Annotated in this window: 101 protein-coding genes and 1 pseudogene; 48 read left to right on the plus strand and 54 right to left on the minus strand. The window is 42.1% G+C overall.

Annotated features, from left to right (window positions below; all coding sequences use genetic code 11):
- A pseudogene (locus tag JKG61_RS22965) lies at positions 1-476 on the plus strand (hypothetical protein); the annotation flags it as partial.
- 63 nt (positions 477-539) lie between these two features.
- Complete coding sequence (locus tag JKG61_RS18720; protein WP_202104496.1) at positions 540-767, plus strand: hypothetical protein; 228 nt, start codon at positions 540-542, stop codon at positions 765-767.
- A 393-nt stretch (positions 768-1,160) separates the two neighbouring features.
- Here the strand turns inward: JKG61_RS18720 and JKG61_RS18725 are convergent, their stop codons facing one another.
- Both JKG61_RS18725 and JKG61_RS18730 read right to left on the minus strand, forming a co-directional pair.
- Entirely contained in the window at positions 1,161-1,421 is a 261-nt protein-coding gene (locus JKG61_RS18725; protein WP_202104497.1) for a hypothetical protein, read from the minus strand.
- A gap of 86 nt (positions 1,422-1,507) precedes the next feature.
- On the minus strand, positions 1,508-1,831 hold the full coding sequence (locus JKG61_RS18730) for a hypothetical protein (protein ID WP_202104498.1): 324 nt from the start codon (positions 1,829-1,831) through the stop codon (positions 1,508-1,510).
- A 637-nt stretch (positions 1,832-2,468) separates the two neighbouring features.
- Between JKG61_RS18730 and JKG61_RS18735 the strand changes: the two genes are divergently transcribed.
- The 3 genes from JKG61_RS18735 to JKG61_RS18745 are packed head-to-tail and all read left to right on the plus strand — an operon-like array spanning position 2,469 to position 7,992.
- Positions 2,469-3,392, plus strand: a complete 924-nt coding sequence (locus JKG61_RS18735) for a redoxin family protein (RefSeq protein WP_202104499.1) — start codon at positions 2,469-2,471, stop codon at positions 3,390-3,392.
- Positions 3,389-6,595: a SusC/RagA family TonB-linked outer membrane protein gene (locus JKG61_RS18740; RefSeq protein WP_202104500.1), complete on the plus strand. Its 3,207-nt coding sequence runs from the start codon at positions 3,389-3,391 to the stop codon at positions 6,593-6,595. Before JKG61_RS18735 ends, JKG61_RS18740 begins: the two co-directional genes overlap by 4 nt.
- 8 nt (positions 6,596-6,603) lie before the next feature.
- The gene (locus tag JKG61_RS18745) at positions 6,604-7,992 is read left to right on the plus strand and encodes a RagB/SusD family nutrient uptake outer membrane protein (RefSeq protein ID WP_202104501.1); all 1,389 of its coding nucleotides are present in this window, start codon (positions 6,604-6,606) and stop codon (positions 7,990-7,992) included.
- A gap of 60 nt (positions 7,993-8,052) precedes the next feature.
- Here JKG61_RS18745 and JKG61_RS18750 read toward each other — a convergent pair whose 3' ends face one another.
- Entirely contained in the window at positions 8,053-8,496 is a 444-nt protein-coding gene (locus JKG61_RS18750; RefSeq protein WP_202104502.1) for a hypothetical protein, read from the minus strand.
- 219 nt (positions 8,497-8,715) lie between these two features.
- On the minus strand, positions 8,716-9,399 hold the full coding sequence (locus JKG61_RS18755; protein WP_202104503.1) for a Crp/Fnr family transcriptional regulator: 684 nt from the start codon (positions 9,397-9,399) through the stop codon (positions 8,716-8,718).
- Between the two features lie 949 nt (positions 9,400-10,348).
- On the opposite strand from JKG61_RS18755, the gene JKG61_RS18760 reads away from it, so the two are divergent.
- The 3 genes from JKG61_RS18760 to JKG61_RS18770 all read left to right on the plus strand — a co-directional run bounded on the left by JKG61_RS18760 (position 10,349) and on the right by JKG61_RS18770 (position 11,539).
- Positions 10,349-10,801, plus strand: a complete 453-nt coding sequence (locus JKG61_RS18760; protein WP_202104504.1) for a DUF6036 family nucleotidyltransferase — start codon at positions 10,349-10,351, stop codon at positions 10,799-10,801.
- 49 nt (positions 10,802-10,850) lie between these two features.
- On the plus strand, positions 10,851-11,105 hold the full coding sequence (locus tag JKG61_RS18765) for a LytTR family DNA-binding domain-containing protein (protein WP_202104505.1): 255 nt from the start codon (positions 10,851-10,853) through the stop codon (positions 11,103-11,105).
- 182 nt (positions 11,106-11,287) lie between these two features.
- Positions 11,288-11,539 carry a hypothetical protein gene (locus tag JKG61_RS18770; RefSeq protein ID WP_202104506.1) on the plus strand — a complete coding sequence of 84 codons (252 nt, stop codon included), beginning with the start codon at positions 11,288-11,290 and terminating at the stop codon, positions 11,537-11,539.
- A gap of 117 nt (positions 11,540-11,656) precedes the next feature.
- Here the strand turns inward: JKG61_RS18770 and JKG61_RS18775 are convergent, their stop codons facing one another.
- Entirely contained in the window at positions 11,657-12,145 is a 489-nt protein-coding gene (locus JKG61_RS18775; RefSeq protein WP_202104507.1) for a helix-turn-helix transcriptional regulator, read from the minus strand.
- 301 nt (positions 12,146-12,446) lie between these two features.
- On the opposite strand from JKG61_RS18775, the gene JKG61_RS18780 reads away from it, so the two are divergent.
- From JKG61_RS18780 to JKG61_RS18825, 10 genes are all read left to right on the plus strand, one after another.
- Positions 12,447-12,902, plus strand: a complete 456-nt coding sequence (locus tag JKG61_RS18780; protein WP_202104508.1) for a hypothetical protein — start codon at positions 12,447-12,449, stop codon at positions 12,900-12,902.
- 641 nt (positions 12,903-13,543) lie between these two features.
- Positions 13,544-14,176, plus strand: coding sequence for a fibronectin type III domain-containing protein (locus JKG61_RS18785; RefSeq protein ID WP_202104509.1), 633 nt, complete (start codon positions 13,544-13,546; stop codon positions 14,174-14,176).
- Positions 14,177-14,235: 59 nt separating this feature from the next.
- Positions 14,236-14,409 (plus strand): hypothetical protein, encoded by a 174-nt coding sequence (locus JKG61_RS18790; protein ID WP_202104510.1) that lies wholly within the window; start codon positions 14,236-14,238, stop codon positions 14,407-14,409.
- A gap of 39 nt (positions 14,410-14,448) precedes the next feature.
- Positions 14,449-14,916, plus strand: coding sequence for a DUF5675 family protein (locus tag JKG61_RS18795; RefSeq protein WP_202104511.1), 468 nt, complete (start codon positions 14,449-14,451; stop codon positions 14,914-14,916).
- A 4-nt stretch (positions 14,917-14,920) separates the two neighbouring features.
- Entirely contained in the window at positions 14,921-15,085 is a 165-nt protein-coding gene (locus tag JKG61_RS18800; RefSeq protein WP_202104512.1) for a hypothetical protein, read from the plus strand.
- A 144-nt stretch (positions 15,086-15,229) separates the two neighbouring features.
- Entirely contained in the window at positions 15,230-15,826 is a 597-nt protein-coding gene (locus JKG61_RS18805; RefSeq protein ID WP_202104513.1) for an RNA polymerase sigma factor, read from the plus strand.
- An 82-nt stretch (positions 15,827-15,908) separates the two neighbouring features.
- Positions 15,909-16,919: a FecR family protein gene (locus JKG61_RS18810; protein WP_202104514.1), complete on the plus strand. Its 1,011-nt coding sequence runs from the start codon at positions 15,909-15,911 to the stop codon at positions 16,917-16,919.
- Between the two features lie 121 nt (positions 16,920-17,040).
- Positions 17,041-20,568, plus strand: a complete 3,528-nt coding sequence (locus tag JKG61_RS18815; protein ID WP_202104515.1) for a SusC/RagA family TonB-linked outer membrane protein — start codon at positions 17,041-17,043, stop codon at positions 20,566-20,568.
- Positions 20,569-20,579: 11 nt separating this feature from the next.
- Complete coding sequence (locus JKG61_RS18820) at positions 20,580-21,926, plus strand: RagB/SusD family nutrient uptake outer membrane protein (RefSeq protein WP_202104516.1); 1,347 nt, start codon at positions 20,580-20,582, stop codon at positions 21,924-21,926.
- A gap of 11 nt (positions 21,927-21,937) precedes the next feature.
- Entirely contained in the window at positions 21,938-23,392 is a 1,455-nt protein-coding gene (locus tag JKG61_RS18825) for a TlpA family protein disulfide reductase (RefSeq protein ID WP_202104517.1), read from the plus strand.
- Positions 23,393-23,448: 56 nt separating this feature from the next.
- Here JKG61_RS18825 and JKG61_RS18830 read toward each other — a convergent pair whose 3' ends face one another.
- Positions 23,449-23,724, minus strand: a complete 276-nt coding sequence (locus JKG61_RS18830; RefSeq protein WP_202104518.1) for a hypothetical protein — start codon at positions 23,722-23,724, stop codon at positions 23,449-23,451.
- A gap of 159 nt (positions 23,725-23,883) precedes the next feature.
- The gene (locus JKG61_RS18835; protein ID WP_394371101.1) at positions 23,884-24,342 is read right to left on the minus strand and encodes a MauE/DoxX family redox-associated membrane protein; all 459 of its coding nucleotides are present in this window, start codon (positions 24,340-24,342) and stop codon (positions 23,884-23,886) included.
- A gap of 267 nt (positions 24,343-24,609) precedes the next feature.
- Here JKG61_RS18835 and JKG61_RS18840 point away from each other — a divergent pair, with 267 nt between their 5' ends.
- Together JKG61_RS18840 and JKG61_RS18850 are read left to right on the plus strand one after the other, a co-directional pair.
- Positions 24,610-24,924 (plus strand): DUF1016 N-terminal domain-containing protein, encoded by a 315-nt coding sequence (locus JKG61_RS18840; RefSeq protein WP_202104520.1) that lies wholly within the window; start codon positions 24,610-24,612, stop codon positions 24,922-24,924.
- A gap of 431 nt (positions 24,925-25,355) precedes the next feature.
- A complete protein-coding gene (locus tag JKG61_RS18850) occupies positions 25,356-26,204 on the plus strand; it encodes a hypothetical protein (protein WP_202104521.1) in 849 nt (282 codons plus the stop codon).
- Between the two features lie 45 nt (positions 26,205-26,249).
- Here the strand turns inward: JKG61_RS18850 and JKG61_RS18855 are convergent, their stop codons facing one another.
- Positions 26,250-28,340 (minus strand): WG repeat-containing protein, encoded by a 2,091-nt coding sequence (locus tag JKG61_RS18855; protein ID WP_202104522.1) that lies wholly within the window; start codon positions 28,338-28,340, stop codon positions 26,250-26,252.
- A gap of 116 nt (positions 28,341-28,456) precedes the next feature.
- Between JKG61_RS18855 and JKG61_RS18860 the strand changes: the two genes are divergently transcribed.
- A complete protein-coding gene (locus JKG61_RS18860) occupies positions 28,457-29,161 on the plus strand; it encodes a LytR/AlgR family response regulator transcription factor (RefSeq protein ID WP_202104523.1) in 705 nt (234 codons plus the stop codon).
- A gap of 41 nt (positions 29,162-29,202) precedes the next feature.
- Here the strand turns inward: JKG61_RS18860 and rpsU are convergent, their stop codons facing one another.
- Complete coding sequence (gene rpsU, locus JKG61_RS18865; protein WP_021071243.1) at positions 29,203-29,394, minus strand: 30S ribosomal protein S21; 192 nt, start codon at positions 29,392-29,394, stop codon at positions 29,203-29,205.
- Between the two features lie 206 nt (positions 29,395-29,600).
- On the opposite strand from rpsU, the gene JKG61_RS18870 reads away from it, so the two are divergent.
- The 5 genes from JKG61_RS18870 (at position 29,601) to JKG61_RS18890 (ending at position 37,932) form a co-directional block, all read left to right on the plus strand.
- The gene (locus tag JKG61_RS18870; RefSeq protein ID WP_202104524.1) at positions 29,601-30,197 is read left to right on the plus strand and encodes an RNA polymerase sigma factor; all 597 of its coding nucleotides are present in this window, start codon (positions 29,601-29,603) and stop codon (positions 30,195-30,197) included.
- 84 nt (positions 30,198-30,281) lie between these two features.
- Complete coding sequence (locus tag JKG61_RS18875) at positions 30,282-31,445, plus strand: FecR family protein (RefSeq protein ID WP_202104525.1); 1,164 nt, start codon at positions 30,282-30,284, stop codon at positions 31,443-31,445.
- A gap of 210 nt (positions 31,446-31,655) precedes the next feature.
- A complete protein-coding gene (locus JKG61_RS18880) occupies positions 31,656-35,138 on the plus strand; it encodes a SusC/RagA family TonB-linked outer membrane protein (protein ID WP_202104526.1) in 3,483 nt (1,160 codons plus the stop codon).
- 12 nt (positions 35,139-35,150) lie between these two features.
- Positions 35,151-36,596 (plus strand): RagB/SusD family nutrient uptake outer membrane protein, encoded by a 1,446-nt coding sequence (locus JKG61_RS18885; RefSeq protein WP_202104527.1) that lies wholly within the window; start codon positions 35,151-35,153, stop codon positions 36,594-36,596.
- 46 nt (positions 36,597-36,642) lie between these two features.
- The gene (locus tag JKG61_RS18890) at positions 36,643-37,932 is read left to right on the plus strand and encodes a thioredoxin family protein (RefSeq protein ID WP_202104528.1); all 1,290 of its coding nucleotides are present in this window, start codon (positions 36,643-36,645) and stop codon (positions 37,930-37,932) included.
- Between the two features lie 90 nt (positions 37,933-38,022).
- Here the strand turns inward: JKG61_RS18890 and JKG61_RS18895 are convergent, their stop codons facing one another.
- The 11 genes from JKG61_RS18895 to JKG61_RS18945 form a co-directional block, all read right to left on the minus strand.
- Positions 38,023-39,492, minus strand: coding sequence for a glycine--tRNA ligase (locus JKG61_RS18895; protein ID WP_202104529.1), 1,470 nt, complete (start codon positions 39,490-39,492; stop codon positions 38,023-38,025).
- Positions 39,493-39,624: 132 nt separating this feature from the next.
- Positions 39,625-40,305: a DUF4998 domain-containing protein gene (locus JKG61_RS18900; RefSeq protein WP_202104530.1), complete on the minus strand. Its 681-nt coding sequence runs from the start codon at positions 40,303-40,305 to the stop codon at positions 39,625-39,627.
- Positions 40,306-40,332: 27 nt separating this feature from the next.
- Positions 40,333-41,529: a DUF4959 domain-containing protein gene (locus JKG61_RS18905; protein WP_202104531.1), complete on the minus strand. Its 1,197-nt coding sequence runs from the start codon at positions 41,527-41,529 to the stop codon at positions 40,333-40,335.
- 43 nt (positions 41,530-41,572) lie between these two features.
- A complete protein-coding gene (locus JKG61_RS18910; protein WP_202104532.1) occupies positions 41,573-43,471 on the minus strand; it encodes a RagB/SusD family nutrient uptake outer membrane protein in 1,899 nt (632 codons plus the stop codon).
- 31 nt (positions 43,472-43,502) lie between these two features.
- Entirely contained in the window at positions 43,503-46,967 is a 3,465-nt protein-coding gene (locus JKG61_RS18915; protein ID WP_237249540.1) for a TonB-dependent receptor, read from the minus strand.
- Between the two features lie 166 nt (positions 46,968-47,133).
- Positions 47,134-48,270 (minus strand): FecR family protein, encoded by a 1,137-nt coding sequence (locus tag JKG61_RS18920; protein WP_202104533.1) that lies wholly within the window; start codon positions 48,268-48,270, stop codon positions 47,134-47,136.
- Positions 48,271-48,368: 98 nt separating this feature from the next.
- Positions 48,369-48,938, minus strand: coding sequence for an RNA polymerase sigma factor (locus tag JKG61_RS18925; RefSeq protein WP_202104534.1), 570 nt, complete (start codon positions 48,936-48,938; stop codon positions 48,369-48,371).
- A gap of 102 nt (positions 48,939-49,040) precedes the next feature.
- A complete protein-coding gene (bcp, locus tag JKG61_RS18930) occupies positions 49,041-49,502 on the minus strand; it encodes a thioredoxin-dependent thiol peroxidase (protein WP_202104535.1) in 462 nt (153 codons plus the stop codon).
- Between the two features lie 77 nt (positions 49,503-49,579).
- The gene (locus JKG61_RS18935) at positions 49,580-49,945 is read right to left on the minus strand and encodes a four helix bundle protein (protein WP_202104536.1); all 366 of its coding nucleotides are present in this window, start codon (positions 49,943-49,945) and stop codon (positions 49,580-49,582) included.
- A gap of 241 nt (positions 49,946-50,186) precedes the next feature.
- On the minus strand, positions 50,187-51,911 hold the full coding sequence (locus JKG61_RS18940; protein ID WP_202104537.1) for a M23 family metallopeptidase: 1,725 nt from the start codon (positions 51,909-51,911) through the stop codon (positions 50,187-50,189).
- Positions 51,912-51,915: 4 nt separating this feature from the next.
- Positions 51,916-52,527 (minus strand): fumarylacetoacetate hydrolase family protein, encoded by a 612-nt coding sequence (locus JKG61_RS18945; protein WP_202104538.1) that lies wholly within the window; start codon positions 52,525-52,527, stop codon positions 51,916-51,918.
- A gap of 401 nt (positions 52,528-52,928) precedes the next feature.
- Here JKG61_RS18945 and JKG61_RS18950 point away from each other — a divergent pair, with 401 nt between their 5' ends.
- Together JKG61_RS18950 and JKG61_RS18955 are read left to right on the plus strand one after the other, a co-directional pair.
- Positions 52,929-53,405 (plus strand): gluconate 2-dehydrogenase subunit 3 family protein, encoded by a 477-nt coding sequence (locus tag JKG61_RS18950; protein WP_202104539.1) that lies wholly within the window; start codon positions 52,929-52,931, stop codon positions 53,403-53,405.
- A gap of 6 nt (positions 53,406-53,411) precedes the next feature.
- On the plus strand, positions 53,412-55,127 hold the full coding sequence (locus JKG61_RS18955; RefSeq protein ID WP_202104540.1) for a GMC oxidoreductase: 1,716 nt from the start codon (positions 53,412-53,414) through the stop codon (positions 55,125-55,127).
- 66 nt (positions 55,128-55,193) lie between these two features.
- On the opposite strand, the gene nrdF is transcribed toward JKG61_RS18955, so the two are convergent.
- From nrdF to JKG61_RS18975, 4 genes are all read right to left on the minus strand, one after another.
- Positions 55,194-56,180: a class 1b ribonucleoside-diphosphate reductase subunit beta gene (gene nrdF, locus JKG61_RS18960; protein WP_202104541.1), complete on the minus strand. Its 987-nt coding sequence runs from the start codon at positions 56,178-56,180 to the stop codon at positions 55,194-55,196.
- A 133-nt stretch (positions 56,181-56,313) separates the two neighbouring features.
- Entirely contained in the window at positions 56,314-58,419 is a 2,106-nt protein-coding gene (gene nrdE / locus JKG61_RS18965) for a class 1b ribonucleoside-diphosphate reductase subunit alpha (protein ID WP_202104542.1), read from the minus strand.
- Complete coding sequence (gene nrdI / locus JKG61_RS18970) at positions 58,379-58,786, minus strand: class Ib ribonucleoside-diphosphate reductase assembly flavoprotein NrdI (RefSeq protein ID WP_202104543.1); 408 nt, start codon at positions 58,784-58,786, stop codon at positions 58,379-58,381. The genes nrdE and nrdI overlap by 41 nt, the downstream gene beginning before the upstream one ends.
- 30 nt (positions 58,787-58,816) lie before the next feature.
- Positions 58,817-59,053, minus strand: a complete 237-nt coding sequence (locus tag JKG61_RS18975; RefSeq protein WP_202104544.1) for a glutaredoxin family protein — start codon at positions 59,051-59,053, stop codon at positions 58,817-58,819.
- Between the two features lie 412 nt (positions 59,054-59,465).
- On the opposite strand from JKG61_RS18975, the gene JKG61_RS18980 reads away from it, so the two are divergent.
- Positions 59,466-61,925 carry a S9 family peptidase gene (locus tag JKG61_RS18980; RefSeq protein ID WP_237249541.1) on the plus strand — a complete coding sequence of 820 codons (2,460 nt, stop codon included), beginning with the start codon at positions 59,466-59,468 and terminating at the stop codon, positions 61,923-61,925.
- Positions 61,926-61,965: 40 nt separating this feature from the next.
- Here JKG61_RS18980 and ilvA read toward each other — a convergent pair whose 3' ends face one another.
- The 19 genes from ilvA to JKG61_RS19075 form a co-directional block, all read right to left on the minus strand.
- The gene (gene ilvA, locus JKG61_RS18985; protein ID WP_202104545.1) at positions 61,966-63,219 is read right to left on the minus strand and encodes a threonine ammonia-lyase IlvA; all 1,254 of its coding nucleotides are present in this window, start codon (positions 63,217-63,219) and stop codon (positions 61,966-61,968) included.
- Positions 63,220-63,245: 26 nt separating this feature from the next.
- A complete protein-coding gene (locus JKG61_RS18990; protein ID WP_202104546.1) occupies positions 63,246-64,400 on the minus strand; it encodes a 2-isopropylmalate synthase in 1,155 nt (384 codons plus the stop codon).
- A gap of 93 nt (positions 64,401-64,493) precedes the next feature.
- The gene (gene leuB, locus JKG61_RS18995; protein WP_202104547.1) at positions 64,494-65,567 is read right to left on the minus strand and encodes a 3-isopropylmalate dehydrogenase; all 1,074 of its coding nucleotides are present in this window, start codon (positions 65,565-65,567) and stop codon (positions 64,494-64,496) included.
- An 89-nt stretch (positions 65,568-65,656) separates the two neighbouring features.
- Positions 65,657-67,126: an ATP-binding cassette domain-containing protein gene (locus JKG61_RS19000; protein ID WP_202104548.1), complete on the minus strand. Its 1,470-nt coding sequence runs from the start codon at positions 67,124-67,126 to the stop codon at positions 65,657-65,659.
- A gap of 6 nt (positions 67,127-67,132) precedes the next feature.
- The gene (gene leuD, locus JKG61_RS19005) at positions 67,133-67,735 is read right to left on the minus strand and encodes a 3-isopropylmalate dehydratase small subunit (protein WP_202104549.1); all 603 of its coding nucleotides are present in this window, start codon (positions 67,733-67,735) and stop codon (positions 67,133-67,135) included.
- Between the two features lies 1 nt (position 67,736).
- On the minus strand, positions 67,737-69,134 hold the full coding sequence (leuC, locus tag JKG61_RS19010) for a 3-isopropylmalate dehydratase large subunit (protein WP_202104550.1): 1,398 nt from the start codon (positions 69,132-69,134) through the stop codon (positions 67,737-67,739).
- Positions 69,135-69,234: 100 nt separating this feature from the next.
- Positions 69,235-70,716 carry a ketol-acid reductoisomerase gene (ilvC, locus tag JKG61_RS19015; RefSeq protein WP_202104551.1) on the minus strand — a complete coding sequence of 494 codons (1,482 nt, stop codon included), beginning with the start codon at positions 70,714-70,716 and terminating at the stop codon, positions 69,235-69,237.
- A gap of 37 nt (positions 70,717-70,753) precedes the next feature.
- Complete coding sequence (locus JKG61_RS19020; RefSeq protein WP_202104552.1) at positions 70,754-71,227, minus strand: DinB family protein; 474 nt, start codon at positions 71,225-71,227, stop codon at positions 70,754-70,756.
- A 28-nt stretch (positions 71,228-71,255) separates the two neighbouring features.
- On the minus strand, positions 71,256-71,846 hold the full coding sequence (gene ilvN / locus JKG61_RS19025) for an acetolactate synthase small subunit (RefSeq protein WP_202104553.1): 591 nt from the start codon (positions 71,844-71,846) through the stop codon (positions 71,256-71,258).
- A 47-nt stretch (positions 71,847-71,893) separates the two neighbouring features.
- Positions 71,894-72,253 (minus strand): four helix bundle protein, encoded by a 360-nt coding sequence (locus JKG61_RS19030; protein WP_202104554.1) that lies wholly within the window; start codon positions 72,251-72,253, stop codon positions 71,894-71,896.
- 101 nt (positions 72,254-72,354) lie between these two features.
- Positions 72,355-74,097, minus strand: a complete 1,743-nt coding sequence (gene ilvB / locus JKG61_RS19035; RefSeq protein WP_202104555.1) for a biosynthetic-type acetolactate synthase large subunit — start codon at positions 74,095-74,097, stop codon at positions 72,355-72,357.
- A 98-nt stretch (positions 74,098-74,195) separates the two neighbouring features.
- Entirely contained in the window at positions 74,196-75,896 is a 1,701-nt protein-coding gene (gene ilvD / locus JKG61_RS19040; protein ID WP_202104556.1) for a dihydroxy-acid dehydratase, read from the minus strand.
- Positions 75,880-76,770, minus strand: a complete 891-nt coding sequence (locus JKG61_RS19045) for a branched-chain amino acid transaminase (RefSeq protein ID WP_202104557.1) — start codon at positions 76,768-76,770, stop codon at positions 75,880-75,882. The genes ilvD and JKG61_RS19045 overlap by 17 nt, the downstream gene beginning before the upstream one ends.
- A gap of 386 nt (positions 76,771-77,156) precedes the next feature.
- On the minus strand, positions 77,157-77,408 hold the full coding sequence (gene atpC / locus JKG61_RS19050; RefSeq protein WP_021071268.1) for an ATP synthase F1 subunit epsilon: 252 nt from the start codon (positions 77,406-77,408) through the stop codon (positions 77,157-77,159).
- 1 nt (position 77,409) lies between these two features.
- Complete coding sequence (gene atpD / locus JKG61_RS19055; protein ID WP_202104558.1) at positions 77,410-78,912, minus strand: F0F1 ATP synthase subunit beta; 1,503 nt, start codon at positions 78,910-78,912, stop codon at positions 77,410-77,412.
- A 136-nt stretch (positions 78,913-79,048) separates the two neighbouring features.
- Positions 79,049-79,642, minus strand: a complete 594-nt coding sequence (locus JKG61_RS19060) for a hypothetical protein (RefSeq protein ID WP_202104559.1) — start codon at positions 79,640-79,642, stop codon at positions 79,049-79,051.
- A gap of 151 nt (positions 79,643-79,793) precedes the next feature.
- Positions 79,794-80,378 (minus strand): DUF4136 domain-containing protein, encoded by a 585-nt coding sequence (locus JKG61_RS19065; protein WP_202104560.1) that lies wholly within the window; start codon positions 80,376-80,378, stop codon positions 79,794-79,796.
- A gap of 55 nt (positions 80,379-80,433) precedes the next feature.
- A complete protein-coding gene (locus JKG61_RS19070) occupies positions 80,434-82,074 on the minus strand; it encodes an NAD+ synthase (RefSeq protein WP_202104561.1) in 1,641 nt (546 codons plus the stop codon).
- 12 nt (positions 82,075-82,086) lie between these two features.
- Positions 82,087-82,749: a porin family protein gene (locus JKG61_RS19075; RefSeq protein ID WP_202104562.1), complete on the minus strand. Its 663-nt coding sequence runs from the start codon at positions 82,747-82,749 to the stop codon at positions 82,087-82,089.
- 50 nt (positions 82,750-82,799) lie between these two features.
- Here JKG61_RS19075 and gldB point away from each other — a divergent pair, with 50 nt between their 5' ends.
- Complete coding sequence (gene gldB, locus JKG61_RS19080; RefSeq protein WP_237249542.1) at positions 82,800-83,852, plus strand: gliding motility lipoprotein GldB; 1,053 nt, start codon at positions 82,800-82,802, stop codon at positions 83,850-83,852.
- 11 nt (positions 83,853-83,863) lie between these two features.
- On the opposite strand, the gene JKG61_RS19085 is transcribed toward gldB, so the two are convergent.
- The 8 genes from JKG61_RS19085 to panC all read right to left on the minus strand — a co-directional run bounded on the left by JKG61_RS19085 (position 83,864) and on the right by panC (position 91,194).
- Complete coding sequence (locus tag JKG61_RS19085) at positions 83,864-84,514, minus strand: DUF6266 family protein (protein WP_202104563.1); 651 nt, start codon at positions 84,512-84,514, stop codon at positions 83,864-83,866.
- A gap of 332 nt (positions 84,515-84,846) precedes the next feature.
- Positions 84,847-85,443, minus strand: coding sequence for an FKBP-type peptidyl-prolyl cis-trans isomerase (locus JKG61_RS19090; protein ID WP_202104564.1), 597 nt, complete (start codon positions 85,441-85,443; stop codon positions 84,847-84,849).
- An 82-nt stretch (positions 85,444-85,525) separates the two neighbouring features.
- Positions 85,526-86,239, minus strand: coding sequence for an FKBP-type peptidyl-prolyl cis-trans isomerase (locus tag JKG61_RS19095; protein ID WP_202104565.1), 714 nt, complete (start codon positions 86,237-86,239; stop codon positions 85,526-85,528).
- A 213-nt stretch (positions 86,240-86,452) separates the two neighbouring features.
- Positions 86,453-86,953: a thioredoxin fold domain-containing protein gene (locus tag JKG61_RS19100; RefSeq protein ID WP_202104566.1), complete on the minus strand. Its 501-nt coding sequence runs from the start codon at positions 86,951-86,953 to the stop codon at positions 86,453-86,455.
- A 6-nt stretch (positions 86,954-86,959) separates the two neighbouring features.
- The gene (locus JKG61_RS19105) at positions 86,960-89,200 is read right to left on the minus strand and encodes a TonB-dependent receptor (RefSeq protein WP_202104567.1); all 2,241 of its coding nucleotides are present in this window, start codon (positions 89,198-89,200) and stop codon (positions 86,960-86,962) included.
- Between the two features lie 361 nt (positions 89,201-89,561).
- Positions 89,562-89,927, minus strand: a complete 366-nt coding sequence (locus JKG61_RS19110; RefSeq protein ID WP_237249543.1) for a hypothetical protein — start codon at positions 89,925-89,927, stop codon at positions 89,562-89,564.
- 11 nt (positions 89,928-89,938) lie between these two features.
- Entirely contained in the window at positions 89,939-90,289 is a 351-nt protein-coding gene (panD, locus tag JKG61_RS19115; RefSeq protein WP_202104568.1) for an aspartate 1-decarboxylase, read from the minus strand.
- Between the two features lie 56 nt (positions 90,290-90,345).
- Positions 90,346-91,194, minus strand: coding sequence for a pantoate--beta-alanine ligase (gene panC / locus JKG61_RS19120; RefSeq protein WP_202104569.1), 849 nt, complete (start codon positions 91,192-91,194; stop codon positions 90,346-90,348).
- A gap of 145 nt (positions 91,195-91,339) precedes the next feature.
- Between panC and JKG61_RS19125 the strand changes: the two genes are divergently transcribed.
- A complete protein-coding gene (locus JKG61_RS19125) occupies positions 91,340-92,170 on the plus strand; it encodes a glycogen/starch synthase (protein WP_202104570.1) in 831 nt (276 codons plus the stop codon).
- 38 nt (positions 92,171-92,208) lie between these two features.
- Here JKG61_RS19125 and JKG61_RS19130 read toward each other — a convergent pair whose 3' ends face one another.
- Positions 92,209-92,529, minus strand: coding sequence for a DUF493 domain-containing protein (locus JKG61_RS19130; protein WP_202104571.1), 321 nt, complete (start codon positions 92,527-92,529; stop codon positions 92,209-92,211).
- Between the two features lie 86 nt (positions 92,530-92,615).
- On the minus strand, positions 92,616-94,877 hold the full coding sequence (locus tag JKG61_RS19135) for a GH92 family glycosyl hydrolase (protein WP_202104572.1): 2,262 nt from the start codon (positions 94,875-94,877) through the stop codon (positions 92,616-92,618).
- A gap of 106 nt (positions 94,878-94,983) precedes the next feature.
- Here JKG61_RS19135 and JKG61_RS19140 point away from each other — a divergent pair, with 106 nt between their 5' ends.
- The 17 genes from JKG61_RS19140 (at position 94,984) to JKG61_RS19220 (ending at position 113,555) form a co-directional block, all read left to right on the plus strand.
- On the plus strand, positions 94,984-95,970 hold the full coding sequence (locus JKG61_RS19140; RefSeq protein ID WP_202104573.1) for a LacI family DNA-binding transcriptional regulator: 987 nt from the start codon (positions 94,984-94,986) through the stop codon (positions 95,968-95,970).
- Positions 95,971-96,405: 435 nt separating this feature from the next.
- Positions 96,406-97,689 carry a cytochrome c3 family protein gene (locus JKG61_RS19145; RefSeq protein ID WP_202104574.1) on the plus strand — a complete coding sequence of 428 codons (1,284 nt, stop codon included), beginning with the start codon at positions 96,406-96,408 and terminating at the stop codon, positions 97,687-97,689.
- Between the two features lie 38 nt (positions 97,690-97,727).
- Complete coding sequence (locus tag JKG61_RS19150) at positions 97,728-100,733, plus strand: TAT-variant-translocated molybdopterin oxidoreductase (RefSeq protein WP_202104575.1); 3,006 nt, start codon at positions 97,728-97,730, stop codon at positions 100,731-100,733.
- 29 nt (positions 100,734-100,762) lie between these two features.
- Positions 100,763-102,244: an NrfD/PsrC family molybdoenzyme membrane anchor subunit gene (nrfD, locus tag JKG61_RS19155; protein WP_021071289.1), complete on the plus strand. Its 1,482-nt coding sequence runs from the start codon at positions 100,763-100,765 to the stop codon at positions 102,242-102,244.
- Positions 102,245-102,249: 5 nt separating this feature from the next.
- Entirely contained in the window at positions 102,250-102,786 is a 537-nt protein-coding gene (locus JKG61_RS19160) for a DUF3341 domain-containing protein (RefSeq protein WP_021071290.1), read from the plus strand.
- On the plus strand, positions 102,758-103,414 hold the full coding sequence (locus JKG61_RS19165) for a c-type cytochrome (RefSeq protein ID WP_202104576.1): 657 nt from the start codon (positions 102,758-102,760) through the stop codon (positions 103,412-103,414). Before JKG61_RS19160 ends, JKG61_RS19165 begins: the two co-directional genes overlap by 29 nt.
- Positions 103,415-103,433: 19 nt before the next feature.
- Positions 103,434-104,669 (plus strand): quinol:cytochrome C oxidoreductase, encoded by a 1,236-nt coding sequence (locus JKG61_RS19170; RefSeq protein WP_202104577.1) that lies wholly within the window; start codon positions 103,434-103,436, stop codon positions 104,667-104,669.
- Between the two features lie 76 nt (positions 104,670-104,745).
- Positions 104,746-106,029: a cytochrome c oxidase subunit II gene (locus JKG61_RS19175; RefSeq protein WP_021071293.1), complete on the plus strand. Its 1,284-nt coding sequence runs from the start codon at positions 104,746-104,748 to the stop codon at positions 106,027-106,029.
- A 25-nt stretch (positions 106,030-106,054) separates the two neighbouring features.
- Entirely contained in the window at positions 106,055-107,929 is a 1,875-nt protein-coding gene (locus JKG61_RS19180; protein WP_202104578.1) for a cytochrome c oxidase subunit I, read from the plus strand.
- Between the two features lie 46 nt (positions 107,930-107,975).
- Complete coding sequence (locus tag JKG61_RS19185) at positions 107,976-109,019, plus strand: COX15/CtaA family protein (RefSeq protein WP_202104579.1); 1,044 nt, start codon at positions 107,976-107,978, stop codon at positions 109,017-109,019.
- Positions 109,020-109,069: 50 nt separating this feature from the next.
- Positions 109,070-109,975 (plus strand): heme o synthase, encoded by a 906-nt coding sequence (cyoE, locus tag JKG61_RS19190; protein WP_202104580.1) that lies wholly within the window; start codon positions 109,070-109,072, stop codon positions 109,973-109,975.
- Between the two features lie 6 nt (positions 109,976-109,981).
- Positions 109,982-110,569 (plus strand): cytochrome c oxidase subunit 3, encoded by a 588-nt coding sequence (locus JKG61_RS19195; protein WP_202104581.1) that lies wholly within the window; start codon positions 109,982-109,984, stop codon positions 110,567-110,569.
- A gap of 9 nt (positions 110,570-110,578) precedes the next feature.
- The gene (locus tag JKG61_RS19200; RefSeq protein WP_021071298.1) at positions 110,579-111,316 is read left to right on the plus strand and encodes a cytochrome c oxidase subunit 3; all 738 of its coding nucleotides are present in this window, start codon (positions 110,579-110,581) and stop codon (positions 111,314-111,316) included.
- 29 nt (positions 111,317-111,345) lie between these two features.
- On the plus strand, positions 111,346-111,723 hold the full coding sequence (locus tag JKG61_RS19205; protein ID WP_202104582.1) for a cytochrome C oxidase subunit IV family protein: 378 nt from the start codon (positions 111,346-111,348) through the stop codon (positions 111,721-111,723).
- A gap of 2 nt (positions 111,724-111,725) precedes the next feature.
- Complete coding sequence (locus JKG61_RS19210; protein WP_202104583.1) at positions 111,726-112,445, plus strand: thioredoxin domain-containing protein; 720 nt, start codon at positions 111,726-111,728, stop codon at positions 112,443-112,445.
- Positions 112,446-112,449: 4 nt separating this feature from the next.
- Positions 112,450-112,992: a DUF420 domain-containing protein gene (locus JKG61_RS19215; protein WP_202104584.1), complete on the plus strand. Its 543-nt coding sequence runs from the start codon at positions 112,450-112,452 to the stop codon at positions 112,990-112,992.
- A 107-nt stretch (positions 112,993-113,099) separates the two neighbouring features.
- Entirely contained in the window at positions 113,100-113,555 is a 456-nt protein-coding gene (locus JKG61_RS19220) for an ABC transporter ATPase (protein ID WP_202104585.1), read from the plus strand.
- An 86-nt stretch (positions 113,556-113,641) separates the two neighbouring features.
- Here the strand turns inward: JKG61_RS19220 and pckA are convergent, their stop codons facing one another.
- Positions 113,642-115,255, minus strand: coding sequence for a phosphoenolpyruvate carboxykinase (ATP) (gene pckA, locus JKG61_RS19225; RefSeq protein WP_202104586.1), 1,614 nt, complete (start codon positions 115,253-115,255; stop codon positions 113,642-113,644).
- Positions 115,256-115,343 lie beyond the last annotated feature (88 nt).

Consider the following 115,343-nt stretch of genomic DNA (forward strand, 5'->3'; position numbering starts at 1 on the left):
AGAAAGCGCTGCAGGAGAATAAGATTCCTGAGGAAGAGCTGGCGGCGCAGCGGAGTACGATCGCGCGTGCGCTGATCGAGACCAACAAATATAGTAAAGACCGTATAATGAGCTTTTTAGTGTTTTTAAAAAGTTTTCTTTTTATACGAGATAAGGATTTAAATAGTAATTTTGATCAATACATTTATCAAGTGACAGGAGGCACGATTCAAATGGGAGTAATAGAAACAATCAAAAGACAGGAAAGAGAAAAGGGCATAGAAAAGGGCATTCAGGCTGGAATGGAAAAAGGAATTCAGGCCGGAATTGAAAAAGGCATTCAGACCGGAATTGAAAAAGGCATTCAGACCGGAATTGAAAAAGGCAAGCGTGAGGAAGCTATCGCTATTGCTTTGGAATTCAAGAAAATGGGTTTACCTATTGCGGATATTGCTAAAGGTACCGGCCTTTCCGTCGAAGAGATCGAGAAACTGTAGGGACTTTTCTTTACTAGTAACTTTGATCAATACATTTATCAAGTGACAGGAGGCACGATTCAAATGGGAGTAATAGAAACAATCAAAAGACAGGAAAGAGAAAAGGGCATAGAAAAGGGAATGGAAAAAGGAATTCAGGCTGGAATGGAAAAAGGCATTCAGACTGGAATTGAGAAAGGCAAGCGGGAGGAAGCTATCGCTATTGCTTTGGAATTCAAGAAAATGGGTTTACCTATTGCGGATATCGCCAAAGGTACCGGCCTTTCCGTCGAAGAGATCGAGAAACTGTAGGGACTTTTCTTTACATAGGATATAGCCGCTTGGTACGATAGTGCCAGGCGGCTTTTTAGTAGGTATACAGTTTAGCGGTGTTATGAAAGCTCGGGATTACGTATCGCATTTGTAAGGAAGTTCCTACGGCTTTTCAGATTATTATATAATTAATTTGTTAATTGACACATTTTTAGTATCATAGACTGGCTGGGGTGGACTGTTGGTCTGTGTTGTTCAGTTTATATTGCCGCTTGGAGAGAGGGCCAAGCGGCTTTTTTAGTGCCTTGTAAACCGTATTTCGGAAATAGAGATATTTCTTTTCATTCTAATCTTTTTTACCCTTGGCTGGCGTCTGCGCTGTAAACGCTTAAGGATATATCTCTCTGGCTAGGGGGGACTTGGAAGTAAGTTCTAGCTTGTGTACTGTGATTTAATCACATTATAGATCAGATCTGGATTGAGCTGACATAATTCTGCTATTTTGAAAATATGTTTGAATGTAAATTTATTAGGCTCTTTTAGTTTGTCCAAATAGCTGTAATATTGTAATCCTAGAGCTTTAGCTATTTTTGTTGGAGCTTGTTCTTCTAAGGTTTGCATTTTGGTAATTATTCCAGATTCAAATAGAGACTTGATTGCAAGAAAGTCTGCATCCATTTTTTCGTAATCCATATTACTTTTTAGCAAAATATCTATTCTATAATCAACTTAAAGAGGCTGATATGCCAGTATAATCAGACTATAACATTATACGGTTATTATTTTTGTTTCTTTTTTTTGTCTTCTTTTTCTATATTCTTAAGAATTCTTTCGGTTTCTTTTTGAACAAGCTCTAGTTTTATGATATTTGTAATCAGTCCAGGTTCAATATTAATAACAAGCGCTATTCTAATTATCTCAGATGTTGAAAACTCCCAGGGACTAAATAGTTTCGATCCATATCTTCCTTGGTTCATACCTATTAAGGCGGCTATTCTAGTAGGCATTTGTTTTTCTAATTGGCTCATTTTAGTAATCGAGCCATTTTCAAATGCCGCTTTTAATAATATAAATTCGTTATGTACTTTTTCTGGTATAGTCATACTGAAATATGCTGCGGTTCTTAAAAACCCCAAAATGCGGTAATTGTCTATATGTGTACATTAAAAATTACACATATGTAAGTAAAAAATTACTTATTTGATTTTATTTTTATATCTTTGCATAAAGAGGTGGAGATTTACTCCTCTTAAATTAAGGCATATTCTAAAAGTCTTGCTCTCAATTTCTGACGACGATTAGCAAGGCAGCAGATAATGCCCCAACACTATCTTGATAAAATGTTATCTTTGACATCTTTATAAGATAAGTGTGGGGTCTGCTGTTCACTCATGTAATCGTAAGTCGTCAGAAAATTTATAAGAGACATGAGATGTAGGCTCCACATTTATTTAAATGTTGCCTTCCGCTCTTTTGCAAGACTTGTTTAATTACAAGTTATATGAAAAAACAACTTTACAAAAACATTATCACTGCACCCGAATAGTTCGGTCTGCCTGATGGGGTCATTATTATGACCTGTATTTCGGTGCAGCTTCCAATTATAAACTGAATAAATTCCCATATTATATCCCAATAGGAACTGCCGATTTTAGCATAGTCAATTTTTTATACCGATGACTTTCCTGCCTCGTTCTGCGAGCTGCTAAGGCCATCGGCAAATTCTTAATTCTTTTAAAAATGAACCATTTTTTAAGAGCTGGGAGCGGACTGCCCCTATTTAAAGCTCTGATACTATTCTTTGTGTTGTTTAGTTCGCTTGTGTTTACGCAGGCGGTTGCTCAGACGCAGTCCGGGCCTGTGCTTCATGGCGAAGTACGCTCGGCTGCCGATGGGCAGCCTATTGAAGGAGCGCTGGTATCCGTCTATCGGGCGCTGACGCTTACCGATAAGGAGGGTAAGTTTACGATCAATATATACCGTCCCTCCGGCGATATAGCGATCAAGTGTGATGGCTACCTAGCGCAGCGAATCAGTTATGAACATACAGACACGTTATTGAATATCAGTCTACAGATTGATGAAAGACCCTATAAAATAGTATATGAAAAGCCTACGCTGGGGACGGTCGATCCCCTGTATATAGGTGATGCCATTCCAGAGGCGTTTTGGGATTTCAGGATGCCTCTACATGCGGATAGCTTGGGTCGCGACTCGTTAAGCCTGGCCGATTTTCGCGACGATAGTAAAGTGCTGATCATCGATTTTTGGCCCACCTGGTGTGGCCCCTGTGTGGAGTCCGTTCTGTGGTTGGATAGTGTGACCCAAGCCAAGAAATATGAAAATATAACTTTTATTTCTATCTGTTCAGCGGAGACCGAGGAGCGTTTAAAAGCTTTTATCGAACGTATACCATTTAAAGTTCCCACCTTATTTGATGGTTCCTTTTTGGTCAACCGCATGCTCACCCGTTACAAAGGCTATTACGGTCTGCTGATGGTTAAAGAAGGCAAGCTATGGGGAGCACCGGATAAACAGACCTTGACCATCGCGAACCTGGATCGGATAGAAAGGAGAGCTTGGGAAGAGGTAACCGTAGCGTTTCATCCCGCTATGGAGAAGATATCTTTTACCGAAGAAGTGAGAAAGGAGCCTTTAAAATGAGTCGGTTACTACGTTTTTCTATGAGTGTCAGCATGTTGTTGGTGTTCTTATGGGGGTATGGTCAGGAGGATATACAGCTGCAGGTCCTGTCTGCGGCAGATTCCTTGCCAGTGGTGGGGGCTACGGTTTCCTCTGCTACACAGCAATACGGACAGTCCAATGGCCAAGGCTGGCTGACGATGCGTGCAGATGAGATAGGACAGATGCTGCGGATCAGGCATGTGGGCTTTCAAGAGCAGTACTATACGCTCGGTACATCGTCTAAACAGCGGGTTTACCTGCTGGCGGTTTCCAGCGCGATAGAAGAGGTGGAGGTGGTAGAGACGGGTTACTTCTCGGCTCCCAAAGAAAGGCTGTCGGGTAGTTTTGTACATATCGATAATAAACTGCTCAATCGCAGCAGCTCTTCCAATCTGCTCGATCGCTTAGAAGGTATTACCAACGGTTTACAGTTTGATCGCGGTAATCTATCGGAAGAGGATATCAACGGCAACCCCACCTTACGGGTCAGGGGCGCCTCGACCCTGGTGTCGGATGCCAGACCACTGGTTATTGTAGACGACTTTCCCTTTGATGGCGACCTGCGCCATATTGATCCCAACGAAGTAGAATCGGTGACTATTCTTAAGGATGCTTCGGCTGCGTCTATCTGGGGTACACGGGCAGGCAATGGTGTGCTGGTTATTAATATGAAGAAGGGTACGTATGAGCGTAAATTAGCAGCCAGCTTTAGCAGCAGCATGCGTGTTACTGCCAAGCCGGATCTGTTCTATAGCCAGTCGGTGCTGCTGCCCGAAACCGTGATGGACATGCAGGAGACCCTTTTTAATAATAAAGCCTACTCTGAAACCGATATCGCTCGAGTGCCTTTGTATGTAGAGCTCCTGATCAAGAAGCGGGATAATCTGATCACCGACGAAGAGTTTGCAGCGACCCGTGATTTATATTTGAATAGTGATATTCGGGCGGATGCGAGCCGTTACCTCTACCGGCCTGCTGTACAGCAGCAATATAGTTTAGGACTACGTGGGGGTGAGAAAGGCATGCGCTACAGCCTATCGGCTGGGTATGACAGGCAGCAAGACGCTATCGTCGGGCAGCATTCCAGCCGTCGCAACCTGGCGTTAACGACGGGTATGCGCCTATTCCCCGGTATGGAGCTTGAAGGTATTGTCCGTTATACGGCACAGCTGTCGCGGACCAATGCCTTCAATAGAGCTGCACTGGAGCAATCCAACATCTACCTTCCCTTGGCCGATGCCGCAGGAAATAGCCTGCCGGTGCCTATTGCTTATGCCAATCTGCGGTACAGCTACCAGGAGAAGGCAGAGTCTTTGGGGCTGCTCGACTGGATGTACCGCCCGCTGGACGAGCCGAAGGAAACCCGCTTTGACAACAATACCGGCAATACCACGCTGGGCTTTACCGCCAATTATCAGATCCCTATCGGCATCAAACTTCGCGCTATTTATTACTACAATCAGCAGCAGATAGATGGCGAGTCCTTTTATTCGGCCAAGAGCTATTTCGCGAGAGATTTAATCAATAAGTATACCCAGGCCGATGGGAGTAAGGTGGTGCCTGATGGGGCGGTGCTCCGTTATGAAGCTCCAAGACATAGTGTGTCGCATTCCCTTCGCTTACAAGGAGACTATACAAAGAGTTGGCAAAATAGCCTACGCTTAGATGCTTTAGCAGGTATGGAGGGCGCAGATCAACGTAGTCGGGTTCTGCCTTCATCCACCTTGTTGGGATACGATCCCGATACCGAGATAGGCACACCCTATTTTCAATTTGGTCGTACCCCCTATCTTACACGTCCAAATGGGACAAAAACACCTATTCCTTTGGTCTATGCAGATCCTGCTACCATCTACCAACGTAACTTGAGTGTATTCAGCAATTTTGGTCTATCCTGGCAAGAGCAGTACGTGCTCAATGGCAGCTTGCGCTGGGATGGCAGTAACCTATTGGGGGTAAAGACGAATGCTAAAGGGGTCGCCTTATGGTCAACGGGCTTTGCCTGGAATATGCATAAAGCCTCATTCTACCGACTAGAGGCTATCGATCAGCTTAAGCTCCGTTTGAGTTACGGTAGTGCCGGCAATATCGATAAGTCGCAGAGCCACTTACCCGTGATCACCAAGCGTACAAGCACGACTTCCGGGGTGCCCTATGCATCGCTTAATAGTCCGGGCAATCCGAGCTTGCGTTGGGAACAGGTCAATACCTTCAATGCGGGGGTAGACTGGTCATTCCGCAAGGGGCTGCTGTCGGGCACTATAGAATATTACAGCAAGCAGGCCAAGCATTTGTTAAACTCCGTCGCTATAGATCCTACTATTGGGGTGTCCGACGGTTTTATGATGAACTATGCCCAGATGCACAACCAAGGGCTGGATCTGTCCCTGCAGAATAGCATCAAACTCGGACTATTCCAGATCGACAATTACTTCTTGTTCAACTATACGGCCAATAAGGTGACCAAGGTCAATAGTGTCCCTTTAAAGTCTATTTCAAATTACATCAATTACAATTACTTTACCGAAGGTGAATCTAGAGATGTGGTGTATAGTTATCCTTGGCTAGGACTGAATCCGGCCAATGGACTCCCTTTGATGCAGTTGTCCGACGGTAGCATGACCGAGGATGCAAAAGCTTATATCGAGGGCTTGCGGTTTGAAGATCTGATTCGATCTGGCCTCAAGGTAGCCCCTATCTATGGCTCCTATCGATTGGGGATCCGTTACCAAGGATTTCAAGCCAGTACCTTACTGCTGTTTAAGGCGGGACATGTCGCCCGTCGCAGATCCTACCTGCCGGGGAGGGAGCTTGATATACAGGGGCATATCGATTACCATATGGATTATTACAAGCGATGGCAAAAGCCTGGAGATGAGTTAATCACGGATGTGCCTGCTACACCCGCTAAATATGATTCCCGGATAAAAGATACGTATGCTTATTCTGAGTTCTTAATTACGCCATTGGATCATATAGCCCTGCGGGATGTCACCCTCTCGTACAGCTTTAAAGGTCATTGGATGCAAAGGGTAGGGGTAAAGGGACTGGAGCTTTCGACTACCGTACAGAACGTAGGGCTGCTGTGGAAAAAGAATACCGTTGGCCTCCACCCTGAGTATCCCAATACAACTTATCCTGCCGGACGGCAGTTTTACCTCGCACTACGTGTTAATTTATAAAGATTAGAATGATGAATAAGATATATATCCTAGTGGCCGTGCTATTACTTCAGGGCTGCCACTCCAGCTTTCTCGATGTCAAGCCCAGTAAACAGACTATTGTGCCCGTGACATTGGAAGACTATGCGCTTTTATTGAATGATGAGAATGTAGTGGGACGAAGAGATCCTATTAGCATAAATTTTATAGGTTCAGATGAGTTCTATTTGCAGGATCCAATTTATGCCTCTTTACCCACTCAAAGTATTAATCTATTCCAAAAAAATGCCTATACCTGGGAGAAGGAAATCTATACGGGAGATGAAGCCCGTACAGGTTGGTCGGATGGTTATGGTACTATCTTGAACTGTAATGTTGTACTGGATGGTTTAGAAAAGTTACATGTTGCCAGTGACCAAATGGCCTATTTTAGAGAAGTTAAGGGGGCCGCACTATTTATCCGTGCCTATAATTATTACACTTTGTCGCAAGTTTACTGCGACACTTACGATTCCGGAACAGCCAGTCAAAAACTAGGTTTACCTTTACGTAAGAGTGCGGACCCTACTTTGACTATACCACGTGCCAGCTTACAAGAGACCTACGCATTTATGATCTCTACTTTAGTAGAAGCTTTAGATTTATTACCTCCCAAGCGTATTCAGGTGACCATGGTCGAGCCCACACAGCAAGCAGTACATGCTTTGCTTTCTCGTATCTATATGCAGCAAGGTGATTATGCTTCGGCGGCTACTCATGCGGAGGCCAGTTTAAAAATCGATAGTACACTCCTAGATTATGCAGACTATGACGCAAATGCATTGTCTCCATTTCCGACTTGGGGTTATGGTGTTTCCGAAGTCATATTTTACAATAATTTAACGAGCGTGCTTATTTACGGACAGCCTAGGATGATTGTAAGTCAAGAGTTTTTGGATCTATATACGGAAGGTGATTTACGCAAAGGCTTGTTTTTTACATTAATTGGTACTTCAACCGCGTTTAAAGGTACCTATTCCGGGATTAGTGGTAGTTGGTTTTCCGGCTTGGCCCGGGATGAGGTGTATCTCAATTTGTCCGAGTCTCTGGCACGCATAGGTAAGGTGGAGGAATCGCTATTTTACCTGAATAGATTACGTGTCAAACGAATAGCTAAACAGGTGTATAGTCCTTTTGAAACTAGTGATCCAGAAGCGCTACTGCGCTTCATCCTAGAGGAGCGTAAACGGGAGTTATATTTTCGAGGTACGTATTGGTCGGATGTGCGCAGATTGAACAAGGAAGCTCGTTTCCAACATTCCTTACAGCGTGTGATAGGGGATAAGACCTATAGCTTGGAGCCTGGTAGTCCCCGTTTTACCTGGCCTATACCACCGGATGCTATTCGGAATGGGGGCTATGTGCAAAATAAACGTTGATTAAATACCATAGGAGGGGACTGTCCCCTCCTAATAGGTCTCCACATTAGAATGTTAATTCTAAAGTGGTCTTTGTGAATAACCATCTTGATCTATATCAATGCTTGGATCGTTTATAGCGATTTCTACCGCATTTGGATGATTGTCTAAGACGTCTTGTACACTGCTATATCCCGTCAGGTCAGTGTCAATAGACGTGCCTGTAAACTTCAACGCTACACCACAGTAATCACCCGCATTACCTTGTTGTGCACAGTTTGCATGGTCATTGGGAAGCGGTGCGGACATTGGCGTGGTGGATTTAAAAGTCTGATTGGCGGCGTCTGTATCATTTGTTTCGTCAAGCGCATACCAATACACCTCTTCCAGTACAACCGGTTTTTGTAGTGCATCTACTTTGTTCGTTATTCTGTCGTCTTTTGCCTGTACAAAAAAGAAGATTCCCATAGTCAGCAATGCTGCTGCTCCTACTATTGCGATGATTTTATTTTTTAAAGTTTCCATATGTTTATATTCTGGATCCGGAGGCAGGCCATTTTGTTTTTGCGGCACTGCCTCCAGTTTGTTTTAAAATAGTTTTTTGTTTTTTGTGTGCTCTAGCACACAGTTCTATTTTAGGGCCTGCCAGTTCCGTCGTAGCAGAAGGGCGTGGCCCTGCCCGTGAATAGGGTGAATTTCTTAGGATGCTTGTGTTTGTGATTCATTTTCAGTTACCTTATGTTTTCATTTCAAAGGTCGCTGCTTTTTATTGCCCCGCCTGCGTCCCCTGGGGACACAATCTTTACGTTGGTTGCGGCCGGTCAACATAAAGCGGTTTGTACGGCATATGGTGCTACGCGATATCTGCAGCAGATCCTGTTTTTCTTCCTGCAGGAGTAGTTGGTTCAGGTCGGGGAATAAGGTCGTGAACTCCATATAGATGGATGCCGGATCTTTGATCATGGCGATGCGGCGCAGCTTGCTCAGCTGCCTTTTCTTTTTGTTGGCCAGTGCCGCCATGAGTGTGTTAAAAATCGGATCATTCTCCTTTAGCGCCTTCAGTTTAGCGTAAGGGATGCTGACCACAAGACTCGGGCGTAGCGTGATGATATGGCCTACATTGGGACTCTTCGTATAGAGGTGTTCGGTGGATAGCATCCCCATCTGGGGGAGACCTATCGCGTAGATCTGCCTTTTGATATTTTTGGTCTTCGGATCTTCTTCATACCGTACCCGCGCCAGCATGCCCGAGCAGATGTAAAATACCTGCTCTGCGGTCGACCCTTCTTTATATATATAGGTATTCCTGGGGTAGATTTTATAGGTGGTATGCTGTTCGATCCAGTCTTCGTGCTGCGGTAATACCGTACCGAATTTGCCCAGATGGCTGGTCAAAATTCGGATAGCTTCCTTTTGTGTTGTTTCCATGATTATTCAGGGATAAAAGTTGTTGTTTACAGTGACCAAAGAGAAGGCGGCCTGTGCCGGACTGCTAGGCACAGGCTTACCTTTCCCTTGTAAATTGGTTTTGTCGCTTGTGTTCTTTTTTTATGTCCGGTTTGTACAGATATCATCGCGTATGCGAATGGGTTTGGAATTTTTTAAAATCATAAGACATAGTTGGCAGGCTGTATCAGTATAAGAGTGGTACAGCCCTGTCATTGGTTTACAAAAAGGTACTTCATCGTTAAGCACATTTTGAAAACATACGTCGGTAACTGTATTGTGCTTAGAAATTTGAAGATGTGTAATCCAGGCATATAGTACAAGGTATTTTACACGGATGCCTGTTATCGCCTGATAAGTGCCTGATTTTTGGTGATAATTAAATGGCAAGCAGCAGTTTGAAAAAACCTTTAAGATGCTGGACAAGCGTGGTAACTCCAATGGTGTTACAGAGTGGGAGAACATATTCATACCCAGATTCGAGCAATTAAAATAAAGAAGCATCTAAGAAAAGCCATATCAATCATCAAATATGGTCTTGAATATATCGCAGAGTGTTTGTTATCAGGATTCAATAGGCTATCGATCAATCTGGTATTTTTTTTGTCATGTACTTAGAAATTAAAGAATAAATAGCTTCTGCGAAGGATAGTGCTGATCCAATAAATGATTTCATTGCAAAACTTGAAATTTTTAAAAGAAAATGGAAATGCCTAACTTTGAATATGGACAAATTCAGGTTAGATAGAACGGCGTTTAAAGGGCAAACTGCCAGAGAAGCATCTGATCATAGGGGATACTATTCGAAATTAGATTGGAAGGAAAGGTTAAAAGTTGCATATTATTTGAATAGTATAGCTTTTAATTTCCCATTTGATAATCCTCCCAGAATGGATAAATCTAAGTTTTCTGCTTCAACAAGAAGTTAAGTATGGGCAATATTTTTAATGAAGATTTTAGAGATTTTTTATCGTGCTTGAATAAGTGTCAGGTGAGGTATATTCTTGTAGGTGGTTTTGCGGTGATCTTACACGGATATTCACGGACGACAGGTGATATGGATATTTGGGTTGAGCGAACTCAAACCAATTACAATAGACTTAGGGCTGCTTTCTTAGAATTTGGAATGCCAGTATTTGATATGACAGAGGAAAATTTTTTATCCCACCCTTCTTGGGATGTATTTACTTTTGGTGTACCACCTGTCGCAATAGATATCATGGTTAAAGTTAAAGGACTAGATTTTACAAACAATTATAATCAATCAATTATTTTCGAAGACGACGATTTATCTATTAGAACGCTTCATAAAGATCAACTCATTGCCGCTAAAAAGAACAGTAATAGGCCTAAAGATCAGGATGATATAGAGAATCTGTCTTAATGTTGATTTAACTGGTTATATAAAAACTTCATCTATCAAGATATTTCAGTTGATTTATTCAGTCGCTTGTATTGCGGTATGGACTAATCGGCATCAGTTCCACTTGGTCCACAGTTCGCTCCGTAAACTGTTGAAGGCATTGCCTGCGGCTAAGTTCTGCCGTATCCACCAGTCATATGTAATCAATATTGAACATATCCACGATGTAGATGGCAGTACCGTAAACTTGCAGAATGGGATGGAATTGAAAATCGGTACTCATTTTAGAAAGGCATTTTTGGAGAAGCTGCTGATACAGGGATAGCAGCTAGGAAATTTGCATTTTTTTAATTTGTTTTTATTCCGATATTTAAATATCACCTCTTGATATTTATCCTTATAGGGAGAGGTTAACTGGTTTTGTCTGCATTATTTACCTTGCAGGCTTTTGGGGCCGTGCTTCGGCGCGGTCGGACTGACCGGGGTCCTGCCCTATGAAAAACAAACATGTCTAAATATTTAATCTTACAACAGTTACAACATATCAAAGAACTGGTCATTTCTTCCTTGACCGGAGAGGAGCTTACAGCACTATCGATACAGGAACATCTATCGCTGCTTCTCGAGCATGCGGATGTCCAAGAGCTCTGCGAAAATGACCAGCAGCGTTTTCTTAAGCTTTTAAAGCGCCTATTTCCGGAATGGACCATCGAACCACTGCCGGTACCACCGCCCGAACGGGTCGATATCGCCTATTAAAGCTTTCGGTTCACTTCGTCTTCAAAATCTGCTTTAATAAATTCCCAATATTTACCGCGAAGGCATATCGGGTCAAAATTGTTATCAGCTTTGATGAAAGCTTTAAGAATATTGGCATTACTTGTTGGTATGGAGTGTCATGGGATTTGTAATCGGATCAGCTAGAGCATGTTTTATCTTGGATTCTCCATAAAAATGTGCAATTTCTTCCTGTTCTTTTTTATTTCCACGTTCATAAACCCGTTGGATAACAGCTTTATATTGTTTTTGCCAATCTATTTTCTCTATATCGGTATCCCAGAATAATGCTTTACGTAGTACTTTTAGATTGGGCTTTCTATTCTCTTCTTTCTGTTTGGTTTGCGCGATATCATAATAAGTCTGGAGAAGTGCAAATGTGCCTTCCTCCAGCTCTAGAGCCTCGTCTACCTTAAGAGCCAATGTAATACTGATACCTCTTTTGCCTTTTATTATTGCATTGAAAGTCTGTTTGTGAGCATCAATTGAATGTGCAAAAGGGCTTGGTTTAATATGGCGTTTTTTTAATTCTCTCTCCAGTATCAAACCTGGGTGTATTCCTTTAAATCTTTCCAGGTTCTTTTCCATAATACAAATGTAAGCAATTTTGGTTACTTTTGTGTGGTTTTTCAAAAAATGAAACTGTTGTTTTGCCATTTTACCATTTTAGAAAGGCATTTTTGGAGAAGCTGCTGATGCAGAGATAGCAGCTAGGAAATTTGCATTTTTTTAATTTGTTTTTATTCCGATATTTAAATATCACCTCTTGATATTTATCCTTATAGGGAGAGGTTAACTGGTTTTGTCTGCATTATTTACCTTGCAGGCTTTTGGGGCCGTGCTTCAGCGCGGTCGGACTGACCGGGGTCCTGCCCTATGAAAAACAAACATGCCTAAATATTTAATCTTACAACAGTTACAACATATCAAAGAACTGGTCATTTCTTCCTTGACCGGAGAAGAGCTTACAGCACTATCGATACAGGAACATCTATCGCTGCTCCTCGAGCATGCGGATGTCCAGGAGCTCTGCGAAAATGACCAGCAGCGTTTACTTAAGCTTTTAAAGCGCCTATTTCCGGAATGGACCATCGAACCACTGCCGGTACCACCGCCCGAACGGGTCGATATCGCCTATGCGCTGCGGGTACTCGATGTGGCGCGGTCCACATTTTACCGCTCTATCGATAAAAAGCTGCTGAAGCGGTCGGGCAAGATCGGCGAAAAACCAGTCTATCTCAAGGCCGACGTAGACTGGCTAGGGGTCGAAGCCGAGCGTATGGGCAAAGGGGGCTGGGTGTACCGAAAACTGTGGAAACAGAGGCAAGGTTCGAATGACGCTTAAGGGGGCGGTGAGTTGATTGCGGCCGGTTTTCCGGATTACCTTTTCACTTTTGCTCCTGCCTGATCCGTCGGAAGGAGCTCTGTCCCGGCGGTCTGGATGCCCTTTGGAGGGGAGGAAACAGCCTTGATGAGACGAAGGGACTTTTCTTTCTGAAAAGTGCTGCGTGGATCATCGCTGGTCAGCCGATTTAAGAGCAGGACAGGCTCCGTCCTGTCGTATAGTAGATACTTTTATTCTTCCGCAGGTGGAGTGTGCTGAAGAGGGCATTTGGGCCTGATTACTAGGGGGCGGTTGTACAGTACGACCGTCCCCTTTTTTGTTTTTTGGTGTTCCGGATTCGGATGCCACCTCGGCAGTTTGTGGTGTACGGCTCCAGACGGTCAGCTTTGCTCTCCCGGATTCGGTCAGACCTGTCCGTACCGCTTCATCAGGAGTGCGCTACCGGCCGGACTGCGGCCCTATCCATGACATACCGATCGCAAAACAGGCCTCTTCCGGGAGAGATTGGGACAGCAGTTGTCCGATGTTGTCCCGTATTGTCCCATTTCTTGATACCGCTTTTATTGGCCGCTATGTTTGCCCATGTAATGTTCGTCCGGAAGTGCATTACAAGGAACAGTGGTAAACAAAAAATCAAAAAAATGAGAAAGAAAAAAGTTGTATTAGACTATTCGGGACTGAAGGATGATGAGTTCAGTACCCTGGCGGGCAAAGTCGTGGACTGTCTGGATGGGCATCCCCTTTTTACGGATCTACCGGTCGCCGTAGCAGACCTAAAAGCAGAGGTGGAGCTCTACAAAAGCCGCTGGCAGAAAGCGAGCCGGGGCGGTAGTCTGGTCGAAATTGCCGAAAAAAACGATACGAAAAGGGATGTGAGTGAAATGCTGCGTAAGATTGCTTTTTATGTCAATGAGGTGGGCAATGGGGTACGCTCAGCCCTGCTGAGCTCGGGCCTGATCCTGGAAGCGGATCCTAGCAGTATGCCTACACCCGCCAAGACGACCAATGCCAGCCTGACAGATGGCCTGCAGCAGGATCAGTTTAAAGTGGGATTTGACCGCGTGCCCAATGCCCTACTGTACGAATACCAGATCTCGGACAAGGATGACGAGCAGGGCAATCCTATATGGAGTGACAGCTACAGGACAGGCTCCACCCGGGGTAATGTATTTGCACCGGTGGTAAAGGACGTCACCTATAGACTGCGTGTACGGGCTGTTAATAAGAAAGGAGCCGGCGATTGGAGTGATGTGGTGAGTCTAAGAGCACGTTAGATAGCAAATGTGCTGATTCGCAAATTTAAAATGGGGTTACCATATAACATAAAAACAACATGAACAAAATCATCAAAAAGATAAGTGGTGCGCTGCAGCTGGTATTAATGGCGCCGATCAAGCTGCCGGCGAAGGCACTGAGCATTATTAAATATCTAGCACTGGGATTAGGGATTCTCGAGAAAGTGACGGAGGAGGAAAGTGATGGAAGTGATGAAGTTAACAAGTTATGAAGTTAACTAGATAACACGATAACTCAAAAACAATATCTTATGATAATAACGGTAATACGTGTCGGGGAGGGGAAGCAGAGTACCCTGTCTGAAGTGTATGTCGATGGGATATTCTTCTGCTATGGCCTTGAAGATGCGGTAAGGGATCAAAAGATCTGGGGGGCTACGGCTATTCCTGCCGGGACTTACAAACTCGGTATGCGTAAGCTTGGTGCGCTGCATGCACGTTACACCCGGCTCTTTCCAAAATTTCATCGGGGTATGATCGAAATCCTGAATATTCCGGACTTCAGGTATGTGTACATCCACATCGGCAATACTATCGGGGATACGTCAGGCTGCCTGCTACTGGGGGATAGCTTTGTGCTGGAAGATGGGGACTATGAACTCCGAAAGTCAAAAGCAGCGTATAAGCGGCTGTATCAAGGGCTGTCCGGCGCGGTAGAAAGCGGCCGGGCAAGTGTGCAGCTGATCAATGCGTTTTGCGATAAGCCTATAACTTCATAGCGTAATGAAGCTAAATGAAATACGTGCAGGCACCCTAGGCGGTTCCTTGTGCAGCATATGGGCTTCGATCACCCTGGGTGATCTCTTGCAGACGGTAGTCCTGGCGGTGGTAGGTACCTTGGTCAGTTATATCATGTCTCGGATTCTGCAGAGGTCCAAGGGCAGATAGGGGACAGGCCCTAAACGATAAGCGCTCGCTAAAATCAGAACGCGTTTCAGCCACAACCGGACGCGTATTTTTGTACTTGTTTTATTTTATAGGAATAATCCCATACCTTTGGACTATAACCAGTTGAAGTAAACCAATACAGCTATGATAAAGTTTATCGATGAGAAACACGTATTGCATCAGCTTAATATGGGCGATCCCGAGGCATTTTATGTCTTGTACGAGCGGCACAAGCGGCCGCTGGCAGCCCAGCTGCTCAAGCTGCTGAAATCGGAAGAGTTGGTCGAGGATACCTTGCAGGATGTGTTTTTAAAACTATGGGAATACCGGGGTAAAATAGATACCGACCGGGCATTTGCACCGCTGCTGTACCGTATGGCACGCAACAAAGTCACCGATATCTACCGTAGGGCCTACCGGGATATGAGCCTACGGGACAAGCTGGCCTATGAAGGCGAGCCACTGGCAGAATCCGCCGATATCGATCTGATCAAACAAGAAGATCTACAGGCTCTGCATAAAGCCATGGACAGCCTGCCCATCCGGCAGCGGGAGGTGTTCACGCTGCACAAGATCGAAGGTAAAAGCTACAAAGAGATCAGTGAGATGCTGGGGATCAGCCATGCGGCCATTAATCAGCACATCTACCGGGCTACTCAGAGTCTGCACCGCACGCTTAATCCACCGACATTGCTACTGCTCGCCTGCCTGGCCGGTGAGAGTGCCATCTATCTTGCTTGATTTTTTTCTCTTTTAGCTGTCATACTATACCCGGCCTGGGCGTAATGGTATATAAAAGCGCTTATAAACTGCTCTAAACAAAATGATAGACAACCCCTATATCCGGCAATTACTGCAGAAGTACATCGATGGATCATACAGCCCGGAGGAGCTGGATGAGCTGCTGCGCTATAGCACACAGCTCGAAGGCGAGCAGACTATCGGTGCTCTGGTCGAAGCATATCTGGCGGAGACGCCTACCATAGAGGCGGCGCAGGAAGAGAGACTGCAACGTATTCTGAACCTTACGGATATACATATCAGCGAAGCTGTGCCCCTACCGGATATGGATGAGCAGCCTACTCGTAGCTTATTCCGTCGAATGCTACCATACGCAGCCGCTGTATTGTTGTTTCTTTCCGTGGGAATCTACGTATGGAAGGTAGGCATAAACCAAGAGCCGAACACCATCAGCATCACTGCCACTGAAGCAAAAGCACAACAAGTAGAGTTGCCAGACGGTAGTCACGTATGGCTCAATGCAGGTGCAACTCTCACATATCCCGAAAAATTCAGTAAGGACAAGCGTACCATCACACTATCCGACGGACAAGCATACTTTGACATAGCCAAAGACGAAAACAAACCTTTCACCGTCCATGCGGGCACGCTCAAAGTGGAGGTATTGGGTACATCATTCGAGGTTACCGCCTACAATAACAAAGAACAAGCAAGCGTCGCTGTGAAGAGTGGAACGGTAAACGTATCAGCGGAACATACCCCGAGCACCACCGGAACCACGCTAACGGCAAATCAAAAAGCAACGCTCCATACCACGACCGGAACGATCGAAACCACTGATATAGACGGCGATGACATAGCCGGTTGGAAAGAAAATAGATTAGTGTTTTCGGACGATGATTTTGCGATCGTACTCGAAGCTATACAGCGTAGGTACAAAGTCACAATAGATTTGCAAAAACCCGAATTACTGAGCAAGAAAATTACGCTTCGACTGGACGATCAGCTCGTACAGACAGCGATCGAGATATTATCCCTATCAACCAATTTTAAATATGAATTTGCCAATGACAGTACGATAATAATAAGATAACCCACGGAACAGCATTCAAGGAATGAGGAACCGTTCGAGTTTATAAAAAAGCCCGCTACTTTAAAGATTGGAACCCTTCAGTAGCGAGCCATGTTCAATTACTAAATCAAACATTACAAAAATGGGAAATACTTATGGTATATCCATACACTATGCACAAATTATGCGTATCTCATCCTTGTATATCTGCTTACAACTGTTTGCGTTGTACCTGTTTGGCGCACATAATAGTCATGCCCAGACCATCAGTATTGATGCAGACAAAACAACGGTACAACAAGTATTCAAGGATATTGAGAAGCAGGCAAAGATCACATTCTCTTATGAGAGAGAAACTTTGGCTGACACCAAACCACTGACCTTACATCTACGAAACAAACCACTAAAAGACGTACTAAGCGAAATTGCAAAACGCACTGCGTTGGATTTTCAGCAAGTCGGAAATGTGATCGTAGTCAACAAGAAAAAGGTTCAACCCGCACCAAAACGACCTGTGCCTGAAAACAAAAAAACAGAAGTACAGCCACAGCAACCGATCCGTGGTAAAGTAACCGACCAGAGCGGAAATCCCATTGCAGGTGCAACAATCAGTGTAAAGGGTACAAACATAAGGACAGTAACCGATACCCAAGGTGATTTTATATTACACGGTGTACAGCTCAATGCAGATATTGAAATCAGTTACATAGGATTTGAAACTATTCATACCGTAGCGAAAGAAAATCTAAAAATCGCTATGCAGAGAAATGAATTAGCTATTCAAGAGGTAGGTATTGCCGTAAGCACAGGCTATCAGTCCCTGTCACCAGAGCGAACCACGGGGAGTTTCGCCAAGGTGGACAACAAACTGTTCAACAGACAGGTAAGTACAGATGTAATCAGCAGATTGAAAGGTATCGCACCGTCCATTCTATTTGACGAACGCAGTGCACTCAGTAGCACACCCAAACTCACCATACGGGGCATGAGCACCATATTCGGTAATGCAGAACCACTCGTAGTAGTGGACGGTTTTGTCTATGACGGGGATATACAGAATATCAATCCCAACGATGTAGAAGACATAGACATACTACGAGATGCAGGAGCGGCAAGTATCTGGGGAGTACGTGCCGGAAACGGTGTAATTGTGATCACCACCAAAAGAGGAAAAGCAAACGAACCAATGCAGGTCGAAGTCGGAAGCAACGTTACTTTTTTAAGTAAGCCTAACCGATACTATCAAACGAGAATGAACCCCAGCGACATGGTAGATGTAGAGATCATGCTGTTCAACAACGACCATTTTAAAGATGATTTAGCCAATACCACGACATTTCCCTTTCTAACCCCCGTAGTAGAAATCCTTGCCGCGCAGAAGGCAGGTTCAATCACGGAAGCCGAAGCCACACGCCAAATAGATCTATACCGCAAGCAGAATATCTGGGATGAGATAGATCGCTACTTGTATCGTACAGGCGTGAACCAACAGCACAACCTCAATATGAAAGGCGGAACGGACAAATACCGCTACTACTTCTCAGCAGGTTATGACAACAATAAATCCAACCAAGCACCTGTCAGTTTCGACCGTCTAACCTTAAATGCACAACAGATATTTAACCCCATCAAGAACTTAGAGATTACGACCGGAATTAACTACACACAGAGCCAAAACTCCGGAAATAACATCAGTATCAATACAGGGAAAAACTACAATGCCAGATTGAAAGATGATGATGGCAACCATTTACCCCTCGGAACGAACTACCGAACCAGCTTCGTGAATGAAGCCGAGGATAAAGGCTTGTTGAATTGGCAGTTTATACCATTAGACGAAGTGAATTTGCAGAACAACCGCAAAAAGCAAATGGAAAACCGCCTAAAGGGCGGTATAAAATATGCCTTTATCCCCAGCCTGTCTGCCGAAGCAAGCTACCAATACCAACGGCAGAATAACAACGACCGCAACCTATTAAACATCAATACCTATTCTGTACGGGATCTCATAAACCGATATTCATCCGTCACGCCAACAGAAGTAAAGCGTAATATACCACTGGGTAGCACCGTCAGTTTTACCAATCGGGTACAGCAGTCGCATACCGGACGGTTTCAGCTGAACTACAACCAGACCTTTGACAAACATAATATTACTGCTATTGGCGGTTTCGAGGTACGGCAGATGACCATAGACGGCGACTACCACAAGATTTACGGATACGTCGAAAGCACAGGTGTATCCAGTGCCGTCAATTACGTGAGTGGGTATTTACAATACCCAAGCGGCTACGGAACCATCGACCGTGGACAAGGTGTAGTCGGAATCATAGATCGCTTCCGGTCATGGTATAGCAATTTGTCCTACACCTATAATGATAGATACACGATATCCGGTAGTACCCGTATCGACCAGTCCAATCTATTCGGTGTAGATGCCAACCAACGCTCCGTACCACTGTGGAGTATCGGGGGCAAGTACCTAATCAGTAAAGAAGACTTTTACCAATGGGATGCGGTTCCCTCACTTAGTGTAAGAGCAACATACGGCTACAATGGTAATTTGGACAATTCCATAACCGCCTACACCACAGCCAGAGTAGAAAGTCTGGCTTTTTTCACGACCGGAAAAAGGGCAAGAATAGTCACTCCACCCAACGCTAACCTACAATGGGAACGTACCGGAATATTCAATCTGGGAGTTGACTTTGGAACAAAAAACAGTCGGATCACAGGAAGTATAGATTACTTTTCTAAAAAGAATAATGATCTAATCGGGCAGATTACGGTCGATCCCACCGTTGGAATGCAAAGTTATCGGGGCAATTATGCCAGTACCAAAGGGCAAGGTCTTGATCTATTAATCAATACTGTCAATATCACAAATACACGTTTCAATTGGACTACGCAGTTCTTATACAGCTATGCGACAGATGAAGTCACTAAATATGATATTGAACCAACTACGTATACTTTATACGTAGATCAAAGCGTTGACGGACATCCTTTAAACTATACACCCGTTATAGGACGACCACTATTCGGTATCTATTCGCACGATTGGGCAGGTCTTGATCCAGCCACAGGTAGCCCACGAGGATATTTAGAAGGCGAACCAAGTACAGATTATATTACGATTAATAGATCTATTGCTGATGATCCGATCGGAATGCTCAACTACCACGGACGAGCATTGCCACCTCATTTCGGAGCAATACGCAATACGTTTTCATACCATGATGTATCGCTGTCTTTCAATATCACGTACAGGTTTGGACATTTTTTTAGAAGAAGTTCATTAAGTTATAGCTCCCTGTACGGTTACAATGGACATCCCGATTATACCTTACGTTGGAAAAAGCCGGGCGACGAATTAATGACTGACGTACCTGCTATGGCATATCCTGCTGATGCAAATGCAGACTCCTTTTACGCACAATCTGAGATTATGATCGAACGTGGTGACCATATCCGCTTACAGGATATAAATCTCAGCTATTATTTACAAACATTACCATTCTTAAATAAATTAGTAAACAGTGCCAGCTTATTTATCTATGGTAACAACTTAGCACTACTTTGGACAGCCAATGACAAAGGAATAGATCCTGATTTCCCTACGCACAGACCTATCCGCACCTTTGCCGTCGGATTCCGTGCTAATTTTTAAAGGATATAACTATGAAAAAAATATTACTCTTCAAATTTATCATATTGACAGTTCTCTTTACCGCTTGTACTAAAGAGTGGTTAGACGCCAAACGAGATATATCCATGATCGTCCCGACGACATTGGATGATATGCGCCTGCTAATGAATAATGATGGTACATTTGTTTTAGACGGTCGAATTTTTGCGGAAGTAGCTGCCGATGATTATTATGTAATGGATGATCAAATTAATGCCGCATTACCTTCTTATCGAAATACTTACATTTGGAGTAACGACATCTATGAGATCGATCAACATGTAACGGATTGGAATACATCCTACGAACAGATTTTTATCGCTAATGTTGTGTTAAAGGGATTAGAGAAGATTGAGCCAACAGCAAGCACAGAGGTAGAATATAATGATATCAAAGGGGCAGCACTTTTTTTTCGTGCAAAAGCATTTTTCAACTTGACCGAAAGTTTTGCTAAGCCTTATGATGCGGCTACGGCAGAGACAGATTTGGGCATTCCATTACGTTTTGATCCGGATATGAATGCACCGATAGAAAGAACAACAATAAAAGAAACGTGGGATAGAATAGTGATTGATCTCAAAGAAGCTGTAAAGTTACTTAAGCCCTTGCCGACTATCATTACGAATACCTCACGTTGTACAGCAAATGCACTATTGGCACGGGTATATTTATGCTTGCAGGACTATGAGCAAGCTCTGTATTATGCGAACGAAAGTCTGAAAGACAAAAGCGATTTATTGGATTATAATACACTGAATCTGTCAGCTACATACCCTGTTACCCGCTTTAATAATGAAACCCTAATGTACAGTGAAATGGCAGCATATAATTCAGCGTATATGACGACTTCTTCACGTACCCAACGGGAATTATACAATAGCTATGACACTGATGATTTACGTAAACAGGTTTTCTTTAATATATTACCGGATGGAGAGTTTGGCTTTAGAGGAACTTATACTGGAAACGGCAGGGTTTTTTCTGGTTTTTCGGTGAATGAAATGTACATCACCCGCGCAGAATGTTACGCCCGATTGGGTGATCCCGATGCAGCAATGGATGATCTCAATGCCTTATTAGTAAAACGATATAAAGAAAATGAGTTTATACCATTAACAGCTTCAGATAAAGCCGAAGCATTACAGATCGTTTTGCAGGAGCGACGAAAAGAACTGCTCCGTCGTGGTCTTCGCTGGTCGGATATACGCAGGTTGAATAAAGAAACCCAATTTCAGAAAACCTTTACCCGAACATGGCAAGGAACTACCTATACACTTACACCCGAGCGCATCAACAATTATTCTTCCCCCTTTCCATACACAGCTACATCCATTAGATAAATCGATCGACCATGAAACAAATCATTACGATAATAATCGTACTTTTCCGTTCTATTCTTATCGTCTATTCGCAAAGTCCTAATGTGCTTATAAAAGCAGATTTCCCGAAATATAAACATAACGCTGTGCCTTATACATACTCGCTACTCTATGATGGATCGCAAGTTTTTCAGTCCGATGAACTCTTGATGGAAAATGGTGAATTCCAAATAGAAACAGAAATCCATACCCCTCATACGTTGGTAGTCTTTATGGGAGAAGAGGAAAATATTTTATTCCTTAATTCACCGAAAGCAGGAATTCTTATTCTTCCTGGGGATAGTTTACGCCTATCTATCTCGGATTTCGGGTTTGATCACATCATGTTTTCGGGGAAAGGTTCAACCCGATTCGCTTTTGAAAAATCCTATAAGGCAGCTATCAACGCTCATTTACCAAAAAAGCCTATTCGAGATGCTATTGAAAAACTAATACGAGCAAATTTAAAGGCAACAAAAACAGATGATCTTATTGCTGAGTATAACAAGCATCTTACAGAGCAAGAAAAGAAAATAATCATAGCCAATAAATACCTTGATATTTACAGCCAGCCTGTTTATAATATATCCAATCGTGAATACGACAGCAAGGATGTTAAATTTATCACCGATCACGTTATCAACAACAAAAGGATAAAACGCTTAATTGAATTGAGTAACGAAGAACGACAAAAGCTAAATTTAAGTGGCAGTTATCAAAACCTATTAATTGAATATGCATATATCCAGCAAACACTATTAAACAAAAGGAAATATACGCCTCACAAGTCCACCAAAGATGACTACTTCACGTTAAACTCAATATACAAAGATGTTGAGAATAGAAATTATTTACTTGGAAAATTCATTATCAGTAGGTCATATCGACAAAGCTTAGAAGATGGATTGGATGAATGCTTTGGTCATTACTTCTCAAATTTTGCAAGCAATAATCCGTTATATAGTGAAGTAAAATCGTCCTATTATTTACTTAACAATAATCTTTCAAAGGGAGCGTTACCGCCAAACTTTGTGTTGGCTGATAGTTTGGGAGATAGTGTAAAACTTAGTGATTTGAAGGGTAAAGTGGTCGTGTTAGACTTTTGGTTTTATGGGTGTGGAGGATGTGCCCAAATTACCCCTGCACTTGCAGATATAAAAAAACAATTTGGTAAACGAGAAGATTTGATATTTGTTTCAGTTTCAATTGACAAATACCGTCAGAGTTGGCTAAAAGGTATTGGCGAATTTTCACCAAAACAAGCCCTGCATTTATACACCAATGGAAATGGCTCGGATACACCTATTATCAAACACTTTAATATCAAATCCTATCCCACTTTGATGATCTTAGACAAGAACGGAAAAGTTTTCGAAGCTCGTGCGAGCAGACCAGATAGCGATAAAGATAAGTTAATCAATGAGATTAACAGCGCATTATTAAATTAAAGGTAAACCCAGAGTAAGCCTAAAGAATAGCGCACTCTGGGTTATACTTTCTTCGTTTACCGTTTTCTTTCTCCGGTTTTTACCTCACCTGTTGGTGCGATCGGTTGATTTGGATTTTCGCTGTCCACATGGTACTTAGCTGCACATATTTTAGACGGTACTTGCTCACAAAGGAGACTTCCTTCAGTTTGTGCTCCCTCCGTTTCATCAGGATTACCGCTTTCATCCAAGTAGAACCATGCTGTCGCTGGTTCTTCGCTTTTCTCTTTCACCGTGAAAGAGACCATAGCTGCTGCACCTACTACGAGAACAGCTGCTGTTAAAATTGACATAACTGTTTACATCAAATTTTTGTTTTTTATGCTGATGTAGCTATCAGATTATTTCATCTTGTTTTATTGATGAAATTAATCATGATGGTTTCATAATAATAAGAATTAATTTCTGTCTGCTATTAATCAGGTCGCAGACGCCATTGACCTGTTTCATCATTATATACCCAGATGAGGGGTATCGTTGCGCAACAATGTTTTATTATATTTATGGGTAAGGTTCTCTATGTTTTTCCATTCCAGCCAAATCGCAAGGGTGTTCAGTACTAAGCCTATTGCTGTAATGAATACATGATCTTTCCACAGTATATCAGCGTGTATTCCGGCACAGCTACACGGTATGTGATCACTAAACAACAACGTCCATGCAATATAGATTGTAAAACAGCAAAGCAGTCCGGCCGAGAGATACAATCCATACAGTTTTAGTTTCGGGATAGCCAGTAGTACTGCAATCGCCAGCATCAAAATCGGCAGGATTACGGCTATAAAACTATGCATCCACCCGATATATGGCATACGTTTGAGCTGTGTCGAGAATGACGGTATATCCATCACTTTCGGAATACCTGCAAACAGCCATAAGAGTATAAGACCTATCACGATCAGCTGTACGATAACTCATACATGTAGAAATTTATTGTGAATTGGTTTTCTACAAAGCTATGCCAACTGGATAGTACGACGCAGGTGCAAAACCGCCATTTGTAGCGAATAGCACGTTTTTTGTGTCGAATCGTACATGTTTATGTATCGAATGCCTGTTCGATACATCGAAAAATTGGGCTTATTTTGTCTGATAAGGGGTTTTTTAGAGGTGTTTTTTAGATCAAAATCGCATATTATAATTTGTATCTTTGACTATTATCAATATAGCCTATACGTATGCTTGTAAATCAATCTCTTGTTGCTGACATAAAAGCTATTATATTCCAATCAAAGGACAAGGCTATACGTGCTGTCGATCATCAACGGACGCTCATGTACTGGCATATCGGTAAACGTATATTTGAAGAAGAACAGGAAGGAAAAGAACGTGCCGAATACGGAACATTCCTAATCAAGTATCTTTCAGAACAACTGCAACCGGAATTTGGAAGTGGTTTTTCTCCCCGTCAATTGGAGCGGTATAGACAATTTTATCGTGTCCAACTCAATTGCGTCCGCACTGCGGACGCAATTGAGTTGGACACAGTATAAGTTACTATTAAGCGTTGATAATGAAGATAAAAGAGAGTTTTATATTGCCGAATATCTTAACTTATTGCTGCCTTAAATCTCCATACTTGGACACGTTTAATCCTATTGCGTGAAGGTAATGATATGTCATCTAAGGATACCACAATCTTTTCTTAGTGATCGTTTATTTCTTCTAAAGAAGCAAATGCTAAAAGGGGCTTTTTGATCATATTAAGTTTTAATTTCTTTATTCCAATTGTATGGTTTACCTTTGATCTATAATCAGTTGTTAACTACGTATGATACCCGCAGTTAATGAAATACACTTATTGAAACGATTGCATCAAGGGGATGACCTAGCATTTGAAGCCATCTATGAGAAATACAGTAGACCTATAGTAGCTAAAAAGAGATGTTTATTGTTGAATAATATATAAAAACTATTATAAGATATGAATCCCTATGATCAAGGGCATCGAGATGCTAATTTAGGTTCAAATCCAGCCGGTGCCGGATACCATGGAAAAGAGTATGAAGAATATATGGCTGGTTATTATGCTACAGTATATGGCATGGAAGTTGGAAAGAATATTGGTGATTCACTTGGGGCATTGGCAAACATCATCTTACTTTTAGCTTTTAGATTGCCGTTCCTGTATCCAGCAATTTTTATTTTCTATGCTTTCTGTAAATGGGGTCTTTACGGAAGTGGACTTGGTGATTTTATGGCTAATTTCTCAAGCTATATTATACCTTTAGGGTTGAGTATGCTATTTATATTTGTGCCGATAACCATTATATGGTATAATTTATATCTTTATTTACGAGGTTTAGAGTTTGCACGATACATTTCTAAAAAACCAAATCAAATACTCTTTATCATACTAGGGGTTTATACCGTTGTAGGCAGTAGCATGTTATTAATTGTAATGGTAAATGCTTTTCCGTTTACATATCAATATTATTGGATCAAATTATTGTTATTAGTTATAATTTTACCTAATATATTTCGATATCCTATAGAATTCCATTGGAAATCTTATAGGGAAGGTAACTATTTCAAAAAATACAAGTATTTTCGAAAAGGTTTTTTGAGTCAAAAGCAAGATTCGAATCAACAGATAACGTTTGAAGAAGTAAAAATATTAAGTTGGAATATTCATGAAAAAATGAAATCAAGATTAAAGGTTGTAAAAGTAATATCCTATCTTGTAGCCATTGTGATTTTTCTATTACTAGATATACCTTCAGCAAGTTATACTTGGTATGCCTATATCCTTCCTAAAATTATGTCTTTTTAATGTATCATTTGACTATTTGATCACAACTATTGATTCTGAATGATTTTACCAAAGATCTTTTTCTTTGACGGTCATGATCATCTCTCCTTTTTGATTGATATATCCTCGTTTCGTGATATTGTTGTTTTTTATTGTTGCTAAAGTTAAGTTAGATATAGGGTCAAATAGGCCATGAATTGTTCCTGTTTGTCCCGTTTTATTTGATGTGCAAACAATTGTTTCTCCCTGTAGATTTACAATCCTTTCTTCCTTTCCGTAGTCTACGATAATCTTCATGAGGTTATTAATGACGTCTGAATTGTTGACATAAAAACGGACTTGACTGTTCTCTGCCAACTTTTCATCAAAGCAGTACATTTTTCCATCTTTGTTTAAAATCATTAACCTTGACTTTTTGGGATAACAAGATTGAGACCAGAAAGCAACTCCTCCTCTAAAGAAACTGCGCTCCTGAAGATGGATATAATCGTCATAAACAAAAGAACTTACAGTTCTCCGATGGTTCATTAACTGTGGCGTATAAGTGCACTTTTCATCTTTTCGTATATAAATTACTTCTTTTCCAGTTTTGTCTATATAGACATAATCAAACTGATTTTGACTTAAAGGTCGGACTAGTGCTAAACCTTCGCTGAAAACAGAAGGCCTATTGCTAAATTTATGTTCAATGACCAGTTCGCCTTTGGTGTTAATAAATCCCCATTTTAATTTACCAAACTCATCATACTTCGCAACCGGAGCTAGGCCTTCGTTGAATACGCCAGCTTCAGGATATTTCGGTTCTATCTTAATATTTCCTGCCTTATCGGAATAACCATTCAACACTTGATGTACTGCTGAGGCTACTTTAACTGTTTTTATTTTATATAGATTATCCGGATGATCTACTTCATTAAATAGCATCTCGATCTCATATCGTGTTAAATTTCGTGTATAGGTTAGGTACTCGACTCTTTTATTCTTGCTTACAACTTTATGTCCACTACAACCGCTTAAATGATCATACGTAAATGGTGCTACAATCTCCAGTTTTGTATTTAATACACCGTATTTTCCTGTTTGAATATCTTTGGCTACTAATAAGCCATTTTTGAATCCATAGGTATCCCAAGAGGACCCTTTGATGGGTAAATTGTAGTCAAAAGCACCTGGATCACAGTTTTCCGCATAGCTAAAAACATATTTATTGTAAGGGATAACTAGATCGCCCGTCGCATTAATCAGTGCATGAGAGGAGCCTTTTGTGATGACGGCATAGCCGTCACTGAAGTTAAATAACTGATCTGCATCTAGCATTTTTATGTTTTCAACTATTCTTATACTTTTATCGTCGTTTAGATTTTCACTTCTTTGCGGATTGTTTGCTAATACAGTTGTGTTATTTGTTTGAGGGGTATCGGTCGGTTGCTGTTTATTATAGAAATTGACCACAGCTAAATTGTGCTGCTTTAGCACAATTAAACCAGGATTATTAGCAGCTAATTTATCATATATTTTCTTTTTTACAAGACTAAAGTGTGCTTGTATTAAGGAACCTTCTTCCATAGCACTGTATTTTCCTGCCAGAATAATATCCTCACCCAACTGCAAAAGGTGAAAGTCAAATTCACCACTTGTTAAACTCAAATTCTCATCCGTCGGAAAAACATCAGTTAAAAAGAATCCTATATCTTCATTGCTTTTGTACTTAACATCGACGTATTTGAAATATTTCTGTTTTTTATCGGTGAAATTTCTTAAATAAAACTCGACTTGTGAGGCGTTAGCGGCTTCCCAATTTCCTAATCCAATCATCATATCTCCTTCAAAAGTTTTATCTCCTTTTGTCATAATTAATTTACCTTGCCATTTCCCTTTTAATCCGTTCGGAACTTGAGAAAATGTATATACAGGAATAACGAATAGTAGGAATAATATCGCTGTTAGGTTTCTAATCATCTTGTCATAAGTTTTTGATTTAAACAAATATAGCTTAATTTTTTTCATTTGTCTTTTAGTTATGAAATCAATTTCGATCAGCCTATCGGTTTTGGCTTTTTCCGTAAATTCGTTGCTAATATCTTTCTGAACGGTAGGATGTTTTTTGAGTAACGGACTAAGATTTTCACTATAAACTGATGACGCTTTGAAGAGCATAGACCGGATTATAAGTCGGTGCCAGAGGTGGTGATTTTGCGGTGCCAGGTAGTATGAGGCCTGCGTACGGTCATACTTATATAGGGCGGAGCGTAATAATAGGTAAAGGATGTGCCATGATCTTGAACTGTTTGTTGATATATCCGGATTGTAGTGCTGCTGTCGTACTGCAGCAGTATATCGCCTGTATGGAAGGGATCGCCGAAGTGCAGCGACTACCGGATGTATATACCGCGTTGCGTAAGCTGGGTAATAGGGAAATTGTAACCGATATTATTTTTGTGGCTTTGCCGGAGGCGCCTGAATCGCTATGGCCTGCTGTAAAACAACTGCACAGATACGGTACGCTGATCTGTATCGGTAATGATCCGGCCCAGGCGGCGGAGGCTTATCGCGTACATGCGGTCGATTTTTTGCTGGAACCGATGGCATACTCCCATTTTATGGAAGCGATCTACAAGGCTAGGGCAGTGCTGGCGGCCCGGCAAAAAACGATGCCCTACATCTTTGTCCGGGAGTCGATGAAAGGGATACTGGTCAGCATCGATATAGCAGCTATACAATACCTGGAGTGTCTGGGCAATTATGTAAAGATATTCTACGAAAAGGACAGCTATCACTTGGTGCACCGGTCGATGCGCAGGTTATTGCAGCTGTTGCCGGCTTGTAGATTCTGCCGTATAGAGCAGTCTTATGCGGTACATATCGACTATATCCGTGACGTGGATGCGGATGTGGTGACCCTGAAGAATGGAGTGATGCTGAAAATCGGCAATAATTTTAGAAAGGCGTTTTTGAAGCGGCTGGTCGCCGTAGAATGAAAAAATAGAGAGTCATCGACTCTCTATTTTGCTAACAGAACTTATATGTTCTCTTGGGCCATAGCTTGTTTATAAATAGCTTTTTTGCGCTGTGTCCGTTTGGCTACAGATTTCTTGACGTAAGCCTGGCGCTCACGTAGCTCTTTTATTACCCCGGTATTGTTGAACTTCTTCTTTAAGCGTTTTAATGCGCGGTCCAAAGATTCTCCTTCTTTTACATGTACAATAATCATTTCCTAATATACCTCCTTTCTTTCGCTTTAAATGATAAGTAGGGAATGTACCCTTTTTAAATGGCTTTAACAAATTGGATAGGATAAAAATGAAAAACGCACTAGAGAATAATGCGTTTTTATAAGTTATAGCTGTATCTTTAGCCTATATTTAACAAAAACCTGAATATTTTAATATTCGTACACAACAACCATTTATTCAAATCGTGGGATCGACCGGACATGAATATAACGAACCTGTGCTGCTGTCTAAATTACGGGAGGGAGACCAACGCGCGTTTAAGCGGTTGTATGATCATTTTAAAATGGGCCTGGCGAACAGTCTGGTACGGGTGCTGCGGGACGATGAATTGGCCAAGGATGTACTGCAGGAGCTTTTTATACGGGTATGGAATAACAGGGAGACTATAGATCCCCAGCTTTCTTTTAAGGCTTACCTCTACCGGATCGCTCAGAACCTGGTCGTGGACTATTACCGTAAGGCTGCACGGGATAAATCGCTGCAGGCGCTGATGCTGCAGGAGGAAGGCTGGTACTCTCATGTGGAAGAACAACTGGATAAAAAGGAGAATGCCGCGATGCTCCATGCACTGCTACAGAAGCTGCCCGAACAGCAGCGACGAGCCTATGTCTTGCACAAAATCGAAGAAAAATCCCATCAGGAAATCAGCGAGATCATGCAGATCTCGGCTTCTACGGTCAATAAGCATATCCACTATGCCCATCGGTTTGTTAAAGCGCAACTGATACAGTCTCCCTTTTATTTGCGTGCACTGCTGATAGGACTGATGATGACCTTATAATCTTTTTAATTTTTTTCTACTTTCTTATGGATACTTTTTTTCCGGGGAGCGTATATAGGGTAAAGACGGACCAATATACCAGCGATGGAAAGAACAGAGAAAGAAATAGAACAGATGTATCTCCGGTTTCTGGAGGGGGAATGTAATGCGAATGAGCTGCAGGAACTCTTGGATTATTTGGAGACGCACGGTACCGGATCGCCGCTAACGGAGGCGATAGGCCGTGCATTGCTGTCGTCCGACCAGGCTTCGGTAAAAACGCAGGCACGTGCCGCAAAAATTGTCAAAGAGACGGACGCTTACCTGGAGACGGTGCTTTTTGCGCCCAACCAAACAGCGCGGGTAAGGCGGCTTTGGATGGCACGCGTGAGCGCGGTGGCGGTTATGCTGTTATTGGTCGGAATGGGATTTTGGTATGTGCTGTATAAAGGGAATGAAAACGGGCATGTAGAGGAGGTGTCCGTTGCTGCTGATGTACTCCCCGGGACCAGGAAGGCATCTTTGGTGCTGTCCGATGGCAGTAGCTACGAGTTGGATACACTCGAGGGCGGGATAAAAACTACTGATAATCAGATTTATTATGGAAGTGGAGCCGCAGTAACAGCACGCCTTGCGGACCTGCAAGCGACGGTGTATGCACCGCGGGGAGGCGAATATAAGGTAGACCTGGCGGATGGAAGTGAAGTGTGGCTTAACGCCGATTCGAAGCTCACCTACCCGCTTTCGTTTTCGGGCAATACGCGCTTGGTGGAGGTAGAAGGAGAGGCTTATTTTAATGTGCATTATGATGCAGCAAGACCTTTTATAGTGCGTAGCAAAGGACAGGAAGTGAAGGTGCTGGGTACCACATTTGTTGTACACAGTTACCCGGCAGAGGAGGTACAGACCACCCTGGTATCGGGGCGTGTGGAGGTGCATGTGGACGGGCAGTCTAAGGTTACACTGCTACCGGGACAGCAACTGGCGGTAGATAAGGGTAGGAAGGAACTGCGGGAGGTGAATATCGAAGCTTATACGGGCTGGAAAAACGGCTTGTTTATATTTCACGATATACCATTGGCCACGGTGTTGCCACAGCTGGCACGTTGGTACGATATTGAGGTGCCGACCCAAGGCATCCCTGAAGTGAAGGTATTTGGGGAAATCGATCGGAACACGAAACTGTCTGAAGTCGTGCACCTGCTCGAAACGGCGACCGATGTCCGGTTTAAAATAGAAGAAAGGAGGCTGGTGATCAAAAGAAAATAAATAGAGGAACTGGCCTATAGGATGAAACCGGAAGTGCTAGCAACACCCCCGGTCGATGTCTGGCCGCTATAAGATAATATCGCTGAATGAATTAATCTAGTATACTAACCAAACATTAACAAATGTATGAATAATAACTTTTATGTCCATAAAAAGGGGTTGATAAGCTCTTTTTTATGCAACAGGAGAGTTTGTCAACTCATTGTCCGCATGAAGATCATTTTTGCAATGCTGCTTCTTTTTATGATGCAATCCAAAGCAGATATCCGCGCACAATATATCAATCTATCCGTCAGACAGGCATCGCTACAGCAGGTGATGACCGAAGTCCGGAAACAGAGCGGTTACAACTTTGTCTTTCGCCAGGATGTAATGGAAAAGGCGAAAGCGGTGACCGTAAAGATTGAGAATAGAAAGCTCGAAGAGGCCTTGGAACTGATCTTGCAAAAGCAAGAAATTAACTACGATATCGTAGGGAAATCTATTATTCTATCTCCCCGTGTACCTCAGGGAAAGGATAACCCACGTCTTATGGAAACGGGGGATCTGCTCCAACAGAAGATACGTGGACGGGTGGTCAATACACAGGGACAGCCTTTGGTAGGTGCTACCATTTATGTCCTGGATGCACAGGGCGCCCGTACCGGACGGCAATGGCAGTCCGATAGTGATGGCGGATTTGTCCTGCCTGGAGATAACGAAGGTGCCCTGCTGGAGATTTCTTACCTGGGCCATGCCGCGCAACGTATACGCGCGAAGTATGACCTGGGGGATGTCAAACTGATAGCCGTATCCGAAGAGGTCAATGAGGTCTCGGTGGTGGTCAATACGGGCTATCAGCGGCTGCCAAAAGATAGGAGCTCGGGATCCTTTGGAAGGGCCTCGGTAGCGATTATGAAAGACCGTAACTACTCGACTGATATATTGAGACAGCTCGATGGTCTGGTACCCGGACTGACGGTCAATGGGGCTCCCGGAGCAGATCCGGTGCTGATCAGAGGGCTCACCTCGATCAATGCCAACCGTAGTCCGCTGGTCGTGGTCGATGGTCTGCCTCTCGATGATATCAGTGCGCTGAATGTACAGGATGTGGAAGACGTAACCGTGCTGAAGGATGCAACAGCAGCTTCTATATGGGGAGCAAGGGCGGCCAATGGGGTGATCGTGATTACCACCAAAAGCGGTACGGCCTCGGGCAAAATGAAAGTCGAATATAACGGTTATGTGAATTTTCAGGGGAGACCCGATTATAAATATAACCGCATGATGAGCAGTGCACAGTTTGTAAAAACAGCTGAAGAGGTGTTCGATCCGGTTACGAATCCATGGGCGACGATGAGCCAGGATTATTACCTGATGCCGCATGAGCTGGTCTTGTATGACCGCGAAAGAGGGCTGTTGAGCGAGCAGGAGACCCAGGTAAAACTGGATAGCCTGGGCGCTATAAATAACAGAAGCCAGATTAACGATCTATGGGTGCGTAATAGCTTGCTCACCAATCAGTTTGTGTCGTTAAGTAACGGCACCGAACGGTACCGTTGGTATGGATCGGCTACGTATACCAATACGGTATCTAATACCGTGGGTGAGCTCAACGATCGCTACAAGCTGAATATCCGTCAGGACTTTGCGCCGGGTAAACGCGTCAGGTTTCACCTGATTACGGACCTATCCATGGGAAGAAACCAAAGCAAACGTCCGTTTGGAACGGGTAGCAATTATTTACCTTATCAGCTATTCCGTGACGGACAGGGCAACCCCTTGGATCTGAACTACCTGAAATTTGCCAATGAAGATATCCGGCAGCTGCGGGAAGAACAGACGGGTATCGGTCTGCGCTATAACCCGATCGAAGAGTATGACCATGGTTATTCGAGCAGCAGACAGGCCCTCGCACGTACTTTGGGTGGTCTGAATATCAATATCTGGGATGGACTAAGCTTTGAAGGGCTATACGGCTTTGTGTATGGGCACGACCGCAGCCACTCGGAAGAAATGGAAGAAAGCTTTACGACACGCTATAAGGCGGCGACTATGACCGCACCACCTAAGCAGGCCGGTGGGGAGGTCGTACGCTATATACCGAAGGAAGGCAGTATATATACCCTCAATAATAGGGATGCACAACAATGGACGGTGCGCAATCAGTTGCAGTACCAAAAGGAATTTGGCGATCATGCGGTAAGTGCGCTGTTGGGACAGGAGGCCCAGGAACAGCGCGGGATCAGCGAACGCTCGCGCCTGTTTGGCTATAATCCCCAGACACTGACCTATGCTACCGTCGACTATCCGGCTTTACTGAGCTCGGAGGGAATAGCCGGCGGTTATTTTGGTAGGATATCGCTCAGCAATGACGATAGACCTTTTCGTCAGGAAGATAATCAGACCAGATTTGTATCCTACTACGGTAATGCGAGCTATGCTTATAAAAACCGCTATGTATGGAATGGTACATTGCGTAAAGATGAGTCCAATCTATTTGGTAAAGATAAGGCTGCCCAGAATAGAGCGATATGGAGTGTGGGCGGTAAATGGAATATCTCTAAAGAAGCCTTTATGACGGATGTGAGGGCGATAAACAGCCTTTCGTTGCGGATGACTTATGGCTTGTCGGGCAATTCACCAGCGCCGGGTACGGCTGCCTCATACGATATACTCGCAGGTGAACACTGGAATGAGGCACCCGGTGGACTGGTATTGGAGGTGGTAGTACCGGGCAACCCTGGACTGACATGGGAGTCGACATCTACCCGTAATATCGGTGTGGATTTTGAATTGTTCAATCAGGTGTTGTCGGGATCGCTGGATTATTACGATAAGAAGACGACCGGGCTGATCGGTATCTATCCGGTGAATATGCTGACCGGGCAAAGTAGTACCACCGGAAACCTGGGGGATATGGATAATAAGGGGTTTGAAATGGCGCTGAATTCGCGTAATATCAGTACGCCGGATTTTAGCTGGAATACCATGCTGGTAATGTCTTACAACAAAAACAAATTAATACGCATCGAGGACAATGGTACCTCGAGTACAGCGATGTTTAGAGCCGGATATCCGACCTATGCTGTATTTGCTTACAACTATCAGGGACTTAATGAATTGGGCGATCCGATCATACAGTTGGCGAATGGGGAGCGGACAAGTGACCGGGTGCCGACGACGGTAGACGATGTGGTGTTTAAAGGAACTACCCAGCCGGTATGGAATGGGGGATTTTCTAATAGAATAAGGTATAAGCAATTTGGCTTTGATGTGCACGCCGTGTATAATTTTGGACATGTCTTCCGTAGGCCTGTAGTGATACCGTTTAGCAGTGCCCGCTTTACAACGAATATACCGGTAGAATTTGAAAATAGATGGAAAAATCCTGGTGATGAACGCCATACGGATATCCCATCGCATGTCCCTTCGAATAGCATAAATAGCAGCAGAAGAAATGTGGACTACTACCGTATGGGCACCTCAAACGTGCTGAATGCTTCATTTGTCAAAATCCGGGATATCGGGTTCTCTTACGAACTTCCACAGGAGCTGATCACCAAGGCTAAAATGGAAAAAATATCATTCCGGGCGCAGATGCATAACGTGATGCTGTGGAAAGCCAATAAGGCCCACATAGATCCGGAAATTATGGGCGGTACGCCTACCAACCGGAATACGGTATCGATCGCGCTACGTGCTAATTTTTAATGAAAGCTGGTTATGAAACTGAAAAATAATAGTATACTATATATACTCCTTGTAGCAGGAGCGCTGGGATGTATATCCTGCAAAAGAGAATTCTTAGAAATAACACCGAAAGGAAGTCTCATCGCCGAGAAAACAAGTGATTACAATGCCCTGTACAATAATATGATGCTCAGTGCTTCGGCCGAGTCGACGCTCTATCTGGCAGATGATGTCTGTAGTCTGTTGCCGACCTATACGTCCAATAGTGTATTGGCACAACGGCTCTTTACATTTGCAGATGATCTCTACGACGAAGATGAGACGCCTAATATGATCAGTATATGGCTGAAGTCCATATACAGTATGAACAAGATCGTGCATGAGGTCATGGATTCTAAAGGAGGCACAGAAGCGGAAAAAAGAGGATTATTGGCGGAGGCAAGGGCATCGCGTGCGCTTTTACACTTTTATCTGGTTAATCTGTATGGACAGCCCTACAATGAAGCTACTGCGGCGACTGATCTGGGCTTTCCCATCATTGATACCTATGATCTGACCCGTAAGGATTTTGAACGGCACACGGTCGCTCAGGTCTATGATTTTGTCTGTGATGAGTTGAAAGCATCCCTGACCGATCTGCCGGGAAAGATCTCGCACCGGTATAGGATGTCGGCTGCTGCCGCCAATGCCTACCTGGGAAGGGTACTGGTCTACCGCGGCCGCTACGCCGAGGCAAGGCCTTATCTGGAAGCTGCGCTGGAAGGTGCCAAGAATGCATCTATCCCGGTCGGCCTATTTGACTATCATGTCGAAACCAAAGCAGGTGGCGCGTATGCACCCGGATTGTTTGGCCCTACAGTTGTCGATGCGAACAATTTTAAAGAAGGAATGCATGTCATGCCTTTCAGCATATCGACTAATCTGATTTTTTTCTCGGCCTCTTATTATATTCCTAAAGCAGTGATCGATGAATATACGCCGTCGGATCTGCGCAGAGTATTTCTGACCTATACCAACTATGCACAGACAAAGCCATTTGCAAATGGTATGGCCCGTATTTTTGGAAGGACGAATAGTTTCTTTTTCGGCGCTAATATTTCGGATGTCAATTTGTTGCTGGCCGAGGTGTATACCCGCGAAAATAAGCTGGAGAAAGGAGCCGGATTGTTGGTCGATTTTAGAAAAAACCGAATGGATGCCCAGCAGGCTAATGTCGCAACGGGGATCGGGCAAAAGGAGCTTCTGCACGAAATTATTAAAGAGCGTAAGCTGGAGTTTCTGGGCATAGGAGACCGCTGGTTTACGATACGCCGGTTGAGCGTAGATCCCTTATTCCCGGAGATAGCAAATTATAAGCATGTGCTTTATAATGCGGATGGTACCGTATCCAAGGAATATCCTTTGCGTAAACAAAGATTAACGATGCGCCTGCCCTTGAAAATGATGCTGGAAAATCCGGGCATGCCACAAAACGATTAATAAAAGAATAAAATGAAATGACCATTAAAGAAAAAGTAATACACCTATGAATATATTGTTAAAATGTATAAGATTCGTCTTTTGTGCAATGGGTCCCCTGTGGATATTGTTTTCTTCTGGATATGCCCAACAGCCGTTGGACAGCAGCGGCAATGAAGGTGTACGGTTTGAGAAAGACCTGACTTGGAGTGAATTGTTTAAGAAGGCCGAGGCAGAGCAGAAAATGGTGCTCTTTGAAGTGTATACGACTTGGTGTGCACCCTGTAAGCATTTGGAAGCTAATGTGTATCCGGTGAAGGAAGTGGGAGACTTTTTTAATAAACACTTTGTGAATTTTAAAATACAGATGGACCGCAAAGATACGGACGATGCCTATACGAAGAGCCGCTATGCGCTGGCCGATAGTCTGAAGTCGGTCTTTGATATCCGCGTATTCCCGACTTTCTTTTTTTTGAATAGCAAGGGGGAATTAATGCATGTGATGACTGGGGCAGGTGATCCTATTCCCGAATTTTTAGCCCGTATCGCCGAAGGTATACATCCGGAGACCCAATATTACACGCGTGTAAAAGCCTTTGAAAGTCTGGCGGCTCCGGATACGGCAACCGTTAGAACAATGACTGAGCTGGCCGCTAAAAAGTATGACTGGGACCGTGTAAAGCAGTATAGTGCGGTTTATTTTGACATCGTAGGGAATCAGGTGGATCATAATATACTGGCTTTTGCTAAAGCTTTTAATAGAGAATCGGATTATAAGTCCTTTTCATGGCTGATCGATCACCGCAAGGAAATTGATGCCTTGACGGAACGAGGATACGCTGACCGGCTGGTGATGGATGTACTATTGAAAGAGGAATTTTATAAGTCACCTCAATATAGTGCTGAAAAAGTCGACTGGAAACTTTTCAGGAAGAATCTGAAGGTCAAATATCCTTATTATGCGGATATGTTTACCGCTTATGCCAAGGTACAGCACAGCACCAATCGGGAAGACTGGGATAGGTATGCGAACGAGTTGACACGGTATATGAAAAAATACGTAGACTATACACCTGTCGATGGCCTGAAGACCTTCTCTTGGTTGCTGGTGAGGCATGTAGACAAGCGGGACCTGCTGGAACAGGCGCTCACCTGGATGCCTAGGGTGTATATGGAGGAAGATAACTATATCAATAGACAGACAGAGGCTTGTCTATTGTATAAGGTGGGACGTACCGAAGAGGCCATAAAGGTGCAGGAAAAAGTCATAGCGGATGCGCATGAATACCGGAAGTCGCTTTTTCAGGGAAAGCTGGATAGAATGAAAGAGGGGAAACCCTTGTTTGATAATCCTTAATCTGAAAAGATAAATAAGAGTTAAAAAGAAAAACGCACTATTTAGGTAGTGCGTTTTTTATAGGTAATGAAGAGCTAATAAGACTGTTCTTTACTGGAGCTGATCCAATAAGTTATTCCAGCTTACCAGATCTCCGATAATGCTTCTGAGCTGATCGATAGCAACGCGCTCTTGTTCCATGCTGTCCCGATGGCGGATCGTTACGGTATTGTCTTCCAGTGTCTGATGGTCTACGGTGATACAGTACGGCGTACCGATGGCATCCTGGCGACGGTAGCGCTTACCGATAGCATCCTTCTCATCGTATTGCATGTTGAAATCCAATTTCAACTTATTCATAATTTCCCTTGCCTTTTCCGGAAGCCCATCTTTCTTTGTTAATGGAAAAATAGCAGCCTTGACCGGAGCTATTGCAGGGTGGAACTTTAATACCACTCTGGAGTCTTGTTTGTCTTCGGTCGACAGATCTTCGTGTACTAAAGAGTTTGCAAACACCGTTAAGAATAACCGGTCTAACCCTACAGATGTCTCGACGACGTAAGGAATATAGTTCTGGTTGATCTCCGGATCGAAGTATTGCATTTTTTTCTTCGAAAACTCCTGATGTTGTTTTAGATCGAAATCCGTACGGGAGTGGATACCTTCCACCTCTTTAAAGCCGAAAGGAAAATCATACTCAATATCCACAGCAGCATTGGCATAGTGTGCGAGTTTTACGTGATCGTGGTAACGGTATTTGGCTGGATCGGAACCTAGCGCTAAGTGCCATTTTAAACGGGTTTCTTTCCATTTTTCGTACCATTCGAGCTCTGTGCCGGGACGTACGAAAAACTGAAGCTCCATCTGCTCAAATTCACGCATACGCATGATGAACTGGCGCGCAATGACTTCGTTACGGAAAGCTTTACCGATCTGTGCGATACCAAAAGGAATTTTCATCCGGCCCGTTTTTTGGACATTCAGAAAGTTTACAAAGATACCCTGTGCCGTCTCCGGACGCAGGTATACCTGCTCAGCACCGTCGGCCATCGCTCCCATTTGGGTCGCAAACATCAGGTTGAACTGTCTGACTTCGGTCCAGTTCTTGGTCCCGGAAACAGGGCAGACAATATTATGTTCTTCTATAATGGTCTTAAGACGTGGCAGGTCGTCCGCATTAAGCGCATCATCCAGATCCTTTTGAAGCTGTGCTGCCTTATCCGATTTGCCATCTTTTTCATAGCGGTCGATTTTATCCTCAATAAGTTGGTCGGCACGATAACGCTTTTTAGAATCTTTATTGTCGATCATCGGATCGTTAAACCCATCCACGTGTCCAGAGGCTTTCCAGATGGTAGGGTGCATGAAGATAGCGGAATCTATACCGACTATATTTTCATTCAACTGCACCATGGATTTCCACCAATAGGTCTTTAGGTTGTTCTTTAACTCAGCACCTAGCTGACCATAATCGTACACAGCACTAAGGCCATCATAGATCTCGCTCGACTGGAATACGAAGCCGTATTCCTTGGCGTGCGATACTATATTTTTAAATAAATCGTCTGTTTGCTTACTCATGATAAACAAATATAGATAAAGGTTACGAAAGCAGCAAAAGTTGAGGGGATTATGGTGGAAAAGAAAGTGCCCAAAAAGTCTGATAAAACGTTGCTATTAGACTTTTGGACACGCTCCTGGAAAGGTTATTAATTATTCGGGAACTATCATACCATCCGAAGAGGTATAATATACATCTAGGGTTTGTTCCTGCGGCTGGTATGCCGCTTGGAAGTATACCTTGGTGCCGGTTTTGTAGTTGTCAAGATAAGTCCAATCCGTATCTTTGGGCATCTCGATAATCTGCTGTTTTCCGTCTTTGGTTTCGTACGTAATTTTGGTGTAAATAAAATCTTCGCGTACTTCGGGAATCCATTCCAGCCAGGCCCGTCCCCGATCAAACCCACCATCCAAAAATACACGATTGTGAAGCGTAGCTATATATTCGTCCCCATACACGCGACCGGTAGTCCGTGTAGGGATAGAACGGATATTATATTTATTCTGCGTATATATTTCAAAGTCATAGGTGGCTTCGGGAATGTCTTCTACGATAATCTGTTTGGCCTGACCGATTTCGTTTTCTTGGATAGAAATAGCAATGGAATCGGCCCTATTGTTCCAGAAAATAATCATCTTGTTGACTTGTTGGTCTTTAGAAAGGGTGAAATCCATTGCAAATCTATGGTGGCCGGAGGAATAGCTGAGGTCAGTGATTTTGCCGGGGTATACGATGTCTTTATTCTCGACCAGGTCTTTATAATAGTAATCCTCGGGCGTACAGGAGCATAATAGTACATACACGAATACTGTAAATATTGCTGTTTTTTTCATTTTTGTATAGCTTTTGAAATTCTATATTTAATTGACTTCGGCGCCGTAAAAGGTGAGTTCGTCTATTCCAGTAAATTGTGAAGACCCTCCCCACATGTTGAATACTTTGATTCGGTAGTACCGATATCCACCGGCTTCTCCAGGTATGAAAAAATCCTCGCCTAATACGCAGCCATAGTTACGTAGTTCTTCTGCTGACATTCCTCCCGGCTTTAAAGATTCAAGATTTGCTAACTTATCCCAACTGTCCCAGCTTCCGTCAAGGTTAGGATTGTTGCTTCCGTATAATTCAAATTCGCGCATAGCATAACGTACGAATGCGGAATACCAATAATTGCCGCTCGGACTGCATGGATGATTCATCTTAATGCGACTGAGTTTTGCTTTTATACCTATGTCAATAGAAAAGTCGATAGGACCATTATCATTACTCATCCAACCGGTAGTTCCATAATAAAAGTTACCGATCCTACCGTCGAATATGCGTGAGAATACCGTATTACTGTTCCATGAAGCGTTGTTGAAAGGGGGGAGTGGAAAACTTGCGAACTTGCTTTTGTCCATTTCAAATTCCTGCAGGGGATGGATCGTCTGGGTGAGGGTGTCGGAATGATTATCCCAACGGTCGGACACGACAAACTTAAAATCCTGCGGTTGGTTATAACCTGCACGACGAAAGCTTCCTTTGACATCGCCCGAGAAATGGGTGTAGCTTGTGACGTACCGCCGGACCAAAGGGTCGTAGGTCAGTACGGTGATCCGAATATCTTGCTCGGATGGATTGTCAAAAGTAACTGTAAAACCGCTGAAATCATCAAATACATGGAGGTTGTCGAATACATCGCGAAAAGAAGGTTTGGCGACATTGACATTCACAACAAGCGGATCGGACAGTACTTCACCCTTCGAAACAGCATAAAAGCGGACAGGATAACTCCCTTCTTTGGTAAAACCATGAAGTACAATTTTATCTTCATACAGAGACGAAGTAATGGTTACTTCTTTTCCGGGTTTTACGGTATAGACAGCTTTGACATAGGTAAAGTCCTTATTCTGGGGGGCTTTGAATGTGATTTCAGAACCACCTGCTATCTCTTGTTGCGAGACAATGGTAATCTGATCCGGTTGGCTCCCTGTCGAAATCGGCTGATTGGCCAGCTCTTCTTTACAGGAAAAAAAGATAGCGAGGGTCACCAGGATAATACTATATAGATAAGTTTTCATTTTTGACGTGTTTTAAATGTGCTTTAATAGCTTTTCTATCTATTTACCAACCTGGATTTTGAAGTAGGTTGGGGTTTTGGATTAGATTGCTCTGTTTGATAGGCCATAAGTAATCTTTGGTCAGGAACCGACGTTGTACAATCACGGTAGGACGATAGTAGCTCGCGGTTAGCGATTGCTGTACATCCCACGCGTAGATGGGCGCATTGAGCTCTTGTGTAGCTGTTTTCCAGCGTCGCTGATCCCAGAAGCGGTGCCCTTCCAGCGCCAGTTCGATTTTTCGCTCCCGACGTATAATTTCGCGTAATCCTTCTTTGCTTGATGGTTTATTCGGATTGCGGGCGTACTTCTGCCAGGATACGATGACACCCTCTAAGCCGGCGCGTTCACGTATGGCATCGAGGTAAGAGTAGATATCCGCAGATGGTCCCTCGGCCTCATTGGATGCTTCTGCATATAACAGATACAGGTCTGCCAGGCGGATGACTGGCCAAGGATAAGGGTTAGGCTGAAAAAAACTCTGCTCCATGACGGCCTGATAGTTAATCAGTTTTTTAGCAAAATAACCTGTCAGGTTATAACGGTTAACATTCGTACTGGCACTGGCTTCTCCTTTTTTAGCACGTACGACATTGGGGTTGTTGTCGTCCATCTTGTCATGTCCATACCATTTTCCCCCATCGAAACCTAAATTTGCATAGAAACGGGGCTCCCGGTCAAAGTTGAGTACCGCTGTCTCATAACCTACCTGCATGTAATCAATCTCATTGGCCGAGGCTACTTTTGTCTGGAAGCGTTTGTCATATTCCCACTGGGTATCCTCTTCGATCGGAACTCCGCGCCTGGAGTAAAAATCGAGTGCCAGGTTGATCGTCGGTGCGTAGGAGCCATTGGTGCTGTTATTGGTCATCTCCGGAGATAGGCGTGGCACAAAGTAAGCATAGGTGGAAGCTGTAGGTATGGAGTTGGGATCGCCCCAGATGAGTTCCTCGTTCCATGCTTTGGTGGTCGCATTACGGATGTTCATTTCGAGGTGCGTGCTGGGCTTCAACGTCCGGTTAGGGATTTCTTCGGCTCTGAATCGATACAGTTTAATGCCATGCTGTTCGGCAAAGTCAATTGCATCTCTGGCCGCTTGTTTGGCCATGTCCCATTTCTGCTTGCTGTATGTCGGATTGAAAAGCTGTTCGCCAAGATTGTTTCTAAAATTGACATAATCATTATTACCGTTGAACAATGGACTGGCAGCTGTCACGAGGATATAGGCTTTCATAGCCTTTGCAATAGCCTGGGTAAGCCGTCCGTCTTCGGTGATATGTTGTTCAATAACATCAGGGAGTCCCTGGGTGGCCTCGTCGATAAGTGTAGTAATGTAGTTGAAACATTCGTCGATAGGTCTGCGATGTATGCGCACTTGCTCTTCGGTTGCTCCCAGTGGAAGGTTTTTGTCAATTAGAGGAATAGGGCCATACATCCGTAATAAATAAAAATGATAATAGGCCTTCAGGAACTTCACTTCGGAGATCCAGCGTTGACGGTCTATTTCCGTCATATCCGGGACACGATGGATATGCTCGAGAAAAACGTTGCATTCCCGTATACCTACAAATAGCCTGTCGTTCCAGGTGTCGGCGAGCGGGGTGCTGGGGTTTTGGAGGCCCAAGGCGATGGAGAACGGTGTCCGTGGGTCGTCCATGTCTAGCCAGGAATAGGAATAGGCCACCTCGTTGCCCGCGAGAAATTGGGGATTAAACCACACATCACCATGTTTGGGTAAAAAAGAATAGCAGGTGAATAAGTATCTTTCGGCAGTAGCACGTAAGTTAAATGCCATCTCTACATCAGCCACATTGTCCGGGATGACATCGATGAATTTATTGCAGGAGGATAGACTACCTGCCATGAATATCGTTAGGATTGTATTTTTTAATAATCTGTTCATAATGGGTTGTATAACTATAAAAATATTGGATTTAAAAGGATACGTTGATCCCCATATTGAATACGCGCTGTAGTGGATACCCCATCCCATTACCGGCCATCTCGATATCCCACATCTTGAATTTGCTCCAGACCATTGGATTGCTCACGTTAGCATAAATGCGTAGCATGTCTATTTTTACTTTTGTCGTGATGTGTTTGGGCAGGGTATAACCTGCTTCAATATTTTTGAGGCGTAAAAATGAACCGTTGCGCATCCACCATGTGCTGGATACGATGTTGTTAGGGTTGGCCGTAGGGCCGAATCTCGGATATAGCGCATAAGGATCTGGATTTTCTTCGGACCAATGATGGTCTGCATAGACCTGTAAAAGCTGTCTATTTCCTCTGGAACCGGCTCCGCCTGTCTGTACAAAGGGGGCGGTAGCGGAGGGGTCGATCCAGAATGAGCGCCGGCCTGTACCCTGGAAAAATGCCGAGAAATCAAACCCCTTATATCCACTGGAAAAACCGAAACCATAGGTGATCTCTGGCGTGGTCGGATGCCCTATAGGTACGATGTCGAACTCATCGATTACCCCGTCCTGATTAATGTCGATATACTTGATGTCGCCACCACGGGGGGCACCGATAAGGCCTCCGTAAGATAACTGCTGTACCGGAGCATGTAATACCTCCTCGTCGGATATGAACAAACGCTCGGCTACAAGACCATAATTCTGACGGATAGGCTTGTTGACCCGTTGCTTGTAGTCGACACCCCAATCCAATTCTTCATAGACTTTATATTTGCCTGTAGCATAGGTAAAGTTGGCCTGACTGCGCAACCACCATTGCTCTGTAATATGCTGACTGTACGTCAGTGATCCGTCAAAGCCTTTGCTGATGGCTTCACCCACATTGGCCATAATGTTAGAACTTAAGCCCATAGTATTGGGGATATCAGCCCGGGGCATCAAGATCCGTTTGCGGTAATCGTTAAAGTATTCAGCGACGATCTGTACTTTATCAAAGAGTCCCAGCTCGATGGCAAAATTGCTCTTATGGGCGGTCTCCCAGGATATATTGGGGTTAGCATAGCGTACGACGCTGATGCCAGGGCGTTTCATGTCGTATTTGGTGCCGAAGGTCGCACCATTGTCGTTGGCATTGAGGTTGACTTCAGAAAGGTAGAAAAAGCGGTCGCCAGGAGCACCGATCTGATCGTTGCCCACCAGGCCGTAAGTGCCACGGAGCCTCAGGTTGGAAATAAACGGGCGCATAGGATCCCAGAATTTTTCGTTCGATATGCTCCACGCTAAGCCTGCCGATGGAAAGAAGCCGAATCGGTTCTTGCGGCTGAACCTTTCTGATCCGTTGTAACCGAAGTTGAATTCTGCATAATATCTACTGTCATAAGCATAGGTCATCTTGCCGGATATTCCCGCATTCCGGAAAGGTAATGAGGCCTGTAAGGACTCGGCATTGCCGTTTAAACTGTGCCGCAATATGGAGACCAGCATACCGGATACCCCATGTTTGTCATGGAATGTACGGTTGTAGTTTAGTCCGGCTTCGAAATATAAGGAAGAAAATACGTCCTTGCCTCCCGCCTGGTAGTCCAGGTATTCACTTCCTTTCAATTCGTTCATCAAGCGGATGGTCGTCTTGCCTGTCGCTGGGTCAATATCTCCTTGGCCATAGAAATAAGGTTTATAGGCCCGGTTGACATCAAAATAGGCATTCCGTGTTGTATTGCCCATCATCCGGAAGGTCAGACCTTCGGTGATACTTTGTAGGTTTTGGTTGAGTTCTAGTTGTGCATACATGTTAGAACGGGACGACTCTTTGTAACCCTTGACGACTTCGGCATACGGATTGAGATAGTCCCCCTCAAGATCATAGTTGCCAAACATGATATGCTTGACGTGCTCAAATCCAGGTTCGTCCTGGTAATAGGCTGGAAATAATACGGGGTTGGCATTCATAATCATACTATAAACACCGGCGCCTGTTGGAATGGGTCCCCGATAATCATCGAAGCTCCCCGAAAGACGTACCACGAGCTCTGTGCTCTTGGTTAGGTTGACATTGATATTACTACGGAGATTGTAAGTTCTAAGTTTGATATTGCTGTTGAAGTTACTGTTTCCTGGATTCTTTAATAGACCATTGTCCTGATTCAGTGAGGAAGATACGAAATAGCGTGCGACAGTGCCGCCGCCGCGTACACTGAGATGCGCTCGTTGTACGGTCGTATAGTCTCTGAGGACCATGTCCTGCCAATCGGTGATAGGATACCTGTTCTTGTCCACTTGAGTGATGGTATTATGGACCTGCTCCGGTGTATAGTAGGGGGTGCCGAATCGCGTGAAGTACGCTTCATTATGCAGCTGCATAAAAGTGATCGGATCGGCAATGTCAACATTGGTAGTAGGTGCAGATATTGAATTTTCGAGCCGGACACTGAGGTTTGCTCTGCCTTCACGTCCCTGCTTTGTGGTGATGAGAATTACCCCATTTGCTCCACGGGCACCGTATACGGCGGTAGCGGTAGCATCTTTCATAATGGAAAATGCCTGGATGTCGTCAACCTGCAGTCGGGCGAGATCCGTAGTCGTTACCTCCATATTGTCAATAAGTATGAGCGGGTCTTGCTTGTATCCGAACGTCGTGACACCGCGGATAAAGAAATTCGCATTGTCTGCACCCGGTTCACCGCTGTCCTGATAGGCAATCATACCTGCCAAGCGACCAGCTAAAGCTGAGGTAAGATTACTGGAAGGAACTTTTAGTTCGGAGGGGTTGATCGAGGTAACAGATCCGACCATATCCTGACGCTTGACCGACGTGCCAAATGCCGTAACTACAACCTCAGAAAGTTCGGAATTGTCTGGCAATAGCATTATCTCAAAATTGGTGGTAGATGCAGGCCTTATTTCCTGTGATTTGTAGCCCATCATTGCGATAACGACGACATCACCGGTTTTATAAGCGAGTGAATAGCGGCCATTGATATCAGTTGTGGTTCCTTTGGCACTCTGGCCTTTTATCATTATCGAAACCCCGATTAACGGATTACCAAGGGTGTCGCGCACGATGCCTGAGGTAATCTGTTCTTGCTGTTCTTTTGCTACTTCTTTCGGAACCAATGGTTTTGCTCTGGGTTTGATAATGATCGTTTTGTCCAATATGTTGAAATCCAATGCCTGAGCAGAGAGGATTTCTTCCAAAGCATCTGGCAGCGGCTTATTCTGCATATTGACATCCAGACGTATGTTCCGCACAAAGCTTTTATTTAAAAAGATATCATAGCCAGTCTGTCGCTGAATGCTATTCAGAACTTTAGAGAGTTCTGCGTTCTTTACATGCAGCGTTATTTTCTGACCGTTGACATAGGCGGAGGCATGAAGCGATAAGGTCAAAGTTAATAGAATGATGAGCTTCATTATGATTAGTTGTTTGAATCGCACAAATACAGGATACATATCCAGCTTTGTGTTTGGAATAATTTGCATAATTTTACATTAAATAAGGTTTAATAGTTTGTCGAATCACATGCTAAGTGGGATAGCTTAAAATATCCCAGACCTTTATCGGAGAGTCGGTCGGTAGCCGGCTCTTCTTTTTGGTTGTAATAGATTAATAATTGGTTAGTTTTCTTACATATAGTAGTCCTTTCTTTTAGAGATGTAGGGTTAATAAGTTTTTGTCAAACGTATATTTTACATTAGCCTCGTGGAGGATTCGTAAAATTTTGCTCAGGGGTTCTTGTTTGGATATGCGTCCTTGGAATTTGTCTGACCCCGGCTTACCCTTGACGATAACGTCAATGTCATACCAACGGGATAGGTAGGTAGCGACGTCGGAAAGAGAAGCTTCATCAAAAGATAAGTAACCCTCCCGCCAATTCGATACCAGTTCTGCGTCGACATTCTCCTTACGTAGCGTTCCTTGAACCCATGTGGACTGCTCATTGGGAAGTAGATCAATATGTCGATCGGATGCTGGATAGTCAACCTGAACCTTACCCTGGAGTAAAGTCGTCCGTACGGTATGTTCGAGGCTGTAGTCGTATACATTGAAAGCTGTCCCTAGTACATTGACCTGCTGTTTTGATGTCTTTACGACAAATGGCTTACGACGTTTTATCCCCTCGGTTTCTACCTGCTGATGTGCCACTTCAAAAAATGCTTCTCCATCCAGTTCGACATGGCGTTGATCCTGATGGAAATGCAAAGGGTATTTTAATCGGCTTCCCGCATTTAACCATACTTTAGTTCCATCTTCCAGTACAATGTGGTATTGGGTACCCCTAGGTGTGATGATCTCGATGAGTGGGGTGGCGAGCGCTGTCCAGTCTGTGGTTTCTGTTATAGGTGAACCATCGGTATAGAGAAGTGCATCCGGGGTCATCGCTATACCGGATTTTATATGATCTAGATGTATCCGGCGCCCATTGGGTAGAATCGCTATCGGAGCCTTCCCATTGGGAAATACATGTTCGACCGTAATATTTGGGTTTGTTTCGGTATTCTGATCCCCGGCAGACCAAATCCAGACAGAGGCAAAGAGCAATAACGCTGCTGCAGCACCTGAATAATACCAGAGCCGCTTTTGTTTAGACCTGGCCTGCATATTTATAATACGGCTATGTAGGGTCTCTCCTATAATCTGTAACTGTTCGGGGCTTACCTCTTGAGAAGCTTGCTGGCTTTCCATCGTATTGTAAGCTTGCTCAATGAGGGCTTTCTCAGCGGAACTAGCCTTGCCTCCTGTATACTTTTTGAGGAGATAGAGACACTCTTTTATCGTTAGCATAATTTTAGTTTCATTGATCGTTATATAAGTAAGAGCGATAATGAACTATAAAGTATACATGAAGTTGAAAAAAATATTCTTTTGAGAACCTCTATGGATTATACAAGGAGAATATATAGAAAAGAAGGAAGCTTGGTCTTTAAAAGAAGAAGGGCCCGGTGTATGGTTGTTTTCACGGTATGTTCCGTTATATCCAATAATAGGGCTATTTCTTTATGGGATAATCCTTCGTTGCGGCTCAACTGGAATATTTCGCGCATACGGGGAGGGAGACTTTGAATACTGGCATCAATGCGTTGTTGAAACTCTTTGAATAAGAGCGACCTGTCAGCCTGTTCTTTGTTTTCCGTAGAAGCTTGCTGAATATGAGAAGCAAATTTTTTATTGAGTTTCGATTTTTCTATCTGTTTTAGGATGGCATGACGTACAGCGGCATACAGATAGGCTTTCAATTGGCTGTTGATAGGAAGACGTGTCGCATTGTTCCATATACGGAAAAATACCTCTTGGACAACATCCATGGCTTCGCTCTGATCGGAAAGCATTTTGTAGGCATGGATGAATAATAATTGCCAATACTTATTATATATAGCAGTAAAGGCTTCCCGATTGCCTTGGTACAGGTATCGGCATAGTAACTCATCATCCTGTTCGTCGAAGCTAATCATGCTAATAAAAAAAACTAGACAAAAGTGTTTTGGAATAATCCAGGGTAATCGCGCTAGGCGATATTGTCTTTTCGCCTAGCTATTGGTTTCTTGTGTTTCGGTTTAATGGAATAGATCAAGAATTTGCTGTGACGCATTCTTGTTATCTACTTTCTTAATAATATGCTCTATCTTTCCATTTTCGTCGATGATAAAGGTGGTACGTGCTGTGCCCATATATTTTTTGCCGTACATGTTTTTCTCGACCCATACACCATAATCATTCACGATCTTCTGATCTTCATCGGCCAATAGATGGAAGGGAAGTTCGAATTTACTGATGAATTTTTGATGCGATTGTTCACTATCGATGCTAACACCCAATACTTCGAATCCTTTGCTTAGTAAAGATTGGTAGTTGTCTCTAAAGTTACATGCCTCTGTAGTACAGCCTGGCGTATTATCTTTGGGGTAGAAATATAGTATGACCTTCTTTCCACTAAAGTCGGATAGATTTACGATTTCTCCATTTTGATTTTTTGCTTGAATAGCGGGAGCCTGATCTCCAATTTTTAATTCTGACATGTTTAAAGTTTTTAGTGTTTTAGTAATTAGTAATTAGTAGTCAGTATTCAGTAGTCAGTGTTTTAGTAGTTTAGTAATCAGTAGTCAGTTTTTAGTTTTAGGGATTTTATTAATCCTGTTATTACTTTTGCTATTTCAACGCTTTGTTCGTAATGTTTTTGGAAAGCTGTATCGTCTAGATAGCCTAATTTTTTTGCGAGGTAGAGCATTGATTTTACTTCGCTTGCGGAACCTAAAGATATATATAAAAACCGTATAAACTCTTTATTGCTTTGCCTATCAAATCCTTCAGCGATATTATTGGAGATTGACACGGCTGCTCTACATATCTGATCTTTAAAGCTCCAGTCTCTTGAGTCCACAAAGATTGCATAAATATCTATAGCGATATCTTGTGCTTTTTGCCAAGCAATAAGATCCTCAAACTTTTGTATCGACATCATGTTGTGCCCCTAATTTACGAATTATTAATTGTTGTTTAGTAATCAGTTCTTCAGTAGTTTAGTAGTCAGTTCTTCAGTAGTCAGTGTTTTAGTAATTAGTTTTTAGTAGTTCGTTCGTTCGTTAGTTTTTTCTGACATCTGACCCACTGTCCACTGACCACTGACCACTGACATCTTTCTACTGCCTACTGCTTACTGACCCCTGACTACTGCTTACTGACCACTGACCACTGACATCTGCTTACCTCTTAAAACTAGCTTCGTATACCTTTTCATTGTCTTTCCAATCTTTGACAACTAATTTAAACTTATGCGTACCCTTAGCTAATGAGGAGTCAAAAGTGTGCCATAGATGACGATTCTTAGAATCATATTCCATCAACACCCATTTGTCGTCAATATACCCGTCGAAAGATTGTATGCCGGATAAATTGTCTGTTATGGTAAAATCGATCTTTCGTTGGCTGGTAACATTCTTTCCAGAGGTCAGATTACGTGGCGTGATTGTCGGCGCGATGGTATCAACAACGACGTAAAAGCTTCCAAAATTCCGCGTGTTGACCGATACCCAGCCGTTTTCAAAAGTCCCGCCTTCCGCGCCATTTTCCAGCGATGCTATTAAAGCTTTGCGTTGTAGGTGTGGAGGTAGGTTAGTGGGTTTTATAGCAAGATTGTAGGATTGAAAAACAGGAGTAAGGCTGTTGTGTATCTTGTGTAGCGTAGAGTATCCGTTGGCCGGTACAGGTGCGCTGCTGTATTCAAAATCCAGATCGTCGTAAAGTACGTTTTTGGGGATGTTGACTTTTACATCCTCACGTTCAAAGGAATTGCTATTATCAAATTTAAAGAATTGTACTCCGACCGGCTTATAAGCAGCCGGCTTCATATCGCCTTTGTTTTCTATCTTAAAATTCAGTTCACTGGTATTGCCGGCTACATCCTTGACCACGTACTTGGCATCGTATATTTTGTTTTCCTGCAGTTCGAAACCTCTCTTGGTTGGAAGGGTTTTAAATATTGCTATTGGATTTCCAGGGTCTTTAAAGCTTTTTTGGATTTTTACTTTGGTTTTTTTCCAATGTGGATAGTCAATATAAGAATGAATCCCGCGAGAACTGTTAAAATCCAGCTCTTCAAATAATACGTTAGATACGGACTTGCCGCCAATAAATAACTCTATAGAATAGACGCCGTTTTGGAAACCCCCATTACGATGTCTATCTACCGTGCTGATTCCAAGCCCAAACAGGCCGCTCACTGATAGCGGAGAAGTCTGTGTAAGGGTGTATTCACCGGCCCGGATAGCTTTTACAGCAAGTGGTTTTCGAGGCGTATGTTCATTGAATAAGGGGGCATTTAAGTCGTAGAGCATAATGCTATTGATCGTGGGCTTAAAGCTGTCGTTAAATTTTAAACCAAACAACTGTGGATTAAGCGGATTTTGACTTTTGGTATCCCTGATCTCGAGATGCAAATGTGGGCCGCCGGAGCCTCCGGAGTTGCCGGCTCGACCGATCTGCATACCCTTGCTGATGACAACCTGGTTTCTATTTAAAGTGATATCGACATCAAAGCGCTGTTGCTTATACTGTTCTGCGCGAACGATGTTGGTCAGCACTTCGTTGAAGTCTTCCATATGTAAATATACCGTGGTGTAGCCATTGGGATGATCAATGTAAACCGAGTTACCGCCGCCACCGATCTGTACCCGCACGCGGGATACATAGCCTTCGGCAGCTGCGTGGAGTGGTAATCCCGTGCGCTGTTGGGTCCGGTAATCGTCGCCTGCATGAAAGTGTGTCGAACGTAACTCGCCGAATGTACCCGAAGCATCCATGGCTATGTTCAGTGGATTACGGAAATAACCCTGAGGATAATTGCGTGAGGTGATAATATCCTTGTTCTGTCCAATAGATATACCAGTCTGTAGAAAAAGAAATAAAATCAGGTAAGGTGTTTTTCCCATGCTATTATTTAATAAGTGTAGAAAACATTAATTTGTCTCCAATAAATCCCTCCAGTTTATCCCCGATGATTACAGGGCCTACACCAGCAGGAGTTCCGGTGTAGATCAGATCGCCTTTTCGCAGCGTTATATAGCCGGAAATAAATGTTATCAAGGTGTCAATGTCGAAAATCATGTCAGCGGTATCACCCGATTGTACAACTTCACCATTTTTGGTTAAGGAGAATTTAACAGCATTTAGATCGTCAAACGCTTCTTTGGGCAGAAGGGGGCTTACTACAGCCGAGTGGTCAAAGGATTTTGCAAGCTCCCAGGGAAGCCCTTTGGATTTGAGCTGCGATTGTAAGTCACGTGCTGTAAAGTCAATACCAAGCCCAATGGCATCATAGTATTTAGGGGCAAATTTTTTAGAAACGTGTTTGCCTTCATTACATATACGAACGACAAGCTCGCATTCATAATGGATATCTTTTGAAAAATCAGGGATATAAAAGTCTTTATTGTCTTTCAGTACCGCGGTATCAGGTTTTAAAAAGATAACAGGTTGATCAGGTACTGGATTGTCGAGTTCTTTGGCGTGATCAATATAGTTACGGCCTACTGCGATGATTTTCATATGTGTATTATTTTTTCTTCAATGGTCATCCGCCAGCTGGTGGACTTCAGTGAGTTATTTGGATATTCGTATGTGATCTCCCGATACTTAGTTATGGACGATTCTACATGCTGTGATTAATTTCTTGTTTGTAAGAAAATCTACATAAACAAACTTAACCAAAATTGATTTTATATCCAATAAATGCTTTGACGGAGTGCCTTATTGCAGGTGTATTGCTGAAAAATAGAATATTAAATTACTTTCGCTAAATCGTTTTTCTGATAAAAATACTTAAATTAGATGCTAGGTTTCAAACTTAGATAAATTGCCTTTTACATGCCCTATAATTGCGTCGTATATAAAAGCAGTTTATCGATCTCTTCTCAGCCATTGAGAAACTTATTTATAGCGGAAATATTATGAACAGAAGAACAGCATTAAAACAATTCTTTATCCTTGCAGGAGGTCTTATGATAGCTTCTTCTTGCACAGGCGGGGTGGGAGAGGCCTCTATTGAACTACGGCATATCGTACTTTCCGCAGCTGATGAGGCGCTTATCGGTGATTTGGTGGAGGCTATCATTCCTGGGACGGATTCACCGGGAGCAAAGGAGCTGAATTTGCATCTTTTTGTGATGAAAATGTTAGACGACTGCCATAGTTCCGAAGATCAGGAGGCTTTTATCAAAGGATTGAAAAAGGTCGCTAAGGCGGAATTAAAGACCGAATCTGCCCGTCTGGCCTACCTACAGACTTTAAGAGAAGATGTTTTTTTTGATATTCTTAAAAAGCGGACGGTACAGGGATACCTTAATTCCGAGTATATTATGAAAAATAAGTTGATTTATGAGTTGGTTCCGGGGCATTATGATGGAGCCGTAAAAGTTAATACATAATAAAGTATGATAAACCTAAATATAGACTCCGCGAAAGATAGGACTTACGATGCCATTGTAATCGGTTCGGGGATCAGTGGAGGATGGTCTGCCAAAGAACTTTGCGAGCGGGGATTAAAAACCCTGGTGTTAGAACGGGGAAGAGATGTAAAGCATATCAAAGACTATCCTACAACCAATATGTATCCTTGGGAGTTTGAACATCGGAATGAATTACCTTATCAGATTAAAAAGGATAACCCGATTGTGAGCAAATGTTATGCATTTCATGAGGATGCGGCACATTTTTTTGTCAAAGATCAAGAACATCCTTATATCCAGGAAAAGCCTTTCGATTGGATCAGAGGATATCAAGTCGGTGGAAAATCACTCTTATGGGCCAGACAGACGCAGCGTTGGTCTGATTTTGATTTTGAGGGGCCTGCTCGTGACGGGTTTGCTGTCGATTGGCCGATCCGGTATGCCGACCTAAAACCTTGGTATGATCAGGTGGAGCGGTTTGCAGGTATTGCAGGAGATAGAGATGGTCTGCCTGAGTTGCCCGACGGGGAGTTCCTGCCGGGGTATCCGCTAAATGTCGTAGAGAAGTATTTTAAGAAATCCATTGAGGGAAAGTATCCCGAACGGAAGGTCATATCTGCCCGATGTGCTCATATATCCAAGCCACAGCCTATACATATCCAACAAGGTCGGACGCAGTGTCAAAACCGTGTTCTTTGCCAGCGGGGATGCCCATTTGGGGGATATTTTAGCTCCAATTCATCGACTTTACCTTGGGCCGCTAAGACCGGTCACCTGACTTTGCGCCCCGACTCTGTCGTCCATTCTATTTTGTATGATGAACACAAAAAGCGTGCGATAGGTGTCAAAGTAATCGACCGCAATACGAAGGAAGAGATAGACTTTTTCGCTCGTGTTATCTTTGTAAATGCAGCAGCGATAAATACGAATCTGCTACTTTTAAATTCGATTTCCAATCGTTTTCCCAATGGTATTGGCAATGATAGCGAGACTTTGGGTAAGTATGTCGCTTTTCATAATTACAGTGCACGGGTATATGCTGAGTATGAGGAACTATTAGATTACAAAACTACCGGGAGAAATCCCGCTGGAGGGGGATATATGCCTCGTTTTCGTAATTTATATAAACAGGAGACGGATTATTTACGCGGTTATGCTGCAGGTTTTGGAGCTTGGCGTTCGGCTGTAGGCGATCAATCTGGTTTAGGCAAAGGATTAAAGGAATCGTTGTTGAACCCCCAATTGGGCAATTGGGGAGTAGGGTCGCATATGATGGGGGAGACTATTCCTAAGGCGACTAACTTCGTTACATTGGATACCCAGAGAAAGGATGACTGGGGAGTTCCGTTGTTAAAGATTTCGATCGATTATGATGAAAACGATGACAAGATGAAAAAGGATTATCTGGACACTATGGAGGAGATGTTCAAGATCGCAGGTTTTAGTAATATTCGCAGGGACGAGGCTTGGCAGGCTCCTGGATTGGATATTCATGAAATGGGGGGCGTACGGATGGGGGCGGATCCGAAGACTTCTATGTTGAATAAGTGGAACCAGATGCATGCGGTATCAAACGTGTTTGTGACCGATGGGGCCTGTATGACCTCTACGGCTACACAAAATCCCTCCTTGACATACATGGCATTTTCTGCCCGTTCTGTAGACTACGCAGTGCGTGAGATGAAAAAAGGAAACCTATAAGTAGATACAAAAAAAGCGCTGTACAGAATTCTGTACAGCGCTTTTTTTATTCTTAAAAGACTATAATTAAATATCTACTGTAGCATCCATTTCAAAGTCTTCGTGTTTTAGGTGCACGATTTCCATGGACTTCTCGTAGTTTGTGGATTTCTTCGAAAAGAAGTCATGCTGTGTCGTCTCTGTATTCAAACCATTCAATACGATAGGGTTGACCTGTTTTACTTCGAATATAGGGTCGAAACCAAGATTCATCAAGGCTTTATTGCCGTTGTAACGAACGTATTCTTTGACTTCTGACGTCAATCCCACTACGGTATAAAGCTCTTCGGTGTACTTGATCTCGTTTTCGTAAAGTTCATTAAGAAGATTTAAGAAACGTTGTTTTACTTCCTCTTTATTTGGCAACTTGGCAAATACCTCTTGAGCGATCAATCCAACGAATACACCATGTATCGATTCGTCCGCCACGATTTTTTTGATGATATCTGCTGAAGCGACCATTTGTCCCTGTCCACACAGCCAAAGTGGTAAAAAGAATCCGGAATAGAATAAAAATGATTCCAACAGTACCGACGAAGCTAATGCCATAAACAGCTCCTCGTCGCTTGGATTTTTCTTGTCTATACCCCGATAGTGTCTATCGATTGTATTGGCTTTGAATTGTAAAAATTTGTTCTGTGCTACCCAACCAAACACATCGTTGATCTCGTTGGTGGTAGATACTGTTGTAAATATCGTCGAATATGATTTGGCATGTATAGCTTCCATCATACACATATACGAGAGCACCGCTTTGTTTTGTAGCGAATCGATATGATCTATAATCTTAGGCATACCGGTGTGACTCTGTAGGGTATCTAGTAATGTCAATCCACCTAGTGCTTTTTTATAGCACTCTTTCATATCCCAGCTTAGGCCCTTCCAGCTGTCGATATCTTTAGATGGAATATATTCAGTGTCAATCCAGAACTGTTTGATATTCTGCTCCCAGAACATGAGGGCGTAATCATTATCCGGTGTATTCCAGTTGACGGCGGTAAATTGTTTGTCCATGTACTACTAAAAATTATCATTGTTGAGCTCGCTAAAGCTCCGTTAAAGACTAAAAACAGGAGAAGGCTTGTTCTCGCTTTCTCCCGATTTGTTATGTTTTATTTTGAGCAATGCTCTTCAGTCTGTAATCTAATTACGCTGAGCAAGAGATACACTCTTCGATTGTTGATTTTCGAGTACGTGTATAATATAAAGACTTTAAGCCCAGTTTGTGTGCGTAGATATAATACTTCGCCAAATCCCGTGTGCTATCCTTAGAGTTGGTGTGAAGAATAGTAGATACCCCCTGGTCGATGTGACGTTGGATGACGGAAATCAGCTTTAGAACCTTCATCTGATCCATATCATAGGCCGATTTGAAGTAGAAGTAGTTATCATTTGTCAAATATGGCATAGGATAGTAAGTCGTGCTATCTCCATACTCACGTACTTCGATGATATCTACGATAGGCATGACCGAGGCAGTAGCGTTCATAATGTAAGAAGTAGACTGGTTAGGAGCAATCGCCAAGCGGTAAGCATGGTAGATACCGTGCTCTGCAACCTGTGCTTTTAGATTTTCCCAATCTTCTACTGTAGGGACGTGTATACCTTCAAATAGTTCTTTAACCTTATCTGTTTTTGGTAAGTAATCTCTGTCTAAGTATTTGTCGAAGTATGTTCCATCCGCATAAGCTGATTTTTCAAAGCCAACAAATGTTCTTCCACGCTCTTTAGCGATTTCCATAGAGGCTTCTAGCGAGTAGTAATTCATAGCCATGAAAAACGTATTCGCAAAGTCCAGCGCCTCATGTGATTCGTACATGATGAAGCTCTTTGCTAAGAAGCCGTGTAGATTCATCGCTCCCAATCCTACAGAATGTAGTTCGCGGTTTGCTTTGGCTATCGAAGGTACCATCTCGATATCGGTCACGTCGGTGACGACGGTAAGTGCGCGCATCGCCGTTTTTACAGTTTCTTTGATGCGTTTATTGTCCATTACGGTAGCAATGTTCAACGAACCAAGGTTGCAGGAAATACCGTAACGGATGGTATCCTCTTTACCGTAAATATTAATATCGGATACTTCAGATATCTGCATGATCTCAGTACATAGGTTGGAGAATTTTACCCGACCTAAGCCATTCAATGCATGTGCTTTATTCGTGTTTTCTTTGAAGAAAATGTAAGGATATCCCGATTCTTTCTGTGTCTGTGCAATCTTCACCAAAAGGTGACGGGCATTAATTTTCTTTTTCTTGACATTAGGATTTGTAATCAACTCATCATACATGGCATCCATGTCCATCTCATCTAGATACTGACCATATTCTTGCATGACCGTATGTGGATAGATCAAATAAGCCGGTTCATCTTTCTCGGCGAGTTCCATAAACTTATCAGGTACGATGATACCTATGGAAAGAGATTTGATACGTACTTTTTCGTCCACATTGATTTTCTTACAGTCTAGGAATTCCTCAATATCGGAGTGGAATATATTCAGATATACCGCTCCGGCACCTGGGCGCTGTCCCAATTGGTTGGCATAAGAAAAAGTGTCTTCCATGATTTTCATAATCGGCAATACACCTCCTGCACGTCCATCGACACCTTTTATCGCTTCACTACGGCCACGGATTTTAGAAATATTGAAAGATACACCACCACCTATAGAAGATAATTTCATAGCAGAATCCACTGCATAGCCTATTCCATTGAGGTTGTCTCCGATTTCATCCAGGAAACAAGAGACTAATTCGCCAGAACGTTTCTTTCCAGCGTTCAAGAATGTCGGGGTAGCAGGCTGATACTCTTGATTGATCATTATTTCAGCATACTCAATAGCCTTTTGTACACCTTCTTCACGGGCTAGGAACAACGAGACAGCAACAACGCGGTCTTCGTAGCGTTCTAAGAACTTTTCACCGGAGTCGTCACGTAGCGCGTAGCTTTGGAAAAACTTAAAAGCAGCCATGAAAGATTCGAAACGGAATTTCTTAGCGTATACATAGTTGAATACCTCTTCCATTTCTTCGAATGTAAACCATTGATAGAAATCAATATAGTAGTTGTGTTCTACTAAATAATCTATTTTCTCTTTAAGGTTGTAAAAGAAAACTGTATTCTTGTTTACATACTCTAGGAAATATGCTCGTACAGCCTCTTTATCTTTATGAAGGCTATACTCGTCATCATGTTTGATCATGATTTCGTTATTAAGCAATATCCAGTTTTTTGCTACCTCGTTTGCTATCATAGTATTGATTCTTAATTATTTCTATAAATTGATTTATATCTTCCATTGTGCCCGATAGCTCAAACTTGAAAGCTAACGGAATATCATACATTGCAGATGCTTTGTCCGCTGCTACTGCAAAGTTCCTTCCCCAGTTGCGGTTCCCGCTAGAGGTCACAGAAAATAACCTGTTACTGTTTTGTGTTAGAAATTCTTCCGTCAATGCCGGAATCTTTCCAAAATTCGTTGTAAATGTGACCAGATGTCCGGATTCTTCGACAATCATGTCCTTTTGAATCTTGCTGGCCTGCCATCCCGTGATCTGTACGACCTTATCAATGAAGCGTTGCACATTTCCGGTTTTGCTGTCAAAATATAAATGTATCATAACCTCGTCCTTTTATGATTACTTTTACGATTACTGTGCAATAGCTTCTTCCAATTCTTGTGGTTTGAATCCTATTATACGGTGTTGTATTTCTTCGCCATTTAAAACGATTACTGTGGGCACTGTACGTACCTTAAACTTAACAGCCAATTCAGGTTCATCAAACGGATTAATTCTTTCGTACGAAATACCTTTATTATCTAAGTAAGCCGACACCTGATCGCATGGGACGCAATCGTTTTTCTCGAATTTAATGATTCTTGCCATGTTATATTAAGTTTGATCGAAAACTACTTCTCTTCATAGTAGAAAATATAGTTTATCGAAATGTATAAAAAAACGCTGATCGTGAGATAGTGACAATCTCAACAGGAACAAATATCCTACATTTTCATCCGGAGAGGTAGTCATACTTTTCCACACTCGAACAGGAAAGACCTTCAAAATGCTCGTGGTAGCGTGGTTGTTTTAGTAATTTGCTGTTATACAGTGTATAATCTATGTGGATAACTTTAAAATTGCTTTTGTCAACATAAAACTACAAGTCTAAATTGCCTGTTTTTAAAGTCAAAAAAAACATGTTTTTTGTGCTAATATCGAGAAAAATATGTATATTATATGTCCATTTTTTTACCCAAGTACAGATAAGAATCATTAAGTTTACAGACCAATATGTATTATGATGAAAGCACCTTATTTATTTTTATCGAATCCTCGTCGTTATTTTAAGTCACGTGTGGCGGGTACCATGTTATTTGTGTCCGTTTTCGGCTTTTTTGCGAGCGGATATGCCCAGGAGAATGTCTCTTTTCAACAACCATCTTCCGAAATTTTGGCATTAGCCGATTATCAACGACCTCCTGTTATTCGAATGAGCCCGGATAAAAAATGGGTATTGTCCATGTATAGACCGACCTATAAAACCCTGGACGAGTTGGGACAGGAAGAGCTGCGGTTGGCCGGACTCCGTATAAATGCCAAAGCTGGTATCTCCAGTACCGAAACATACTATGACAATCTCCGGCTAAAATCTGTCGATGGTGGGCAAGAATATACTGTGCGTGGTTTGCCGGCTCAGGCTCTGATAGCGAATGTCGGGTATTCATCAGATAGTAAGAAAATAGCTTTTACCCATACCAGCGCACAAGGGCTTTCTTTGTGGGTGATCGATGTGGAGACACAGACGGCCAAACAATTGACGGATTATGTTTTAAATGCCGTACTCGATGCACCTTATACCTGGGTGCGTAATACCAATGAACTGTTGATCAGTAAGCGGCCCGCTGTAAGCAAAGGCTTAATCGATCACAGTAAAGATTTGCCTCAAGGGCCTGTGGTTTCTACAAGTGACGGAAATATATCGCAGTTAAGGACGTATCAGGATTTGTTGAAAAATCCGCAGGACGAACAGGATTTCGAAACATTAGCTACTTCGGAGCTTTTTTGGATCAATCTGAATGGTGAAGAACGTAAGTTTTTGTCTGCAGGGATGTATACACAAAGTTCGCTATCACCCGATGAAAAGTATGTCTTGGTTTCTCAACTTAAAAAGCCATTTTCCTATCTCGTGGGCTACAATTCCTTTCCACAGGAGACTTTCGTGTATAGCGTCGATGGCGCATTGGTAAAGAAGGTAAATGAAACCCCGCTATTAGAAATAATGCCAAAAGGATTTTCTTCGGTTCGTACAGGAAAGAGGTCGCTGGCTTGGCGATTGGATAAACCCGCTAGTCTATATTTTGTGCAGGCTTTAGACGGAGGAGATGCGAATAAAGAATCCGCATTACGGGATGAACTTTTTGTATGGGATTTTCCTTTTGACGGAGCGCCTAGATCTATCATGAAGATTCAGGATCGTTTCTCTGGTATTGTGTGGGGAAATGATAATTATGCCTTAGTCTCTTCGCAATGGTACGATACACGTAACGTGAAAACCTTTCTCTTAAACCCTGCGACAGGTCATAGTCAGGTGATCACAGACCGCAACAGACAGGATGTGTATTCCGATCCGGGTAATGTCTTTCGGGACAAAAACAGCTTTGGTGTGTATACGATGTATATCAATAAGGACAAAGCCTATTTTGTAGGAGACGGCTTTACCAAAGAAGGGGAGTTTCCTTTTATTGATGAATTTAATCTTAAAACATTAAAAAGGAATAGACTGTACGTAGCGAAGGCATCTGATCTCCAGGAGCGTATAGCGCAGGTTATCGATATCACGAAAGGAGATATCTTGATTTCATTGCAGTCAGCAACGCAGTATCCTAACTTTTATCGGAAGAATATAAAAACGGGTAAGCAGGTCGCAGTAACCGATATTGAGAATCCATTCAAGACCTTAGAACAAGTACACAAAGAAGTGTTGAATTATACCCGCAATGACGGGGTTGCATTGTCCGGTACACTTTATCTACCAGCCAACTACGATAAGAAAGAGAAGCTTCCATTACTTATCTGGGCCTATCCACGTGAATATAAAGACAAGAATACGGCAGGACAGAGTACCGCTAATCCGAAAGAATTCACTTTTCCAAGCTATGGTTCTTTTATCTACTGGGTGTCCAAGGGCTATGCTGTTCTGGATAATGCAGCTTTCCCTATTGTAGGCGAGGGTAAGCAAGAACCCAATGATACATTTATACCGCAATTGGTTGCCAATGCAGAAGCCGCTATAAATGCTGTCGATAAACTTGGCTATATAGACCGTAAAAGAGTGGCGGTGGGGGGACATTCCTATGGCGCGTTTATGACCGCGCACCTATTGTCCAATTCTAATCTTTTTGCTGCTGGTATCGCCCGATCCGGAGCTTATAATAGAACATTGACTCCATTCGGTTTTCAGAGTGAGCAGCGCAATTTTTGGGATGACCCACAGCTTTATATGACGATGTCTCCATTCATGAGTGCTGACCGGATGAAGACACCAATGTTATTAGTGCACGGTGCAGCGGATAATAATCCCGGGACGTTCACGCTACAGACAGAACGCTATTTTCAAGCATTGAAAAACTTGGGAGCACCTGTACGTATGGTGATTTTACCTCGGGAATCACATGGCTATGCCGCCAAAGAAAATATCTTCCATCTATTGTGGGAGCAGGATCAATTTTTGGAAAAATATCTAAAAGGAAAGAAATAATATATAAGTAAGGCTGTCCTCGGACAGCCTTACTTATATATTATACCAGATACTCGAAGAGTGTCTGATCTTTATTGATTTCTATAAAGTCAAATTTATAAGCTTTCAATTTTTCGATAAAGGTGATGTAATCCTTCGGATCATTCAGTTCGATACCGATCAAAGCAGGGCCGCGCTCACGTTCTGTTTTTTTGATATATTCAAAACGGGTGATATCGTCTTTGGGACCTAATACCTCAGTCACGAGTAAGCGCAATGCGCCGGGACGTTGTGGAAATCGTACGATGAAGTAATGCTTAAATCCTTCGTATAATAGCGACATCTCCTTAATCTCACTCATCCTGTCGATATCATTATTTCCGCCTGACACAATGCATACCACCTTTTTGCCTTTGATTTCGTCCTTATGGAATTCTAATGCTGCAATTGATAAAGCACCAGCAGGCTCGACTACGATTGCATCCTTGTTGTATAATTCCAAGATCGTAGTGCATACCTTGCCTTCAGGAATGGATTTGATGCCGTCGAGCACCTGACTGCTGATATCGTAATTCAGCGTTCCGACTTTTTTTACTGCGGCTCCATCCACGAATTTATTGATCTGTTCCAGTTCGATCGGACCATTATTCTGGATAGCAGCCTGCATAGAAGGAGCACCTTCAGGCTCTACACCATATACCTTGATCAGCGGCGTATGTTTCTTGATGTGATACCCGATCCCCGAAGATAGTCCTCCGCCACCGATAGGGAGGATGATCACTTCCGTATCCGGGAGATCTTCTAGAATCTCTACGGCAACCGTTCCTTGACCCTCAATGATTTTAATATCGTCAAAAGGTGGGATGAAAGTCATACCATGTTTGTCGGCATATTCTAAAGCTCCTTTTTGACAATCGTCAAAAGTATCTCCTACGAGTACTATTTCGATATTTCCATTGCCCCACATTTCTGTCTGTGTTACCTTTTGTCGAGGAGTTGGGCCTGGCATGAATATTACACCTTTTATGTCCAGTCTTTTACAAGAGAAAGCAACACCCTGGGCATGGTTGCCTGCGCTAGCACATACTACCCCTCTCGTACGTTCTTCTTCCGTCAGACTGCTGATTTTATTGAATGCGCCACGCAGCTTATACGATCTGACGATCTGTAAGTCTTCTCTTTTCAGATAGATATCCGCTCCATATTTTTCAGACAGATGAATGTTATACTGTAACGGAGTGCGTGTTACAACTTCTTTTATGCGGTCCTTTGCCTGATGGCTATCTATTACCAATGTGGATAAATCTAAGCTCATTGTTTGTAGTTCTTCGTCGATCCCTTCTATTTCATTAATGAGAGCAAATCCTCGTCATTGATGTCTTTTTTTGCATCTGCCAGCGTTAGAAAACGTTCATATGTGTTTGCTAATGCATCTTTGTCTAAGTGATGACCTAGACGCTCTAAGTGATGCTTTAGCGCATGACGTCCCGAACGTGCAGTTAGGATAATGTCTGCCTCTTCCAGGCCGACATCTTCAGGACGTATGATCTCATAGTTTTCCCGATGTTTTAGGAAGCCGTCCTGGTGTATTCCCGAGCTATGTGCAAATGCATTACGCCCTACAATAGCCTTATTAGGTTGCACAGGCATATTCATCATGTCTGATACCTTTCTCGATAGATAGGTAAACATCTTACTGTTAATATTCGATGTCAACCCTCCAAATGTTTGGTTATGGACTTTTAAGATCATAGCCACTTCTTCCAACGAGGTGTTCCCCGCACGCTCACCTATACCATTGATCGTACATTCTACCTGCCGGGCGCCATTTTGTATAGCGGCGATTGAGTTTGCGGTTGCTAAGCCGAGGTCATTATGACAGTGCGCCGAGATGATAGCTTGATCTATATTGCTCACGTGTTCGGTCAGGTATTTGATTTTAGCACCATATTGATCGGGTAAGCAGTAGCCGTTCGTGTCCGGAATATTCACTACGGTAGCTCCGGCTCCGATGACAGCTTCAACCATTTTTGCGAGAAACTCTAGATCAGCACGCCCTGCATCTTCCGCATAGAACTCTACATCTTCTACATAAGACTTCGCGTGTTTCACTGCCGCGACAGCGCGCTCCAGGATTTCTTCACGTGTACTGTTGAATTTATATTTAATGTGCATGTCCGAAGAACCGATACCCGTATGAATACGAGGACGCTTAGCAAACTTTAAAGCGTCAGCAGCTACATCTATATCGTTTTTGTTGGCCCTTGTCAGTGCACATATAATGACATCATTGACAGCCTTTGAAAGCTCCACTACCGACTGAAAGTCTCCAGGACTCGATACGGGGAAGCCTGCTTCAATGACATCTACTCCTAAGTTTTCTAGATCTTTTGCAATCTCTATCTTCTCGGTGGTAGAAAGTTGACAGCCCGGAACCTGTTCGCCATCGCGTAATGTGGTGTCAAAAATGTATAAGTGATTAGGATCGTGTAACATAATTTTTTAATTAAAAAGTTAAAATTAAAAATTTCTTAGTCGGTAGTCAGTGATCAGTAGTCAGACTCTATGCTAACTACTTATACCTCATTACTAATTTATAAACTCCAGTACCTTTTGTCCCATTTCGTTTGTGCCCAATATTTTATCCTGAGGCGTGTCTGCATTGGCGATGTCACCCGTTCTCCAACCTGCCTTAAGCGTTTCAGCTACAGCAGTTGTAACCGCTTTCGCCTCTTCCTGCAAACCAAAAGCGATGTCCAGCATTAATGCTGCCGATAGTATAGAAGCTAAGGGATTAGCCTTGTTTTGTCCGGCAATATCATGCGCAGATCCATGAATCGGCTCGAAGAATCCGGTTCCGTCACCGATAGAAGCAGACGCGAGCATACCCATAGAGCCTGCAATCTGAGATGCCTCATCGGTCAATATATCTCCAAATAGATTTGCGGTAAGGACCACGTCGAACTTCTTTGGATTTTTTACCAATTGCATGGCCGCATTGTCGATAAACATGTGTTCCGTTTCGACATCTGGATATTCTGCTGCGATCTCCTGTACCACTTCTCTCCAAAGACGCGATGTTTCCAACACATTTGCTTTGTCTACTGAACATAGTTTTTTGCTACGGGTACGTGCGGCTTCATAGGCTTTGCGCGTGATACGTTCTACTTCATAACGATGGTAGTTCATTAAATCTGACGCGAAAGTATTATCATTATTTCTTTTCTTTTCACCAAAGTAAACATCTCCAGTCAACTCCCGAAAAAATAAAATATCTGTTCCACGTAACACTTCCGGCTTTAAGCTCGATGCATCTAATAGTTCGTCGAATAATAAGATAGGACGTAGATTGGCGTAAAGGCCCAAATCTTTACGGATTTTTAATAAGCCTTGTTCAGGGCGTACTTTGGCCGAAGGATCGTTGTCATACTTCGCGTGTCCGATCGCTCCAAAAAGTATGGCGTCAGCTGCCTTTGCTTTTTCCAGTGTTTCGTCAGGAAGCGGGTTTCCAGTCGCCTCTATTGCAGTGTGTCCCATTATTGCTTCATCAAAAACAAATTCATGATGGTGTTTTTGTGCAATAGCTTCCAATACTTGTTTACCCCAGGTTGTAACTTCTTGTCCAATTCCATCGCCTGGAATAATAAGGATATTTTTCTTCATTATCTTCAAAGTAAAAGTAAAAAGTAAAAAGTAAAAAACACTGTGGCTGTCCTTTACGCTTGTTTTTACTGTGTTGCGTTTTCTGTTTTTTAATAGGTCTCTTTTTCTATATGATATGTTACGGTATGTACTTGGCCCTTTTCTAATACGATTCTATGTTCTATGCACGATGGTAATAAGCTTTCGTAATGACCTACATAAATTAAGGTTTTACCATATTGTGCTAATTCATCGACAACATCATTGAAATATTTGGTCTGCTCTGCATCAAGACCTTGGCAGGGTTCATCCAATACCAATAGAGGTGGATTCTTGACAATAGTGCGTGCTAGTAAAGCCAGACGTTGTTTACCTAACGGTAAGGTCTGGAGCCGCTGATCTTTCAAATCAGTAAGTCCGAAAAATGCTAAGAGCTCATCAATCTTTTTCTTCTCTTCAAATTTTACATCCACAAACCAGCCAATACTATCATAAAAACCCGATGCTATAGTGTGCCATACCGTCGCATTTTGATCAAAATACCAATGCATCTCAGGAGAGATAATGCCGATCTTTTCTTTGATATCCCAGATACTCTCCCCTGTACCACGTTTTTGATCAAAAAGATAAATATCCAGTCCATAAGATTGCGGATGATCGCCGTTAATCAAACTTAGTAAAGTTGATTTTCCTGATCCGTTGGGTCCTTGCAATAACCACTTTTCGCCGACTTTAACTTCCCAGGAAACGTCCCTAAGAACCTCCTTGTCTCCATATCGGATATGGATGTTTTGAAGTTTGGCTACGACCTTATAAGGGGTGGGCGGGGCTGCCAACAAAAAGTCGGGAAGCCGCATTTTTTCTCTGGGGGCATTCTTGGTTAGTTGGTCCCAGCTGTCGACCTGTTCCAATTGACCATTTACGATATGGGCAAATCGGTTGATAGCTCGTGGTAGCTGTTGATCATTACTGATCAAAATGAGCTGTACACCTTCTTGTACGAGATCGTCAAGCCAGTTGTTTAAGGTTATACGGGACTGTTTATCCAATCCCGTATAAGGTTCGTCAATAATCAATAGCTGTGGTTTAGCCCATAAACCTTTGATCAGTTGCAATTTTTTATGTTCTCCACTAGACAGCTCAATCAGCTGCGTAGCGCGTGTGCTTTCAAAACCAAAGTCTTTTATACGCTGTTCTATATCCGTTAGGTCAAGGTTCTCCTTGTGTCCATAGTGTTCCAGTTCTGCCTGTACGGTCAGTGTATCCTGCCCTTGATGTTTATTGTAGCGTTGCTGGTAATAGAAATTACGGTCCCCTTCCAGATTAGTAAACTGATACCAGTTGGATATATAGATTGCTTTAGAAGGAAGCAGACTATGCTGTACATAGTTTATTCTTATCGTCTGCTCCACTATTTCTTCGCTCACAATAGCTTGAGCGAGAGTTGTCTTGCCGGAACCACTTTCACCTCCTAAAAGGTAATTTTCCCCTTTGTTGATGGACCATGAAAGATTATCCAATACTTTTTTACTGCCGTATCGGATGGTTAATTTATTGATATGCACAAAGGGCTCCAGCATATGATTTTACGAATAAAAAGAGAAAGGTCTCGTTTTCTCAAACTCCTTAACCTGATCCGTGTGGCTCAAGATAAAATCTATATCGTCATATCCATTGATCAGGCAGGACTTTTTGTAAGGATTGATTTCAAATTCATAGGAATCACCCGTTGCGACAACTGTTACTTTCTGAGCTTCCAGATCAACTTCGATAGTCGTCATTGGATCTTTAAAAACAGCAGCAAATATCTTTTCTAAAAAATCTTCAGGTACGGTGATTGGGAGTACACCGTTATTGAGAGCATTACCTTTAAAGATGTCGGCAAAAAATGAGCTGATAACGACATCAAAGCCATAGTCCTGCAGCGCCCAAGCAGCGTGTTCACGTGATGACCCACAACCAAAATTTTTACCCGCAACCAAGACCTTCCCTACGTAGGTAGGATCATTCATCACAAAATCAGTTTTAGGCTGATTGTCGCTGTCATAACGCCAGTCGCGGAATAGGTTTTCGCCAAACCCTTCTCTCGTCGTTGCTTTCAAGAACCGCGCAGGGATAATCTGATCGGTATCAATATTTTCAATAGGCAATGGAACTACCCTTGAACTTAATTTTTCAAATTTTTTCATACTATATCAATTCTCTAACATCTACAACTCTACCCTTAATGGCTGCCGCCGCTGCTGTAAGTGGACTCACCAACATGGTACGGGCATTGGGGCCTTGACGTCCTTCAAAGTTGCGGTTAGATGTGGATACACAATATTTTCCGGAAGGGATTTTGTCTTCATTCATACCTAGGCACGCTGAGCAGCCCGGTTCGCGTAATTGAAAACCCGCTTCTTCAAATATCTTGTCTATACCCTCTGATTTAGCTTGTGCTTCCACCTGCTTCGATCCAGGTACGATCCATACTTCTACACCTTCTGCCTTCTGTTTGCCCTTAACAAATGCTGCTACTTGACGCAGATCTTCAATACGAGAGTTCGTACAGCTTCCAATGAAAACATAATCTACCGGTTTGTCCAATATCCGATCGCCATCTTTGAAACCCATGTAGTCCAATGCTTTCTGATAAGAAGGCCGCTCATTATCCGGTTGAGAGACTGTAGTTGGGATGTTTTCAGTCACACCTATTCCCATTCCTGGGTTGGTGCCATAGGTGATCATAGGTTGGATATCAGCAGCATCAAATGTCAATACAGCATCGAATGTTGCATCTGTGTCCGTGTATAGCGTTTCCCAGTAGGCTACGGCATTGTCCCAAGCTTCACCTTTAGGAGCGAATTCTCTGCCTTTGATATAATCAAATGTAGTCTGGTCAGGAGCGATCAGGCCGCCCCGAGCACCCATTTCGATACTCATGTTACACACAGTCATTCTGCCTTCCATGCTCAATGAGCGAATTGCTGATCCAGCAAATTCTACAAAGTATCCGGTGCCACCAGCGGCTGTTGTTTTTGAAATAACATATAATATGATATCCTTTGCTCCAACACCTTTACCCAATTCACCATTGATTTCAATTTTCATGGTCTTGGGCTTCTGCTGTAGTAGACATTGTGTTGCGAATACCTGTTCTACCTGAGATGTACCTATGCCAAAAGCGATAGCTCCAAATGCGCCATGGGTAGAGGTGTGGCTATCTCCACAGACCATCGTTTTCCCAGGAAGTGTAATTCCCAGCTCTGGACCTATCACATGTACAATACCCTGATAGGGATGACCTAAACCATATAACTCTACTCCAAACTCTTTACAGTTCTTAGTGAGCATATCCACTTGATAGCGCGATAATTCTTCCTTGATAGGTAGATGTTGGTCTAAAGTTGGGACATTATGGTCTGCTGTTGCTACCGTCTGTTGCGGACGAAATACAGGAAGGCCTCTTTTGCGCAATCCGTCAAAAGCCTGAGGTGAGGTCACCTCATGGATAAGATGGGTATCGATATATAAGATATCAGGAAACCCTTCTTGATGCTTGACGACGTGCGCATCCCAAATTTTTTCTACTAATGTTTTTCCCATTTTCTCTCTTTCTTCTATATAGTTGTAATTTTCAAAAAGGAGGGTCAATTATAATATTTATAATTTACCCTCCGTTTTCTGCATTAAAATTACGAAAAAATTAAATTGTTTTAATGGCTTTCATTGCCGTCATTGCTTTACGCAGTTCACGGCCCACCACTTCTACCGGATGGTTACGCAATACGTCATTGATTTGAACCAATTTGATGTTGTCTACGCCGTTGTCTTTTCCTGCGTTGAAGCTTTTACCAACGACATCTGTATCTATTTTGGTCATGAAGTTTGCCAATAATGGTTTACAGGCCTGATCAAATAAGTAACAGCCATATTCCGCGGTGTCTGAAATTACGCGGTTCATTTCAAAGAGTTTTTTGCGGGCAATTGTATTAGCGATCAACGGAGTCTCGTGTAAGGACTCGTAATACGCGGATTCTGGTTTGATGCCTGCCTCGACCATAGTCTCAAAAGCAAGTTCTACACCAGCCCGTACAAAAGCTACCATTAATACATAGTTGTCAAAGTATTCCTGTTCCGCGATTTTAACATCGCCTGCAGGTGTTTTTTCGAAAGCAGTTTCACCTGTTTCCGCTCTCCATTTCAAGAGGTTGGCGTCACCATTTGCCCAGTCTTCCATCATGGTCTTGCTGAATTCGCCCGACATGATATCATCCTGGTGTTTTTGGAACAATGGACGCATGATATCTTTTAGTTCCTCAGACAGTTCAAATGCCTTTACTTTAGCTGGGTTGCTGAGACGATCCATCATACCTGTTACGCCACCATGCTTTAACGCCTCCGTGATTACTTCTACACCGTACTGAACTAATTTTGAAGCATAGCCAGCATCAATACCCTTTTCCAACATTTTGTCAAAGGAAAGGATAGAGCCCGTCTGCAATAGGCCACACAGGATAGTCTGCTCTCCCATTAAATCGGATTTTACTTCCGCAACGAAAGAAGACTTCAATACACCTGCGCGGTGGCCACCTGTACCTACGCAGTATGCTTTTGCCTCAGCCCAGCCCTTACCTTGAGGATCGTTTTCAGGGTGTACTGCAATTAGAGTAGGTACTCCAAAACCTCTTAAATATTCGGCACGGACTTCAGAACCTGGACATTTAGGGGCTACCATGATAACTGTAAGGTCTTTACGCACTTGCATGCCTTCTTCGACGATGTTGAAACCATGTGAATAAGAAAGCGTAGCTCCTTGTTTCATCAGCGGCATGACCGCATTAACTACCGAAGTATGTTGTTTATCTGGAGTTAGGTTGATAACTAGGTCAGCTGTTGGAATGAGCTCATCATACGTACCAACTTTAAAATTATTATCTGTTGCATTTTTCCAGGAATCTCTTTTCTGTTCAATAGCTTCTTTGCGTAACGCGTAGGATACGTCTAGTCCGCTGTCTCTAAGGTTAAGACCTTGGTTCAACCCTTGCGCACCCGCACCTACGATTACTATTTTTTTACCCTTTAAAGCTTCTACGCCATCCGCAAACTCTGAAGAATTCATGAATTCTGCTATACCCAACTGGTTCAATTGCTCTCTAAGAGGTAATGTGTTGAAATAATTTGCCATTGTTTTACTATTTAAAATTTTCTTTTTAAAGATTTAGTTATTTATAAGTGTTGATTATTCTTTTTTGTGCGATAGCATATCCGTAATGCAGGTTATCATGTCCTGCAGACAGCTGGATGACTTCTTCGATCGTCGACATAGTTTCTTTGTAGGTGTCGGTAGCAAAAGGTGTGATATGATTGAACACGCCTGTGTGGTAATCACTTTCAATTTGCTCTATCGAGGAGAGGGCTAATGCCTTTAAGTCGTTGAGCTCCTCTTGAGAGACGGTATAGGCCGGTTTAGATCCTTTGACGTAAGATTTTAGATATTTGACCTTAGCAGTATCTTCACTGATACCGGATCTTAAATAACACAAAGCAGGAGCTACCACAACAATATGCCCAAAATTCCAGATAATATTATTGTTAAATCCAGGCGGGATTTCATTGAGCTGCTCCAGCGTTAAGCTGTCAATCAATTGAATGAATGCCTTGCGCGTCTGAATGATGAATTTAAACGTGTTTTCCATGTTGTTATCTAGTTCTAACCTAATCACCTTACATTGTAAACACTTTATCCTGTTGATCCAAGAATTCGTTTTCAACGATATCCGGTGCAGGTTCTTCCCGTTCAAATTGTTTTAATTTTGTATGGAAGCCAGCGCTGTCTTTGATGATAGCGATACGTGCACCACGGACAAATTCGATCAAGCCATATTTTGTCAATTCCTGAGTCAGACGGTCTATCTCCTCGCGGTGTCCTGCAGTCTCAAAGACGATGTAGTCAGGACGGATCACCACGACATTGGCGCCGTATTGACGTAACAGTCGCTCCACGTAAACTTTTTCATTGACGACATCTGCCGGTACTTTATAGAGTGCCTGTTCTTGCCAGATCAACTCTTCATTGGTGTTGAAGTAGGCTTTTAGCACCTCCACTTGCTTCTCGATTTGACGACATAGTTTACGCACAACTTCTTCGCCCTCGGCTATCAAGATTGTAAAGCGATGAATGCCTTCCACTTCTGATGGAGAAGTGTTTAAACTTTCTATATTGATTTTACGACGAGAGAATATGTTGGAGATACGACCTATCATACCTATGGAGTTCTCTGTATATATCGTAATGGTAAATTCTTGTTTTTCCATTTCAAATTAAAAATTAATTAAGTTAAAAGTCAGAAAAGTATAGCCTTTTAATTCTTGCTCTTAACTATTATTGTAACTAAAATCCTTATTATTTCGTCCGTTTCTTTCAGTAGTTCAGGTATCTTTTCGCTATCAGTTAATATGGTTTCGTTGATCAGCTTCAACCAATATTCCGTTTCTTTAGCAGATTTAAGAGCTATGATATGAAATTTAAGAAAGTCATTCTTCGATGATCCTGCTTTTCCTTCCGTTATATTTGCACCTATGGAAGTAGCACTCCTGACAAGCTGATCAAAAACAGAGTGAAAAATACGTTCAAAAGAAGAGTCTTTTACGAAAAGAACGATGCTTTTGGAGAATTCAAAAGCTCTATCCTTAATATCAAAAATCCTTTTATTAGCCTCCATTTCTAACTTCTAGTTTTTTACTTCTGACTTCCTACTTCTGACTTCCTACTTCTGACTTCCTACTTCTGACTTCCTACTTCTGACTTCCTACTTCTGACTTCCTACTTCAATCGTATCTCCGACACACTTGTTCCTTGTGCAACCATAGGGAATACATTGTTTTCCTTTCCTACCATTACTTCCAATAGATAAGAACCGTCGTGATTGAGCATAGTTTCTAGCGCTCCACGTAAGTCTTTCCTTTCGGAAATCTTATTGCCGTCAATATAGTAACCTTTTGCAACGGCTACAAAATCTGGACTGGTGATGTTCACGAACGAGTAACGTTTGTCATGAAAGAGCTGTTGCCATTGGCGTACCATTCCCAAGAACTCATTGTTCAGAATAAGTATTTTTACTTTGGCACCAAATTGCATGATTGTCCCTAATTCCTGGATAGTCATCTGTATCCCACCATCGCCAATAATAGCGACAACATCACGATGCGGTGCGCCATACCATGCTCCGATTGCAGCTGGTAACCCAAAGCCCATGGTGCCTAATCCACCAGAAGTAACGTTGGATTTAGAGCTGTTAAATTTGGCATAGCGACAGGTGACCATTTGGTGCTGGCCGACATCAGTAACGATGACTGCATCGCCCCCTGTGAGGTCATTTAATACCTTTATTACTTCACCCATCGTCATGACATCACCTTTGGGGTTCAACTCATCTTGGATAACTTCCTTGATTTCTTCTTTTTCCAGTTCGCGAAATTGTTGGACCCATTCCGAATGATTTCCTTTGTCAATCATTTCTGTCAATAGGGGAAGGGTCTCTTTACAGTCTCCCCACACAGGTACGGTGGATTTGACATTTTTGTCGATTTCTGCTGGATCTATATCTAGGTGGATGACCTTAGCTTGTTTCGCATACTTATCAAGCCGCCCTGTTACACGGTCATCAAAACGCATACCTATAGCGATGAGTACGTCACATTCATTGGTCATCACATTAGGCGCATAGTTACCATGCATACCCAACATGCCGACATGTAGTGGATGGTCTGTTTCCAATGCACTCAGTCCCATCACTGTCGTCGCAGCAGGGAAGCCACCTTTCTCTATAAAGTTTTTAAACTCCTGTTCTGCCTTTCCGAGTATGATACCTTGTCCAAATACAACAAAGGGTTTTTTAGCAGCGTTAATTACCTTTGCGGCCTCTTCTACATACTCTTTACGTACGATAGGAGCAGGGCGGTAACTGCGCACATGATCACAGGCTTTATAACCTTTGTAGTCAAAAAGCTGTAACTGTGCATTCTTTGTGATATCTATTAACACAGGGCCTGGTCTTCCGGTGCTGGCAATGTAAAAAGCTTTGGCTAATACACTTGGGATTTCTGTTGCATCAGTGACCTGATAGTTCCACTTGGTGACAGGGCTTGTGATATTGACCACATCCGTTTCCTGAAAAGCGTCTGTTCCTAAGAGAGAAGCAAATACTTGTCCTGTAATACAGACGATGGGGTTACTGTCAATCATAGCGTCAGCTAGTCCTGTAACAAGGTTTGTCGCTCCGGGGCCACTTGTCGCAAAAGCTACACCTACACGTCCAGATGTGCGTGCATATCCCTGTGCAGCATGAATTCCACCTTGCTCATGACGGACCAAAATATGCTTTAAACGGTCATTATAATCATATAATGCATCGTAGATGGGCATGATGGCACCGCCCGGATAACCAAATACAGTATCCACGCCTTCGTGGGTTAATGCTTCCAATACAGCCTGAGAGCCTGTTAATTGAGAAGCCACCGTCGTTTTTTGGTTTTCCTTTGTTTCCGTTTTTTCCAGTGTACTCATATTCATTTAAGTATAAAGTAAGAAGTAGGAAGGCGTACACCTGCCTATTTCTTACCTAGTTTCTAATTTCTGACTTCTAACTTCTGACTTCTAACTTCCTATAAATCCGTTACACATCCCAGTGACGCGTTGGCTACTGTTTTCGCATATTTGTATAAGACCCCTTTGCTGACCTTCAGTGCGGGTTGTTTCCAGGTACTGCGACGTTCCGCAATTATGGCATCAGTCACTTTTAGACTTATCGTGTTGTTCACCGCATCGATCTCGATGATATCGTCATCCTCAACTAAACCTATTAAACCTCCTTCATAGGCTTCTGGTGTGATGTGACCAACGACAAAACCATGTGTCCCGCCCGAGAATCTTCCGTCCGTAATCAAAGCCACCGAATTGCCTAATCCTGCACCGATGATTAATGAGGTAGGCTTCAGCATTTCGGGCATACCTGGAGCGCCTTTAGGCCCTTCATTCTTGATAACGATTACGTCTCCAGGTTTGATGCGGCCGGATGATACACCTGCTACAAGGTCATGTTCCCCATCAAATACACGCGCAGGGCCTACGAATTTCTCCCCTTCCTTACCCGATATTTTGGCAACAGAGCCTTGCTCGGCCAGGTTACCGTATAATATCTGTAAGTGCCCTGTTGCTTTGATAGGCTTGTTTAAAGGCTGAATAATAGGTTGCTCATAATCCATAATGGATCGTACCCCTTCTAGGTTCTCTGCCAATGTTTTACCTGTCACGGTTATACATTCGCCATGCAGCAAGCCTTCATTTAATAAATATTTTAACACGGCTGGTACACCGCCATAGTTGTGTAGATCCTGCATCAAGTATTTGCCAGATGGCTTGAGGTCTGCCAATACCGGAGTCTCGTCAGACATACGTTGAAAATCGTCTGGCGTAATATCTACACCGACGGCATGTCCCATGGCAATAAAGTGCAAAACGGCATTGGTTGACCCACCAAGTATCACAATAGTACGTATTGCATTCTCAAATGCCTTTCGCGTCATGATATCAGAAGGCTTAATGTCTTTTTCCAAAAGGATGCGGATGTATTTGCCAACTTCTAGACACTCTTTTTGTTTTTCTTCAGATACTGCCGGATTAGAAGATGAATAGGGAAGGCTCATGCCTAGCGCTTCAATGGCCGAAGCCATGGTATTTGCAGTATACATGCCACCGCAGGCTCCCGCTCCTGGGCAGGTATGACGTATTACACCGTCATAGTCTTCATCCGATATGTTACCAGCGATCTTCTTTCCTAACGCTTCAAATGCAGACACAATATTCAGCTCTTCTCCTTTATAATGTCCTGGTGCGATAGTTCCTCCATAAACCATAATAGCAGGGCGGTTCAATCGGCCCATAGCCATAATAGCGCCAGGCATATTCTTGTCACAACCGGGGATAGCGACTACACCATCATAATATTGACCACCACAGATGGTCTCTATACTGTCTGCGATTACGTCGCGAGAGACTAGAGAGTAGCGCATACCATCTGTACCGTTACTCATACCGTCACTGACACCGATTGTGCCAAATGTCAATCCCACAAGATTATTGCTCCATATACCTTTTTTGACAACTTGTGCCAAATCATTTAGATGCATGTTACAGGTGTTCCCATCATAGCCCATACTAGCGATTCCTACCTGCGCTTTATCCATATCCGCGTCAGTAAGGCCGATCCCGTAGAGCATAGCTTTTGCCGCAGGTTGTGTCTCATCCTGGGTAAATATTCTACTGTACTTGTTTAATGTCTTTTCGTTATCAGATGATGACTTCATAATTTTCTTGTTCTAAGACTAAATTTTTATATTTTCTTTGAATAGATGCGCCGATACTGTGTTCCCATTCTTCTTTGTAGGTGACATGATCGACTTGTTTAATCCCGATAATCTCTGCAGCAGTGCCACTTAGAAAGGCACTGTCTGCAGTATATATATCCTGGATGGTTAGTTTTTTTTCAATAATGTCAAAACCCAATTCTTTACAGATATTGATAACGGTTTGACGGGTGATTCCTGGGAATACATTTTCCAAAGGAGGGGTGAATATTTTGAAATCCTTCTCGATAAAGATATTCTCACTCGAAGCCTGCGCTACAAACCCTTCCTGGTCTAGTAGAAGTGCTTCGTCAAATCCATGGCGTTGTGCATCACTAGTCGCCAATATCGAGTTGATATACTGCCCTGAAGCTTTTGCTTCAATAGGAAATGATTTTGCATTTGGACGCTCAATAGACGATATGTTTACGCGCAGTAGATTCTGACCAAGATAAGGTCCCCATTCCCAAGCGGCAATCATAATATTTGCTTGATCCGAAGATGTAAGATGCATGTTCGAACCAGAAAACACCAATGGTCTGATGTAGGCAGCACGGAGGTTATTAGATTCTAAGAGCTCGTATGTTTTCTCTATTAAGGTACGATTGTCCCAAGTGTAGGGTAGTCTTAATGCTTCACAGGATTTCCTCAACCGTTCAAAGTGTGCTTCGGCTTTGAATATACGTGTGCCATTGTGCGTATTGTATGCACGTAGTCCTTCAAAAGCGCCATAGCCATAGTGTAAAGATTGTCCAAATAAATCCACACCAGCCTGGTCGGCTTTCACAAACTCATCGTTAAGATAGACTAATGTGTTTTGATTATAGTACTGCATACATTACTTTTTTTTAGGATAATTCCACCATTCCAAAATGCTTTCATTTTGTCCTTTCATTCACATCCTCAAGTTAGCCCGATTTAAAATTCTATACAATAGGCAAATAGAGTATTTTGAAAAAGTTTATTATTTTAATCAGATGTCCCTGTTTTTATTTATAGTTTGTTTGTTTTTGGTTAATCAAAATTTAATTTTGTTCAACGTGAACCATATTTAAAATTGGTTCATTTGTTAAAAAATATTGATTTTTGAAAAAGAGGCAGAATTCTTCTTAAAAAGATAGAGACTGCGTAAAACTTTTATAAAAATGCCTTTTGTGAAACCCATAAAAAAAGCCCTTAAAACTTTGAAGTCTTAAGGGCTTTTTTTTATCGTTTCTTTTTCTATTCCTGCACAATTCCTTCTGCTAAAACGATGATATTGTTGTCCTTTACTTCAACCACACCACCTTTAATAATAATGACGTGTTCGACACTACTAATATCCTTAATAATGACTTTTCCATCGTCTAGCGTAGACACAATAGCAGCATGCCCCTTCAAAATTTGAAAAGAGCCTGCAGATCCTGGTACCGTAACCGCTGTAACGTCACCTTCGTAAGCTAATTTGTCTGGTGTTATTATTGTTAATTTCATATTACACCGCCTCTGCTAATAATTTCTTACCTTTCTCGATAGCGTCTTCGATTGTACCTACCAAGTTGAAAGCTGCCTCTGGATATTCATCAACTTCACCATCAATAATCATATTGAATCCTTTGATGGTGTCTTTGATGTCAACTAAACAACCTTTTAAACCTGTAAACTGTTCTGCTACGTGGAATGGTTGTGATAAGAAACGTTGTACACGACGAGCACGGGTTACAATCAATTTGTCCTCATCAGATAATTCATCCATACCCAAGATCGCGATAATATCTTGAAGTTCTTTGTAACGTTGTAAGATTTCTTTTACGCGTTGTGCTGTGTTGTAGTGCTCATCGCCCAATACAGCTGGAGATAAGATACGCGATGTCGAATCCAATGGATCCACCGCAGGGTAGATACCTAGCTCAGAAATTTTACGTGACAATACTGTTGTTGCATCCAAGTGAGCGAATGTTGTCGCTGGAGCAGGGTCAGTTAAGTCATCGGCAGGTACATATACCGCTTGTACAGATGTAATAGATCCATTCTTAGTCGATGTAATACGCTCCTGCATTAGACCCATTTCTGTTGCTAATGTAGGTTGGTAACCTACCGCTGATGGCATACGTCCTAATAATGCGGATACTTCAGATCCTGCCTGTGTAAAGCGGAAAATGTTATCGATAAAGAATAATACGTCACGACCTTGTCCTTGACCATCGCCATCACGGAAATATTCAGCTACTGTAAGTCCTGACAACGCAACACGTGCACGTGCACCAGGAGGCTCGTTCATCTGACCGAATACGAAAGTACATTTAGAGTCTTTCATTAACTCTTCATCTACTGTATTCAACGGCCATTCGCCTTTTTCCATTCCTTCCATGAAGTGATCACCGTATTTAATAATACCTGATTCCAACATCTCGCGAAGTAAGTCATTTCCTTCACGTGTACGCTCTCCAACTCCGGCAAATACAGAAAGACCACCGTGCCCTTTAGCGATATTATTGATTAATTCTTGGATTAATACTGTTTTACCTACACCTGCACCTCCGAATAATCCGATTTTACCACCTTTAGCATAAGGTTCTAAAAGATCAATAACCTTGATACCTGTAAAAAGTACCTCAGACTCTGTAGATAAATCGTCAAATTTAGGTGGCGTGTTGTGGATAGACCGTCCATTAGTTCTGTCCAATTCACGAAGGCCGTCAATCGGCGAACCGACCACGTTAAATACACGACCTTTGATTTCTTCTCCAACAGGCATTTTGATCGGAGCACCAGTATCAACTACTTTCATGCCACGTACCAAACCTTCTGTTGCATCCATCGCAATCGTACGAACACGCTCTTCACCAAGGTGTTGTTGAACTTCTAAAACGACACGTTGTCCATTTTCTTTTTCAATGTACAATGCATCGTAAATCTTAGGAAGATTTTCATTGTCGGCAAAGTTGACGTCAACCACTGGGCCGATAATCTGCGCTATTTTACCAATATTGGGCATATTATAGGGACTAAAATTTATTAATCTATTTATAAACAGCTATTTTCATAGCTGTATTTTGGAATGCAAAAATAAGGTATATCTATTTAAAAGCAAAACATATAAAAAAATAAATATCAAGTTTTTTTAGACCCCATTAAGAATCTCTTTTTAACTGCTCATCCAACAATTGTCTTTTTAGCAGCTGCTCTTTTTCCATGGCCTTTTTTTTGTATTGTTGAAACTCATTCTGAGTCTCTTCGGCAGTCTTTTGATGTTCTACGGTGTCGATTTTTGCTTTGCGGAAAGACACCAGCATCGTAAAGAAGCCAATACCCAAGACCGCAATAATAATCCATACGATCATATGGTATGTGCTTTTTGCAAAATCTATCCCTATAAAGGAGATGCTGTCTGTTTTTTGCTTCTCGGACTGCAACTCGGATTGGACACTTTGGAGCGAGTCCTTTAATCCAGTTACTGTAGCTACAGACGAAGATGAACTGTTTTTTAAAGAGGCGATTTCTTTGGTGTATTTGGAGATAGAATCATTAACATTCTTCTGGATGATTTCTATATTAGATTTTCTTACGATTTTAAAGTCAGCATCCTGAGATCGTGATTGTGCCAACAAAACCTGAAATTGTGTATGGAGATTTAGATCTGATTGTAGTTTTTGTTGTAATGTCAATTGTGCGAAAGTGCCGGTAGCTAGAAAAATAAGAATTAAAGATAAGATAGATTTATGCATGCTCTGAATAGATAAATGATATTTACAGTTATAAATGTCCTAAATAAATTGATTTAATACAAAAAAATAAAACAATAAATAACAAAGCCTTTAAATCGCTGGAACAAACCGAGCAATTTAAAGGCTTTGGAGCTCTTGCTGTAATTTTATACTACTTCTTCAATATCGGCAAAGGATATTCTTTCATTATCCCCGAAACGGCCTTCGGTAATTCGTTGATTGCTTTTTCTGGCTCATTGACTTCAGTAGTGCCTCTTGCCTGCCAGATTACACTATTGGTTTTGCGGTCTATGGCTTCAAATATAAGATGTCCGTAGCGTACACGTTCTTTACCTACCGGATAGGAACCTCCGTAATAGCCTCCATAAAATCCCCATGGACTTCCCCAGCCCCAAGGACCTCCCCAACCCCAACCTGCGTAGTAAGGAGAGCTGTATACCATTCTGCTTTTATTGTTTACGATAGCGATGTATCGAAACAGGACATCAGGATTTTCTTTGGAATAGGTCAGACCGCGTGCCTCGATCTCTTTATTCGCTGTTGTCATGATATTGCCTTTAGCAATATCGTTATTATAATAGTCCTTCGATAAAGAGTCTACCGGTTCTAACCAACCATACGTCTTGAACTGGTTGAAGTCAAGATTCTGAACCCGTGTTGTATGGTACTTGTGCGATGAGCAGGATGCAAACGCTAAAAGTACAAATGCCGTTAGAAATATTATTATTCTGTTCATAACTAAACTTACTTATATGATGTATGACCGTCTGTTATTCAAAAGGTTTAACGCTTTAGTGAGAAAATTTTGCGACTAATGGCATCTGTCTTCCTGCACCAAAAGCTTTAGGGCTTACTCTTAATATAGGGGGAGCTTGAAAACGTTTGAACTCAGCGTTATTTACGAGTCTCGCAATGCGTTGTACAAGCTGTTCGTCAAATCCTAATTTAGATATTTCCGATCCTGATTTCTCGAGTTCAATCAATTGGTATAAGATGGCATCGAGGATCTCGTAATCTGGAAGTGAATCCGAATCTTTTTGATCAGGCCGTAGTTCGGCTGAAGGTGGTTTTACAATCGTATTTATAGGAATAATCTCTCTGTCACGGTTGATATAGGACGCCAATTGATAAGCTTGCGTTTTATAAACATCGCCGATCACACTGAGCGAACCGGCCATATCCCCGTACAAAGTCCCGTATCCCACGGCAGCTTCGCTTTTGTTCGATGTATTGAGGAGTATATGGCCGAGTTTGTTGCTGATGGCCATGAGCAAAGTACCTCGTGTACGTGCTTGTATGTTCTCCTCAGTGGTATCAGCTTGTAAACCATGGAAAGCCTCTTGTAGGGTGTCTTCAAAAGACTGTGCTATAGCTCTAATCGGTAAGACGATGTGCTGACATCCGGTATTGTCGACGAGATCCATGGCGTCTTTGATGGAGTGTTCTGTAGAGTATACCGAAGGCATCAATACGGCCAAGACATTTTCAGCGCCTAAGGCTTCTACTGCTAAAGCGGCAACAATAGCGGAATCCAGTCCTCCGGACAGGCCAAGTACAGCCTTTTTAAAGCCAGATTTAGAAAAATAATCCCTTAGTCCCAAAAGAAGTGCCTGATATATATAGGCGATTTCACCCACCCCCTTAGTCTCTATCGGTCCTGTGGCATGTAGATCGCCTTGAGATAATGTGACATATTGTATATCCTCCTCAAAAGCATGTAGCTCGGTGATGACCTCTGCACTTTTGTTCATCGCTAAAGAACGTCCGTCAAATATGATATCCATATGTGCCCCGACTTGGTTGATATATACCACAGGAGCGTTGGCTTTAAGTACATTATTGCCCAGTACAGTTAAGCGTTTCTGATAATGTATATACGAAAACGGAGAAGCCGCAATATTGATAATCAGATCTGGTTTTTCTTGAGCCAGCTCAAGCATGAGATCCCCTTTGTACGAATTGTCGTAGTCATTATCCCAGAGATCTTCACAGACAGTAAGCGCTATTTTGATGTTTTGTAATTCAATACACTGAATAGTTCGGTTGGGTTCAAAGTAGCGGTATTCGTCAAACACATCGTAGTCGGGGAGTAGTGATTTCTTCCGGTTGTCGACAACGTTACCTTTAGAGATAACCACTGCCGCATTGGAAAGTGCCTTGCCTTCTTCGTGTACATTACGAATAGGAGCGCCTATGATGCAGTCGATGGTGTCGCAATATGCTGCAATGCGAGACAACGATTGTTCACAGCGGTCTAAGAAAACCGTATGGCGCAAGAGATCTTTGGCAGGGTAGCCACCTATAGCCAACTCTGCAAATACGATGATATCAGCTTCAGCTTCTTTGGCACGAGCTATTGCTTTTATGATTTTTTCTTCGTTCTGTTCGAAATTACCAATGTGGTAATTGAGCTGTGCGAGTGCTATTTTCATGCGAGATACTTCTTAAAATAAAAGTCCTAAGTTTAAGGCGACAAAAGATGTCCTTGGAGCTCCGTCCTTCACCGCTCTGGTAAATCCATTGTTGAAGGTAAGGCCGGTCAGCACCGCCATATCATTGCCGAGTTTCCATTCTGCGCCACCGCCTATCTGTAGACCCAGGCGAAACAAGTCTGCTCCGTGCATGGAGTCTTTTTCTTGTTTCTCCAATTTCTGTTTTGCGGAGACCTTTAAACCCGCAGTAAATCCGAATTGTCCATAGAATCGTCCCATCTCATTTTCTGTACTTTTTAGTTTGATGGTCAAAGGAACTTCTACGTATTTGAGAGCGATGTCTCTATATTTAGGGATAGCAGGGTCGTTTTTATCGATACTTGAGAATGCAGGCTCGACACTGCTATTGATCGAATTGATCAATAATCCGGTCGAAAAATAGTAGTTTCTGGCAAAACCGAGATCGGCCACGAGTCCATAGGAAAATCCCAGTTTACTACTCGCTTCCTGGTTGTTGTCATAGCGTAACCAGCCGATATTAGGGTTGACGACCAACCCTAAACGCATGTTTTTTTCTCTACCGTGGTAATAACTTTGCGCATCAGCTCGGTGAGCGGAGAAAAGAGCAATATACAGTAAGAAAATAGGAAGGAGACGCTTTGTTATATTAACCATAGTTTTTAATTGTTATATAAATTATATTTTTGTGTTTTAAGTTGATTGCCATGTATCTGAAAACATTACAAAAATATTCCTTTTTTTTAATTATTGCTTGTTTCATTGTCATAATAGCTTCTTGTAGCCAAACGGATACCGTACAGCGTCCGGATGTGTCGAAAGTCAACGTAACGGTCAAGATCGAACGTTTCGATCAGGAATTTAATACCCTGAAAGTCGATGATATTACGCGTATGAACAGCCAATGGCAGAAAAACTATCCTTTTTTTTATTTCGATTATATGACTCAGATGCTGGAGGTGGGAGACCCCCGAGACAGTGTATTGTTAATGGAGCATTTGAAACAAGTATTGCAGAAGAAGGATTTTATAGACTTAGCGGACGCCGTGGCGCGAAAATATCCCGATTTGCGGGAACAGGAGAAAGAGCTGACCCAGGCTTTCAAATACATTAAATATTATTTCCCTAGCTACAATATACCACGGTTCATCGCGTTTATGGGAGGGTTTTCTTTTCAGACACCTATAGGTGAAAACTATATCGGTATAGGATTGGATATGTTCTTAGGAGCAGACTCTAAGTTTTATCCTGCGCTAGTACGCTCTATACCCTTATATATGTCACGTCGATTTACACCCGAGAATATAGCGCCCCGCATTGTGGAGACTGTTTTGAGAGAAGAGCTGTTACCTCAGGATAATCTTAATCAGAATACCTTGCAGCATATGGTGTATAACGGCAAGATATTATATGCTATGGATGTCTTGCTCGAAACAGCATCTGACGAGACCAAGATAGGATATACCACCGGACAACTCGCTTGGGCCAAAAAATATCAAGCTGACATCTGGGCCTGGTTCCTTCAGGAAGGATTGCTTTATGATACGGACTACCTAAAGACTCAAAAATATTTTACGGATGCGCCCTTTACGCCCGAGCTAGGTGAGAATAATGAATCGGCGCCAAAACTGGGTTCGTACATCGGGTGGATGATGGTACGTAAATACATGGCACGCCATCCTGAACTCGACCTGTTGAAGCTTTTTCAACACGAGAATGCGCAAGAGATTCTAGAACAGTCCAAGTTTAAAGGGAAGTAATAAGTTTGTCCCTAAGCTGTAACAGTACCTACATAAATGCTGTCGATTATTCGGTCACTATGGTCGACAGCGACAAAGCCTAAGTGTATGTGATAGACTTCTCCGTTTGAACTGGGAGTGAGATGTATCTGTTCCTGCTTATCCTTCAATGTTTTGTCTAGGGTATGTCCCAATATGCTATTTTTATCTGAATCAGGAATAGCTATAAATAAGGAACGAAAAGAAGCTAGGCCTAAATCTCTGACAATTGTTGGGTTGTAATCCCAATTGCAGGTCAACACTCCTTCTTCATAAGTCAATGTCACTTCTTTTAGCGGGGATACTATCCCTTTACTGATATAGAATAAGGAATGGTCGATGTAAAAACCATCGTCATCAGATTGTACTGCATTATTTAGGGTATAGGACATAGCCGAATTGAAAGCCGTCTGGTTTTGCTTGTAATTATGAAAACCAAGCCTTATGACATTGCTTAAGGGGCTTAGAAAATTTTGCGCAAACCCAAATTTTCCCCGATTTTTGTTCTCTTCGGGTGACAGTTTACGCTTCTTATTAACTCGAGGTCTGCTTCTTACGCAGTCTTTATCTTTCCATTTGTAATACACGAGAGGCCCGACTTTCCCCTTGGCAGAGCCCATAGGACCATTTTCTGTTCTTCCCATATTGTTTTTAAGTTTAATTAGCTGATACTAATATAGTAAAAACCAGGGACATAGTATTACCAGGTTATTTTACAAAAAGTAATATAGCAGGAAGTAAGAGGGAAACAATAGGTGTTTTATTCGGTTGTATCCGAATGAAGTCCGTATGATCTCCGGGTAAAGTCCGAATGAAGTCCTTGTTAAGTGATAACATGTATCCCTGTTGATACGGAATTAGTCCCTATTAATCAATAGGGTGATCGGTGTTTGTGAGAGGCATGAAATATCAGGCAAAAATAAAAACACAGTGCCCAATTATTTGGATACTGTGTTTTTATTAATTTAGAGTCGGATTATTTATTTGGATTATGATCTTTTATGCTGATCACTTCAATTTCAAAATATAAAGGTGAATTAGCAGGTATAGTACCGACAGGTCTATTACCATAAGCAAAGTAAGAAGGGGTGATTATTCTTATTTTACTCCCTTTTTGTAGTCCTTTTAAAGTGAGACCACCAATTTTATGTTCGCCTATGCTTTTGGGCATAAATGCATAGTACCAAGCAGAAATATAGTCTGTTGTTTTACCTGACATTCCGGCTTCAGAAGTATTACTGTCAAAAATGGTTTCATTGGATATTAACTTGCCTGTATAGCGGACCGTAATATCAGCAGGACGAATCATTTTCGTGTTATATCCATTATAGACAGTGTCGACAACTTTATATTCGTAGCTTCCTTCTTCTCCTGGGCTAATTACCTCAAACCAAATTCCTGTGGTGTCACTAGAAATGTTCATATTTGGGTATTTACTTTTAGCATATGTTGCTATTATACCCTTTTCCTCTTCAAATCTAGCAGCTGCGTCAAAGGTATCTTCGGTTTTATTACAAGAGCTGGTAGCAAATAAGGTAAAAGCAAAAACGATATAAGCGAGTGTTTTTTTCATGAGGAATTTGTTAGCTTTTTTTAATCGAAAAAAGAGAAGATAGTCTGCTGTCTTCTCTTTTTGATATTCTAAGATTCTGAATTTATTTTTTAATGCTCAACACTTCAAATTCATATACAAGAGGCGAGTTCGCTGGACGTTTATCTGTTGAAAGTCCTTGATAAGCCCAGTAGGATGGCGTTACGACGGTAATTTTGCTTCCTTTTTTCAGACCAGTCTTAGTAAGGCCACCGATAATTCGGGTGTCTTGTTCGTTTATTCGAATAGAATAAGGGAAAAATGATACATACCAAGCTGAGTTAATTACTTTTGTTGTGCTTGAACCTAAATCGTATTCACCGCTTTCCTCATTTTCTACAAGAGTACCATTTGATAATGTCGAACCATCAAGTAGTCTAGCTGTATATTTAAGAGTAACTTTTGGTGCTACAACAGGTAATCCTTGGTAACCTGATGTATTGGGTTCGTATTTGTAAGCTTGTTCATCTTCTTCAGTAGGTGTGCCCGTTACTTTGTACCAAATACCTCTTTTCACAGATTTATTTAAAAAGGTGAATCGGATTTTTACGCTGTCTTCTTGGAAAGTATCATCGATATAGTCTTCAATTTTTAATTTGTCCTTGTTCAGTAAAGAATCGATATGTTTTTCTTGCTTCAAGTATTCTGCGTTCCAATCAGTGGTGTCTTTTTTATTACAGGATACAAAGACAATCGCTCCAAGCGCAGCAAACAATACGGTTTTAAATAGATTTTTCATTGAATATAAGTTGTTTTTAAATGGCAATGAATCTTTCATAAATGAAGGTTTCATTAGTATAAATAATTTTTAGTTGTTCTATGTAGATACAGGTTTCTCTCTCCCTTATGTACATATTTTGATTTTAAATTTGTTGTTTAGGTTCTAAAACGGTAAAAATAACAATAGCGCTACACAATTCTGTTAAAATTAGTGAAATTTTAACAACTGTGTTGATAATGAGTTTATTCCTTCTAAAAAAAAGTCCGAACGTTAATGTTCGGACTTTTCTAATGTATCTATCAGCTCATTTATCTGGGATGGCCGCAGTACCCCTCCGTGACGGAAAAGTACCTGACAATCTTTGTCCAGCAATATCCACGTGGGATAGGCTAATCGATCAGGGCCGTTTAAGGCTACCGCCAATTCATGTGTACCTATATTGGCCCCAGTCGGTTTGTACACATAGTCTTTACCTTGAAAGCAGATGGTTTCCTTACTTTCAGCATCAAACTCGATGTAATGAAACAGATTGCCCTTTTCGAGGAACTTCTTATTTTTGCGTATCTGCTGTTTTTGCATTTGACAATACTGGCACCAATCCGTGGAGAGCAGTATCAGTACGGGCTTGGGAGCTTGGATCATTACGCTGTCAAGGGACGTAATAGGTACAGGCTTTATTTGTGACAGACAGTTGTCTGTCACAAATAAACCTATTAAAAGGAGTAAATTACGTGTATAGGATAAATATTTCTCCATTAACAATGTTACCATTAACCATTATCGAAACAGATTATAACGTACGCCTAGGAAGCCCCGTATTCCTTGATTTGGACCGTAGACATAGTTCGGGTCAAAAGGAGGAAGGTTCGGATCATCTTGAATCTTTTCAAATGGATCATTCGCACGTGAAATCAAAAATGGAATACCTTTTGTCGGTGTCCAGTTCAATAGATTTTTTACACCGCCAAATACTTCAAAACCATTCTTGAAATGTTTGGTCAACTGAATGTTCTGTATACTGAACGCTTTTGATTTGTCCGGACGTGGGTCTATATAATTATCATGAGTCAATACCGGCAATCGCATGGGGCCGATAACGTTGCCTGTATAGTCAATGCTAAGTCCAATTGGTTTTATTTTGTAACCAATCGTCCAAGTACCCATAAACTTCTCGGTCAGCATCTGCCACTCCCTAATATCGTTCTCTTCACTGTATACATCCATTAGTGTACCGCCGATCATCGCCTTCAAGCCGCTATGATGTGCCCAATCCAGGTTAAGCGATATTCCTTTGGAGACAGCATGTCCGTCCAGATTGGAGTATATGATTTTTTTGACATTGGTTTCGTAATCAGGAATGATTTTATTGGTGAAGTAGGTATAGAAAGCTGACGCGTCAATGGCGAATACCGATCCGTTGTCTGCGTAAAATTTCTTAACATAGTTGATGTTTCCGTTCCAGGAAGTTTCTGGTTTCAAATCCTCTTCGAATTCGACATCACGGGCGCCGGTCAAGGCAGCGTGGTCTTCTGTAAATACGTTGGCTACACGATATCCGTTACCGATGCCTACCCGTAGTACCTGACTTTTGTCTTTCGAGTTCCATTTGTAGTTAATCCGTGGAGAAATGATGTTGCCGTGGATAGAATTGTAATCATAACGTGCTCCCAGAAGTAATTTGTGTTGTGGGTGCAAGGTAATTTCATCCTGTACGAATAGGCCTGGTAAGTGCGTATGTGAGGTCTCATCGGTAGCAGGGGTATTATCATCGTAGTAGGTGTATCTATAAGCCAGTCCAGTTAGTAAGTCATGATTTTTTAACGTTTTGTTCCAGGTTAGCTGACCGAAGAAAATACGTTGGTCTGCCATGTAGGGCGTTTCGCCATAATAACTGTTTTGGTTATGGCCATTGGCGCTCACCGAAAGTGAGAAGTTCTCGCTACCCGGCAGGTCATAGATACCCATGAGCTCCCATCGTTTGGTATAAATACTCTCGGCATAGACTTCGTCACCACCGCGGTATTTTTTATTCCATTGCATTTCTCCACCCCAGCGATCTTCGTATACATAACGGCCTGCTATAGAGAATGTCTTATTGTCTTTACGGGCGAAGTTCCACTTGTTAAAAATGGACAGACGGTCCTGTAGCGTGACGTCTGTGAAGTTGTCCTTGTTTTTATCGATCGGGTTGGAGTAGTTAAAGTAATTGACACCCAATAACGATTGAGCTGATCCGATATTGAACTTTCCACCAAGGTCTAGATTATATTCCTGCCAGGTGGTCCCAAATGCTTCTAAGCTAAATAAGGGCGCATTGGATGGTGCTTTGGTAATTACGTTGATCAATCCGCCGACAGCTTCACTACCGTATAGTGTAGAAGCAGGTCCTTTGACAATCTCGACACGTTCGATCAGTGCTTGAGGGATTCCATTCAAACCGTAAACCGTGGATAGACCGGAGACTATGGGCATACCGTCAATAAGAACCATCGTATATGGTCCTTCTAGGCCATTGATATGGATATCGCCCGTGTTACATATACTACAGTTGATCTGTGGGCGTACACCATTGATATTTTGCAACGACTCGAAAATGGTGGGTGCAGGGTTCGAACGGAAGAACTTTGCGGAATAGACCTCTACGGGAATCGGACTTTCCAGTTTGGAAACTTCTTTGAGTGTACCCGAGACCACGACCTCATCCAAACTACGGTTGTCTTTTTCTAAAGTAAATACAGTGCCGTTCTTGTAAGTACTGTGGTCGATATTTTGTTGTAGAGAAATATAGCCGATGGCACGGATGGATAGTTTACTCTTTGCCGTTGGTATTTGTAATTCGAATTTTCCGTCAATTGCCGTTTTTGTACCGCTTTTACTGCCCTCTAGGCGTACGGTAGCGTTTTCTACGGGAGCTCCTGTGACATCGTGTACATAGCCCGTAAGTTGCTGTGCATAGCTGGGTAGGCTATGACAAAGTATAAATATAGCCGCTATCAGGCCATAATATGTTTTAGACATAATAATATCTTGTGCTTGAAATTGGGAGCACGACAAAAACTCGATTTGTGAACTATCCCGTCATCCCGCTGTGTTCCGATTTTATTCGGGAACCGAAGCGGGGAGTCTGCTCAGAATATCAGAGGGTCTAAAAATTATATATTCAGACCTGTTCGACTCTACTGCATTCCACTTAGGATGACGATTATTGTCATTAGCTTTCGATGTGATTGTTTAAAAAACTCATCTCTGCAATGACGGGTTTCTAGTAAAAACAGAAATTTGCCGTATATCCTTTGGTTAGTAATTTAATAATTTGAAAAATACAGATGTGCGAATGCGCAAATTTGCGGATCGACATATTTGCAAATAATATTAATGACTAAACAAGTGCAGGAGGACCTCGGAGGTAGGTGTCTAGATGTTCGGTAAAATAATAGGTTGTGGAATAAAACGTGTAAGTTGTATAATTGAATTCCTGAAAAAAGGGAGCTTCGAATATATCAAATACCGTTTCAATAAATGTACCTTGGAAAACGACGTTAAGAAATTGGATTTCTGCGTCATTTTTATGGTGATGTTTGTCTTTCTTCTTGGTGAAGTTGTAAGGGTGAATGTGTGTTATGATTTCACCCTTAGAGGTCACCTCTTTGTGCATAAACACTATTCCACTGATGACAATAACAGACATCCACCCCGCTAAGAGGTAGGCAAATAGGCTGCGATATCGTGCAATAATGTGTAGCAATCTGTTATAAATTATTTGATCAGACGGTTGTGGTCATCCGGAAATACAAGTCTAGGTTGGTGTGTACGTGCCTCTTCGCGGTTCATTAGGGCGTAAGAGATGATGATTACGATATCTCCTACCTGTACGAGCCTAGCCGCTGCGCCATTAAGACATATGGTACCCGAACCACGCTCCCCTGGGATAACGTAGGTTTCTAAGCGTGCTCCATTGTTATTGTTCACAATCTGCACTTTCTCGTTTGCCAAAATATCTGCGGCCTCCATGAGGTCCCGGTCAATGGTGATGCTTCCCACATAATTCAACTCCGCCTGTGTAACACGGGCGCGGTGAATCTTCGACTTCATTACTTCAATCATCATAATACAAAATTAACGTTTATCTCTTTAAAAGTTTGGTATTAAATGTTATTTAATCGTTACATATTCAGTAGCATATTATCTATAAGCCGTACACCTTCTATCCAAGCAGCCACGAGAACAACATATTCTTTAGTATTCTCTTTTGCGGTAGCCTGTTGAAGTGTTTGGGTTTCGCATATTGCGAAGTATTCCAATGTAACATGTGGATGGGCGATGATAATGCTCACGGCTTCTTCGTGGAGTTGTTCTATAGGCTTTTCAGCGAAGTTATTTCTGGTATGTCTGAGCGCTTGGAATAAGACCAGTGCATTTTCTTTTCCCTGTTCGGAAAGCCTACTGTTTCTGGAACTGAGGGCCAGGCCTTTTTCACTACGTACAGTTGGGCATATCTTTAGAACAACCGGAAGTTGTTTAACGTCGATCATGCGCTGTATGACCATGATTTGTTGAAAATCTTTTTGACCAAAACAAGCGATATCCGGATGTACCAGGTTGAAGAGTTTATATACGATCTGTGTAACTCCTTGAAAATGGCCTGGCCTTTTTGCCCCCTCCCATAAACCATCTAAATCGCCAAGATCTATGTGCCAAGTCTCGTCAGAAGAAGGATACATTTCCTCGATAGACGGGAGGAATAGGATGTCGCAGCACTCACTTTTTAACAATTGGATGTCGTTTTCTATCGGGCGGGGATATTTTTCCAGGTCCTGAGGATCGTTGAACTGTGTCGGGTTTACAAATATGCTGCACACTATGATGTCTGCTGATTTACGTGCTTCCCGGATCAACGAGAGATGTCCTTCGTGGAGGGCTCCCATTGTAGGAACCAATGCGATCTTGTTATCCGCCTCACGCAATGTGCGCAGATGCGCTTGAAGTTGACTTTTTGTGCTGTATATCTCCATAGTTACCATGGTAAAATAGGGGGCAAAATTGCACAATATTATTGGATTTAGAAAGGTCTAATTTTTAATGAATTGTAAAAATTAGATATTATTCGTATCTTTGTAGACCGATTTTACTGTTCAAATAAATAAAAAGCAATTGGAGATGGCAAAAACGAAAATATTGTTTGTTACCCACGAGATGTCGCCTTTCCTTGAAATAAGTAAAATTTCTGAAATAACACGCCAATTACCGCAAGCTATGCAGGAGAAAGGATTCGAAATTCGGATTCTAATGCCTCGCTTTGGTAGTATTAATGAGCGCAGAAATCGTCTTCACGAGGTGATAAGGTTGTCGGGAATGAATATAGTGGTGGATAATAACGATAATCCATTAATCATTAAAGTAGCTTCTTTGCCTGCTGCGCGTATGCAGGTGTATTTCTTGGATAACGAGGAGTATTTTCAGCGAAAGAAGACATTTAGAGATGAAGGAGACAAGTTCTTTGAGGACAACAACGAACGTTCTCTGTTCTTCTGCAAAGGAGCATTGGAGACAGTCAAGAAATTGGGTTGGTCTCCGGATGTGGTGCATTGCCATGGCTGGTTTACAGCAATGATACCTTTGTACTTGAAAAAGGTATATCACGATGATCCTACATTTAAAGATGCAAAAGTCTTTTATTCTTTGTTTAATGAAGAAAAGGATTTTGCGCTAACGGATACTGTGGGTTCGAAGTACGCAGGTATGGCTGCAGAGGAGGATGTGTCTCAGGAAGACGCTGCCGTCTATGGATCTGGAAGTTATATCGATGTCTATAAAGGGGCATTGCACTACACAGATGTCGTAGTAACGGTGGGTGAAAATCTGAATAAGGATATCCTTCAGTTTGTAGAAGACCAAAAGATCCGCGTGTTTAATCCGGATTCAGCAGAGGATTACGAAAACTTTGCGACACTGTATGAAGAGTTTGCTTCGGAAGAGGTCGAAGCTTAAAGTATAAAAAAAGAGCTGTCAGAATGACAGCTCTTTTTTTATAACATAATGACTTTTTCGAGAGATGATACCTTTTTATAGTAAGCAATCACGTCATCTGCACTATTTACAAAGGTTTCAATGGAAAGGGAATTGTATTTTCCTGTTTTTGAATCTTTGATTTGAATTTTTGTGCTAGGGTGCTCGAAAATTGTTTCTATCACCTGCTTATTTTCCGTAGTAGCGGGTACAATAAACTTAAACGTGTACAATGTTGGAAACTGTTCTACATCGATTAACTTCTCTCTGAAGCTTGCGTAGAAGTCATTGCCATCATTTTGATTGATGTCTTGAACGTTAATGTTTCCCAAATCTTTCATGTCTTTATTTTCCTTTCTTTCGAATGGTAATTGCAATTATTATGCCTATGTTATTTTGGCAGGTTATGGTCTGTTATGACGATTAACTAGGGTCTTGTGTCTTTGGCTTGTCCAAACTTCTTATTGGGCTTTGCACCCATTTCAAATTCTAGTTTTCCACCGCCCATAATATGGGTGTGGGTGATGTAGCTTTTTTGATAGGGTTTGCCGTTCCATGTGATGCGTTGGATATAGATATTGTTTTTTTCTTGATTTTTCACGGTTATTTCAAAAGATTTACCGTTAGACAGTGCTATCTTTGCCGATTTCATCAGAGGGGTGCCGAATATATATTTACCATCCATGGGATTTGCAGGATAGATCCCCATAGACGAAAATACATACCATGCGCTCATTTGTCCCGCATCGTCGTTGCCGCAGAGCCCATTGGGGGCGTCGGTATAATATTTTGTCATCGCTTTATGGGCGAGCTCTGCACTTTTCCATTGTTGACCGACATAGGTGTATAGGTAAGGGACATGGTGGTTGGGTTCGTTGCCTTGGGCGTATTGACCTATCATGCCGGAAATATCTGGAGAAGCATCATCGAGTATTTCTGGGAGTTGGATGAACTCATCGAGTTTGGCTATAAATTTTTGCTCGCCTCCCAAAAGGTTTATCAACCCCTGCACATCGTGCGGTACCAGCCAGGTGTATTGCCAGGCATTGCCTTCACAATAATCATTTTCTCTATGTTTGGCCATAAGGGGATCAAAAGGCCTTCTGAAATTACCATTGGCGTGGCGGCCTACAAAGTGGCCTACTTCTTTGTCGAAGTATTTTTCATATAGCTTATAACGCTGTTCAAAATATTGGGCGTCTTCCTCTTTATTAAGGTATTTGGCCATTTTGTAAGCTCCAAAATCAGCAATAGCATATTCTAAAGCCCAAGCTACCGATTCGTGATCCATGCTGTCAATCGGTATGTAGCTGAGCTCCCGAACGAATCGAAGGCCATTGTCATAGCCCATCGCAGTTGTTTTTACGGCCTCAAATGCGAGCTCATGGTCTGCTTTGTCGATAAATCCTTTCAATAGTGCATCTGCAATAACTGGGATGGCAGGAAGACCCACCATGGTATTGGTTTCATTGCCCCAGAGGTGCCATACCGGTAGTTTGCCCTGTTGCTGATATATTTTTAGCATCGTCTTGATATAATCTTTGTTCTTTTTGTCTTCTAGGACTGTCATCAAGGGATGTAATCCGCGATAGGTATCCCATAGTGAAAAAAGGGTGTAGTTCTCAAAGTTTTCCTGACGGTGTATCTGTTTGTCGGTGCCCATATAGTCCCCGTTGGCATCATTGAAAATAGTTGGTGCAAAATAGGAATGATATAGAGCAGTGTAGAAAATGGTTTTTGATCTTTGGTCTGCATCATAATCAATTTTTCCGAGTACGTCATTCCATTTTCTAGTGGCAGTTGTCTTGGCTTGCTCAAAGTTCCAGTTCGGTATCTCCTGTTGTATATTGTCTAGCGCATTTTCAAAGCTGACAGGCGATAAGCCTACTTTAAGTTCTACGGGAGTGTCAGCGTGTATGTCAATGAGTGCTTTGATGTGCGCTCCTTTGACAACAAGGTAGCCATTAAGCTTTTCGTTACCATTATAGAATTGTATGTTGCGTAACGAGGTGGAGGATTTGATGGCAAAATAAATCTTTTGGTCATCTGCCCAACCTTTAGAAAAACGGTAGCCTACCAGTGTGTGGTCATCCGCCAGCTTGAGGTAGGTGTCAGTGGCTTTGTCCCAATTCATCTGAAAACCGAGGTCAATCAATAGGTGAGGCGTATTTTTATTTTGGAAGGTATAACGGTGATAACCTACACGCTCGGAGCTTGTCATCTCGGCAAGTATACCATAATCTTCAAGCAATACTTTGTAATAGCCTGGGCGAACGGTTTCATTAGCCTTGCTGATGGTTGAGCCATAGCCTTGATCCATTTTGCCAAACGGGGCTGGTGAAAGGTGGTGGTGGCCTGTAGCTGGCAGTATCAATATGTCATTGAGATCGCCTATTCCAGTCCCGCTAAGGTGTGTGTGGGTAAAGCCTAGTATTTCCTCGCTTTTGTAGTTGTAGCCACTGCACCAATCCCAGCCGTTATATTTGTCCCAGGTCTGGGCAATCTGGCTTGGGCCGAGTTGAACCGCACCAGAAGGTACGTTGGCGCCGACGAAGACATGCCCATGTTCTGCAGAACCGATATAGGGATCTACATACTGCGTGTAGTCTTTTTTTTGAGCATTGCTTACTCCGATTTCTGCGAGTAATATCGCAGCTATTAAATAAGCTTTTAGTGGAAAGGTTATCATAAGCTTAGTGTGTGATAGTGTTATTGTTTTGTGAAGATAAAACCTTTTAGCAAACATTTGGCTATTTGCTTGCTAAAATTTTGTAATATTTTAGTAGTTTAGGCAGATGAAGAAGCGACTTTCTATTTCCGATATTGCCAAGAACCTAGGTATTTCTGTTACTACGGTGTCTTTTATTCTGAATGGTAAAGCTAAGGAGAAGCGTATAAGTGAAGCCCAAACCAAAAAAGTATTGGATTATGTGGATAAGGTGGGGTATAAGCCCAACCAATTAGCTAAGAGTTTACGGACGGGCAAATCGAAAACTCTAGGTTTGTTGGTCGAGGATATTTCTAATTCGTTCTTTGCAAATATTGCCGATCAGATTGAGAAGTTTGCCTATGATTTTGGATACCATATTGTTTACTGTAGTATGAACAATGACGTAAATCGGGCGAAGGAGCTGATACAGTTGTTTTATGACCGACAGATTGACGGGTTTATCATTGCTCCAACAGAAGGGCTAACAGAGGTCATTCAGCGACTGCTTAAGAATAATGTCCCTGTGGTTCTGTTTGATCGACATTTGGAGGACTTGGATACGAACTATGTGATTTCAGAAAATCATAAGGGGTCTTACGAAGGAACTCGTTTTTTGTTAGAAGAAAAGAAAGCCGCTCGTGTCGGTATGGTCACTATCGATTCCAATCAGTTGCAGATGCGGGGAAGGATGGAAGGTTATAAGGAGGCTGTGTGCGGATTGGAAAAGAAGATGTTGGTGGAGAAGATTGTTCGGGAGCAGCCTGAAGAGGATACCATTCAGCAGATTCGGGCGTTTATAGCGGAAAACCAATTGGATGGCGTGTTGTTTGCGACTAATTATTTGGCGCTATCTGGTTTAAAAGCCATTAAACGCTACAATCTACCGATAGAGAAATTGGTCTCTTTTGATGAGAACGCGTTGTTTTCATTGGTTGAACCAGCGGTAAGTGCTATATCTCAGAATATTCCTGTAATAGCTCGTCAGGTGGTCGATATATTGATTAATGAGATAAACGGTAAGAGTGACGGATTGGTGCAGGTTGTTGTGCCTTGTGAAGTTATTATTCGGTAGTGTAATGCAATACTGGGAGAGAAAAGACTTAGATTGTTTTTTTTAGTAAAAAAAGGAAGTTATCCTCCTAAAACTAAGCCTGAATAGCTTTGATTTTGTATAATTATGGACAGAAATACGAAGTTACTTCTTTCGTTTTTATCCGTAAATGATTTTTTCCACAGAAATTAATTCTTCTTATCACTTAATTTCAAAATCAGATTTTTTCGATTTGATTTTTACAGTCCAAAACTTTGTTTTTAGTAGTGCTAGGCTGTTTTTATTCCAAGTATGCGTTTTATTTAGAATGGTTTTAAATTGACAATTTGCGTCATTAAATTGTCAGGGATTGTTTATAAAGTCATACTTTTGTGCATTGTTTGGTAGGACTGTGTACTCCAGCAATAGAGTAAAGTAATTTTTATATTCATAAATAAATAGTATAAAGTGCTAAATATGAGAAATATCTCATCCGTATTGGGAAGACTTGCGAAGTCAATATCGATCAGTTTGGTATTGTTATTTGCCGTTACAATGACATCAAACGCGCAGGATGCAAAAGAAGGGGCTGCGTTATTTAAGGCGAACTGTAGTTCTTGTCACAAGATTGATAAGAAGTTTACGGGGCCAGCATTGGCTGGTATGTCCGAACGCCACGATGAAGAATGGTTGGTGAAGTGGATTAAGAACTCGGGAGCAATGATTGCTGCTGGGGATCCTATGGCTAAGCAGATCTTTGAAGAGTACAATAAAGTAGCGATGCCTGCTTTTACACAGTTTTCGGATGATCAGATCAAGGGAATTATTGCGTTTGTGAAAGAAGAGGAAGCGCGCTTGGCTGCTGGGCCAGCTGATGGCGGAGCTACAGGTGGTGCTGCTGCAACTAATGATGCTAATAATTTTATGATTATTGGTATGGCGGCTATCTTCTTATTAGCGATAGGGGTAATCGTGATCTTGAGTCGTGTTACTAAAACATTAGAGAAGGTTATTGCTAATAATCAGGCTGCTGTTGAGGCTGCTCGTGTACGTAATGAATCAGTAGAGGAGACTGGTAAGGTTAAGTTTGCTCAGAAGTTCTTGAAAAACAAGAAACTTGTTGGTTTTGCAGCCTTAATGGTTGTAGGATTGCTGGCTGTGTTGGGGTGGCAGACGATGTGGAATGTTGGTGTGCATCAGGGATATAAGCCGGTACAGCCGATCAAGTTTTCTCACCAAATACATGCTGGTGTTAACCAAATTGAATGTCAGTACTGTCATGGTGGTGCTTATAAGTCTAAAAATGCATCTATTCCATCTGCCAATGTTTGTATGAACTGTCACAATACAATCACGGCTTCAGACCATTACAATGGCGAGACGTCTCCAGAGATTTTGAAGTTGTATCGTGCGGTAGATTGGGATCCGGATACACGTACTTACGGTGATAATCCTCGTCCGATCGAGTGGGTTAGAATTCATAACTTGCCAGATTTTGCTTACTTTAACCACTCGCAACACGTTTCTGTTGCAGGTATTGAGTGTCAGACCTGTCACGGTCCTATCGAGACGATGGAAGAAGTGTATCAGTATTCGCCTTTGACCATGAAATGGTGTGTGGACTGTCATAAGACGACAGAGGTGAATGCCGATAATAAGTACTACGATCAGTTGATCGAGGCACATGAGAAATTGAAGAAGGGTGAGAAGATGACTGCAGCAATGATCGGTGGTCTAGAGTGTGGTAAGTGTCACTATTAATAATTAAATCGAAAAACGCAATCTTATATACAGCTTAAATGGATAGCAATAAAAAATATTGGAAGGGTTTAGAAGAATTGAATCAAACGCCTGCTTTTGTTGAAAACAACAAGGGGGAGTTTGCTGAGCCTATTCCTGTAGAAGATGTATTAAATGAAGCAGGTTTAAGTACAAGAACTCCACGTCGTGATTTCTTGAAAGCTTTAGGGTTTGGTTTGGGCGCTGTTACGTTGGCAGCATGTAACCGTACACCGGTTCACAAGGCTGTTCCTTACGTAATCAAGCCAGAGGAGATTACTCCAGGTATTCCAAACTACTATGCTTCCTCTTTTAATGGGCAGAGTATTTTGGTTAGAACACGTGAGGGGCGTCCTATTTCTGTAGAGGCAAATCCGAATGGTGTTGGTTTGAATCAAGGTACGGATGCTAATACGGTGGCTTCTGTTCTTGATTTGTACGATATGTCCAAATTGCAGAACCCACAGATTGGTGGTAAAGATGTAGAATGGTCTAAGTTAGATGCTACGGTGATCGCAGCATTAACAAAAGCAGCAGCAGCAGGCAAACAGATTACCATTGTCTCTAACACGGTGAATTCACCTTCGACATTGGCTTCTATCGCTAAATTGTCCGCAAAATATCCTACTGCTAATCATATTCAAGTAGATGCAATATCGTATAGCGGTATTGTTGAAGCAAATAAAAACAATTTTGGCAAAGCTGTAATTCCAAGTTACAATTTCGGTAATGCTCAGATTGTAGTTTCAGTTGCAGCCGATTTCTTAGGATCTTGGTTAGCAGGTGAAGAGCATACACAAGATTATATTAAAAACCGTGACTACAAATCGTTGAAAAACGGTAAGATGTCACGTCATATCCAGTTCGAATCTGGTCTTTCGATGACCGGTTCAAATGCGGACGTTCGTATCGCTATCAAGCCTTCAGAAGAAGGTGCTGTATTGATTTCATTATACAATGAGATCACAGGACAGTCTGTTGCTGGTGGTACCACGAATGCGAAAGCACAAACGGCGATCAAGTTGGCTGCGAAAGAGTTGGTAGCTGCAAAAGGAAAATCTATTGTTGTTGCAGGAGCGAATGATGTGAATGTGCAGTCGTTAGTGAATGCAATCAATACGCAATTGGGTGCTTATGGTATTATTATCGATTTGGATAATTACTCGAAGCAACACCAAGGTTCAGATGCCGCATTCCAACAATTCTTGACAGCTGCAAAAGCTGGACAGGTTGGCGTTGCATTCTTCTTAAACAGCAACCCAGTTTACGATTACTTTAAAGCAGAGGATGTTAAAGCAGCTATTGCGAAAATAGACTTTACATTGTCGTTTGCTGATCGTGCAGAGGAAACAGCTTCTACATTGAATGCTATCGCACCAGTTCCTACTTATTTGGAATCATGGGGTGATGCGTCTTCTAAAGAGGGCTTATATACGGTTGTACAGCCGACTATCAATCCGGTATTCAATACAAGACAAGCTGAACAAAGTTTGTTGGTTTGGGCTGGTGAGACAACAAACATCTACGATTTCGTAAAACAAACTTGGGATACGACTATCTTAGCTGGAACAGGTAAATCATGGAAAGATGTACTACAGGTTGGATACATCTATAAAGGAACAAACCAAGGATCGTCTTATTCTGCTAATGTAGATGTGAATGCAGTGTCTTCTGCAATCGTTGCTGATGCTAAGAAAGTCGCTGGTGAAGTCGAGTTGAAATTGTACGAGTCTACGGTGATGCGCGATGGTCGTTACGCCAACAACGCGTACTTACAAGAATTGCCTGATCCGGTGTCTAAGGTTACTTGGGATAACTACGCCGCTCTTAACCCTAAATTTGCGGAGCAATTAGGCTTGGGAGAAAATGGTAAAGTAAAAGTTGAAGCTAACGGTTACAGCCTTGAACTTCCAGTGGTATTACAGCCAGGACAAGCAATGGGTACGGTTTCTGTGGCTTTGGGATACGGTCGTACACATGTTGGTAAAGCGGGTAATAATGTAGGTCACAATGCTTATCCTTTCGCTGCATTGGTGAATGGTACAGTACAGTTAGCTGCTAAAGCTACCGTAACTAAAGCTTCTGGTACTTATGAATTGGCGCAAACACAGACACACCATACGATCGAGGGCCGTAATATTATTCGTGAGACTACTTTTGCGAAGTATTTGAAGGATCCAAACTCAGAGTCTGGTCGTTTCTCGGATACACACAAAACGTACGATTTGTGGAACAAGTTTGAACAACCAGGCCACAAATGGGTCATGGCTATCGACTTGAACGCATGTACAGGTTGTGGTTCATGTATCGTAGCGTGTAACGTGGAGAATAACATTCCTGTTGTAGGACGTGACGAGGTTCGTCGTCGTCGTGAAATGCACTGGTTACGTATTGACCGTTACTACACCATCGAAGATAACGGTACAAAATATACGAAAGAGAAAGAGATTGCTCATATCGATGACTTCGAAAATGTAACGGTTGTTCATCAACCTATGTTGTGTCAGCACTGTGAGCATGCACCATGCGAAACGGTATGTCCGGTATTGGCAACAGTACACTCTTCCGAAGGTCTTAACCATATGGCTTACAACCGTTGTTTCGGTACGCGTTACTGTGCGAACAACTGTCCATATAAAGTACGTCGTTTCAACTGGTTCAACTACTGGAATGATTCCCGTTTTGACAACTACTTAAACAACGAGTTTACACAATTGGTATTGAATCCTGATGTTACGACACGTTCCCGTGGGGTAATGGAAAAATGTTCGATGTGTATCCAACGTATTCAGGCAGGTAAATTGCAGGCTAAGATGGAGAATCGTAAATTGAAAGATGGCGATGTTAAAATGGCTTGTCAAGCGGCATGTTCAGCTAACGCAATCATCTTCGGTGATGCTAACGATCCTGAATCTGAAGTGTCAAAAGCATTACGTAACGAACGTGTGTACTACGTCTTAGAAGAAATCAATGTTCAGCCGAACATCGGTTATATGACTAAGGTAAGAAACACATTTGAAGCATAATTTTATTCTATATCTGAAATAAAACAACTATGTCATCGCATAACGAATCAATATTAAGAGAACCATTAATGACCGGTAAGGGCATCACTTACGCACAAGTGACTGATGATATCCTTTTACCGGTTGAGAATAAGCCAAACAAAGCTTGGTGGATAGGATTTATCGTAGCCGTGTGTGGAGCTATGTTATGGGTCGTAAGTGTTGGATACACGTTTTGGACGGGTATCGGTGCTTGGGGTCTGAATAAAACTGTGGGGTGGGCTTGGGATATCACCGACTTTGTGTGGTGGGTAGGTATCGGGCACGCCGGAACGCTGATTTCAGCGGTATTATTAATTTTCCGTCAGAACTGGCGGAACTCGATTAACCGTTCGGCAGAGGCGATGACGATCTTCGCCGTTATCTGTGCCGCAACTTATGTTGTAGCGCATATGGGACGCCCTTGGTTAGCGTACTGGATTTTCCCACTTCCTAACCAGTTCGGTTCACTGTGGGTAAACTTTAACTCGCCGTTGGTATGGGATGCGTTTGCGATCTCTACATACTTTACGGTATCCTTAGTGTTCTGGTACTGTGGATTGTTACCGGATATCGCTACAGTACGTGACCGTGCGGAAGGGTTGAGAAAGAAAATTTACTCTGTTCTTTCCTTCGGATGGAATGGATCTGTAAAATCGTGGCAACGTTTTGAGATCGTATCACTGATCTTAGCTGGTATTTCTACACCACTGGTACTTTCGGTACACACGATTGTATCCATGGACTTTGCAACATCTGTTATTCCAGGATGGCATACAACGATTTTCCCTCCGTACTTCGTAGCGGGAGCGATTTTCTCTGGTTTTGCGATGGTACAGACATTATTGTTGATCCTTCGTAAAGTCATGAACTTTGAGCATTACATCACCATGTTCCATATCGAAGCGATGAACAAGATCATTATGGTGACGGGTTCTATCGTTGGTGTAGCGTATCTAACGGAGTTGTTTATTGCATGGTACTCAGGTTCTGAATATGAGATGTACGCTTTTGCTAACCGTATTGCGGGACCGTATGCTTGGGCATATTGGGCGATGATGACCTGTAACGTGATCTCTCCGCAGTTGTTCTGGTTCAAGAAGATCCGTACAAGTATTCCTATCTCTTGGGTATTGTCTATTATCGTAAATATTGGTATGTGGTTCGAACGTTTCGTAATTATTGTTACATCGTTGCACCGCGATTACCTACCTTCTTCATGGGCAATGTTCTACCCAACCTGGGTTGACGTTGGTATCTTTGTAGGTTCGATCGGATTGTTCTTTACTTTGTTCCTATTGTTCTTACGTTTCTTACCAGGTATAGCAATAGCCGAAGTGAAATTATTGTTGAAGAGCTCTAGTTTGCAACATAAAACTAAGCTTGTTCAAGAAGGGGCATTCCCTGATGATCAAGTGGAGTTCTTTAGAGAATCAATGAAGAAATATGACTCTGTAACAGAGGAAGAAATTAACGCATTACGTAAAAAATAATAGCAATGAGCAATACAAAATATATATTAGGAAGTTTTGCGGATCCTGACGAGATGATGGATGGGATTGATAAATTGCAAGCAAACAACATCAGCATATACGATTGTTTTACCCCTATGCCTATTCACGGTATTGAAGCTAAATTAGGTGTTAGACCTTCTCGTCTACCGATAGCCGCATTCTGTTTTGGAGGTTTAGGATTGATATTAGGATTTAGCTTATTGTATTTCACCATGTCTTACGATTGGCCGATGAATATCGGAGGTAAGCCTTCGATGCCATTGCCTAACTTTGTACCGGTTACTTTTGAGGTAACGATATTATTATGTGCATTGGGTATGGTAGCTACCTTCTTTTTCCGTAATCATTTGTTCCCAGGACGTGCACCACGTGTGATGGATCTGAGAGCTACGGACGACCGCTTTATCATTGCTATTGATGCACGTGATAATGCTGATCATACGTTGATTGACAATTTGTTAAAAGAAGCTGGTGCAGTAGAAGTTAAGTACAATGAAAGAAAATATGTTAGTTATGAATAAGAAGAATTTTCTTGGCGCTGTATGTGTAGCGGTAGCTTTCGCTGCAGTAACTACTGCTTGTGGTGACGGGACAACGCGTAGCACAGGTTTAGAATTTTCACGTAATATGTATGATCCGATCGCTTATAATCCGGATCAGCCAAATAATAATTTTAAAAATAAGCAGACTGCACAAACTCCTCCGGCAGGGACGGATCCTATCGGTTTCGAGCGCTTTGGATCGGAGTACGAGAATACTGTTGAAGATTACACACGTGCGGGAGCTGAGTTAACTAATCCGCTTGAAGCGACGAAGGAAAACCTTGCACAGGGTGAGCATTTGTTTATAGCCAACTGTGCGGTATGTCATGGTAAAGAGGGTAAAGGTGATGGCTCGATTACGAAAGATCGTCAAGTGACCGATTCAAGAGGAACTCGTAAGTTGGAGAACTTTCCTCCTCCACCGTCGTATGCTATCTCATCTGGAGCAAACTCATCTAGAGGTGGTGCTATGGCTGATCTTACAGCGGGAAAGATTTATCATACTATTTACTACGGTTTGAATACAATGGGATCACACGCATCTCAGTTGAATCCAGAGGAACGTTGGAAAGTAGTTATGTATGTACAAGAATTACAAAAGAAATAACCTAACATCAATTTTATAAATGGGAACTCACAATCATCATCACGATTATAATTTCAGCGAGCAGTATACTTTTGCTGGCACGGCTAAGGTGATTAGCCTAGTTGCTATCGTATTGGGTATAGCTGCCATTGCTTTCGGTATGTTATCAAGTGAACATATTATTGTTGAGCGTACATATGCTAACCTGTTATTGATGGGGTATTATTTTACTTGTGTATGTGCAGCGGGAGCATTTTTTGTCGCTCTTCAATTAGTAACACAATCGGCTTGGTCTGCTGGATTAATACGTATTCCTCAGGCTATGGCGAGTATTTTGCCTATAGCATCACTGGTTCTTCTAGTTATAGTAGGATTAGGGTTATATACGCACAATCTTTATCACCACTGGCATGCAGATGGCTTAATGGACCCAAATAGTCCAAATTACGATGCGCTAGTGGCTGGTAAGCAAGCTTTTTTGAATGTACCTGGATTTTTGATTCGTCAAATCTTATTCATGGGTAGCTACAGTATCTTTGCTTTCATTTTGGCTAAGTTGTCTTACAACGAAGACTTAGAAGGTGGACTTACATCGTACAAAAAAGGATTTAAACTTTCTGCTATTTTCTTAGTAGTATTTGGTTTTACAACACCAATTTGGTCTTTTGACACGATCATGTCGTTAGAGGCACATTGGTTCTCTACTATGTTTGGCTGGTATAACTTCGCTGCAATGTGGGTAAGTGGGCTATGTGTTATTACGGTAATACTTATCCTGTTGAAGAAAGCAGGTTATATGGCTTGGGTAAACGAAAATCACTTACATGATTTAGGGAAGTTAATCTTTGGTTTCTCTATTTTCTGGACTTATGTTTGGTTTGCTCAGTTTATGTTGATCTATTACTCTAATATTCCAGAGGAGACGGTATATTTCTACAAGCGTTTCGAACCAGAATATAAATTGTGGTTTTGGTTAAGTATTGTTATTAACTTTGTAGCACCTTTGTTATTATTGGTGGACAGAGATCTGAAGCGTAAGCAGAACGCTATGTTGTTTGTCGCTATATTGTTGTTATGCGGTCACTGGTTGGATTATTATATTATGATAATGCCAGGTACTGTTGATACAGAGAGAGGGTTCGGCGTTATAGAGGTGGGTACAGCTATCGGTTTCGTTGGATTGTTTACTTTCTTGGTGATGAATAAGTTGAGTAAACATGCTTTGGTGCCCAAGAATCATCCTTTCTTGGACGAAAGTTTACATCATCAGATTTAATAGAACTAAAGAGATCACGTTCAAACGTTTATTATAAGAAATGAATTTAAAAATAAATAACAGGTTTAAATCCATAATGGGTTTACTACTATTGATCAGCTTTTGTTTTGTAGTGCCAGTATCGGCCGCACAAAGTGATTCTACTGTGGTGGATACTACAGCAACTGTTACAGCTGTTGCTACAACTGATTCAACATCAGTAGATACTGCTGGAGCGGCTGTTGTTACAGATTCTAGTGCTACTGATGTGTCTGCAACAGCTACGGATGGAGCTGCAGTTGCGAAAGTAGAGGAGGCTACTAAAATAGCCCCTCAGGTTTACAAGAATTTTTTCTATTATGTGTTACTGTTCTTGGTAGCATGTACAATCATAGCAGTGATTGGAAAAATCCATTCGGTTTATGTGTTGACACGTAAGATGAACGGAAAGTACAACCCACTGAGTAATAACAACTGGCAGGCGGGCTTGTTTCTTTTGTTTTTGGTTGTTTTCCTAGCGGGTGTTTACTATTCCTACGCTGTGTGGGGAAGTTGGGCTTGGCGCGATGCAGCGACCGAACATGGTAAAGCGATTGACCAGATGTTTATCATCACATTAGTGATTACTACTTTTGTTTTGGTAATAACGCATATCGTTTTGTTGACATTTACCTATGTCTACAGAATGAGAGCAAAACGTATGGCTTATTATTATCCACATAACGATGCCATTGAGCGTATTTGGACAATTGTTCCGGCAATTGTATTAACCGTTTTGGTATTGTTTGGATTCTTTACATGGAGATCAATTACAAATGTTCCTGAGGAGTTACAAAAATCGGCAATACAAGTTGAGGTATTGGGAGAGCAATTCCAATGGCATGTTCGTTATCCTGGAGCTGATGGTATAATCGGCAAGCGTAATTATAAAATGACATCCCCTACAAATGGTTACGGTATCGATTTTAACGATAAAAACTCGTGGGATGATATTCGCGGCGAAGACATTGTTATTCCCGTAAACAAATCCGTGCGTTTTCATATTATTTCTAAAGATATTATCCACTCATTTTATATTCCTGATTTCCGTGTACAGGTTAATGCGGTACCAGGTATGACTAACTATTTCCAGTTTACACCTACTGTAACTACTGAGGAGATGCGTGATCGTATGAATGACCCTAACTACAATTTTATCATGTTATGTAATAAGATTTGCGGTTCAGGTCACTGGAATATGGGTAAGAAGGTAATAGTAGTTACCGAAGCTGAATATAAAGATTGGTTGAGCAAACAACAAAAGTACTTCACAGAAGAACTTCAACAGGAGTTTGCTGGTACGAGCGAAGTCGAAGGGATTACAACAGCTTCTGTCAATTAATTGTTAAAAGAATTTATAATAGAATATGTCAAGCACAGTTATATCACACGACGCAGGTCATCATGATGCACATGGTCATCACCATGAGACTTTCCTAACAAAGTATATCTTTAGTCAGGATCATAAGATGATTGCGAAGCAATTCTTGATTACGGGTATCATCATGGCCGTTTTCGCCATGCTATTGTCCCTTTTGTTCCGTATCCAACTCGCTTGGCCGGATAAGGATTTTCCAATATTAGAAGTTTTCTTAGGTAAATGGGCCGAGGGAGGTCGTATTAAGCCCGAGTTCTTCTTATCTTTAGTGACTATCCACGGTACCATGATGGTTTTCTTCGTATTGACAGCAGGTTTGTCAGGTACGTTTAGTAACCTTCTGATACCTTATCAACTGGGAGCCCGGGATATGGCGTCTCCTTTTATGAACATGCTATCCTACTGGTTCTTCTTTGTAGCCTGTGTGATTATGGTAGGTTCGTTCTTTGTTGAAAGTGGACCTGCATCTGCAGGATGGACGATCTACCCGCCATTGTCAGCTCTTCCTACATCCATCGCAGGATCAGGCTTAGGGATGACATTGTGGTTAGCCAGTATGGTATTGTTTATTGCCTCTCAGGTAATGGGTGGTGTAAACTATATCAGTACGGTATTGAATATGCGTACTAAAGGGATGGATCTTTGGAGAATGCCATTGACTATCTGGTCTTTCTTCTTAACTGCGATTGTTGGTTTGCTTTCGTTCCCAGTATTAGTTTCAGCTGTAGTATTGCTTATATTCGACCGTTCAGCAGGTACTTCTTTCTACTTATCGGATTTAGTAGTAGGTGGTCAGATTTTACCTAATGAAGGTGGTTCTCCGATCTTGTTCCAACACTTATTCTGGTTCTTAGGTCACCCTGAGGTTTATATCGTTGTTATGCCTGCGTTAGGTTTGACATCTGAAGTTATCTCTACAAACTCTCGTAAACCGATCTTCGGTTATCATGCGATGGTTTACTCTTTAGTAGGTATTACTGTACTTTCCTTTATCGTATGGGGGCACCACATGTTTGTAACGGGTATGAATCCTTTCTTAGGAGGCGTATTTATGATTACAACATTGATTATTGCAGTACCTTCGGCAGTTAAGGCCTTCAACTATATGGCTACTCTTTGGAGAGGTAATATCCGTTTTACACCAGCAATGATGTTTGCTATCGGTATGGTATCTTTCTTTATTTCCGGTGGTTTGACAGGTATTTTCTTAGGTAATGCGACGTTGGATATAAATATACATGATACTTACTTTGTCGTAGCTCACTTCCACTTGGTAATGGGTTCTGCATCTATCTTTGGTATGTTGTGTGGTGTGTACCACTGGTATCCGAAAATGTTCGGTAGAATGATGAACGAGAAATTGGGTTATTTCCACTTCTGGTTGACTTTTGTCGGTGCTTACCTGGTATTCTTCCCAATGCACTTTATGGGTATCGATGGTGTGCCTCGTCGTTACTATGCCTTTACGGAGTTCCCTTTCATGGAGAAATGGGTTTCTGTCAACGTATTGGTTACTTGGGCGGCAATTATAGCAGGTCTAGGCCAGTTGGCATTCTTGATTAATTTCTTCGGTTCTATCTGGAACGGTAAGAAAGCAACGCAAAACCCTTGGAATTCAAATACATTGGAGTGGACTACTCCAGTAGAACATATTCACGGCAACTGGCCAGGAGAAATCCCTACAGTATACCGTTGGCCTTATGATTATTCAAAGCCGGGTCATGACGAAGATTTTATTCCTCAGAACGTACCATTCTCGCAAACAATGAGTTCGAATATGATTCACGATTTTGAAGGAGATGATGAAGCTGTTCGTATACAAGAGCAGTGGAACAAAGAAAATAATAGAGTAGTAGAAGGTTAGGTTTTTAACCTACCTTCTATTGCATGGATGATGTAAAGTGTAATCGATGTATCCAGCTGGAGAAAAGAGATTTGTTAAAATCAATAGGTTTACGATATTTATCTTATTTGTCGTTATCACAGCTGGTGGTGTAGTAAGAAGTACAGGTTCAGGGATGGGCTGTCCAGATTGGCCGAAGTGTTTCAATCAGATTGTACCGCCTACCCATGTTTCTCAGTTACCGGAAGGTTATGAGCAGCATTATATTGACGGAAGGGTTAAAAAGAACGATCGTTTCGCAAAGATGGTCGAACTATTTGGCTTTCCGGAGCTTGCAGATAATATCCGTCACGACGAGTCTATTTTGAAACATGAAGAATTTAATGTTGCAAAGACTTGGACGGAGTATATCAATCGGCTAGCTGGTGTTGTCGCAGGGTTTGCACTCCTTTTTACCGCTATATACTCATTCACCTACATCAAATCCAAACCATCCATCTTTGTATGGAGCGTTCTTAATCTTTTTGCAGTAGTATTACAGGCTTGGTTAGGTTCCATAGTCGTTTCTACGAATTTGATGCCTTGGATAATAACGGTACACATGCTGTTGGCACTCATTATAGTAGCGATTAGCATATACACGTTCTATCTGGCAACAACTTTTAGAAATAAGACTATTTTAATCAACTACCCATCTGGAGGTCTTAAAGCACTAGCTATGTTCTCCTTGGTGATTATGTTGGTGCAGGTCGTCTATGGTACAGAAGTCCGTGAGGCAATAGATCATCTAAACTATTTGGGTAAAGATAGAACAACTTGGATCGACTCGATAGGTAATGTGTATGAAATCCACCGGATTTTGGCCTATGTGACGTTTGCAATCACGGTCTTGTTTTTCTTTTTGGTGAAGAATAGGTTCAGCGCAAACTCCATTCAAAGTCGCTACGCTTGGATTGTTTTGACTTTGGTACTGATTCAGATGGCCACAGGAATTATTCTTGCTCGTTTTTCGGTACCGGCTGTTGCTCAAACAACACACTTGGTAATCGCAAGTCTGTTTTTTGGAGCGCAATATTATTTAATGCTTTTGATGACTAAGTTGAAGAGATAATGAGAAGTGCTGTTTTTTCTTTTTTAGCGTACAGGGAGGTGAAGAATTAAATGAAGACCTTTATATCTGATTTTAACAAATTAGTCAAATTAAGATTAACGTTAACTGTTGTTTTTTCGGCGTCTATATCATTTTTGATCGGAGCTGAACAACAGGGTGAAGTAATGTGGCTCAATTGGGTATTGTTGACAATTGGTGGTTTTCTAGTAACAGGAGCTGCTAATGGATTTAACGAGATCATTGAGAAAGATATAGATAAGCTGATGAAGCGGACGATGGATCGCCCGTTGCCTGCTGGTCGTATGACTACAGGGCAAGCGTTGGTCTTGAGTGTTTTTATGGGCATTTTGGGTACAATGGTTCTCGTGAAGCTCAATTTTATCGCAGGGTTGCTATCGGTGTTTTCTATATTTTTGTATGCCTTTGTGTACACCCCACTGAAACAGAAATCGCCTATTGCGGTATTTGTAGGGGCCATTCCAGGAGCGTTGCCGCCGTTGATTGGGTACTATGCTGCTTTCAAATCTGCAGGGTTCGGCTTGGAGTACGCCGCGGTTAGTGAAGCTGCAGTGGTGATTACCCCTTTGGTGTTGTTTGCTATTCAGTTTTTCTGGCAGTATCCCCATTTTTGGGCGATTGCTTGGGTAGCAGACGACGATTATAGGAATGCAGGTATTCGTTTATTGCCAACAACCAAGAAGGATACGGCTTCTGCAGGGTTGATTTTTATCTCCGCGTTGCTGATGATCCCAGCAGGATTCTTGCCCATGTATTATGGCTTTGGTGGGTTGGTGTTTACGATTGTATCGTTGTTAGGTGGATTGATGTTTACGTGGTACGGTTATCAACATTATAAGTTACGTACGGACGCATCAGCCAAGAAGGTAATGTATGTTTCCTTTTTGTACTTACCACTCACACAGCTCGTACTTTTATTTGACTTTATTCCTTTTTAATTAAAGATGGGAAATATAACGATGAATTTGGAAGAAGAATTACAGCAGACAAGAAAGGCTAAGAAGTTCAACCTTTGGTTGGGCATCATTGGTATGTTTATGATGTTTGCCGCTCTTTCTAGTGGTTTTATAGTGTATACAGCTAGTGGGGTAGACAAAGGGATCAAAACAATCCTACCACAGGCTTTTATTTATAGTACGCTGACAATAGTGTTGAGCAGCATTACGTTGCATTTCGCTTATTCAGCTGCTAAGTTGGGAAATATCGGGAGACAGAAACTATTGTTGCTTGTCACAGTAGTGCTCGGTATTATCTTTTTTGTAGTTCAGGTACAAGCATGGAAGGTCTTGACCGAGCAAGGCGTTTATTTTATCAATAATAACGCTTCGCAGTCTTTCATCTATGTGTTCACTGGATTACACCTTTTACATATTGTCGTAGGGATATTGGTTCTTCTGCGTGCCCTTACTGGGGTATTGAAGGGCATACCTCAAGGAGACAACGTGTTTCGAATGGATCTAGCTACTGTTTTTTGGCATTTTCTAGATCTTTTATGGATTTATATATATGTTTTCTTACTTTTGAATCAATAATAGTAAACAATGAGTACAACTGTATCGCAATTGGATAAGGTTAAAGACGGACCATGGAACGGTGGTAGGTCACCTTGGAACTTAGAGTATGGAAAAATCATGATGTGGTTTTTCTTGGTGTCGGATGCCTTTACATTTTCAGCATTCCTAATTTATTATGGTGCTCAAAAATTTGCGCAACCTACATGGATCGATGCGGATAAGGTTTTCCAGTCTATCCCTGGCATAGCAGATTCTGGCCAGCCTTTGGTTTTTGTAGGTATCATGACCTTTATCTTAATTATGTCTTCGGTTACTATGGTATTAGCTGTAGAGGCTGGACATCGTAATTCTAAACATGAGGTCGTTAAATGGATGATGTGGACAGTGTTGGGAGGCTTTATGTTTCTCGGTTGTCAAGCACTGGAGTGGTCTCACCTTCATCACCAAGGTTTTTGGTTTGGACGGAATCCTGCTACAGGCATGACGGATCCTGCCATGATAGCGGAGACATTACGACCTTACTTTACGAATGATATTTCGTATACAGCGGCATTGCAATTTGCGAATCTATTTTTCGCTATTACTGGTTTTCACGGATTGCACGTTTCAATAGGACTGTTGCTTAATATCATCATTTTATGTATGACATTGAATAATACATTCGAGAGAAGAGGTACTTATTTAATGGTTGAAAAAGTTGGTCTTTATTGGCACTTTGTGGATTTAGTGTGGGTATTCGTATTTACATTCTTCTACTTAATCTAATTATAAAACTTAGCAATTTATCTAAAGAGATGGCAAACCACGACAATATAGGTGCACAAGATGGGCACGCGCATGAAGAGGGAATGGACAAAAAGCGTATTTGGTCAGTATTCTTCGTTTTACTGGCACTTACGGCACTGGAGTTCTTGATTGCATTAGGATTCGTCCACCACTGGGGAATATTGCAAAAAGGAGCATTGGTTAACACGATTTATATCGTATTGACACTCGTAAAAGCGTACTACATTGTTGCGTTTTTTATGCACTTGAAGTTCGAGAAATCTGGCTTTATCGTAACAACGAGTATCGTTTTCCTTTTCATTATTTACTTTATTATCCTGATTTTGATAGAAGGAAATTATTTGTTGACTCATTTTCATGAGCATGCAATTTTCCCAAATAAATAATAATGCAAAATAAATCGAGAAGAAAGAATATTTCTACTTTTATAATCCTGGCTATAGTACTACTAGTGCCAGGTTTTTTGTATATAGCCCTTAATAAAATTGGCTCTAATACGTATTTGAAGCTGCCTGTGTACGGAGAGAAGCATCTGTCGGGTAAGATGAACCGTAAGATGGGACGCGAGATACCTGATACCGTTTTTCATCAGATTAAGCCACTGGAGCTACTGAATAGTTCAGGCGATTCCGTACACTTCTTAGGTACAGATTCGCTTATTTCTGTTGTACATGCATTTTATAGCTCGGACAAAGGGCTCTCAGCTACGCTATTAGAGAACTTGCGTCCAGTAGTCGCACGCTTCAAAAATAATCATAAAGTCAAGTTCTATTCTATCTCTATTGATTCTGCGGACAAGATTGTAAATTTGGAAGCATTGAGCAATACCTATAGGAAAGGGTTAGAGACACATTGGGAAATGCTGTTGGGAGACGATGCAATACTGCCTTATGTACGCGAGCAGCTATTGAGCGATGCATTACAAGATCCAGCGGATCCTAGCAAATTTACAATCAGTAGTCAGTATATTTTAATAGACTCACAACGGAGAATACGCGGGTTTTACGATATCAATCTGAAGACAAATATCGAGAAACTAGAAGATGAAATTAAGGTGCAGCTTGTTGAAGAGGCAAGGAACAATCCATTAAAAGTAGAAAAGAAATAGTTTTATGGCAATGACAGAAGAAGAAAAGAAGTATAAGGGGTGGATTTGGACCTTATCGGTTGTTATTCCTTTGGCAGTAGCAGCGTTGTTTGGTGTGAACCTTCCTAAGCTGGGCTATGATGTTCAACCTTTGTCCTTTCTGCCTCCGATATATGCTACTATCAATGGTCTTACAGCCGTATTATTGGTGTGGGCAGTATCTGCTGTAAAGCGAGGTAATTTTAAACTACATGAGAGCTTGATTAAGATTTGCATGCTGTGTTCGTCTTTATTTTTGCTTATGTACGTAGCTTATCATATGACCTCGGTATCCACTTCCTATGGAGGCGAAGGAGCTATCCGATATGTGTACTTTTTTATCCTGATTACGCATATCGTTCTCTCTATCGTGATTATCCCATTTGTGCTTTTCACGTTTGTGCGAGGAATAGCGGGCGCTTACGAACGACACAAGCGTTTAGCGCGTATTACCTATCCGATGTGGTTGTACGTGGCGGTAACCGGTGTTGTAGTCTACCTTATGATATCGCCTTATTACGCGCATTAGAAGGTAACGAAGGTGAGGTAAATGTGAGAGAGATGACGAAGGTGAGGATAGTGACGGTGGCTATATAGTTCTTACTATCTCACATCTCAATATTAAATACTAAAAGAATGAATAGAGTTTGGATATATCAGGCGGATAGATTGCTTTCTGGAGAGCAGGTACAAGCCGTAGAAACGGCGCTTGCTGATTTTGTTTCATCGTGGACAGCTCATGGCTCTGCGTTAGCAGGGAAGGGGATTGTGAAGGATAATCTTTTTGTGATTTTGGAGGTTGATGAAGATCAGGCTGGAGTTACGGGCTGTTCAATCGATAAATCTGTCCACTTTTTGAAAGGGCTGGGGGAGCGATTAGGAGTTGACTTTTTTGATCGTATGAAGGTCTCTTTTATTGATGATAAGGGAACTGTTAATCTGGTTGGTAGAGGAGAATTCGAGTCTCTTGTTAAAAGCGGTACAGTGTATGCGGACACATTGGTCTTTAATAATTTAGTACAGAATTCAATAGATTTTGGGTCGAAATGGGTAATCCCTTTTAGAGACAGTTGGCACAGTAAGGTTTTTTAGTAGGGATAGCGGGCTTTTAGCTCGTTGCTTTGTTAAGGGTATAAACTAAAAAAGGGCTTCTATATGTGATAGAAGCCCTTTTGTTATTATAATGCTGTTCGTGGAGATGCGGAACGGATCTCTTCACTAGCTTCCTCTTCGTATTGCTTGAAGTTGTTGACAAAAAGCTGCGCAAGCGCTAATGCCTGTTGATCATATGCTTCAGGATCTGACCATGTTGTCCGAGGGTTTAATACCTCTGCTGGAACACCTGGGCAGGATTGTGGTTTTAAAAGACCAAATACAACATGTGGAACATATTCTACGTTATCTAGATCACCGCGCATAGCTGCATTTATCATAGCACGCGTATATTTTAAGTTCATACGCTTACCTACACCGTATTTACCACCGGTCCAGCCTGTATTAATCAACCATACATTCACATCAGGGTTCTTCTCCAATTTCTCACCTAATAACTCAGCGTATTTTGTAGGGTGTAGAGGCAAGAATACACGACCGAAACATGCTGAAAAAGTCGTTTGTGGCTCTGTAATACCTACTTCTGTACCTGCTACTTTTGCTGTATACCCTGATATGAAGTGATACATCGCCTGCGCTTTGGTTAATTTCGATATTGGCGGAAGTATACCAAAAGCATCACAAGTCAAGAAGAATATATTTTTAGGTTTACCACCTAAAGAAGGCTCTTTTGCATTGGGAATGTAATCAATAGGATAAGCTGCACGTGTGTTTTCTGTGATACTTGCGTCTGCAAAATCGACAACATTACTGTCTTTGAAAAAAGAAATATTTTCCAATAATGTACCTGGTTTAATCGCCGCATAGATCTCAGGTTCTTTCTCTGCGCTCAGGTCGATACACTTCGCGTAGCATCCTCCTTCAAAGTTGAAGACCGACCCATCGGCCCAGCCGTGCTCATCATCTCCGATCAGTGATCTGTTTGCATCTGCAGAAAGCGTAGTCTTACCCGTTCCGCTCAGTCCGAAAAACAAAGAGACGTCGCCATCTTGGCCTTCATTGGCCGAACAGTGCATCGGAAGGACGTTATACTGATGTGGAAGTATAAAGTTGAGTACAGAGAAAATTCCTTTCTTCATCTCACCGGTATAGGCAGTGCCTCCGATTAAAATGACTTTTTCCGTGAAATTAACAATCGTAAAATTTGCCGATCTAGTTCCATCTACGGCTGGGTCTGCCTCAAATTCAGGGATTTGAAGAATAAGCCACTCTTTCTCGAATGCTGTTAACTCGTCTTCTGCAGGCCTAATGAAAAGGTTGCTACAGAATAGATTAGCCCATGGTAAGGTATTGATTACAGTAACACGTAACCTATAGTCAGGATCTGCTCCTGCGTAGCAATTTCTTACCCAGACTTCTTTGCCGGATAAATACGAGCGCATTTTTTGATATAAATTATCAAAAACCTCTTTTGTAATAGCGATATTAATGTCGCCCCAATCCACACTGTTTTCGGTAAGGCTGTCTTTAACTACAAATTTATCTTTTGGTGATCTACCTGTAAATTTACCTGTATTCACACAAAGAGCCCCTTTGTCATTTAATGTGCCTTGTCCTAGCTCTAGGGTTTGAGCTGTAAGCTTTTCGTTGCTTAAGTTCCAGTGTATTGTTCCTGCATTTAACCCAATTGAATTCAAATCGAATGAAGAACTTTTTGTCCCAAATTCACGTAGCTCCATTATTACCATAATTTTGTTTTACGAAGCTAAGGTAGGGACAATAGCAAAATGAAAATAAACAAAGTTTATTTTTGCAAAAAATGCTTGT

Origin of the sequence: Sphingobacterium faecale (assembly GCF_016746095.1) — a bacterium.
Classification (GTDB): Bacteria; Bacteroidota; Bacteroidia; order Sphingobacteriales; family Sphingobacteriaceae; genus Sphingobacterium; species Sphingobacterium faecale.

Coding starts and splice junctions, on each gene's coding strand:
- JKG61_RS18720 (WP_202104496.1), top strand. CDS start 540: ATGGGAGTAATAGAAACAATCAAAAGACAGGAAAGAGAAAAGGGCATA.
- JKG61_RS18725 (WP_202104497.1), bottom strand. CDS start 1,421: ATGGATTACGAAAAAATGGATGCAGACTTTCTTGCAATCAAGTCTCTA.
- JKG61_RS18730 (WP_202104498.1), bottom strand. CDS start 1,831: ATGACTATACCAGAAAAAGTACATAACGAATTTATATTATTAAAAGCG.
- JKG61_RS18735 (WP_202104499.1), top strand. CDS start 2,469: ATGAACCATTTTTTAAGAGCTGGGAGCGGACTGCCCCTATTTAAAGCT.
- JKG61_RS18740 (WP_202104500.1), top strand. CDS start 3,389: ATGAGTCGGTTACTACGTTTTTCTATGAGTGTCAGCATGTTGTTGGTG.
- JKG61_RS18745 (WP_202104501.1), top strand. CDS start 6,604: ATGATGAATAAGATATATATCCTAGTGGCCGTGCTATTACTTCAGGGC.
- JKG61_RS18750 (WP_202104502.1), bottom strand. CDS start 8,496: ATGGAAACTTTAAAAAATAAAATCATCGCAATAGTAGGAGCAGCAGCA.
- JKG61_RS18755 (WP_202104503.1), bottom strand. CDS start 9,399: ATGGAAACAACACAAAAGGAAGCTATCCGAATTTTGACCAGCCATCTG.
- JKG61_RS18760 (WP_202104504.1), top strand. CDS start 10,349: ATGGGCAATATTTTTAATGAAGATTTTAGAGATTTTTTATCGTGCTTG.
- JKG61_RS18770 (WP_202104506.1), top strand. CDS start 11,288: ATGTCTAAATATTTAATCTTACAACAGTTACAACATATCAAAGAACTG.
- JKG61_RS18775 (WP_202104507.1), bottom strand. CDS start 12,145: ATGGAAAAGAACCTGGAAAGATTTAAAGGAATACACCCAGGTTTGATA.
- JKG61_RS18780 (WP_202104508.1), top strand. CDS start 12,447: ATGCCTAAATATTTAATCTTACAACAGTTACAACATATCAAAGAACTG.
- JKG61_RS18785 (WP_202104509.1), top strand. CDS start 13,544: ATGAGAAAGAAAAAAGTTGTATTAGACTATTCGGGACTGAAGGATGAT.
- JKG61_RS18790 (WP_202104510.1), top strand. CDS start 14,236: ATGAACAAAATCATCAAAAAGATAAGTGGTGCGCTGCAGCTGGTATTA.
- JKG61_RS18795 (WP_202104511.1), top strand. CDS start 14,449: ATGATAATAACGGTAATACGTGTCGGGGAGGGGAAGCAGAGTACCCTG.
- JKG61_RS18800 (WP_202104512.1), top strand. CDS start 14,921: ATGAAGCTAAATGAAATACGTGCAGGCACCCTAGGCGGTTCCTTGTGC.
- JKG61_RS18805 (WP_202104513.1), top strand. CDS start 15,230: ATGATAAAGTTTATCGATGAGAAACACGTATTGCATCAGCTTAATATG.
- JKG61_RS18810 (WP_202104514.1), top strand. CDS start 15,909: ATGATAGACAACCCCTATATCCGGCAATTACTGCAGAAGTACATCGAT.
- JKG61_RS18815 (WP_202104515.1), top strand. CDS start 17,041: ATGGGAAATACTTATGGTATATCCATACACTATGCACAAATTATGCGT.
- JKG61_RS18820 (WP_202104516.1), top strand. CDS start 20,580: ATGAAAAAAATATTACTCTTCAAATTTATCATATTGACAGTTCTCTTT.
- JKG61_RS18825 (WP_202104517.1), top strand. CDS start 21,938: ATGAAACAAATCATTACGATAATAATCGTACTTTTCCGTTCTATTCTT.
- JKG61_RS18830 (WP_202104518.1), bottom strand. CDS start 23,724: ATGTCAATTTTAACAGCAGCTGTTCTCGTAGTAGGTGCAGCAGCTATG.
- JKG61_RS18840 (WP_202104520.1), top strand. CDS start 24,610: ATGCTTGTAAATCAATCTCTTGTTGCTGACATAAAAGCTATTATATTC.
- JKG61_RS18850 (WP_202104521.1), top strand. CDS start 25,356: ATGAATCCCTATGATCAAGGGCATCGAGATGCTAATTTAGGTTCAAAT.
- JKG61_RS18855 (WP_202104522.1), bottom strand. CDS start 28,340: ATGCTCTTCAAAGCGTCATCAGTTTATAGTGAAAATCTTAGTCCGTTA.
- JKG61_RS18860 (WP_202104523.1), top strand. CDS start 28,457: ATGATCTTGAACTGTTTGTTGATATATCCGGATTGTAGTGCTGCTGTC.
- rpsU (WP_021071243.1), bottom strand. CDS start 29,394: ATGATTATTGTACATGTAAAAGAAGGAGAATCTTTGGACCGCGCATTA.
- JKG61_RS18875 (WP_202104525.1), top strand. CDS start 30,282: ATGGAAAGAACAGAGAAAGAAATAGAACAGATGTATCTCCGGTTTCTG.
- JKG61_RS18880 (WP_202104526.1), top strand. CDS start 31,656: ATGAAGATCATTTTTGCAATGCTGCTTCTTTTTATGATGCAATCCAAA.
- JKG61_RS18885 (WP_202104527.1), top strand. CDS start 35,151: ATGAAACTGAAAAATAATAGTATACTATATATACTCCTTGTAGCAGGA.
- JKG61_RS18890 (WP_202104528.1), top strand. CDS start 36,643: ATGAATATATTGTTAAAATGTATAAGATTCGTCTTTTGTGCAATGGGT.
- JKG61_RS18895 (WP_202104529.1), bottom strand. CDS start 39,492: ATGAGTAAGCAAACAGACGATTTATTTAAAAATATAGTATCGCACGCC.
- JKG61_RS18900 (WP_202104530.1), bottom strand. CDS start 40,305: ATGAAAAAAACAGCAATATTTACAGTATTCGTGTATGTACTATTATGC.
- JKG61_RS18905 (WP_202104531.1), bottom strand. CDS start 41,529: ATGAAAACTTATCTATATAGTATTATCCTGGTGACCCTCGCTATCTTT.
- JKG61_RS18910 (WP_202104532.1), bottom strand. CDS start 43,471: ATGAACAGATTATTAAAAAATACAATCCTAACGATATTCATGGCAGGT.
- JKG61_RS18915 (WP_237249540.1), bottom strand. CDS start 46,967: ATGCAAATTATTCCAAACACAAAGCTGGATATGTATCCTGTATTTGTG.
- JKG61_RS18920 (WP_202104533.1), bottom strand. CDS start 48,270: ATGCTAACGATAAAAGAGTGTCTCTATCTCCTCAAAAAGTATACAGGA.
- JKG61_RS18925 (WP_202104534.1), bottom strand. CDS start 48,938: ATGATTAGCTTCGACGAACAGGATGATGAGTTACTATGCCGATACCTG.
- bcp (WP_202104535.1), bottom strand. CDS start 49,502: ATGTCAGAATTAAAAATTGGAGATCAGGCTCCCGCTATTCAAGCAAAA.
- JKG61_RS18935 (WP_202104536.1), bottom strand. CDS start 49,945: ATGATGTCGATACAAAAGTTTGAGGATCTTATTGCTTGGCAAAAAGCA.
- JKG61_RS18940 (WP_202104537.1), bottom strand. CDS start 51,911: ATGGGAAAAACACCTTACCTGATTTTATTTCTTTTTCTACAGACTGGT.
- JKG61_RS18945 (WP_202104538.1), bottom strand. CDS start 52,527: ATGAAAATCATCGCAGTAGGCCGTAACTATATTGATCACGCCAAAGAA.
- JKG61_RS18950 (WP_202104539.1), top strand. CDS start 52,929: ATGAACAGAAGAACAGCATTAAAACAATTCTTTATCCTTGCAGGAGGT.
- JKG61_RS18955 (WP_202104540.1), top strand. CDS start 53,412: ATGATAAACCTAAATATAGACTCCGCGAAAGATAGGACTTACGATGCC.
- nrdF (WP_202104541.1), bottom strand. CDS start 56,180: ATGGACAAACAATTTACCGCCGTCAACTGGAATACACCGGATAATGAT.
- nrdE (WP_202104542.1), bottom strand. CDS start 58,419: ATGATAGCAAACGAGGTAGCAAAAAACTGGATATTGCTTAATAACGAA.
- nrdI (WP_202104543.1), bottom strand. CDS start 58,786: ATGATACATTTATATTTTGACAGCAAAACCGGAAATGTGCAACGCTTC.
- JKG61_RS18975 (WP_202104544.1), bottom strand. CDS start 59,053: ATGGCAAGAATCATTAAATTCGAGAAAAACGATTGCGTCCCATGCGAT.
- JKG61_RS18980 (WP_237249541.1), top strand. CDS start 59,466: ATGATGAAAGCACCTTATTTATTTTTATCGAATCCTCGTCGTTATTTT.
- ilvA (WP_202104545.1), bottom strand. CDS start 63,219: ATGAGCTTAGATTTATCCACATTGGTAATAGATAGCCATCAGGCAAAG.
- JKG61_RS18990 (WP_202104546.1), bottom strand. CDS start 64,400: ATGTTACACGATCCTAATCACTTATACATTTTTGACACCACATTACGC.
- leuB (WP_202104547.1), bottom strand. CDS start 65,567: ATGAAGAAAAATATCCTTATTATTCCAGGCGATGGAATTGGACAAGAA.
- JKG61_RS19000 (WP_202104548.1), bottom strand. CDS start 67,126: ATGCTGGAGCCCTTTGTGCATATCAATAAATTAACCATCCGATACGGC.
- leuD (WP_202104549.1), bottom strand. CDS start 67,735: ATGAAAAAATTTGAAAAATTAAGTTCAAGGGTAGTTCCATTGCCTATT.
- leuC (WP_202104550.1), bottom strand. CDS start 69,134: ATGGGAAAAACATTAGTAGAAAAAATTTGGGATGCGCACGTCGTCAAG.
- ilvC (WP_202104551.1), bottom strand. CDS start 70,716: ATGGCAAATTATTTCAACACATTACCTCTTAGAGAGCAATTGAACCAG.
- JKG61_RS19020 (WP_202104552.1), bottom strand. CDS start 71,227: ATGGAAAACACGTTTAAATTCATCATTCAGACGCGCAAGGCATTCATT.
- ilvN (WP_202104553.1), bottom strand. CDS start 71,846: ATGGAAAAACAAGAATTTACCATTACGATATATACAGAGAACTCCATA.
- JKG61_RS19030 (WP_202104554.1), bottom strand. CDS start 72,253: ATGGAGGCTAATAAAAGGATTTTTGATATTAAGGATAGAGCTTTTGAA.
- ilvB (WP_202104555.1), bottom strand. CDS start 74,097: ATGAGTACACTGGAAAAAACGGAAACAAAGGAAAACCAAAAAACGACG.
- ilvD (WP_202104556.1), bottom strand. CDS start 75,896: ATGAAGTCATCATCTGATAACGAAAAGACATTAAACAAGTACAGTAGA.
- JKG61_RS19045 (WP_202104557.1), bottom strand. CDS start 76,770: ATGCAGTACTATAATCAAAACACATTAGTCTATCTTAACGATGAGTTT.
- atpC (WP_021071268.1), bottom strand. CDS start 77,408: ATGAAATTAACAATAATAACACCAGACAAATTAGCTTACGAAGGTGAC.
- atpD (WP_202104558.1), bottom strand. CDS start 78,912: ATGCCCAATATTGGTAAAATAGCGCAGATTATCGGCCCAGTGGTTGAC.
- JKG61_RS19060 (WP_202104559.1), bottom strand. CDS start 79,642: ATGCATAAATCTATCTTATCTTTAATTCTTATTTTTCTAGCTACCGGC.
- JKG61_RS19065 (WP_202104560.1), bottom strand. CDS start 80,378: ATGAACAGAATAATAATATTTCTAACGGCATTTGTACTTTTAGCGTTT.
- JKG61_RS19070 (WP_202104561.1), bottom strand. CDS start 82,074: ATGAAAATAGCACTCGCACAGCTCAATTACCACATTGGTAATTTCGAA.
- JKG61_RS19075 (WP_202104562.1), bottom strand. CDS start 82,749: ATGGTTAATATAACAAAGCGTCTCCTTCCTATTTTCTTACTGTATATT.
- gldB (WP_237249542.1), top strand. CDS start 82,800: ATGTATCTGAAAACATTACAAAAATATTCCTTTTTTTTAATTATTGCT.
- JKG61_RS19085 (WP_202104563.1), bottom strand. CDS start 84,514: ATGGGAAGAACAGAAAATGGTCCTATGGGCTCTGCCAAGGGGAAAGTC.
- JKG61_RS19090 (WP_202104564.1), bottom strand. CDS start 85,443: ATGAAAAAAACACTCGCTTATATCGTTTTTGCTTTTACCTTATTTGCT.
- JKG61_RS19095 (WP_202104565.1), bottom strand. CDS start 86,239: ATGAAAGATTCATTGCCATTTAAAAACAACTTATATTCAATGAAAAAT.
- JKG61_RS19100 (WP_202104566.1), bottom strand. CDS start 86,953: ATGGTAACATTGTTAATGGAGAAATATTTATCCTATACACGTAATTTA.
- JKG61_RS19105 (WP_202104567.1), bottom strand. CDS start 89,200: ATGTCTAAAACATATTATGGCCTGATAGCGGCTATATTTATACTTTGT.
- panD (WP_202104568.1), bottom strand. CDS start 90,289: ATGATGATTGAAGTAATGAAGTCGAAGATTCACCGCGCCCGTGTTACA.
- panC (WP_202104569.1), bottom strand. CDS start 91,194: ATGGAGATATACAGCACAAAAAGTCAACTTCAAGCGCATCTGCGCACA.
- JKG61_RS19125 (WP_202104570.1), top strand. CDS start 91,340: ATGGCAAAAACGAAAATATTGTTTGTTACCCACGAGATGTCGCCTTTC.
- JKG61_RS19130 (WP_202104571.1), bottom strand. CDS start 92,529: ATGAAAGATTTGGGAAACATTAACGTTCAAGACATCAATCAAAATGAT.
- JKG61_RS19135 (WP_202104572.1), bottom strand. CDS start 94,877: ATGATAACCTTTCCACTAAAAGCTTATTTAATAGCTGCGATATTACTC.
- JKG61_RS19140 (WP_202104573.1), top strand. CDS start 94,984: ATGAAGAAGCGACTTTCTATTTCCGATATTGCCAAGAACCTAGGTATT.
- JKG61_RS19145 (WP_202104574.1), top strand. CDS start 96,406: ATGAGAAATATCTCATCCGTATTGGGAAGACTTGCGAAGTCAATATCG.
- JKG61_RS19150 (WP_202104575.1), top strand. CDS start 97,728: ATGGATAGCAATAAAAAATATTGGAAGGGTTTAGAAGAATTGAATCAA.
- nrfD (WP_021071289.1), top strand. CDS start 100,763: ATGTCATCGCATAACGAATCAATATTAAGAGAACCATTAATGACCGGT.
- JKG61_RS19160 (WP_021071290.1), top strand. CDS start 102,250: ATGAGCAATACAAAATATATATTAGGAAGTTTTGCGGATCCTGACGAG.
- JKG61_RS19165 (WP_202104576.1), top strand. CDS start 102,758: ATGAAAGAAAATATGTTAGTTATGAATAAGAAGAATTTTCTTGGCGCT.
- JKG61_RS19170 (WP_202104577.1), top strand. CDS start 103,434: ATGGGAACTCACAATCATCATCACGATTATAATTTCAGCGAGCAGTAT.
- JKG61_RS19175 (WP_021071293.1), top strand. CDS start 104,746: ATGGGTTTACTACTATTGATCAGCTTTTGTTTTGTAGTGCCAGTATCG.
- JKG61_RS19180 (WP_202104578.1), top strand. CDS start 106,055: ATGTCAAGCACAGTTATATCACACGACGCAGGTCATCATGATGCACAT.
- JKG61_RS19185 (WP_202104579.1), top strand. CDS start 107,976: ATGTATCCAGCTGGAGAAAAGAGATTTGTTAAAATCAATAGGTTTACG.
- cyoE (WP_202104580.1), top strand. CDS start 109,070: ATGAAGACCTTTATATCTGATTTTAACAAATTAGTCAAATTAAGATTA.
- JKG61_RS19195 (WP_202104581.1), top strand. CDS start 109,982: ATGGGAAATATAACGATGAATTTGGAAGAAGAATTACAGCAGACAAGA.
- JKG61_RS19200 (WP_021071298.1), top strand. CDS start 110,579: ATGAGTACAACTGTATCGCAATTGGATAAGGTTAAAGACGGACCATGG.
- JKG61_RS19205 (WP_202104582.1), top strand. CDS start 111,346: ATGGCAAACCACGACAATATAGGTGCACAAGATGGGCACGCGCATGAA.
- JKG61_RS19210 (WP_202104583.1), top strand. CDS start 111,726: ATGCAAAATAAATCGAGAAGAAAGAATATTTCTACTTTTATAATCCTG.
- JKG61_RS19215 (WP_202104584.1), top strand. CDS start 112,450: ATGGCAATGACAGAAGAAGAAAAGAAGTATAAGGGGTGGATTTGGACC.
- JKG61_RS19220 (WP_202104585.1), top strand. CDS start 113,100: ATGAATAGAGTTTGGATATATCAGGCGGATAGATTGCTTTCTGGAGAG.
- pckA (WP_202104586.1), bottom strand. CDS start 115,255: ATGGAGCTACGTGAATTTGGGACAAAAAGTTCTTCATTCGATTTGAAT.